At 61.6% G+C, this 113,128-nt stretch carries 105 protein-coding genes and 1 pseudogene (1 of these 106 cut by a window edge); 55 read left to right on the top strand and 51 right to left on the bottom strand.

The genetic code is table 11. The features are described 5' to 3' along the window. The 3 genes from PQR62_RS06395 to PQR62_RS06385 all read left to right on the top strand — a co-directional run. Positions 1 to 244 carry the end of a Zn-dependent hydrolase gene (locus PQR62_RS06395; protein WP_408155957.1) on the top strand. 1,025 nt of this gene lie to the left of the window's left edge, so only the last 244 of its 1,269 coding nucleotides appear in the window; its start codon lies off the left edge, out of view; it ends in the stop codon at positions 242 to 244. Between the two features lie 17 nt (positions 245 to 261). Further along, entirely contained in the window at positions 262 to 1,755 is a 1,494-nt protein-coding gene (locus PQR62_RS06390) for a M81 family metallopeptidase (RefSeq protein WP_408155954.1), read from the top strand. Between the two features lie 110 nt (positions 1,756 to 1,865). Next, positions 1,866 to 2,804 (top strand): DMT family transporter, encoded by a 939-nt coding sequence (locus PQR62_RS06385; RefSeq protein ID WP_408155951.1) that lies wholly within the window; start codon positions 1,866 to 1,868, stop codon positions 2,802 to 2,804. Positions 2,805 to 2,883: 79 nt separating this feature from the next. Here PQR62_RS06385 and PQR62_RS06380 read toward each other — a convergent pair whose 3' ends face one another. The 5 genes from PQR62_RS06380 to PQR62_RS06360 all read right to left on the bottom strand — a co-directional run bounded on the left by PQR62_RS06380 (position 2,884) and on the right by PQR62_RS06360 (position 6,574). Further along, entirely contained in the window at positions 2,884 to 3,417 is a 534-nt protein-coding gene (locus PQR62_RS06380; RefSeq protein ID WP_408155948.1) for a peroxiredoxin family protein, read from the bottom strand. Positions 3,418 to 3,613: 196 nt separating this feature from the next. Further along, positions 3,614 to 4,273 (bottom strand): BON domain-containing protein, encoded by a 660-nt coding sequence (locus tag PQR62_RS06375; RefSeq protein WP_408155946.1) that lies wholly within the window; start codon positions 4,271 to 4,273, stop codon positions 3,614 to 3,616. Further along, positions 4,266 to 4,862, bottom strand: a complete 597-nt coding sequence (locus tag PQR62_RS06370) for a phosphoheptose isomerase (protein ID WP_408156848.1) — start codon at positions 4,860 to 4,862, stop codon at positions 4,266 to 4,268. Before PQR62_RS06370 ends, PQR62_RS06375 begins: the two co-directional genes overlap by 8 nt. Before the next feature lie 146 nt (positions 4,863 to 5,008). Next, on the bottom strand, positions 5,009 to 5,404 hold the full coding sequence (locus PQR62_RS06365) for a YraN family protein (protein WP_408155944.1): 396 nt from the start codon (positions 5,402 to 5,404) through the stop codon (positions 5,009 to 5,011). Between the two features lie 24 nt (positions 5,405 to 5,428). Further along, a complete protein-coding gene (locus PQR62_RS06360) occupies positions 5,429 to 6,574 on the bottom strand; it encodes a penicillin-binding protein activator (RefSeq protein WP_408155942.1) in 1,146 nt (381 codons plus the stop codon). Positions 6,575 to 6,612: 38 nt separating this feature from the next. Between PQR62_RS06360 and rsmI the strand changes: the two genes are divergently transcribed. Continuing rightward, positions 6,613 to 7,533, top strand: coding sequence for a 16S rRNA (cytidine(1402)-2'-O)-methyltransferase (rsmI, locus tag PQR62_RS06355; protein ID WP_408155939.1), 921 nt, complete (start codon positions 6,613 to 6,615; stop codon positions 7,531 to 7,533). Positions 7,534 to 7,563: 30 nt separating this feature from the next. Here rsmI and PQR62_RS06350 read toward each other — a convergent pair whose 3' ends face one another. The 7 genes from PQR62_RS06350 to PQR62_RS06320 form a co-directional block, all read right to left on the bottom strand. Beyond that, a complete protein-coding gene (locus PQR62_RS06350) occupies positions 7,564 to 7,896 on the bottom strand; it encodes an SMR family transporter (RefSeq protein WP_408155937.1) in 333 nt (110 codons plus the stop codon). Positions 7,897 to 7,910: 14 nt separating this feature from the next. Next, positions 7,911 to 9,056, bottom strand: coding sequence for a septal ring lytic transglycosylase RlpA family protein (locus tag PQR62_RS06345; protein WP_408155935.1), 1,146 nt, complete (start codon positions 9,054 to 9,056; stop codon positions 7,911 to 7,913). 269 nt (positions 9,057 to 9,325) lie between these two features. Further along, positions 9,326 to 10,435 carry a rod shape-determining protein RodA gene (rodA, locus tag PQR62_RS06340; protein ID WP_408155933.1) on the bottom strand — a complete coding sequence of 370 codons (1,110 nt, stop codon included), beginning with the start codon at positions 10,433 to 10,435 and terminating at the stop codon, positions 9,326 to 9,328. A gap of 73 nt (positions 10,436 to 10,508) precedes the next feature. Next, positions 10,509 to 12,470: a penicillin-binding protein 2 gene (mrdA, locus tag PQR62_RS06335; protein ID WP_408155931.1), complete on the bottom strand. Its 1,962-nt coding sequence runs from the start codon at positions 12,468 to 12,470 to the stop codon at positions 10,509 to 10,511. A gap of 13 nt (positions 12,471 to 12,483) precedes the next feature. Next, on the bottom strand, positions 12,484 to 12,996 hold the full coding sequence (mreD, locus tag PQR62_RS06330) for a rod shape-determining protein MreD (RefSeq protein WP_408155929.1): 513 nt from the start codon (positions 12,994 to 12,996) through the stop codon (positions 12,484 to 12,486). After that, positions 12,993 to 14,153 (bottom strand): rod shape-determining protein MreC, encoded by a 1,161-nt coding sequence (mreC, locus tag PQR62_RS06325; RefSeq protein WP_408155927.1) that lies wholly within the window; start codon positions 14,151 to 14,153, stop codon positions 12,993 to 12,995. Before mreC ends, mreD begins: the two co-directional genes overlap by 4 nt. Before the next feature lie 370 nt (positions 14,154 to 14,523). After that, positions 14,524 to 15,567 carry a rod shape-determining protein gene (locus PQR62_RS06320; protein WP_408155925.1) on the bottom strand — a complete coding sequence of 348 codons (1,044 nt, stop codon included), beginning with the start codon at positions 15,565 to 15,567 and terminating at the stop codon, positions 14,524 to 14,526. A 360-nt stretch (positions 15,568 to 15,927) separates the two neighbouring features. On the opposite strand from PQR62_RS06320, the gene gatC reads away from it, so the two are divergent. The 5 genes from gatC (at position 15,928) to PQR62_RS06295 (ending at position 21,129) form a co-directional block, all read left to right on the top strand. Further along, the gene (gene gatC, locus PQR62_RS06315) at positions 15,928 to 16,230 is read left to right on the top strand and encodes an Asp-tRNA(Asn)/Glu-tRNA(Gln) amidotransferase subunit GatC (RefSeq protein ID WP_408156846.1); all 303 of its coding nucleotides are present in this window, start codon (positions 15,928 to 15,930) and stop codon (positions 16,228 to 16,230) included. Positions 16,231 to 16,305: 75 nt separating this feature from the next. Then, positions 16,306 to 17,778 (top strand): Asp-tRNA(Asn)/Glu-tRNA(Gln) amidotransferase subunit GatA, encoded by a 1,473-nt coding sequence (gatA, locus tag PQR62_RS06310; RefSeq protein ID WP_408155923.1) that lies wholly within the window; start codon positions 16,306 to 16,308, stop codon positions 17,776 to 17,778. Between the two features lie 64 nt (positions 17,779 to 17,842). Next, positions 17,843 to 19,303, top strand: coding sequence for an Asp-tRNA(Asn)/Glu-tRNA(Gln) amidotransferase subunit GatB (gene gatB / locus PQR62_RS06305; RefSeq protein WP_408155921.1), 1,461 nt, complete (start codon positions 17,843 to 17,845; stop codon positions 19,301 to 19,303). Positions 19,304 to 19,600: 297 nt separating this feature from the next. Further along, positions 19,601 to 20,509 carry a TauD/TfdA dioxygenase family protein gene (locus tag PQR62_RS06300; protein WP_408155919.1) on the top strand — a complete coding sequence of 303 codons (909 nt, stop codon included), beginning with the start codon at positions 19,601 to 19,603 and terminating at the stop codon, positions 20,507 to 20,509. Between the two features lie 122 nt (positions 20,510 to 20,631). Beyond that, complete coding sequence (locus PQR62_RS06295) at positions 20,632 to 21,129, top strand: LapA family protein (RefSeq protein WP_408155916.1); 498 nt, start codon at positions 20,632 to 20,634, stop codon at positions 21,127 to 21,129. Positions 21,130 to 21,296: 167 nt separating this feature from the next. Here PQR62_RS06295 and pyrE read toward each other — a convergent pair whose 3' ends face one another. Beyond that, positions 21,297 to 21,959, bottom strand: a complete 663-nt coding sequence (pyrE, locus tag PQR62_RS06290) for an orotate phosphoribosyltransferase (protein WP_408155913.1) — start codon at positions 21,957 to 21,959, stop codon at positions 21,297 to 21,299. 156 nt (positions 21,960 to 22,115) lie between these two features. Here pyrE and PQR62_RS06285 point away from each other — a divergent pair, with 156 nt between their 5' ends. Continuing rightward, positions 22,116 to 22,889 carry an exodeoxyribonuclease III gene (locus tag PQR62_RS06285; RefSeq protein WP_408155911.1) on the top strand — a complete coding sequence of 258 codons (774 nt, stop codon included), beginning with the start codon at positions 22,116 to 22,118 and terminating at the stop codon, positions 22,887 to 22,889. 163 nt (positions 22,890 to 23,052) lie between these two features. On the opposite strand, the gene PQR62_RS06280 is transcribed toward PQR62_RS06285, so the two are convergent. The 4 genes from PQR62_RS06280 to PQR62_RS06265 all read right to left on the bottom strand — a co-directional run bounded on the left by PQR62_RS06280 (position 23,053) and on the right by PQR62_RS06265 (position 28,712). After that, positions 23,053 to 25,737, bottom strand: a complete 2,685-nt coding sequence (locus PQR62_RS06280; protein WP_408155909.1) for a DNA topoisomerase III — start codon at positions 25,735 to 25,737, stop codon at positions 23,053 to 23,055. A gap of 232 nt (positions 25,738 to 25,969) precedes the next feature. Next, the gene (locus PQR62_RS06275) at positions 25,970 to 26,446 is read right to left on the bottom strand and encodes a Smg family protein (protein WP_408155907.1); all 477 of its coding nucleotides are present in this window, start codon (positions 26,444 to 26,446) and stop codon (positions 25,970 to 25,972) included. A gap of 122 nt (positions 26,447 to 26,568) precedes the next feature. Continuing rightward, positions 26,569 to 27,774, bottom strand: a complete 1,206-nt coding sequence (dprA, locus tag PQR62_RS06270) for a DNA-processing protein DprA (RefSeq protein WP_408156844.1) — start codon at positions 27,772 to 27,774, stop codon at positions 26,569 to 26,571. A 50-nt stretch (positions 27,775 to 27,824) separates the two neighbouring features. Next, positions 27,825 to 28,712: a hypothetical protein gene (locus PQR62_RS06265; RefSeq protein WP_408155905.1), complete on the bottom strand. Its 888-nt coding sequence runs from the start codon at positions 28,710 to 28,712 to the stop codon at positions 27,825 to 27,827. A 323-nt stretch (positions 28,713 to 29,035) separates the two neighbouring features. Between PQR62_RS06265 and def the strand changes: the two genes are divergently transcribed. Next, entirely contained in the window at positions 29,036 to 29,560 is a 525-nt protein-coding gene (gene def / locus PQR62_RS06260) for a peptide deformylase (RefSeq protein ID WP_408155903.1), read from the top strand. A gap of 114 nt (positions 29,561 to 29,674) precedes the next feature. Here def and PQR62_RS06255 read toward each other — a convergent pair whose 3' ends face one another. Further along, the gene (locus PQR62_RS06255; RefSeq protein ID WP_408155900.1) at positions 29,675 to 30,739 is read right to left on the bottom strand and encodes an MBL fold metallo-hydrolase; all 1,065 of its coding nucleotides are present in this window, start codon (positions 30,737 to 30,739) and stop codon (positions 29,675 to 29,677) included. A 283-nt stretch (positions 30,740 to 31,022) separates the two neighbouring features. On the opposite strand from PQR62_RS06255, the gene PQR62_RS06250 reads away from it, so the two are divergent. From PQR62_RS06250 to PQR62_RS06215, 8 genes are all read left to right on the top strand, one after another. Next, positions 31,023 to 31,499: a MerR family transcriptional regulator gene (locus tag PQR62_RS06250; protein WP_408155899.1), complete on the top strand. Its 477-nt coding sequence runs from the start codon at positions 31,023 to 31,025 to the stop codon at positions 31,497 to 31,499. 149 nt (positions 31,500 to 31,648) lie between these two features. Further along, the gene (locus PQR62_RS06245) at positions 31,649 to 32,833 is read left to right on the top strand and encodes an isovaleryl-CoA dehydrogenase (RefSeq protein ID WP_408155898.1); all 1,185 of its coding nucleotides are present in this window, start codon (positions 31,649 to 31,651) and stop codon (positions 32,831 to 32,833) included. Between the two features lie 60 nt (positions 32,834 to 32,893). Then, the gene (locus tag PQR62_RS06240) at positions 32,894 to 33,496 is read left to right on the top strand and encodes a 2-hydroxychromene-2-carboxylate isomerase (RefSeq protein ID WP_408155896.1); all 603 of its coding nucleotides are present in this window, start codon (positions 32,894 to 32,896) and stop codon (positions 33,494 to 33,496) included. Beyond that, a complete protein-coding gene (locus PQR62_RS06235) occupies positions 33,496 to 33,921 on the top strand; it encodes a YchJ family protein (RefSeq protein ID WP_408155895.1) in 426 nt (141 codons plus the stop codon). Before PQR62_RS06240 ends, PQR62_RS06235 begins: the two co-directional genes overlap by 1 nt. A gap of 80 nt (positions 33,922 to 34,001) precedes the next feature. Next, a complete protein-coding gene (locus tag PQR62_RS06230; protein ID WP_408155893.1) occupies positions 34,002 to 35,624 on the top strand; it encodes a carboxyl transferase domain-containing protein in 1,623 nt (540 codons plus the stop codon). 173 nt (positions 35,625 to 35,797) lie between these two features. Further along, positions 35,798 to 36,853 carry a DUF4410 domain-containing protein gene (locus PQR62_RS06225; RefSeq protein WP_408155891.1) on the top strand — a complete coding sequence of 352 codons (1,056 nt, stop codon included), beginning with the start codon at positions 35,798 to 35,800 and terminating at the stop codon, positions 36,851 to 36,853. A gap of 134 nt (positions 36,854 to 36,987) precedes the next feature. After that, positions 36,988 to 39,015 (top strand): acetyl/propionyl/methylcrotonyl-CoA carboxylase subunit alpha, encoded by a 2,028-nt coding sequence (locus PQR62_RS06220; protein WP_408155889.1) that lies wholly within the window; start codon positions 36,988 to 36,990, stop codon positions 39,013 to 39,015. A gap of 15 nt (positions 39,016 to 39,030) precedes the next feature. Beyond that, positions 39,031 to 39,945 (top strand): MBL fold metallo-hydrolase, encoded by a 915-nt coding sequence (locus PQR62_RS06215; RefSeq protein WP_408155887.1) that lies wholly within the window; start codon positions 39,031 to 39,033, stop codon positions 39,943 to 39,945. Between the two features lie 26 nt (positions 39,946 to 39,971). Here the strand turns inward: PQR62_RS06215 and PQR62_RS06210 are convergent, their stop codons facing one another. Beyond that, positions 39,972 to 40,919: a DNA-3-methyladenine glycosylase family protein gene (locus tag PQR62_RS06210; RefSeq protein ID WP_408155885.1), complete on the bottom strand. Its 948-nt coding sequence runs from the start codon at positions 40,917 to 40,919 to the stop codon at positions 39,972 to 39,974. 250 nt (positions 40,920 to 41,169) lie between these two features. Between PQR62_RS06210 and PQR62_RS06205 the strand changes: the two genes are divergently transcribed. Continuing rightward, positions 41,170 to 41,742, top strand: coding sequence for a methylated-DNA--[protein]-cysteine S-methyltransferase (locus tag PQR62_RS06205; RefSeq protein WP_408155883.1), 573 nt, complete (start codon positions 41,170 to 41,172; stop codon positions 41,740 to 41,742). Between the two features lie 98 nt (positions 41,743 to 41,840). Here the strand turns inward: PQR62_RS06205 and dhaL are convergent, their stop codons facing one another. The 3 genes from dhaL to PQR62_RS06190 form a co-directional block, all read right to left on the bottom strand. Then, a complete protein-coding gene (gene dhaL / locus PQR62_RS06200) occupies positions 41,841 to 43,550 on the bottom strand; it encodes a dihydroxyacetone kinase subunit DhaL (RefSeq protein WP_408155881.1) in 1,710 nt (569 codons plus the stop codon). Positions 43,551 to 43,592: 42 nt separating this feature from the next. Then, positions 43,593 to 44,471, bottom strand: a complete 879-nt coding sequence (locus PQR62_RS06195; protein ID WP_408156842.1) for an aldo/keto reductase — start codon at positions 44,469 to 44,471, stop codon at positions 43,593 to 43,595. 117 nt (positions 44,472 to 44,588) lie between these two features. Further along, complete coding sequence (locus PQR62_RS06190) at positions 44,589 to 45,956, bottom strand: NTP/NDP exchange transporter (RefSeq protein ID WP_408155879.1); 1,368 nt, start codon at positions 45,954 to 45,956, stop codon at positions 44,589 to 44,591. 212 nt (positions 45,957 to 46,168) lie between these two features. Here PQR62_RS06190 and PQR62_RS06185 point away from each other — a divergent pair, with 212 nt between their 5' ends. Together PQR62_RS06185 and PQR62_RS06180 are read left to right on the top strand one after the other, a co-directional pair. Beyond that, the gene (locus PQR62_RS06185) at positions 46,169 to 46,714 is read left to right on the top strand and encodes a YbaK/EbsC family protein (RefSeq protein ID WP_408155877.1); all 546 of its coding nucleotides are present in this window, start codon (positions 46,169 to 46,171) and stop codon (positions 46,712 to 46,714) included. Positions 46,715 to 46,829: 115 nt separating this feature from the next. Continuing rightward, on the top strand, positions 46,830 to 47,744 hold the full coding sequence (locus PQR62_RS06180) for a hydroxymethylglutaryl-CoA lyase (protein ID WP_408155875.1): 915 nt from the start codon (positions 46,830 to 46,832) through the stop codon (positions 47,742 to 47,744). Between the two features lie 200 nt (positions 47,745 to 47,944). On the opposite strand, the gene PQR62_RS06175 is transcribed toward PQR62_RS06180, so the two are convergent. Continuing rightward, complete coding sequence (locus tag PQR62_RS06175) at positions 47,945 to 48,214, bottom strand: hypothetical protein (protein WP_408155873.1); 270 nt, start codon at positions 48,212 to 48,214, stop codon at positions 47,945 to 47,947. A 209-nt stretch (positions 48,215 to 48,423) separates the two neighbouring features. Between PQR62_RS06175 and PQR62_RS06170 the strand changes: the two genes are divergently transcribed. Both PQR62_RS06170 and PQR62_RS06165 read left to right on the top strand, forming a co-directional pair. Then, positions 48,424 to 49,395 (top strand): NAD(P)H-dependent flavin oxidoreductase, encoded by a 972-nt coding sequence (locus PQR62_RS06170; protein ID WP_408155871.1) that lies wholly within the window; start codon positions 48,424 to 48,426, stop codon positions 49,393 to 49,395. A 443-nt stretch (positions 49,396 to 49,838) separates the two neighbouring features. After that, positions 49,839 to 50,123 (top strand): hypothetical protein, encoded by a 285-nt coding sequence (locus PQR62_RS06165; RefSeq protein WP_408155869.1) that lies wholly within the window; start codon positions 49,839 to 49,841, stop codon positions 50,121 to 50,123. Positions 50,124 to 50,325: 202 nt separating this feature from the next. Here PQR62_RS06165 and PQR62_RS06160 read toward each other — a convergent pair whose 3' ends face one another. The 3 genes from PQR62_RS06160 to PQR62_RS06150 form a co-directional block, all read right to left on the bottom strand. After that, positions 50,326 to 51,021, bottom strand: a complete 696-nt coding sequence (locus PQR62_RS06160; RefSeq protein WP_408155867.1) for an alpha/beta fold hydrolase — start codon at positions 51,019 to 51,021, stop codon at positions 50,326 to 50,328. Between the two features lie 75 nt (positions 51,022 to 51,096). Then, on the bottom strand, positions 51,097 to 51,963 hold the full coding sequence (locus PQR62_RS06155; RefSeq protein ID WP_408155865.1) for a DUF4377 domain-containing protein: 867 nt from the start codon (positions 51,961 to 51,963) through the stop codon (positions 51,097 to 51,099). A 108-nt stretch (positions 51,964 to 52,071) separates the two neighbouring features. Further along, a complete protein-coding gene (locus PQR62_RS06150; protein WP_408155863.1) occupies positions 52,072 to 53,232 on the bottom strand; it encodes an MFS transporter in 1,161 nt (386 codons plus the stop codon). 319 nt (positions 53,233 to 53,551) lie between these two features. Here PQR62_RS06150 and PQR62_RS06145 point away from each other — a divergent pair, with 319 nt between their 5' ends. Further along, positions 53,552 to 54,214 carry an HD-GYP domain-containing protein gene (locus PQR62_RS06145; protein WP_408155861.1) on the top strand — a complete coding sequence of 221 codons (663 nt, stop codon included), beginning with the start codon at positions 53,552 to 53,554 and terminating at the stop codon, positions 54,212 to 54,214. A 119-nt stretch (positions 54,215 to 54,333) separates the two neighbouring features. Beyond that, entirely contained in the window at positions 54,334 to 55,548 is a 1,215-nt protein-coding gene (locus PQR62_RS06140; RefSeq protein WP_408155859.1) for a YbfB/YjiJ family MFS transporter, read from the top strand. A gap of 76 nt (positions 55,549 to 55,624) precedes the next feature. Here the strand turns inward: PQR62_RS06140 and hisC are convergent, their stop codons facing one another. From hisC to PQR62_RS06125, 3 genes are all read right to left on the bottom strand, one after another. Beyond that, positions 55,625 to 56,701 (bottom strand): histidinol-phosphate transaminase, encoded by a 1,077-nt coding sequence (gene hisC, locus PQR62_RS06135; protein ID WP_408155857.1) that lies wholly within the window; start codon positions 56,699 to 56,701, stop codon positions 55,625 to 55,627. A 133-nt stretch (positions 56,702 to 56,834) separates the two neighbouring features. Further along, the gene (locus tag PQR62_RS06130; RefSeq protein ID WP_408155855.1) at positions 56,835 to 57,518 is read right to left on the bottom strand and encodes a hypothetical protein; all 684 of its coding nucleotides are present in this window, start codon (positions 57,516 to 57,518) and stop codon (positions 56,835 to 56,837) included. Positions 57,519 to 57,724: 206 nt separating this feature from the next. Further along, positions 57,725 to 58,408: a Crp/Fnr family transcriptional regulator gene (locus PQR62_RS06125; protein WP_408155853.1), complete on the bottom strand. Its 684-nt coding sequence runs from the start codon at positions 58,406 to 58,408 to the stop codon at positions 57,725 to 57,727. Between the two features lie 199 nt (positions 58,409 to 58,607). Between PQR62_RS06125 and PQR62_RS06120 the strand changes: the two genes are divergently transcribed. Further along, positions 58,608 to 60,242, top strand: a complete 1,635-nt coding sequence (locus tag PQR62_RS06120; protein WP_408155851.1) for an acyl-CoA synthetase — start codon at positions 58,608 to 58,610, stop codon at positions 60,240 to 60,242. A gap of 49 nt (positions 60,243 to 60,291) precedes the next feature. Here the strand turns inward: PQR62_RS06120 and PQR62_RS06115 are convergent, their stop codons facing one another. The 15 genes from PQR62_RS06115 to PQR62_RS06045 all read right to left on the bottom strand — a co-directional run bounded on the left by PQR62_RS06115 (position 60,292) and on the right by PQR62_RS06045 (position 77,087). Beyond that, entirely contained in the window at positions 60,292 to 60,879 is a 588-nt protein-coding gene (locus PQR62_RS06115) for a putative pterin-binding protein (RefSeq protein ID WP_408155849.1), read from the bottom strand. Between the two features lie 71 nt (positions 60,880 to 60,950). After that, positions 60,951 to 62,156: a branched-chain amino acid ABC transporter substrate-binding protein gene (locus PQR62_RS06110; RefSeq protein WP_408155847.1), complete on the bottom strand. Its 1,206-nt coding sequence runs from the start codon at positions 62,154 to 62,156 to the stop codon at positions 60,951 to 60,953. Between the two features lie 274 nt (positions 62,157 to 62,430). Continuing rightward, positions 62,431 to 63,348: a ketopantoate/pantoate/pantothenate transporter PanS gene (gene panS, locus PQR62_RS06105; RefSeq protein ID WP_408155845.1), complete on the bottom strand. Its 918-nt coding sequence runs from the start codon at positions 63,346 to 63,348 to the stop codon at positions 62,431 to 62,433. Positions 63,349 to 63,579: 231 nt separating this feature from the next. After that, positions 63,580 to 63,831 carry a hypothetical protein gene (locus PQR62_RS06100; protein WP_408156840.1) on the bottom strand — a complete coding sequence of 84 codons (252 nt, stop codon included), beginning with the start codon at positions 63,829 to 63,831 and terminating at the stop codon, positions 63,580 to 63,582. Between the two features lie 275 nt (positions 63,832 to 64,106). Beyond that, positions 64,107 to 65,774: an energy-dependent translational throttle protein EttA gene (gene ettA / locus PQR62_RS06095; RefSeq protein ID WP_408155843.1), complete on the bottom strand. Its 1,668-nt coding sequence runs from the start codon at positions 65,772 to 65,774 to the stop codon at positions 64,107 to 64,109. 106 nt (positions 65,775 to 65,880) lie between these two features. Next, entirely contained in the window at positions 65,881 to 66,753 is an 873-nt protein-coding gene (gene rarD, locus PQR62_RS06090) for an EamA family transporter RarD (protein ID WP_408155841.1), read from the bottom strand. A gap of 231 nt (positions 66,754 to 66,984) precedes the next feature. Continuing rightward, the gene (locus PQR62_RS06085) at positions 66,985 to 67,530 is read right to left on the bottom strand and encodes an ureidoglycolate lyase (RefSeq protein ID WP_408155839.1); all 546 of its coding nucleotides are present in this window, start codon (positions 67,528 to 67,530) and stop codon (positions 66,985 to 66,987) included. Continuing rightward, positions 67,517 to 68,734 carry an amidase gene (locus PQR62_RS06080; protein WP_408155837.1) on the bottom strand — a complete coding sequence of 406 codons (1,218 nt, stop codon included), beginning with the start codon at positions 68,732 to 68,734 and terminating at the stop codon, positions 67,517 to 67,519. The genes PQR62_RS06085 and PQR62_RS06080 overlap by 14 nt, the downstream gene beginning before the upstream one ends. Positions 68,735 to 68,804: 70 nt before the next feature. Beyond that, positions 68,805 to 69,839 carry an ABC transporter ATP-binding protein gene (locus tag PQR62_RS06075; protein WP_408155835.1) on the bottom strand — a complete coding sequence of 345 codons (1,035 nt, stop codon included), beginning with the start codon at positions 69,837 to 69,839 and terminating at the stop codon, positions 68,805 to 68,807. Beyond that, positions 69,832 to 70,965 carry an ABC transporter ATP-binding protein gene (locus PQR62_RS06070; protein WP_408155833.1) on the bottom strand — a complete coding sequence of 378 codons (1,134 nt, stop codon included), beginning with the start codon at positions 70,963 to 70,965 and terminating at the stop codon, positions 69,832 to 69,834. The genes PQR62_RS06075 and PQR62_RS06070 overlap by 8 nt, the downstream gene beginning before the upstream one ends. Continuing rightward, positions 70,962 to 71,879: an ABC transporter permease gene (locus PQR62_RS06065; RefSeq protein WP_408155831.1), complete on the bottom strand. Its 918-nt coding sequence runs from the start codon at positions 71,877 to 71,879 to the stop codon at positions 70,962 to 70,964. Before PQR62_RS06065 ends, PQR62_RS06070 begins: the two co-directional genes overlap by 4 nt. Before the next feature lie 3 nt (positions 71,880 to 71,882). Next, positions 71,883 to 72,836 (bottom strand): ABC transporter permease, encoded by a 954-nt coding sequence (locus PQR62_RS06060; protein WP_408155829.1) that lies wholly within the window; start codon positions 72,834 to 72,836, stop codon positions 71,883 to 71,885. Positions 72,837 to 73,049: 213 nt separating this feature from the next. After that, on the bottom strand, positions 73,050 to 74,696 hold the full coding sequence (locus PQR62_RS06055; protein ID WP_408155827.1) for an ABC transporter substrate-binding protein: 1,647 nt from the start codon (positions 74,694 to 74,696) through the stop codon (positions 73,050 to 73,052). Between the two features lie 93 nt (positions 74,697 to 74,789). Further along, a complete protein-coding gene (locus tag PQR62_RS06050) occupies positions 74,790 to 75,515 on the bottom strand; it encodes a FadR/GntR family transcriptional regulator (protein WP_408155825.1) in 726 nt (241 codons plus the stop codon). 348 nt (positions 75,516 to 75,863) lie between these two features. Further along, positions 75,864 to 77,087: a Bcr/CflA family multidrug efflux MFS transporter gene (locus PQR62_RS06045; protein WP_408155823.1), complete on the bottom strand. Its 1,224-nt coding sequence runs from the start codon at positions 77,085 to 77,087 to the stop codon at positions 75,864 to 75,866. A gap of 430 nt (positions 77,088 to 77,517) precedes the next feature. Here PQR62_RS06045 and PQR62_RS06040 point away from each other — a divergent pair, with 430 nt between their 5' ends. Together PQR62_RS06040 and PQR62_RS06035 are read left to right on the top strand one after the other, a co-directional pair. Beyond that, positions 77,518 to 78,762, top strand: coding sequence for an ABC transporter substrate-binding protein (locus tag PQR62_RS06040; RefSeq protein ID WP_408155821.1), 1,245 nt, complete (start codon positions 77,518 to 77,520; stop codon positions 78,760 to 78,762). A 57-nt stretch (positions 78,763 to 78,819) separates the two neighbouring features. Continuing rightward, positions 78,820 to 80,565, top strand: a complete 1,746-nt coding sequence (locus PQR62_RS06035) for a diguanylate cyclase (RefSeq protein ID WP_408155819.1) — start codon at positions 78,820 to 78,822, stop codon at positions 80,563 to 80,565. Positions 80,566 to 80,598: 33 nt separating this feature from the next. Here the strand turns inward: PQR62_RS06035 and PQR62_RS06030 are convergent, their stop codons facing one another. Continuing rightward, positions 80,599 to 81,060: an OsmC family protein gene (locus tag PQR62_RS06030; protein WP_408155817.1), complete on the bottom strand. Its 462-nt coding sequence runs from the start codon at positions 81,058 to 81,060 to the stop codon at positions 80,599 to 80,601. A 259-nt stretch (positions 81,061 to 81,319) separates the two neighbouring features. Here PQR62_RS06030 and PQR62_RS06025 point away from each other — a divergent pair, with 259 nt between their 5' ends. From PQR62_RS06025 to PQR62_RS05950, 16 genes are all read left to right on the top strand, one after another. After that, positions 81,320 to 82,180: a ferritin-like domain-containing protein gene (locus tag PQR62_RS06025; RefSeq protein WP_408155815.1), complete on the top strand. Its 861-nt coding sequence runs from the start codon at positions 81,320 to 81,322 to the stop codon at positions 82,178 to 82,180. A 569-nt stretch (positions 82,181 to 82,749) separates the two neighbouring features. Beyond that, entirely contained in the window at positions 82,750 to 84,003 is a 1,254-nt protein-coding gene (gene urtA, locus PQR62_RS06020) for an urea ABC transporter substrate-binding protein (RefSeq protein ID WP_408155813.1), read from the top strand. Between the two features lie 350 nt (positions 84,004 to 84,353). Continuing rightward, on the top strand, positions 84,354 to 85,967 hold the full coding sequence (gene urtB / locus PQR62_RS06015) for an urea ABC transporter permease subunit UrtB (protein ID WP_408155811.1): 1,614 nt from the start codon (positions 84,354 to 84,356) through the stop codon (positions 85,965 to 85,967). Further along, positions 85,964 to 87,103, top strand: a complete 1,140-nt coding sequence (urtC, locus tag PQR62_RS06010) for an urea ABC transporter permease subunit UrtC (RefSeq protein ID WP_408155809.1) — start codon at positions 85,964 to 85,966, stop codon at positions 87,101 to 87,103. The genes urtB and urtC overlap by 4 nt, the downstream gene beginning before the upstream one ends. Continuing rightward, on the top strand, positions 87,100 to 87,957 hold the full coding sequence (urtD, locus tag PQR62_RS06005) for an urea ABC transporter ATP-binding protein UrtD (protein ID WP_408155807.1): 858 nt from the start codon (positions 87,100 to 87,102) through the stop codon (positions 87,955 to 87,957). The genes urtC and urtD overlap by 4 nt, the downstream gene beginning before the upstream one ends. Before the next feature lie 98 nt (positions 87,958 to 88,055). Further along, positions 88,056 to 88,754, top strand: coding sequence for an urea ABC transporter ATP-binding subunit UrtE (gene urtE / locus PQR62_RS06000; protein ID WP_408155805.1), 699 nt, complete (start codon positions 88,056 to 88,058; stop codon positions 88,752 to 88,754). Between the two features lie 178 nt (positions 88,755 to 88,932). Further along, the gene (locus PQR62_RS05995) at positions 88,933 to 89,820 is read left to right on the top strand and encodes an urease accessory protein UreD (RefSeq protein WP_408155803.1); all 888 of its coding nucleotides are present in this window, start codon (positions 88,933 to 88,935) and stop codon (positions 89,818 to 89,820) included. 87 nt (positions 89,821 to 89,907) lie between these two features. Beyond that, on the top strand, positions 89,908 to 90,210 hold the full coding sequence (locus tag PQR62_RS05990; RefSeq protein ID WP_408155801.1) for an urease subunit gamma: 303 nt from the start codon (positions 89,908 to 89,910) through the stop codon (positions 90,208 to 90,210). Positions 90,211 to 90,234: 24 nt separating this feature from the next. Then, positions 90,235 to 90,765 carry a GNAT family N-acetyltransferase gene (locus PQR62_RS05985; RefSeq protein ID WP_408155799.1) on the top strand — a complete coding sequence of 177 codons (531 nt, stop codon included), beginning with the start codon at positions 90,235 to 90,237 and terminating at the stop codon, positions 90,763 to 90,765. Next, positions 90,762 to 91,085, top strand: a complete 324-nt coding sequence (locus tag PQR62_RS05980; protein WP_408155797.1) for an urease subunit beta — start codon at positions 90,762 to 90,764, stop codon at positions 91,083 to 91,085. Before PQR62_RS05985 ends, PQR62_RS05980 begins: the two co-directional genes overlap by 4 nt. 1 nt (position 91,086) lies before the next feature. After that, positions 91,087 to 92,787, top strand: coding sequence for an urease subunit alpha (gene ureC, locus PQR62_RS05975; protein WP_408155795.1), 1,701 nt, complete (start codon positions 91,087 to 91,089; stop codon positions 92,785 to 92,787). Positions 92,788 to 92,883: 96 nt separating this feature from the next. Further along, positions 92,884 to 93,405, top strand: a complete 522-nt coding sequence (ureE, locus tag PQR62_RS05970; RefSeq protein WP_408155793.1) for an urease accessory protein UreE — start codon at positions 92,884 to 92,886, stop codon at positions 93,403 to 93,405. Between the two features lie 48 nt (positions 93,406 to 93,453). Continuing rightward, positions 93,454 to 94,134 carry an urease accessory protein UreF gene (locus PQR62_RS05965; RefSeq protein ID WP_408155792.1) on the top strand — a complete coding sequence of 227 codons (681 nt, stop codon included), beginning with the start codon at positions 93,454 to 93,456 and terminating at the stop codon, positions 94,132 to 94,134. A gap of 25 nt (positions 94,135 to 94,159) precedes the next feature. Then, a complete protein-coding gene (locus PQR62_RS05960; RefSeq protein WP_408155790.1) occupies positions 94,160 to 95,332 on the top strand; it encodes an urea ABC transporter substrate-binding protein in 1,173 nt (390 codons plus the stop codon). An 8-nt stretch (positions 95,333 to 95,340) separates the two neighbouring features. Beyond that, a complete protein-coding gene (gene ureG / locus PQR62_RS05955; protein WP_408155788.1) occupies positions 95,341 to 95,982 on the top strand; it encodes an urease accessory protein UreG in 642 nt (213 codons plus the stop codon). 129 nt (positions 95,983 to 96,111) lie between these two features. Continuing rightward, positions 96,112 to 96,726, top strand: a complete 615-nt coding sequence (locus PQR62_RS05950; RefSeq protein WP_408155786.1) for a HupE/UreJ family protein — start codon at positions 96,112 to 96,114, stop codon at positions 96,724 to 96,726. Positions 96,727 to 96,868: 142 nt separating this feature from the next. Here PQR62_RS05950 and glpD read toward each other — a convergent pair whose 3' ends face one another. From glpD to phnD, 5 genes are all read right to left on the bottom strand, one after another. Beyond that, a complete protein-coding gene (gene glpD, locus PQR62_RS05945; RefSeq protein WP_408155784.1) occupies positions 96,869 to 98,422 on the bottom strand; it encodes a glycerol-3-phosphate dehydrogenase in 1,554 nt (517 codons plus the stop codon). A 31-nt stretch (positions 98,423 to 98,453) separates the two neighbouring features. Further along, the gene (gene phnE / locus PQR62_RS05940; protein ID WP_408155782.1) at positions 98,454 to 99,305 is read right to left on the bottom strand and encodes a phosphonate ABC transporter, permease protein PhnE; all 852 of its coding nucleotides are present in this window, start codon (positions 99,303 to 99,305) and stop codon (positions 98,454 to 98,456) included. Then, complete coding sequence (gene phnE, locus PQR62_RS05935; RefSeq protein ID WP_408155780.1) at positions 99,298 to 100,122, bottom strand: phosphonate ABC transporter, permease protein PhnE; 825 nt, start codon at positions 100,120 to 100,122, stop codon at positions 99,298 to 99,300. The genes phnE (PQR62_RS05940) and phnE (PQR62_RS05935) overlap by 8 nt, the downstream gene beginning before the upstream one ends. Then, positions 100,119 to 100,889 carry a phosphonate ABC transporter ATP-binding protein gene (gene phnC, locus PQR62_RS05930; RefSeq protein ID WP_408155778.1) on the bottom strand — a complete coding sequence of 257 codons (771 nt, stop codon included), beginning with the start codon at positions 100,887 to 100,889 and terminating at the stop codon, positions 100,119 to 100,121. The genes phnE (PQR62_RS05935) and phnC overlap by 4 nt, the downstream gene beginning before the upstream one ends. A 215-nt stretch (positions 100,890 to 101,104) precedes the next feature. Beyond that, positions 101,105 to 102,094, bottom strand: coding sequence for a phosphate/phosphite/phosphonate ABC transporter substrate-binding protein (gene phnD, locus PQR62_RS05925; RefSeq protein WP_408155776.1), 990 nt, complete (start codon positions 102,092 to 102,094; stop codon positions 101,105 to 101,107). Between the two features lie 268 nt (positions 102,095 to 102,362). On the opposite strand from phnD, the gene PQR62_RS05920 reads away from it, so the two are divergent. Further along, positions 102,363 to 103,043 carry a response regulator transcription factor gene (locus PQR62_RS05920; protein WP_408155774.1) on the top strand — a complete coding sequence of 227 codons (681 nt, stop codon included), beginning with the start codon at positions 102,363 to 102,365 and terminating at the stop codon, positions 103,041 to 103,043. After that, positions 103,040 to 104,464, top strand: a complete 1,425-nt coding sequence (locus PQR62_RS05915) for a sensor histidine kinase (RefSeq protein WP_408156838.1) — start codon at positions 103,040 to 103,042, stop codon at positions 104,462 to 104,464. Before PQR62_RS05920 ends, PQR62_RS05915 begins: the two co-directional genes overlap by 4 nt. A gap of 20 nt (positions 104,465 to 104,484) precedes the next feature. Here PQR62_RS05915 and PQR62_RS05910 read toward each other — a convergent pair whose 3' ends face one another. Then, on the bottom strand, positions 104,485 to 105,882 hold the full coding sequence (locus tag PQR62_RS05910) for an aminotransferase-like domain-containing protein (RefSeq protein WP_408155772.1): 1,398 nt from the start codon (positions 105,880 to 105,882) through the stop codon (positions 104,485 to 104,487). 208 nt (positions 105,883 to 106,090) lie between these two features. Here PQR62_RS05910 and PQR62_RS05905 point away from each other — a divergent pair, with 208 nt between their 5' ends. The 8 genes and pseudogenes from PQR62_RS05905 to PQR62_RS05870 form a co-directional block, all read left to right on the top strand. After that, on the top strand, positions 106,091 to 107,377 hold the full coding sequence (locus tag PQR62_RS05905) for a hydroxymethylglutaryl-CoA reductase, degradative (RefSeq protein ID WP_408155770.1): 1,287 nt from the start codon (positions 106,091 to 106,093) through the stop codon (positions 107,375 to 107,377). A 5-nt stretch (positions 107,378 to 107,382) separates the two neighbouring features. Then, a complete protein-coding gene (locus PQR62_RS05900; RefSeq protein ID WP_408155768.1) occupies positions 107,383 to 108,294 on the top strand; it encodes a hydroxymethylglutaryl-CoA lyase in 912 nt (303 codons plus the stop codon). Between the two features lie 117 nt (positions 108,295 to 108,411). Continuing rightward, positions 108,412 to 109,656: a CaiB/BaiF CoA transferase family protein gene (locus PQR62_RS05895; RefSeq protein ID WP_408155766.1), complete on the top strand. Its 1,245-nt coding sequence runs from the start codon at positions 108,412 to 108,414 to the stop codon at positions 109,654 to 109,656. A 50-nt stretch (positions 109,657 to 109,706) separates the two neighbouring features. Then, the gene (locus tag PQR62_RS05890) at positions 109,707 to 110,162 is read left to right on the top strand and encodes an FAS1-like dehydratase domain-containing protein (protein ID WP_408155764.1); all 456 of its coding nucleotides are present in this window, start codon (positions 109,707 to 109,709) and stop codon (positions 110,160 to 110,162) included. Further along, positions 110,159 to 110,575, top strand: coding sequence for an HTD2 family dehydratase (locus PQR62_RS05885; RefSeq protein ID WP_408155762.1), 417 nt, complete (start codon positions 110,159 to 110,161; stop codon positions 110,573 to 110,575). Before PQR62_RS05890 ends, PQR62_RS05885 begins: the two co-directional genes overlap by 4 nt. A gap of 102 nt (positions 110,576 to 110,677) precedes the next feature. Next, a complete protein-coding gene (locus PQR62_RS05880) occupies positions 110,678 to 111,199 on the top strand; it encodes a hypothetical protein (protein ID WP_408155760.1) in 522 nt (173 codons plus the stop codon). Between the two features lie 2 nt (positions 111,200 to 111,201). After that, a complete protein-coding gene (locus PQR62_RS05875; RefSeq protein WP_408155758.1) occupies positions 111,202 to 112,584 on the top strand; it encodes a tripartite tricarboxylate transporter permease in 1,383 nt (460 codons plus the stop codon). Positions 112,585 to 112,987: 403 nt separating this feature from the next. Further along, a pseudogene (locus PQR62_RS05870) lies at positions 112,988 to 113,128 on the top strand (acyloxyacyl hydrolase); the annotation flags it as partial.

The raw sequence follows: 113,128 nt of genomic DNA, 5'->3' as shown, positions 1-113,128 counted from the left end.
GGAATGCGTCGGCAATGTGCGCGACGCCGCCGACGCACTCGGCTACAAGACCATGGATGTGGTTTCGGGCGCCGGTCACGACGCCATCTACGCCGCGCGCCTGGCGCCGGCCGGCATGATCTTCGTGCCGTGCAAGGACGGCGTCAGCCACAACGAAATCGAAGACGCCAAGCCGGAACATCTGGAAGCCGGTTGCAACGTGCTGTTGCAGGCCATGCTGGCAAGCGCCGGCGCTCATCTCTGAACCGATACGGAATCACCATGCCCCTGAAGATCGTCATCGCTCGTCTGAATCACGAGACCAATACCTTTTCGCCCATCCCGACGCCGCTGGAAGCTTTTATGCCGCAATGGGACGAGGCGGCCTACAAGGACCAGAAAGGCGCGCGCACTGCGATGGGCGCCTTCCTCGACATCGCTGAAAAGCTGGGCGCAGAAATCGTCACGCCGCTGGCGGCGATGGCCAATCCCAGCGCGGCAGTCGCGGCCGATGCCTACACGCTGATGAACGACGCCATCGTGCGCGCCATCGAAGGCGGCTGCGACGCCATCATGCTGGATCTGCACGGCGCCATGGTGGCCGAGAACGCCGATGACGGCGAAGGTACGCTGCTGGAACGCGTACGCAGGATCGCGCCGGACACGCCGCTGTGCGTGGCGCTCGATCTGCACGGCAATGTGACGCAGAAGATGGTTTCCAATGCCGACATCATCGTCAGCTTCAAGACCTATCCGCACATCGACATGTACGAAACCGGCGCTCACGCCGGCCGCCTGCTGGTCGATCTGCTGCAAAGGAAATCGCAGCCGGTGATCGCCTGGCGTCAGTTGCCGCTGCTGTCGGCCACGCTGACCAGCAACACCTCGGCCAGCGCCATGCAGCGCGCGGTGGAAGCCGCCAAGGAAGCCGAGACGCAGGATGGTGTGCTGGCAGTCTCGGTGCTGGCAGGGTTTCCGCTGTCCGACTTTCGCGATGCCGGCATGTCGGTGGTGGTGGTCGCGGAAAACAATCCCGCGCTGGCCGATGCCGTCGCAGAACAGATCGCCCGCAAGATGTGGAACGAGCGCGACGACTTCGTCTACGACAGCCTGCCCCTGAAAGAGTCTCTGGCCCAGGCCAGAGCGCGCAGCCAGGGTGCCGGCCAGGGTCCGGTGCTGTTGCTGGATCACAGCGACAACGTGATGTCGGGCGGCACCTGTAACACCATGGATGTGCTGGAGGCGGCGCTGGAAGCCGGCCTCGACGGCATCGCGGTGGGCCCGATCAGCGACCCGGAAGCGGTGGCTGCGTTGATCAAGGCCGGCATCGGCGCCACCGTCACGCTGGCCATCGGCAACAAGGTGCAGCTGACGCAACAAGGCATCAGCAAGACGCCGCCGCTGCTGACCGGCAAGGTGCTGGCAATCACCGACGGCAAGTTCCGCGTGGAGGGGCCGATCTATACCGGCTCCACCATCCAGATGGGCAACAGCGTGCTGTTCGATATCGGCGCCGCCAGGATCGTGGTGACCGAAGAACGTGTGGAGCCGTATGACCTGGGCGTATTCACCAGCCTCGGCCTCGATCCGGCGCAGGAGTCTTTCCTGATCCTGAAATCGCGCATGTATTGCCGTCCGGTGTTCGTGCCGATCAGCCGCGGGCTGGTGGAGTGCGATTCCGACAGCGGCGGACCGACCAGCGCCAATCTGAATCTGTTCCCGATCCGCAAGGTGCGCCGTCCTATCTATCCGCTGGAAGCGCAGCTTGAGTGGTGAGGATGCAGTTTGCGCGGGGTTTGCCGTAGCAGCATTCTGTTACGGCAAACCCCGCGCAGCTGCGCCAAGTACACAAACATAAGAACGCCAAGAGACAAGCGAGCCCACTCATGTCCAGCTCCCCCGCCGTCGCCGACGGCCGCAAGAATGCAGGACAGCGCAGCGCCGGCGCCAAGGCCATGCTGCTGTTACTCGGCCTGGTCTGGGGTCTGAACTGGCCGGCGGTGAAAGTGGCGCTCAGCGGCGTCTCGCCCTGGAGTCTGCGCACAGTCGGTCTGGGCGCCGCAGCGCTGACCGTGTTCGCGCTCGGCCTTATGCGCGGACGCAAGCTGGCAGTACGCTCGGGACGTGAGCGGCTGCACATTGCGGTGGCGGGACTGCTCAATGTGGCGGCCTTCAATATTCTGCTGACCTTCGCGCAACTGGGCGCAGCCACCTCACGCGTGGCCATCATCACTTACTCCATGCCGCTGTGGGCCACGCTGTTCGCACGCATCGCCCTGGGCGAACGGCTGGATCGGGTACGCCTGGCCGGCTTGCTGCTGGGTGCCTGCGGTCTGGCGATCCTGCTGCTGCCGCTGATCGGCGGCGGCTTGCCGCACGGGGTGCTGTTTGCGCTGGCGGCGGCGCTGTCATGGGCCGCAGGTACGGTCTACATGAAGTGGGCCAGACTGACTTCCGACCCGCTGTGCATCGCTGCCTGGCAATTGCTGATCGGCGCGCTGGTGGCGCTGACCGGGCTACTCAGTTTCGAAGGCCTGCCGCACTGGTCGCAGTGGGATCACCTGTCGCAGCGGGTGCTGATCGCGCTGGGCTATCACATCCTGTTCGGCATGGCTCTGGCCTATGTGCTGTGGTTCAGCATCATCGCCCTGCTGCCGGCCGGCGTCGCGGCGCTGGGTACCTTGCTGGTGCCGGTGGTGGGCGTGAGCAGCGCGGTGCTGGTGCTGGGCGAACGGCCGGGCATGACGGATCTGAGCGGCTTTGCACTGATTTTTTGTGCGGCCTTGTGCGTATTGATGCCGGCCGGGATATTCAAGCGCGGATAGCCGCCTCGCACAGGCATGAATGCAAAACGCCGTTCAGAAAACTGAACGGCGTTTTTATTTGACGAAACGGATGCCGGCTTCAGGCGGCCAGTGCTTTTTCCAGCAGCTGATGCAGTTCGGCGAATTGCGGTGCGCCGACATAACGCTTGATGATGTTGCCGTCCTTGCCTATCACGAAGGTGGTCGGGGTCAGCTTGACTTCGCCGAAGGCATTGGCCAGCTTGTCTTGCGGATCGAGCGCGACCTTGAACGGCAGTTTGCGCGTCTCGGTGTAGTTCAGCACATAGTTAGGCGGATCGTAGCTCATCGCCACGGCGACGAAGTCCAGGCCCTGGTCCTTGTACTTGTTGTAGGTCTCGATCATCTGCGGCATTTCGCCGACGCAGGTGGTACAGCTGGTGGCCCAGAAATTGACCATCACGACCTTGCCGCGCAGATCCTTCAGGGCGACCTTTTCACCATCCAGCTTGGTGAAGGTGACATCGGGCGCATTATTGGCCGCGTTGACCTTGAGGTAGCCAAAGGCGGCCACTGCCGCGACCAGCACCAGTCCGCCGAACTTGAGCCACAGGCGATTGCCGGATGGGGCCGCCTGGGGAGTATTAGCTTGCATGTGAGCACTCCGTCAATAAAAGGAATTGCCGCAAGCGGCAAGGCCTTGGGAAATTTGGGATCACCAGATGATCAGCCGCCAATTATAGGCCCGTCGGGCAAATCGCGCCGCGCCATGAAAAAACCGCCGCACGAGGCGACGGTTTCTGGTACTGCCGAAAGAAGGCTGAAACGCCGGACTTCGTTTTGCTTCAGATTCAGCTGGTCGACTTGTTTTCGCTGGCCGGCTTGCGCTGATACTCCTTTAACTCTTCTTCGCTGATGTATTCATACAGCGTCACAACCTTTTGCACGCCGCTGACGCCGCTGGCAATTGCCGCTGCGCGCGCGCCTTCGGTTTGCGTGACGCGCCCCATCAGATACACGATGCCGCGCTCGGTGGTGACCTTGAAGGCGCTGGAATACAGGTCTTTGGCATCCACCAGGCTGGCCAGCACCTTGCTGGTGATCAGCGTATCGCTGGAGCGCGAAGAGAAGCTCGATGCAGCCTCGACCGCCAGTTCGTTGTACACGCCCTGAACGTTGTCGATACCCTTGGCTTCGCGTTCGGCGGCCGCCTTGGATGCTTCGTCAGGCACTTCGCCACTCAGCAGAACCTTGCGGTTGAAACTGGTGACGTTGATGTGCGCACCGGCGGAAACCGCGCCGGGGATCTGGGTTTCACCCTTGACCACGATAGACTTGTCTTCAGTCTGCGCACCCAGCGTGCGGCGGTCGGTCGCCGCAAAAGTACCCACCAGCGCACCGCCGGCAAATACCGCAAAGCAGCCCTGCAGGCTCATGGCCAACATGCCGCATACCGCTACCGTCGCCAGCGGGCGTCGCATTCTGTTCCAGGCCGATCGCACATCACTCATTCACATCACCTCCGAAAAGCGCGACATCGATACCGTCGCAAATACAATGCAATGTCACCAGATGCACTTCCTGGATGCGCGCGGTACGGTCATGCGGCACACAGATATGCACATCGGCGTCTGTCAGAACTTGCCCGATCTTGCCACCGCCCTTGCCGGTCAATGCCACCACGCGCATGTCGCGCTCCTGCGCAACTTCAATCGCGGCCAGCACGTTGCCGGAATTGCCGGAGGTGGAAAACGCCAGCAACACGTCGCCTGCCTGGCCAAAGGCCTGGACCTGCTTCGAGAAGATTTCCATGTAGCTGTAATCGTTGCCGACCGCGGTCAGGATGGAGGTATCGGTGGTCAGCGCCAGAGCCGGAAGAGGCAGGCGCTCACGTTCGAAACGCCCGACCAGCTCGGCGGCAAAATGCTGGCAATCAGCGGCGGAACCGCCATTGCCGCAGGCAAGAATCTTGTTGCCATTCGACAGTGCCGTGAACATAAGTTCAATCGCCTGCTCGATGGGCTGTTCGAGTACGGTTGCGGACTTGAGCTTGAGCTCTGCGCTTTCCTGAAAATGGGAGTGGATGCGTTGATTTGTCATAGTGCTTGCGATTATAGATGAGTTGAGCTGGCTAGATTCTGGGCGAACCGTAAAGAATGGTTTCAAATTGCTTCAGCGAAGAGGCGCCTCCTGAACGACTTTTTCTCCCCAGGAAGTGCTCAGCGTCTGATCTTCATTGCTTATTGTTATTGGTCTTCAATCGCGTTTTTCAACCACTGCATATTATCCCCCTCGAAGGCGAGCACATCAAAGCGGCAAGCAGGAGGAGTTGAAAAACGCTGTAAATATGTCTGCGCAGCAATAATCAGCCGCCGCTGTTTGCTGCGCGTCACGCTGGCGCCGGCGCCGCCGTGAGTCTGGCCGCTGCGGCGGCGCACTTCGACGAATACCAGGCTCTTGCCGTCCTGCATGATCAGGTCGAGTTCGCCGCCCTTGCAGCTGAAATTGCGTTCCACCAGTTTGAGCCCCTGCCGGGTCAGATACTTCAGCGCCGCGTCTTCGGCGGCATCGCCGCTGCGGCGGCGTTCGGTGCGACGGTCTTCGGCGCCGGCGGTTCTATTGAAAATATCGAACAAGCCCATATCGATGGTCTCGCGCTCGGGATATCAACGCTGATTGGCGATCGGCACCGCCACGCCGTCCTGATACACGGCCTGGGTTTCCTTGCGCTGGAAGAAGGTGGAGCCGCCCGCAGCAATATTGACGCTGAGCTGGCCGGTGACGCCATCCAGATCGAAGCCGGAACGCTGCGCCGCGATCTCGCGCGCGATGCGGTAGGCATCGATACCCAGCGCATACAGGCGCTCCAGATCCGGGTTGGGGCGCTCGTTGTCATTGATCACGGTGCGCGGATAAGCCTGTACCGCAGGATGTTCCGCCTGCAGCAGCCATGGAATATCGATCAGCTTGACGCCGTCCAGCTCAGGCATCTTGTCGTTGGGGTTCTGACGATTCAGGGTGAAGGGATTGAGTTGGGAGGTGCCGTAAATCGGAATCTCGGTGCCGATGGCGCTGCGCAATTGCAGCGTCTGCGATGCGTCCAGCGCGGCGAAGATCAGGGCTGGCTTTTCCTGTTCGATGCGGCGGCCCAGTTGCGCCAGACCGGCGGCGTTGAGCACATTGCCGGCGGCATTCAGTTCCAGGCTGTCGGTCTGCATGCCGAGCTGCCGGCCGCGTGCCGAGAAAGCGCGCGCGGCGCGTTTTTGCCAGGCCACACCGGTGGAGATCGCAAAGATCTTGCCGGGTGCTTTTTCCAGCTCGACCCAGTTGGCGACCTGGCGCGCTTCGTCTTCCAGCGACAAGCCCGCGGCCAGCATCTGCGGCGGCAACTGCGCCTCGCTTTCGACCGCCAGATCGGGCTGGGCCAGCGCCACGGTCGGCTTCTGCACCTGACCGCTTTGGGCGATGGCGGTCACCGCGCTGCGCGACAGCGGGCCGACCAGAATGTCATACTTGCCGCTGGCTTCGTTGTAAGCCTTTTGCATCTCGGCGGCGGAGTCGCCGGTCTCAACCACCGCCAGCGTGATGTTTTCTTTCTGGCGCGAATATGCGGTCAGAAAACCGGTGCGCACCGCATCCGCAGCCGAGCCGAACACGCCGCTGCGCGACGGCACCAGCAAGACCATGCGCACCTGCGCGACCGCCGGTGCAGCAGCCTCGTCATTGGCGGGTACACTATCGGTTCCGATTGTGTTTGCCGAAGCAGGAGCGCACAATCCGCTCAGCCCGCCCGCCAGGGCAGCCAGCGACATCCATTTTGCCAATCTCGAAACCATCCCGCGTCCCCTCCATGAGTCAGATTTCCGCCAGTGCGCCCGCCACGTCCATCCTGCATGATGCCGCCCAGCAAAACTATCCGGTGTCGGCATTATATGTGCTGGCCACGCCCATCGGAAATGTTTGCGACATCAGCCTGCGCGGCCTGCATCTGCTCGGGATCGCCGATGCCGTGGCCTGCGAAGACACGCGCAACACCAGCCAGCTGCTGCAGCGCTACGGCATCAGCCGGCCGCTGATCGCCGCGCATCAGCACAATGAACGCGAAGTCGCCGACAAGATCATCGCTCGCCTGCAACAAGGCGAACGCATCGCACTTGTATCGGATGCCGGCACGCCGGCCGTGTCCGACCCTGGCGCGCGCGTGGTGCAGGCGGTGCAGGCGGCCGGCCTGCAGGTGATCCCGCTGCCCGGCGCGTCCGCCGCCATCACCGCACTTTCAGCCAGCGGCCTGACCGATGAGCGTTTTCAGTTCATCGGCTTCTTGCCGAGCAAGGCCAGACAACGCGATACCGAATTGCAGGCGCTGGCTGCGGCGCAAACCGCACTGGTGTTTTATGAAGCGCCGCATCGCATCATCGACACCGTAGACGCCATGCTGCAGGCCTTCGGCCCGCAGCGCCAGATCGTGCTGGCGCGCGAATTGACCAAGCTGTTCGAGAGCATCCATCGCTGCGCGCTGGGCGATGCGCCGGGCTGGCTGGCGGCAGACACCAACCGCCAGCGCGGCGAATTCGTGATCCTGATCCAGGGCGCACCCGTCGCGGAAGGCGACAGCGCCGACAGCGACCGCATCCTGAAAATATTGATGGAAGAACTGCCGCTCAAGCAGGCGGCGGCGCTGGCGGCGCAAATCACCGGCCAGAAGAAGAATGCGCTGTATGAGCGCGCGCTGGCATTGAAGAATGAAGCGGAGCAGGACGCCGCCGACTAGTTCAGCCGGCAGCGTGTGGCGGCGCGCTCTTTAATGCGCGGAAGATTTGGAAAACAGATTCAGCACGAGAACGCCTGCCATGATCAGCCCCATGCCGAGTATCGCCGGCAGATCCAGCTTCTGGTTGTACAGAAAGTAGGCCACGATAGAAATCAGCACAATGCCCAGGCCGGACCAGATGGCATAAGCCACGCCGACCGGGATCGATTTCAGCGTCACCGACAGGAAGAAAAACGCCAGCCCGTAGCCGACCACCACCAGCACCGACGGCCACAAACGGGAAAAACCATCTGAAGCACGCAGCGCCGAGGTCGCAACGACTTCGGACACGATGGCGATACCCAGGGCGAGATAAGGATGCATGAATGGCCGCTTTCTCAACGCTCAACAATGAAGGGGGTGCCGACACTGCGCTGGCGTACCAGCGAGGCGGCGTTCTGGGCTTCCGGCCGGGTGGCATAGGGGCCGGCAAACAAACGATACAGACCATTGACCTGCACCGCCTGCAGACTGTCGACCACGCCGGAGAGGCTGGGCAACAGCTTTTCGCGCGCCTGCACGGCATTCGCCTCTTGCGAATAGGCGCCGAATTGCAGGTAATAGCCGGCGCTCAGCGGCACCGCTTGCGGCATGGCCGGCGAGGGCGAGGAACCGCTGGCCACCGCATTGATGATGCCGCCGCCCCCCGTCATGCCGACACCGCCGGCAGCCGCCGAATTGCTGGCATTGGCGGTCTGTACCGAGGTGACCGTCGGCTGCGGCTGCAGGTTTTGCGAAGTCACCGAGGAAATCGTCACCGGCTCGGGCTGCGCCTCCACCGGCGCCGCTGCCAGCGCGCTGCCGTTCTTGCGGGCATCCTGCATGCGCGCGATTTCATCCGGCAACAAACGCTCCACTTCCAGTTCGCTGCTGCCGCTGCCGAGATAACCCAGCTTCAGCGCCGCAGTATAGGAAAGATCGATGATGCGGCTGGAATGGAAAGGGCCGCGATCGTTGATGCGCACGATCACCTGCTTGCCGGTCTTGAGATTGGTCACGCGCGCATAGGAAGGAATCGGCAGCGTCGGGTGCGCGGCGGTCATCTTGTACATGTCGTAGCGCTCGCCCGAGGAAGTCTTCTGGCCATGGAATTTCTTGCCGTACCAGCTGCCTATGCCGCGCTGGATGAAGGGTTGGTTGTCGGTGATCGGCACATAGGTTTTGCCGAACACTGCATAAGGTTTGCTGGCGGCGCGCGAGAAGGGTTCGACGGTGGGCTCGGCGTCGGCCACATCCAGCAGGCCGTCGGGGATCTGGTCGCCCGGGCCGTCGTCCTTGTAGTAGCCGCCACGGCCGGAACCTGCAGCCGGCAGCGCCGGGGCGTTGTTGGGTCGGCTGGACGCACTCTTGGTCGGCGTCGCCGGTGCCGGCGTCGAGCTCTGGCGCGGCGGCGGAGTGGAGCTGCAGGCCACCAGCAGCGCCGGCAAGATCAATGCCGCCAGGCGCAAGGCTGCAGGCAATTTCAAATAGATGTTTTTTTGCATTCCCTGTCCCTGTGAAACAGATGTTATTTCGGCATCGCGCGGCTGCCGGGCAGAAAAAAACCGGCGCTTGATTCCGGTGTTTCCGCAAAGATACCAGAGCGCAGCTGTCGAAGAGCTGACAGCCGGAAAGCCGGCCAAGTTCATCCGTGGATGAAGTCGGTGGTCGGATTTTCGCAGCTTGTCGGCGTCCGGAACAGCGCGGTGGCCGCAATGATTCCACAAGGAAACCCCATCCGCCTGCGGCAGGATACTGGAAAGAAATCTGCCTGTCAGGTTTGCACCAGCTTGCGGTGCCGTTGAATGCTCATCAGAATGCCGGCGCCCAGGCCCAGCGTCACCAGCGCGGTGCCGCCATAGCTCATGAACGGCAGCGGCACGCCGACCACCGGCAGGATGCCGCTCACCATGCCCATGTTGACGAAGGCGTAGGTGAAGAAAATCATGGTGATGGCGCCGGCCAGCAGCCGCGTGAACAGCGTCGGCGCATTCGCCGTGATCAGCATGCCACGCCCGATCAGCAGCAGATACAGCAGCAGCAGCACCAGATTGCCGATCAGGCCGAACTCTTCCGAATACACCGAAAAGATGAAGTCGGTGGTGCGCTCGGGAATGAATTCCAGATGCGTCTGGGTGCCCATCAGCCAGCCCTTGCCGGTGATGCCGCCGGAACCGATGGCGATGGTCGACTGGATGATGTGGAAGCCCTTGCCGAGCGGATCGGAAGTGGGGTCGATCAGCATCATCACGCGCTGGCGCTGGTAATCGTGCATCACCGACCACACCACCGGCAGGCTGGCGGCGCCGGCAATCGCCAGGCCGACCAGCACCTTCCACGACAGACCGGCGAAGAAAATCACGTAGAAACCGGCGGCCAGCACCAGCAGGCCGGTGCCCAGATCGGGCTGGCGGATGATCAGGCCGGCCGGCACGATCAGCAGCAGGCAGGCGATCAGGAATACATGCCAGCGCAGCAGGCCTTCGCGCTTCTGGAAGTACCAGGCCAGCATCAGCGGCATGGCGATCTTCATGATTTCGGAAGGCTGCACCACCATGCCGATGTTGAGCCAGCGGCGCGAGCCCTTCTTGACGATGCCGAACAGCGCCACCGCAATGAGCAGCGTGACGCCGACCGTGTATACCGGCACGGCGAAGCGCAGCAAGGTCTGCGGCGAGACGTTGGCGGCGATCCACATCACGATGAAGGCGATCAGAATATTGCGCAGCTGATCTTCAACCCGGCCCGGAAAGTTCATGCCGGCCGAATACAGGGTGACGATGCCGACCGACAACAGCAGAAACAGAATCAGCGACAGCGCGCCATCAAACACCACCAGATGCGGTTTGATGATCTGCCACAGCGGAGGACGTTGCAGACTCATGCAAGCTCCCTGAAATGGATGACGGCAACCGGCGCGGCGGCTGCCGCGGCGGTGCAATGAAGGATAGACGGCATCAGTTGCCCTCCGCCGGAACCGGTGTCGGCGTGACCACGCTGTCTTCCGCCGGCACATCGGCCTCGGTCGTCACCGCTTCGCCCGGCGCCACCGATTTGATCGGCTCGTTCGGACGCTTGCCCAGCATGAAGTAATCCATGGCCTTGCGCACCAGCGGCGCCGCCACGCCGGCGCCCCAGCCGCCGTTCTCGACCACTGCGGCAATCGCGATGCGCGGCGCCTCGGCCGGCGCAAAGCCGATGTACAGGCCATTGTCGTGATAGATGCGCGAGAGCTTTCTGGAGTCGTACTTCTGATTCTTGGCGATATTGACCACCTGCGCCGTACCGGTCTTGCCGCCGGAGTCATAGGTCGCGCCACGGAAGGCGTTGGCGCCGGTACCTTCCTTGACCACGCCTATCATGGCGCGCTTGATGAAGTCGATGTTTTCCTGCTTCAACGGAATCCGGTAACTTTCCTTGGGCACGGTCTCGGTGCGCTCATGCGTCACGCCGTCTTCGATGATCTTGACCAGGTGCGGCTTCATCACCACGCCATTGTTGACCAGCGTGGCAGTGGCATGTGCCAGTTGCAGCGGCGTGAAGCTGTTGTAGCCCTGGCCGATGCCCAGCGAAACGGTATCACCGCCGACCCAGCGCTTCTGCTCGGGCTTGCGGAAGGCATTGCGCTTCCATTCGGTCGAAGGCAGGATGCCGCGCTTTTCATGTTCGAGATCAATGCCGGTAATCTGGCCGAAACCGAAGGGCTTCATGAAATCGTGAATCGCGTTGACGCCCAGATCGTTGGCCAGCATGTAGTAATAGGTATCGCAGGAAATCGCAATCGAGCGATACATGTCGACCACGCCGTGGCCGCCTTCCTTGTCGTCGCGGAAGCGGTGATTGCCCAGCACGAAAAAGCCCGGATCGCGGATGGCGTCCTGCGGCCGGCGCTTGCCCAGCTCCAGCGCTGCCAGCGCCATGAAGGGCTTGTAGGTCGAACCCGGCGCGTAGGTGCCGGACAGCGGACGATTCAGCAAAGGCCGGTCGATGGACGTATTGAGTTCATCCCAGCTTTGCTGGTCGATGCCTTCGACGAACAGATTGGGATCATAGGACGGCTGCGAGACGTAGGCCAGAATGTCGCCGGTGGCCGGATTGATCGCGACCAGTGCGCCCTTCTGATCGCCGAAGGCCTCTTCGATCACCTTTTGCAGCTCGATGTCGATCGACAGGATGAGGTTCTTGCCGGGCGTGGCCGGAGTGCGCGACAAGGTGCGCACGGCGCGCCCCCCCGCTGAAATCTCGACCTCCTCATAGCCGGTGATGCCGTGCAGCTGGGTCTCGTAACTCTTTTCAACGCCTTCCTTGCCGATGTAGTCGGTGCCGTTGTAGTTGGCTTCGTCGTCGGAGTCGGATATGCGCTCGGCATCGCGCTGGCTGATGCGGCCGATGTAGCCGATCACGTGAGCGGCGGATTTGCCGTAAGGATACTGGCGGAACAGGCGCGCCTGAATTTCGACGCCGGGGAAGCGATAGCGCTGCGCCGTGAACTTGGCGACTTCTTCATCGCTCAGGCGGGTGCGGATCGGCACGCTTTCGAAACGCTTGGACTCTTCCATCAGACGCCGGAAACGGCGACGGTCGCGCGCCTGGATATCCACCAGCGTGCCCAGTTCGTCGATCAGATCGTCGAGCGGCACGCCGATCTTGGAAGGCGTGATTTCCAGCGTATAGGCGGAATAATTGCGCGCCAGCACCACGCCGTTGCGGTCCAGAATCAGGCCGCGGTTGGGCACGATGGGCACCACCGAGATGCGATTTTCCTCGGCCTGCGCGGCGTAGGCGTCATGCCTTACCACCTGCAGCCAGAGAAAGCGCGCCACCAGTAGCGAAAAGCAGACCAGCACCATCACCGACATGGCCAGCAGGCGCAGCCGGAACAGTTTCAGTTCATGCGCGGTGTTCTTGAACTCGGTCATGCTTGCTCGATCCTCAGATCGGCCGGTTGTCGTCGCGGTTGATGGCGCGGCGCTGTGGCGCCAGCAGCGCCCAGGTCACCACCGGCCAGAGAATGGCGGAGATGAAGCTTTCGCTGAAGAAATACCAATGCGGGAACTTGCCGGTCACTATCAGCTGGATCACCAGTTGCACGGCCTGCGTCAGCAACAGCAGCGGCAGGATGTGCAGCGCCTGGGTGCCGGATGGGAACCACAGCACGCGGCGGTGAATCATGATCGCGAAATAGGACAACAGGGTGTAGGCCAGCGCGTTCTCGCCCAGCAACGTAGCGGCGTTGACGTCCATCAGCAGGCCCATCATGAACGCCACGCTGATGCCGACCTTGCGCGGCTGATGGATGTTCCAGAACACCAGCACCAGCGCCACGAAATCAGGCACGCCGACCCACTGGCCCCAGGGCAGCAGATTGAGCATGAAGGCAATGATCAGGCTGAAGGCAATGAACAGCGGATTGGCCGGCAACAGAATGTAATGCGGGTCGTTCATCGTGCCGTTTCCTTGGCGGCGGGCCTGGCCGCCGGTTGTGCTGCAGGTTTGGCGGAAGAAGCTGCCGGCGCAGGCAGCTTGGCGGCCGGCGCCGTGGCTGTCGCCGGTTTGGCTGCGGCGGCTGGGGCTGCTGCGGGCGCGGTTGACGCTGCCGCCGCAGCAGCTCCAGCGGATGGTGCGACACCCTTGCGATCTTCGCTGGTGGCCTCCTTGGCGGCGTCAAGTCGTGCGTCTTCCTTCGAATTGTCGCGGGTGCTGTCGCGCAGGCGGCGCTTGAACAGCTTGTCGGATTTCTCGTCGCTGGTTTCCACGCCGGGGCGCGGTGCAGTGTTTTGTTCCACCAGCAGAATCAGCAACTGCTTGTGACGGTCGATGCCGGCGGTCGGCTGGCACACGATGCGGGCGAAGGAATCGGAGGACCGCACTTCCACCTGCGCCACGGTCGCCACCGACAGGCCGGCCGGATACACGCCATCAATACCGGACGTCACCAGCACATCACCCTTCAGGATGTCGGCATTGGCCGGCATGAAACGCAGATCGAGCACACCCGACTGGCCGCGGCCGTAAGCCACGCTGCGCAAGCCATTGCGCACTACCTGCACCGGAATGGCCTGATCCTTGTCGGTCAGCAAAGTGATTTCGGAGGTAAAGGGAAACACGCGTGTGACCTGGCCGACGATGCCGACGTCGTCGATCACCGGCTGGCCGGCGGCCACGCCTTGCTGCGAGCCGCGATTGAGAATGATCTTGCGCGTGAACGGATCGCGCGCGTCGTACAAAATCTCGCCTACCAGCGATTTGACCGGCACGCGCTGCTGCATGTTGAGCAACTGGCGCAACTGCGCATTTTCAGCCGCCATGTGGCGCTCATGCTGCAATTGCTGGGAGTTCAGGATCTGTTGCTGGCGCAGCGCCTGATTTTCGCGCTGCAAGGCGGTGGCGGAAGTGAAATAGTCGCCGACGCTATAGATCGCGTCGCGCGGCACCATGGCCAGTATCTGAAATGGGTACAAGGCAGTGCCGACGCCCTGGCGAACGGTGCTGAGCACGTTCATGCGGGCGTCGACCACCAGCATGGCGATGGAAATCAGCGCAAAGAATGCAACGCGAGCACGGGCCGAGGCGCCCTGCTTGAAAAGTGGTGGGATTTCCATAAATCGTCAAAACAACCGCGTTGAGACGGCGCACAGCGGCCTCAGGCAGGATGATGCACGGCTTTCCTGCAGAATGAACGATATGAAAGAGGAAGCGCTGGCGCGACCGGCAACTGCTGCCATAACCATCAAACCCGCTACCGGCAACTGCTTCGGCCCGGATTGCAGCCGATGGTGCGCCGCGGACGGAATCGGCTTGCGCGCCTGCGGCAAAATCGGTGTGAACTGCGTCATGTCGAGCGAATCGGTTCCCGTATGGATCCGGCGGACGCATCCGCCGGAAAAACTGCCTGTGCTGCCACATTGCCGGTCTGCAGCGGCTCCGGCGTCGCCGCTCTGGCCTGAAGCTGCGAACCGGCGTGCGCCCGATTTACTCGGACGAGAAGATCGAACCCAGCTTGTCCATGCGATCCAGCGCCATTCCGGAACCGCGCACCACGCAAGTCAGCGGATCTTCGGCGACGATCACCGGCAGGCCGGTTTCTTCCATCAGCAGACGGTCCAGATCGCGCAGCAGCGCACCGCCGCCGGTCAGCATCATGCCCTTTTCGGCAATGTCGGCACCCAGTTCCGGCGGCGTCTGTTCCAGCGCGTTCTTGACGGCCGACACGATGTTGTTGAGCGGATCGGTCAGCGCTTCCAGGATTTCATTGCTGGAGATGGTGAACGAACGTGGAATGCCTTCGGACAGATTGCGGCCCTTGACTTCCATTTCCTTGACTTCGGAACCCGGGAAGGCGGAACCGATCTGCTTCTTGATCGCTTCAGCAGTCTGTTCGCCGATCAGCATGCCGTAGTTGCGGCGGATGTAGTTGACGATGGCTTCGTCGAACTTGTCGCCGCCGACGCGCACCGACCCCTTGTACACCATGCCGCCCAGCGAAATGATGCCGACTTCGGTAGTGCCGCCGCCGATGTCGACGACCATCGAACCGGTTGCATCCGACACCGGCAGGCCGGAGCCGATTGCCGCTGCCATCGGTTCTTCGATCAGGTAGACCTGCGAAGCGCCGGCGCCCAGCGCCGATTCACGGATCGCGCGACGCTCCACCTGGGTCGAGCCGCAAGGCACGCAGATGATGATGCGCGGCGAAGGGCGGAACAGCTTGGAGTCGTGCACCATGCGGATGAACTGCTTGAGCATCTGTTCGGTGACGGTAAAGTCGGCGATCACGCCGTCTTTCATAGGGCGAATCGCTTCGATGTTGCCCGGAACCTTGCCCAGCATCTGCTTCGCTTCCTTGCCGACTGCCTGAATCGTCTTCTTGCCGTTAGGGCCGCCTTGCTGGCGGATTGCAACCACCGATGGTTCATCCAGCACGATGCCCTGGCCGCGCACATAAATCAGCGTGTTCGCGGTGCCGAGGTCGATCGCCAGATCGTTAGAAAAATAACTGCGTAAAAATCCAAACATGAATTGTCCTGATGCGCCCGCATTGGGCGCTTAGCTTTTTGAATAGGGGGGATGTCCGTTTATGACTGCGGCGACACGAAAAACCGGTGCCAGCAAGGCATTAGTCCGACATTCTACCTTATAATTCGGCAGAAACCAGCAGGCGAACCAGCCAAAAGTTCTGGGCCGAATCGGCCATTTGGCGTGCATTTACCAGCATTTACGCGACAAGTTGGCATCAGTTTGCGAATGCTCGCGCAGCTGACCGGCGCACCTGTTTTGGCGGTGTCACGCGCAGCGAAAACACAGTCCACGCAGCAAGCACCAGCGGCTCGCCTTCTTTCAACACCCTTGCAGCGCGCCCGAACGCGCCATTTCATCATGTCAATTGCCCTTTCCGACGTTAAACGCATCGCCAATCTGTCGCGTCTCGAACTGACTGACGCACAGGCCGAACAAACCCTGGAAAAACTGAACGGCATTTTTGCGCTGGTCGAACAGATGAAGGCGGTCGATACCACCGGCATCGAGCCGCTCAGCCATCCGATCGCGGCCATTACACCTGATCTGGCGCTGCGCCTGCGCGAAGACAAGGTCACCGAAAGCAATCGCCGCGAGGACTATCAGCAACCGGCGCCGGCCACTCAGGATGGTCTGTATCTAGTGCCGAAAGTCATCGAATAAGACAGCGGCCCGGCCATCTCGGCAACCCAGACATGGCACCATCCAGCAGCGCAACCGATTCCAACAGATTTCTCCATGCACAAGCTCACCATCAAAGAACTGTCCGCCCAATTGCAGGCGCGGAAAATTTCCGCCAGCGAACTGGCCACGCTGTTTCTCGACCGTATCGGTCAGAGCGATCTGAACGCTTTCCTGCACATCGATCGCGACCTGACGCTGGCGCAAGCCAAGGCCGCAGACCTGCGCATCGCGCAAAACAATGCAGGTCCGCTGACCGGCATTCCGATTGCGCACAAAGACATTTTCGTCACGCGCGGCTGGCGCACCACCGCCGGTTCCAGGATGCTCGAAAATTATGCAAGCCCGTTTGATGCAACCGTGGTGGATCAGTTCAACGCTGCCGGCACCGTGACATTGGGCAAGCTCAATTGCGACGAATTCGCGATGGGTTCCGGTAATGAAAATTCCTACTTCGGCCCGGTGAAAAATCCCTGGGACAAGCTTGCTGTACCGGGCGGTTCATCCGGCGGTTCGGCGGCCGCCATCGCCGCGCGTCTGGCACCTGCCGCGACGGCCACCGACACCGGCGGTTCGATTCGCCAGCCGGCATCGCTGTGCGGCGTGACCGGCATCAAGCCGACTTACGGCAGCGTCTCGCGCTACGGCATGATCGCGTTTGCCTCCTCGCTGGATCAGGGCGGCCCGATCGCCAAGACCGCCGAAGACTGCGGCCTGCTGCTCAATGCCATGACCAGTTTCGATGAGCGCGATTCGACCAGCCTGGAGCGTCCGAAGGAAGATTTCAATCGTTCCCTGAATGACAGCCTCAAGGGTCTGCGCATCGGCGTGCCCAAGGAATTCTTCGGCGCCGGCCTGGCTGCCGATGTCGAGCAGGCAGTGCGTGCTGCGCTGGCGGAATTTGAAAAACTGGGCGCAACGCTGGTCGATATTTCGCTGCCGAAAACCGAGCTGTCGATCCCTGTGTATTACGTGATCGCGCCGGCCGAAGCCTCGTCCAATCTGTCGCGTTTCGATGGCGTGCGCTACGGCCATCGCGCGGCCGACTACAAGGATCTGGCCGACATGTACAAGAAGTCGCGTGCAGAAGGTTTCGGCGAAGAAGTGAAGCGCCGCATTCTGGTCGGTTCGTATGTGCTGTCGCACGGTTATTACGACGCCTACTATCTGCAGGCGCAGAAGATTCGTCGCCTGATCGCGCAGGATTTCCAGAATGCGCTGAACGGCCCGGACCGCCAGTGCGACGTCATCATGGGACCGGTATCGCCGACCGTGGCATGGGATATCGGCGTCAAGGCCGACGACCCGGTGGCCAATTATCTGGCCGATATTTTCACGCTGTCGACCAGCCTGGCAGGTTTGCCCGGGATGTCGATTCCCTGCGGTTTCGGTCAGGGCGAAAAGAACGGCCGGCGGCCGGTCGGCCTGCAGATCATCGGCAATTATTTCGACGAGGCGCGCCTGCTCAATGTCGCGCATCAGTACCAGCAAGTCACCGACTGGCACGCGCGCGAACCCGGCGCAATCTGAGCCGCTGCGGCGGCAAAAAATGCAGCGCACGGCGCGGCCCGATTAAAGAATACGTGAGGACATCATGCAGTGGGAAGTAGTCATCGGTCTTGAAACGCACACCCAGCTTTCGACCCAATCCAAGATTTTCAGCGGCTCCTCGACGCAGTTCGGCGCCGCAGCCAACACGCAGGCCAGCCCGGTCGATCTGGCGCTGCCCGGCGTGCTGCCGGTGCTGAACAAGGGCGCCGTCGAACGCGCCATCCAGTTCGGCCTGGCGATCGGCGCGACGATTGCGCCGCGCTCGGTGTTTGCGCGGAAGAATTACTTTTATCCGGATCTGCCCAAGGGCTATCAGATCAGCCAGTATGAAATTCCGGTGGTGCAAGGCGGCAAGATTTCCTTCGTGCTGGAGAAGGACGGCAAGACTGAAATCAAGACCCTGCAACTGACGCGCGCGCATCTGGAAGAAGATGCCGGCAAGTCGCTGCACGAAGACTATCAGGGCATGTCCGGCATCGACCTCAACCGCGCCGGTACGCCGCTGCTGGAAATCGTGACCGAACCCGACATGCGCAGCGCCGCCGAGGCCGTGGCCTATGCCAAGGCCCTGCACTCGCTGGTGATGTGGCTGGGCATCTGCGACGGCAATATGCAGGAAGGCTCGTTCCGCTGCGACGCCAACGTCTCGGTGCGTCCGGCCGGCCAGAAGGAATACGGCACCCGCTGCGAGATCAAGAACCTGAACTCCTTCCGCTTCATGGAAGACGCGATCAACTACGAAGTGCGGCGCCAGATCGAGCTGATCGACGATGGCGGCACTGTGGTGCAGGAAACGCGCCTCTACGATCCGGACAAGAAGGAAACCCGCTCCATGCGCAGCAAGGAAGACGCGCAGGATTATCGCTATTTCCCCGACCCCGATCTGCCGCCGCTGGTGATTGCGCAGGAATGGATAGAACGCGTGAAGGCCACCATGCCGGAACTGCCGGCCGCAATGCGCGAACGCTTCGTCAACGACTACGCGCTGCCGGAATACGATGCCGCCGTGCTGACGCAATCGAAGGCGATGGCTTCGTACTTTGAAGCGGTGGTGACGGCTGCCGGCAAGGAACAGGCCAAACCCGCCGCCAACTGGCTGATGGGCGACGTCGCCTCCACGCTGAACCGCGAAGGCACCGACATCGCCGATGCGCCGGTCAACGCCACGCAGTTCGCATTGCTGTTGAAGCGCATCGCCGACGGCACCATCTCGAACAAGATCGCCAAGGAAGTCTTCGCCGGCATGTGGGAAGCCAAATCCGGCCAAGACTCGCTGGCCGACGACATCATCGAAGCCAAGGGCCTGAAACAGATCTCCGACAGCGGCGCGCTGGAAGCGATTGTCGAACAGGTGCTGGCAGCCAATGAAAAGTCGGTGGCGGAATTCCGCTCCGGCAAGGAACAGGCGATCAACGCGCTGATCGGCCAGGCCATGAAGGCCACCAAGGGCAAGGCCAATCCGGCGCAACTGACCGAGTTGCTGCGCAAGAAACTGATGGCCTGATCTTTGCCCCTCACGCCGGGGCAAGCAAGGCAAGTGCAAGGAAAAAGCCGCTGAGTCATGGACTGAATCAGCGGCTTTTTTACGTCCGGCCGTTGGGCATGCGGCGAAACATCTGCTCTGGACAGCGTGCATCCAACATTGCCCGCATATGAATATGCATTCTTCTTCGTTGTTCTGGCGGCGCGGCGGGAGTGTAATCGAGGTTTTCTGCCGACGGTTGCCCTGCCGCATTGTGCGTGCCAGCAATCTCGGTCTGAATGCCTCATTTGCCTCATTTTCCTTGCACAGGAGCCTCCAATGACAGTCGCAAGCCTCGAACGCACGCAGCAAGCGGGCAGCCGCGCATCGGCACAGGATTTCAGCATCCGCGCCATTGATGGCCCGCTGGGCGCAGAGATTACCGGCCTCGACCTGAATCTGCCGGTATCCGACGAAGAACTCAAACGCATTCGCAGCGCCTTCGTGAAATACGGTCTGGTGGTGTTCCGCGACCAGCGCATCACGCCGGAGCAGCATGTGGCCTTCAGCCGCCGCTTCGGGCCTTTGCAGGTACACGTGCTGAATCGCTTCCATGTGGCGCAGCATCCGGAGCTGCTGATCGTGTCGAATGTGGTGGAGAACGGCCAGCCCATCGGTCTGGTCGATGCCGGCGCCGACTGGCATTCGGATCTCTCCTATATGCCCAAGCCCAGCCTGGGCTCGTTGCTGCACGCGCAGGAGTTGCCGCCGGAACAAGGCGACACGCTGTATGCCAATACCGCCAACGCCTACGACACCCTGCCAGCCGACGTCAAACAGCTGCTGGCCGGCAAGCGCGCGGTACATTCCTACGTGTATCGCTATCATCGCCTGCAGAAGCTGTCGCCATGGCGCCCCGATCTGACGCAGAAGCAGATCGATGAAGTGCCCGAAGTCGAACATCCGGTGATCATTACGCACCCGGAAAGCGGTCGCAAAATCCTGTTCGTCAGCGAAGGTTTCACTTCACACATCGTCGGCCTGCCGCGCGACGAAAGCGACGACCTGCTGAAATTCCTGCATGAACACACGATTCGCGCGGAGAACGTTTACCGCCATCGCTGGCAAGCGCATGACATCGTGTTCTGGGACAACCGCAGCACCGTGCATTACGCGGCGATCACGCCCCAGCATCTGCGCCGCACGCTGTATCGGGCAACGGTGGAAGGCGATGTCCCGGTGTTCTGAGCGAACAATGTTGCAATACAACAGGAAATCGAGATAAAGCGAGGAACGCTACTACATCTGCGGGTGTCGAACCGGACATCACGTGACCACGTGCCGACAACACTCTGACAAGGAGGCCGCAGATGAACTTCCGTACCACTTTTCTGGTTGCCATTCTGGCGCTGATCGCCATTTTCGCAGCGATCAACTGGACCGCCTTTCTGGCGCCCACCTCCCTCTCGCTGATCTTCACCGAATTCCAGGCGCCGCTGGGCGTGGTCATGCTGGGCATCGTGATTCTGCTCACAGCCGTCTTCCTGCTCTACATCCTTGCCTTGCAGACCAGCGTGCTGTTCGAAAACCGCCGCCTCACCAAGCAGCTTGAATCGCAACGCGATCTGGCCGATCAGGCAGAGCGCTCGCGCTTCACCGATCTGCGCGGCTATCTGCAAAGCGAACTGGAACAACTGAACCGCCGCCAGACCGAACAGCAGACGCTGCTGGCGACGCGTCTGGATCAGCTGCAAAAAGACATCCATCTGCGTGTGCAGCAAACCGAAAATGCCGTCGCAGCACAAGTCGGCGAACTGGATGACCGCCTGCAACGTTCGGCGGCCGGAGGCGCAATCAAGCCGATCTGATTTGTCTCTCGCCGGCAGCGCAGATCAGGCGCTGCCGGCAAAAAAATGGCGCTGTCGCGATCTGCGGCAGCGCCATTTTTCTTGCTACTCATTTCTTAGGTTCTTGCTGCGTATTCCTTGCCGTTCATTGATTCTGGCAACAAGTGCCAGCTCCGTCCCGCCTCGGCTCAGACGCCATAACGCGTGCGATACGCCGCCACGGCATCCTTGTGCTGCGCCAGCTCCGCGCCGGCGCCCGCCTTCGAAATATATTCCAGCAAGTCGTTCAGATTACCGATGGAGATCACCGGCATGCCGTATTCCCTGGCCACTTCCTGCACCGCCGAGCTGGCCGACAGCGCGCCGTCCTTGCCCGAACGTTCCATGCGGTCCAGCGCGATCAGCACCGCGCATGGCGTAGCGCCGGCGGCGCGGATCATGTCCACCGATTCGCGCACCGAGGTGCCGGCCGAGACCACGTCGTCGATGATCACGACCTTGCCCTGCATCTTGCCGCCGACGATGGTGCCGCCTTCGCCGTGATCCTTGGCTTCCTTGCGATTGAAGGCGAACGGCACATTGCGACCCATGCCGGCCAGCGCCACTGCGGTCGCCGAGGCCAGCGTGATGCCCTTGTAGGCGGGGCCGAACAGCATGTCGTATTCGATGCCGGACTCCTGCAGCGTCTGCGCGTAGAAACGCGCCACCTGCGCCAGCGTGGCGCCTTCGCTGAACAGGCCGGCATTGAAAAAATAAGGCGAAGTGCGGCCGGCCTTGGTGACGAATTCGCCGAAGCGCAGCACGCCTGCGGACACTGCGAACTCAATGAATTCTTGTCGTAAGTTGCTCAAAATGCATTCCCGGAAAATTGAAAGCGGATCAACCAGCGCCGCCGGGCTTGCCTTCAAGCAAGTCTGGCGATGGATGCGAGGATTGAAATCAGGCCGCCATTTTAAATGAAACCCGCTATCGGTTATGCTACGCGCCTGACTTCGACACGGAATACCATGCAAAAAATCATCTCCGCCAATCTCAACGGCATTCGTTCGGCAGCCAAAAAGGGCTTCTTCGAATGGATGGCGAAAGAGTCGCCCGATTTCGTCTGCGTGCAGGAACTGAAGGCGCAAGCGCCCGACATGACCGAACAGTTTCTGACGCCGGAAGGCTATGTCGGCCATTTCCACTATGCCGAGAAAAAGGGTTACTCGGGCGTCGGCGTATACAGCAAGCGCGCGCCTGATTCGGTGCGCATCGGCTTCGGCAACACCGAATTCGATGCGGAAGGCCGCTACGTCGAATGCGATTTCGGCGACCTGACCGTGATCTCGCTTTATTGCCCCTCGGGCTCGTCCAGCGACGAACGCCAGCTGGCCAAATTCCGCTTCATGGAAGTGTTCCTGCCGCATCTGATGGAGCTGGAAAAGAGCGGCCGTGAAATCGTGATCTGCGGCGACTGGAACATCGCGCACAAGGAAATCGATCTGAAGAACTGGAAAAGCAACAAGAAGAATTCAGGCTTCCTGCCGGAAGAACGTGCCTGGATGACACGTATTTTCGACGAGCTCAAACTGGTCGACGTCTATCGCCTGCTGCATCCGGAAACCACCGGCGACGCCTATACCTGGTGGAGCAATCGCGGCCAGGCCTGGGCCAACAACGTGGGATGGCGCATCGATTATCACGTCGCAACACAAGGTATCGCCAACACGGCGAAGACCGCAGCAATCTACAAGGAACAGCGCTTCTCGGATCATGCCCCCTTGTCGGTGGTATACGGTTGAGCCCGTGTTGAATTCGCGTTAAATCCGATGTGAATTCCTCCGAATGCAGGTCAGCCTGCATCAAATGGAAAAAGCCCTCACGATTTCCGTGAGGGCTTTTTTTATAGCCGCTGACTTTTGATCCGGCGCTGACAGCACGCGGATCGCAGCCATCCGTATCAATTTAGGCGCTGGCCACCTTCTTCGGCGTTGCCTTTTTCAGCGGCGGCTTCTTGGCGGCCGGCTTGGCCGCTGCCTTTTTAGCCGGCGACTTTGCTGCCGTCTTCGGCTTGGCCTTGCTGGCCTTGGCGTCGTCGGTCTTCACCGAAGCGGCGGCATCATCGCCCTCAGCAGCGGCGGCTTTGCCCTTGGCCGGCGCCTTGGCTTTGCGCTCCTCGAACTCGAAGCTGATCTTGCCGTCCTTGCCGCGCACCAGGAAGGCTTTGAACGGCCGGCGGGTGCGTTGCGAGATGAAGCCCGGCAGCAGATCAGTCTTGCCGTCGTTGAGCAGCTTGCCCATTTGCTCCGGCAAGATCTCTTGCTGGAGAATGATGCGGCTGCTGCGGAAATCGCAAGCCTTGGGCTTGGCGACCGTTTTTTCGCAGACGTAAGCCAGACCCATTTCATAGACGCCGCTGGCGCATTTCGGGCACGGACCAAGCGGCGTCTGTTCGCTGAAATCGACCGGCTCGCCGCCTTCGCCTTCATCGTTCTGACCGAAGTCGAACTCCAGTTTGAAGTTCTTGATTTCCTCGTCGCGCGAAATCTTGAGGATGGCGGCAAACGGCCGGCCCATCTTGGAGCGGAAACCTTGCAGCGGACCAATGGTGCGGTTCTTCAGCAATTCCTCGACTTCGGCGATTTCGAACTGGCGTCCGCCCGGCACCTTGGTCATCGAGAATTCGCACTTGGTGCAGGCGAAACGGCGATAGTTTTCTTTCACCACGCCATGGCAATTCGGACATGGAGTCTGCAGTGTCGCGTAGTCGCCGGGGATCGTATCGTTGTCGTATTCCTTGGCGCGCTTGACGATGATCTGGGTCATCTGCGCAATCTCGCGCATGAACTCTTCACGGCTGATCTTGCCGCGCTCCATCTGCGCCAGCTTGTGTTCCCACTCGCCGGTCAGTTCGGGTTCGGTCAGTTCGTCCACGCCCAGGCCGTGCAGCAAGGTCATCAGCTGGAAGGCCTTGGCGGTCGGCATCATTTCGCGACCTTCGCGCAGCAGATACTTTTCGTTCAGCAAACCTTCAATGATGGCCGCGCGCGTGGCCGGCGTGCCCAGGCCCTTGCCCGACATCGCTTCGCGCAGTTCGTCGGAATCCATCAGCTTGCCGGCGCCTTCCATGGCCGACAGCAGCGTCGCTTCGCTGTAGCGTGCAGGCGGCTTGGTGACCATGGCGTTGGCGATGACCTTGTCGGTCTTGACCTTCTCGCCGGCAGCCACTGCGACCAGATTGCCGCCGCCTTCCTTACCTTCCTTGCCCTCTTCCTTCTCGTCGGCTTCCTTGCCGTAGATCGCGAGCCAGCCGGGATTGATCATCACCTTGCCTTCGCTCTTGAACTGATGGCCGGAGACTTCGGTGAAACGCGTGGTCACCTGGAACTCGGCCGCCGGGAAGAACACCGACATGAAACGGCGCGTCACCAGGTCGTACAGTTTCTGTTCCGGCTCCGACAGATTCTTCGGCGCCTGGGTCGTCGGGATGATCGCAAAGTGATCGCTGATCTTGGTGTTGTCGAAGATGCGCTTGTTCGGCTTGACCCAGCCCTTGTTCAGAATCTGCTTGGCGAACTGGTGGTAATTGTTGTTTTCGGCAACCGTCTCCAGCGCTTCCTTCACGGTGTCCAGATAATCTTCCGGCAAATGGCGCGAATCGGTACGCGGATAGGTCAGCACCTTGTGCTTTTCGTACAGCGCCTGCGCCAGGCCAAGCGTGTTCTTGGCGGAGAAACCGAAGCGCGAGTTGGCTTCGCGCTGCAGGCTGGTCAGATCGAACAGGGCCGGCGCCATTTGCGTGGTCGGCTTCGATTCTTCGGTGACCGTGCCCATCTTGTCGCGGCAGGCGGCCACGATGGAATCGGCGGCGGCCTTGGCCCACAGCCGCTCCGGACGCTTCTCCGGATCGGCTTCGTCCTTCTTGTGCGACTTGTCCAGCCAGCGGCCTTTGTAGATGCCGGCGGCGCAGACGAATTCAGCGTGCACTTCCCAGTAATCGCGGGACACGAATTTTTTGATCTTCTCTTCGCGCTCGACCACGATCGACAAGGTCGGCGTCTGCACGCGCCCGACCGTGGTCAGGTAAAAACCGCCTTCCTTGGAGTTGAAGGCGGTCATCGCACGCGTACCGTTGATGCCGATCAGCCAGTCCGCTTCGCTGCGGCAGCGGGCGGCATTGGCCAGCGGCATCATCTCGTCATCGTCACGCAGATGGGTGAAGCCGTCGCGGATCGCACCCGGCGTCATCGATTGCAGCCAGAGACGCTTCACCGGCTGCTTGGCCTTGGTGTATTGCGCAATCAGACGGAAGATCAGTTCACCTTCGCGACCCGCGTCACATGCGTTAATGAGGGTGGTCACGTCCTTGCGCTTGATCAGCCGGGACAGCACCTTGAGGCGCGATTCGGTCTTGGCGATAGGATTGAGCGCGAAGTGCGGCGGGATCATCGGCAGGTGCGTGAAACTCCATTTGCCGCGCTTGACGTCGTACTCCTCGGGCACCGCGATTTCCAGCAGGTGGCCGACGGCGGACGACAGAACGTATTCATCGGATTCGAAATACTCATCGTGCTTGGTAAAGCCGCCGAGCGTCTTCGCGATGTCGTTCGCGACAGAGGGCTTCTCGGCAATGATGAGGGTCTTGCTCATATATATAGTCTCGAAAGAGAGGTGCGGTTGCTGGAAAGCCTGGGACGCAGATGCGAAATCAGCACGCAAGCTTCAGCGTCGAAATTGCTTTTTAACAATAGTTTTTTTATATAGTAGCCAATAATAGGCTAATGCGGGGGAATGATAAGCGCGTTACAAATAAAACGGCAAGCCTGGTGGCTTGCCTGGGAACTGTAAATACGCGAATAAAAGGCAGAAAAGTTGCCTCTGCTCAATGAAGCAAACGCGACTCGGCGTCTTCTTCGTCCAGAAACAGCTCGTCGAACATCAAGCCGTCCGGTTCCTTGCCCTGGCTCCAGAGCACCATCAACACGATGACCTTGAGCTTTTCCAGGGAAATCGGCGCTTCGCCGGCGGCCAGTGCGCGCTCGATCACGATCTCGCGCTGCATGCCGTCCAGCATCTTGGCCGATTCCAGAAACTGGATGAAGCCGATGGCTTCGGTGCCGAGCAAATCGAATTCCTGGCTCACGTAAATACGAGTGCCAAAGGAAAAGGATGTTTGTTGGGGGAAACGATCGCCGAAGTCGTGATTGGCTTCTTCCAGGTCGGTCAACCAACCCAGTGCCTGAGAAATTTCATCTTCCTCAAAACCGATAGCCGACAATTTCTTGACCAGAGCCTGCGGTTCAGGGCAGGCATCGGGGCGATAGTAGGTTTCGTACAGGTAAACTAAGACGTCGAACATGGGTCTACTCTATCGCGAAGATTGTGATTACACAAGTTAAGCGATTCCAGTATCGCAGGATTTCTCAAATTGCGCAGAAAAATCACGAAGCGCTGCCCATCTGCCTGATCAAGTGTTTCCATTCAGACCAGACGCCGGTAGAGACCGCCCGGCAGCAGCTCGACCTGGCCGTCCAGCTCCAGCGTCAGCAGCATCGCGGCCAAGGCCGAAGCGTCCATGCCCGTGCGCAAAACCAGAGTGTCGATGGCAATCGGGTCGAAACCGATCTGATGCAACAACGGCATTGATGGCGCATCATCTTTGGCAGACGCCGATGAGTCTGCAGTCTGCGCGGACTGCAATTCTTCCACCTCCAACGCCAACTCATCCACAACCGCAGATGAATGCGCAAGCGCCGCGAACGGCTGCGGCCAATAACTCAGCTCGTCCAAAACGTCCTGCGTAGACTCGATCAGTTTGGCGCCCTGCTTGATCAACTGATGGCAGCCTTTCGACATTGGCGAGTGAATCGAGCCCGGGATTGCGAACACGTCGCGCCCCTGTTCGGCCGCCATGCGCGCGGTGATCAGCGAGCCCGATTGCGCCGCCGCCTCAACCACCAGCACCGCACGTGCCAGGCCGGAGATGATGCGATTGCGGCGCGGGAAATTGGCGGCCAGCGGCGGCATGCCCAAAGCGTATTCGCTGACGATGCAGCCACCTTCGGCGATCGCATCGGTCAAGGCCGAGTTACGCGCCGGATACACCACGTCGGCGCCGGTGCCGATCACTGCGATGGTAGAACCTGCACCGCGCAGCCCACCACGATGCGCAGCGGCGTCTATGCCGAGCGCCAGTCCGGAAACAATGGCGATGCCGGCACGACTGATGTCCTGGGAAAAATGTTCGGCATTGCGCATGCCCTGTTCGCTTGCATTGCGGCTGCCGACCACCGCCAGCGAAGCCGCCGCCAACAGCTCGAAGCGACCTCGAACGTACAGCAGAATCGGCGGATCGGCGATGCTCAGCAAGGCATGCGGATAATCGGCGTCGGCCATGCTGACGATGCGGTTGCCGGGCATTGCAGCCCACTCAAGACTGCGCTCGATCAGCGTCTTCACGCGCGCGCTCGGCGGCTTGAAAATGGCGTGGGCAATACGCGGCGATACCACATTGAGCAAGGCGGGCAAATCTGCCTGGAAAATATGTTGCGGCAATCCGAATACGCTGAGCAGCGCGCGTGAAGTTTCCAGCCCGACGCCTTCGGTCTGCTGCAGACGAATCCAGCTGGACAGTTCATGTGCCGCTGCTGCGCCGGCTAATTGATGAACGTCGGCCGCACCGCCCATTGAGCCGGCATCCATTGCCGGATAGGGCAAGCCGCCCGACAAAGGAGAAGTCACGGCTGCACCATACCGTCTGAAGCAAGACGCCCGACATCGCCGATCAGCACCGGCTCGCGTGCGCTCAGGAGCACTGCCGAAGCAGCCTTGGTCGATACGCTGATGATGCGCAGGCGCGCATGGCTTGCGCCGGCGGCGTCTTCGGCATCGGCGCGCAATAAATCAAATTCGATGCCTGCGCGCAGCCCGTCTCTTGTGCCCTTGTCAATCAGCAGCCATTGCTGCGGCCCTGCCTGGGTCAGCCCATCCTGCAGCAAGAGTACCTGTGGCTTGAGATCATGTCGCAACTGAGATGTCGCCGACGATGCGTCCATGCGCGTATCTTCCATCGGCAGCAACACATCGCCTGCTGCCACTTCGCGCAAGGCCTGCGAAATCAGCATCATCCTTGCCGGCTCGGCGGAAACGGATGGCGGCCGCGCGATCGTTGCCACACCCACCAGGCCGATACTGCGAGCCAGGTTTTCATCAGCGCGCGGGTTGCGCAACACGGCGCCGACACGCACTATCTGAAAGCGTCTGTGCCCTGCCATGTGGGATGGCAAGGCGCTGATTCGCACTTGATCGCCGGCGCCGAAATAGCGCCTGCCATCGGAGCCCGCCATGATCTTCGGATAGTCATCAAAGCTATCTTGATCCTCAAGCGCCATGAGTTTCGGTGCGACCTCCGGCCACACCATCCGAGCAGATGCTGATGAAACCAAGGCCAAGGAAGAAACCCGCACCGAAGGTCGCCGCACTTCGCGCGGCGAGGTGTGCGGCCCTTCTGCATGTTCGCCAAACTCATCCGTGGCAGCGAATGCCCGTAAATGATCCGACGCAGGCGCAGCGTTCGCGGCGTTGAAACAACAGAGAAACAGAGACGCTGTGCTAAAATTTTTCACAGAATTTGACCTTGAAAGCGCTTGCTCGCAGGAATCAGCCCTCTTCAGCGACCAGGCTTCCGCCTGAAAACCGCAGCCCTGAACATCAACTGGAATAGGGCGACTGAAGACCGGATCATTTCCCGCAAGACAACAAAAGCAAGGCGACCGATTCTGCCGACTGGCGCTTGAAGTCACAAGGGCAGTCCGCATTTAATGAATAATCCCGAAAGAATTTGCTGCACCCGCCGTTAAGAAGGCAGGCCCGGCAATCCCTTATCACCAGGCAGCAACAGCAATCTGTATTCTGATTTGGTCCACCCCGTCTCTCTTTGCAAAAGCGTATGGCACTACTGAACATTCTGCGTTATCCCGATCCCCGCCTGCACAAGATCGCCAAGCCGGTCACGGTGTTCGATGAACGCATCAAAAAACTGGTCGCCGACATGGCTGAAACCATGTATGCCGCGCCGGGCGTCGGTCTGGCCGCGACCCAGGTCGACGTGCACGAGCAAGTCATCGTGATCGACGTCTCCGACGACGGCAAGGAATTGCGCCCCTTCATCAATCCGGAAATCCTCTGGTCCAGCGAAGAGAAGCGGGTCTACGATGAAGGCTGCCTGTCGGTACCGGGCATCTACGACGGCGTGGAACGGCCGGCGCGCGTCAAGGTGCGCGCCTTCGATGCCGACGGTCAGGCGTTTGAACTGGAAGCCGATGATCTGCTGGCGGTCTGCATCCAGCATGAAATGGATCACCTCAAGGGCAAGGTCTTCGTGGAATACCTGTCGCCGCTCAAGCGCAACCGCATCAAGACCAAGATGCAGAAGGAAGAACGCGAGTTGAAGAAGACCGCCGCCAACGGATGATCTCGAGCGACACGACGTTGAGCAGGATGTAAAAAAAGCGATGTGCATGCACATCGCTTTTTTCATTGCCGCCGCAATATCGCGCCTCAAGCAAGGCGACTCGGCAACATCTCCTCAGATCGTCTGAAACCGATACACCTTGTCTTCACCCAACTGCCGCCGCAACACGCCGTCATACCAGAGCTTGTGCAGATGAGCCACGGCCTCACCCAGTGCGAACGAGACCTGATGCGAATCCAGCGGGCGGCGGAACATCACCGGCAAGATATCTACCGCCGACTGCGGTGTCGCGCAGGCCTCGACCACTTCGGCCAGACGGTCGGCATGATGTTCGTTCAACTGGCGAATGCGCGTGTGCAGACCGCGAAACGGTTTGCCATGAGAAGGCAGCACCAGCGCATCGGCCGGCAGGCCGGCAAATTTCTTCAGCGAATCCAGATACAACTGCACCGGATTGCTCTCCGGCTCGATGGCGAACACCGACACATTGGTCGATATGCGCGGCAACACCATATCGCCCGAAATCAAGACATTGCTCTCGGCGCAATACAGCGCAACGTGCTCCGGCGAATGGCCGAAACCGGTGATCACGCGCCAGTCCCGGCCGCCTATGCGCACCGGATAATCATCGTGCATGCGCGTATAAGCCGACGGTACACGCGGCACCAGTTCCTGATAGTAAGTATTGCGGCCCTGCAGCTTTTTCAGCAGCTCGCTATCGGCCAGACCATGCTTCTGGAAATGCGGCGTCGCCGCCGTGCCCTCGGCGCCCGGCAAGGCCGCCGACATCACCCGCGCGAAAGCATATTCGCCGGTGCTCATCCACAACGGCGCCTGCCAGCGCTGGCACAGCCAGTCGGCCAGACCGACATGATCGGGATGGCAATGCGTGACCAGCACGCGCAGAATCGGCAGGCCGCGCAAATCGTTGGCAAAAATCGTTTCCCAGCTCTCGCGCGTCGCCTCGGTAGCAATGCCGCAGTCGATCACGGTCCAGCCGCGCTGCAGACCGCTTTCGGTCTCCAGTTCATCTTCCAGCAGCCACAGATTGATGTGATCCAGCGCGAACGGCAAGCCCATGCGCAGCCACAGAATGCCGGGCGCGACTTCTCTGGTCGTGCCAGGTTCCGGCAAAGCGTCGCCGTATGCGTATTCGAGCTGGGCTTCAAGAGCGTTCATGAATTACCTGACATTGATTGATGAGCAATAAAAACCGGCGCAGAAATCGCCGGCAATATTTTTTCACTGGACGAAATGGCTGAATATACTTTACGTTAACGTAAAGCGCAAAACACACAGATTTTCCGGCATGACTATTCGCCGCAGAGGCGATGAAATAATCTGCCGCTGCGAACGGCAGCAAGTCACAAGCTTAACAAGTTTGAGCAAGATGCGCAGTCCCGTGCTCCGCCAGTTTTCATCACGCTTCAATTCATTTCGTTTTCATCCGCCGATCGCAATCATGCCTACCTATACCATCACAGAACTGGCGCAGGAATTCGACATCACACCGCGCGCCATCCGCTTCTACGAAGATCAGGGGCTGCTGAGTCCCAGGCGCGAGGGCAGCGGCGGTCGCAATCGCGTCTACGCCGGCAGCGAACGCACGCGGCTCAAGCTGACGCTGCGCGGCAAGCGGCTGGGCTTCACCTTGTCGGAGATCAAGAGCCTGGTCGATATGTATGCATCGCCGAAAGACAGCGCAGCGCAATTGCAGCGTTTTCTCAAGGTCTTGCATGAACATCGCGAAAAGCTGGAGCGGCAGCGCGAAGACCTCGATCTGACGCTCAGCGAAATCGCCGCACATGAAGCCGAATGTCTGCAATTGCTGCAACAGGGCGGGCCCGGCAAGCCGGAAAAAAGGACCAGCCGGCGCGCCGCCACAAGTCATTCTGTGACACCGACAACTCGCAGCACAGGCAGAAAATCTGCGGCCTGAATCGCAGTCCCTGGCCGCTTTCCGCAACGCATTAAAAACAGCAATCGGGCAATTTGGTTAACGTTAACGTCAATTAAGCGTATGATTTCCCGACCACGAATCTGAGCACAAGAACTCATTTCATCCATATTCCAGCAGAGGAGACAAGCATGATGCATTTGCCCGGCCTGAGTTTCGACCACGGAGAAGACATTGAAGCGCTGCGCGCCAGCGTCGCGCAATTCGCGCAGGCGGAGATCGCGCCGCGCGCCGCCGAGATCGATCGCAGCGATCAGTTTCCGATGGATCTGTGGAAGAAGATGGGTGATCTCGGCGTGCTCGGCATCACCGCCGACGAACGTTACGGCGGCGCCGGCATGGGTTATCTGGCGCACATCGTGGCGCTGGAAGAAATCTCGCGCGCCTCGGCGTCGGTCGGCCTGTCGTACGGCGCGCACTCCAATCTGTGCGTCAACCAGATCAAGCGCAACGGCAATGATGCGCAAAAAGAAAAGTATCTGCCCAAGCTGATTTCCGGCGACTTCGTCGGCGCACTGGCGATGTCGGAACCGAACGCCGGCTCCGACGTGGTCAGCATGAAATTGCGCGCCGATCTCAAGGGCGACCGCTATGTCCTGAACGGCAGCAAGATGTGGATCACCAACGGCCCCGACGCCGATGTCCTGGTGGTCTACGCCAAGACCGATCTGCAGGCCGGCGCACGCGGCATGACGGCCTTTCTGGTGGAAAAGGGCTATCCCGGATTCTCGGTCGCGCAAAAACTGGACAAGCTGGGGATGCGCGGCTCGCACACCGGCGAACTGGTGTTCCGCGATTGCGAAGTACCAGTCGACAACGTGCTGGGCGGCGTCGGCCGCGGCGTCAATGTCCTGATGTCGGGCCTGGATTTCGAACGCACGGTATTGTCCGGCGGACCGCTTGGCATCATGCAGGCCTGTATGGATACGGTGGTGCCCTACATTCACGACCGCAAGCAGTTCGGCCAGGCCATCGGCGAATTCCAGCTGATGCAAGGCAAGCTGGCCGACATGTATTCCACCATGATGGCCTGCAAGGCTTATGTCTACGCGGTGGGTCAGGCCTGCGACCGCGCCAGGTCGCCGGAACAGGCGCGCGCCTTGCGCAAGGACGCCGCCGGCGCGATTCTGTATTCGGCAGAGAAGGCAACCTGGATGGCAGGCGAGGCGATCCAGGCCCTGGGCGGCAACGGTTACATCAACGAATATCCGGTGGGGCGCCTGTGGCGCGACGCCAAGCTCTACGAAATCGGCGCCGGCACCAGCGAAATCCGGCGCATGCTGATCGGCCGCGAACTGTTCGCCGATACGCTGTAAAACGACAGGCGACAGCAACTCCAGCAGCAGCAGACTCAACCAGACAAGGATCAGAACAGCATGAAAGCACCCATCGATTTCTACTTCGACTTCAGTTCGCCCTACGGCTATTTCGGCTCGCTGGAGATCGACAAGCTGGCGGCCAGATACGAGCGTCAGGTGAACTGGCATCCGGTCTTGCTGGGGCCGGTGTTCAAGGCGGTCGGCACCGCGCCGCTGGTGACGATTCCGATGAAGGGCGATTACTCGCGCCACGACATGCAACGCACTGCGCGCTTTCACAACATGCTGTTCACGCCGCCCAGCAATTTCCCCATCGGCAGCCAGGTCGCTGCGCGCGCCATGCTGTGGCTGCAGGAGCAGCTTCCCGACAAGGCGGTGCCCTTCGCCAGGACCATCTACAGCGCCTATTTCACCGAAGACATCGACATCAGCCAGACCGACAAGGTGGTCGGCATAGCGGCCGATCTCGGCGTTGACCGGGTGGCGCTGGCAACTGCACTGGGCGAACAAGACATCAAGGACAAACTCAAGCAGGCGATCGACAGCGCGATGGAGCGCGGCGTGTTCGGCTCACCCTTCGTGATCGTCGACGGCGAAGCCTTCTGGGGCTTCGATCGCTTTACGCAACTCGATGCATTTTTGAAAAACGGAAAGATCTGATGGCCGGCAAGACCGATAAAAACCAAGTCAAGGATTGCCCCTGCGGCGGTGGACTGTTCGCCAAATGCTGCGGCCGCTTCATCAGCGGCGCGGCGATCCCCGACAGCGCCGAACAGCTGATGCGCTCGCGCTACACGGCATTCTCCTTGCGCGACGAAGCCTATCTGAAATCGACCTGGGCCAGCGAGACCTTGCCCGACGACGCCGTCAGCGGCGAAGACGACGTCAAGTGGATAGGCCTCAACATCGTCAAGCACAAACACCTCAGGGACAGCGACCTCGCCACGGTGGAATTCATCGCGCGCTTCAAGGTCGGCGGCCGTGCGCATCGCCTGCACGAAGTCAGCAATTTCGAGCGGCGCGAAGATGAACAGGGCAACAAACGCTGGTACTACGTCGACGGCAGCTTCCCCGACGACGAATAAGCCACGCCGGATCAAACGGGCGGCCGCCTGCCACGCAAATAAGAGCCGCGCTACAACACCAGAGACAATGAGGACCGACCATGCCGCAGATCGAAAGCAAGCTGAACACGCGCAGTGAGGATTTCCAGAACAATAGCGCTGCCATGCAGAGCATCGTCGATGACCTGAAACAAAAAATTGCGGCGATCGCACAGGGCGGCGGCGAGCATGCGCGCGCCAAACATCTGGCGCGCGGCAAGCTGCTGCCGCGCGACCGCGTGCAGATGCTGCTCGATCCCGGCACGCCGTTTCTGGAGTTTTCGCAACTGGCGGCCTATGCCATGTATCCGGACAAGGACGGCAGCGACGCCGCGCCCTCGGCCGGCATCATCACCGGCATCGGCCGCGTGGCCGGCCAGGAATGCGTGATCGTCTGCAACGATGCCACGGTCAAGGGCGGCACCTATTATCCGATGACCGCCAAGAAGCATCTGCGCGCGCAGGAGATTGCCGAATTCAATCACCTGCCCTGCATCTATCTGGTCGACAGCGGCGGCGCCAATCTGCCGAATCAGGATGAAGTCTTCCCCGACCGCGATCACTTCGGCCGCATCTTTTTCAATCAGGCCAATCTGTCGGCCAAAGGCATTCCCCAGATCGCAGTGGTGATGGGTTCATGCACCGCAGGCGGCGCCTATGTGCCGGCCATGAGCGACGAGTCCATCATCGTCAAGGATCAGGGCACCATCTTTCTGGCCGGCCCCCCTTTGGTGAAAGCGGCGACCGGTGAAGTCGTCACGGCCGAAGAACTGGGCGGCGGCGACGTGCATACACGGCTGTCCGGCGTGGTCGATCATCTGGCGCAGAATGATCTGCACGCGCTATCGATTGCACGCAGCATCGTCGGCAATCTCAACCGCAAGAAGCCGCAGCAACTGGCACTGCGCGAGCCGCAGGAACCGAAGTATCCGGCGAATGAGCTGTACGGCATCATCCCGGTCGACACGCGCAAGCCCTTCGATGTGCGCGAAGTGATTGCACGCGTGGTCGACGGCAGTGAATTCGACGAATTCAAGGCGCGCTACGGCACCACGCTGGTGTGCGGCTTCGCGCATCTGCACGGCATGCCGGTCGGCATCATTGCCAACAACGGCATCCTGTTTTCTGAGGCGGCGCTCAAGGGCAGCCACTTCATCGAGCTGTGCTGTCAGCGCAAGATTCCGCTGATCTTTTTGCAGAACATCACCGGCTTCATGGTCGGCAAGAAATATGAAAACGAAGGCATCGCACGCAACGGCGCCAAGATGGTGACAGCGGTGTCCACCGCCGCCGTACCCAAGTTGACGCTGATCATCGGCGGCAGTTTCGGCGCCGGCAATTACGGCATGTGCGGCCGCGCTTTCTCGCCGCGCTTTTTGTGGATGTGGCCGAATGCGCGCATCTCGGTCATGGGCGGCGAGCAGGCGGCCAGCGTGCTGGCCACTGTGAAACGCGACGGCATCGAAGCCAAAGGCGGCAGCTGGAGCGCCGAGGAAGAAGCCGCCTTCAAGGATCCGATCCGCGCGCAATACGAACATCAGGGCCATCCCTATTACGCCTCGGCGCGCCTGTGGGACGACGGCGTGATCGATCCGGCCGATACCCGCACGGTGCTGGCGCTGGGATTGAGTGCGGCCCTGAATGCGCCGATTGAAGAAACAAAGTTTGGCGTGTTCCGCATGTAAATCAGCAGAAGCACAGAACAGCCGGCGGCGTTGAATTCTGTCAAATTACTTACAAAATGCTGACGCGAAATACCGAACAAAAAATCCTCATCGACGTCTTGATATGTGTCGTTGTTTCCCCTTTGAATGCCATTAGAATTTGAGGTTTCGACAAGAAGAAGAGGGTGGGGGAAATGTGGAAATACGGGGTTTCAATTCTGCTAAGCATCTTTGTTCTTTGTGGTTGTGCAGGCACGGTCCATCGTGAAAACAATGCCTTGAAATCGGACTTCGCTTTGGACTCGGTGGCCGAAGTTGAAATCCGGATGACGGACGAAGCGCAGAAATTGCAGACCAACAATACGCAATTCAGCACCAAGGATTTACTCGGCTATCTTGAGCGGAAACTCGATGGGCAATCGCTGCTGAAAAGTGATTCATCGTATCGCTTGCAGGTCACCATTACGCGCTTCCGGATTCGTTCGGCGCTCAGCGCAGTGATGTGGGGAATCATGGCGGGTACGGATTCTGTTGATGGCACGGTTCAAGTATTGAATCGTGACGGCAAACCGGTCCATTCATTTGACGTCTCGGCGTCGTACGGACTGGGCGGATGGGGTGGCGGGCAGGATGGCACGCGCATGAACTGGCTGTACGGAAAATTCGCCGAGCTGACCATCGCCGAGCTGACTGGCAAGACCGAAGCGACGAATGTAAAAAGGGAAAAGCAGGACGCAGGCCAGCCGCGCGTGGTGCGCGCCCGCCAGCAGGATGAAGGAAATGCGCTGGTGGCCACGGCACGCGAAGGCAGCACCACCAAGCTTACCGGCACGTCGAAAACGGAAAGACCGGCTGCCGCAAGGGCCGGCGCGAAACACAACTTCACCGTGCCGGAAGACAGCAGCTTTGCACCCTTAGGAAATGCCGACGCGATTCCCTATGTGAACCAGCGCGCCAAAGAAAGTTATGCGTTGTATCTGACCCGGCCGAATCCGCGCGTCTATGTGATTGCAGCCGGCGGCGCCTGGGCCTATCGCATCGGCAAAGACGCTTTATCCAATGCGCTTGCCGTTTGCGAGTCGAAGTCCAAGGGCACGTGTTATCCCTATGCCATCGACGACCATGTGGTCTGGCAAAGCGATGACCTGGCGCGCGAGGCCATGCGCAAGAAAATGCTGGAAGAAATCCTCGCCAGCCAGAATGCAGGAACAACGATTCAAAAGGTACAGGCACCACCGGCAGAAAAATAAGGCCCGACAAGTGATCAGGAAATTCGCACGAACATTTCTGCCTCACCTGTCGGCCACAGACATTTTCCACTGAAGCCCTGTCGCACCACAGGCTTCGGACGGAAGGAAATTCTGGTCACATTGGAGGAGACAAGATGTTCAGCAAAATTCTGATCGCCAATCGCGGCGAAATCGCCTGCCGCGTTGCCGCGACCGCACGCAAGCTCGGCATCGGAACGGTTGCCGTGTATTCCGAAGCAGACGCGCAGGCCAAGCATGTCAGTGCCTGCGACGAAAGCGTGCTGCTGGGCCCGGCGGCCGCCAAGGAAAGCTATCTGCGCGGCGACAAGATCATTGCCGCCGCGCTGGCGCATGGCGCGCAGGCGATCCATCCTGGCTACGGCTTTCTGTCGGAAAACGCGCAATTCGCCCAGGATTGCGCCGACGCCGGCCTGATCTTCATCGGCCCGCCGGCCGCATCCATCCGCGCCATGGGATCGAAATCTGCGGCCAAGGCTTTGATGGAAACGGCTGCGGTGCCGCTGGTGCCGGGCTATCACGGCGAACGTCAGGACAGCGACTTCCTGCGCGGCGAGGCTGACCGCATCGGCTATCCGGTGTTACTGAAAGCCAGCGCGGGCGGCGGCGGCAAGGGCATGCGCATTGTCGAGCGCTCGGCCGATTTCGACGCCGCGCTGGCGTCGTGCAAACGCGAAGCCATCAGCAGCTTCGGCGAAGACAAGGTGCTGGTCGAAAAATATCTGACGCGACCGCGCCATATCGAGATTCAGGTGTTCGCCGACAGCCTGGGCAATTGCGTCTATCTGTTTGAACGCGATTGCTCGGTGCAGCGTCGCCATCAGAAGGTATTGGAAGAAGCGCCCGCTCCCGGTCTCAGCGAACAGCGCCGCGCCGAGATGGGACAGGCGGCGGTGGCGGCCGCCAGGGCGGTCGGCTATGTCGGCGCCGGCACGGTGGAATTCATTGCGGACTATTCCACATCGGCTAACGGCGGCGCCTTCTATTTCATGGAAATGAATACGCGCCTGCAGGTCGAGCATCCGGTGACCGAGATGATCACCGGCCTCGATCTGGTCGAATGGCAATTGCGCGTGGCGGCGGGCGAAGCATTGCCGCTGCGCCAGGATCAGCTGCACATCCATGGTCATGCGCTGGAAGCGCGCATCTATGCCGAGAATCCGGACAAGGGTTTCCTGCCATCCATCGGCCGCCTGCAACATCTGCGCACCCCGCCGGCGGTCGAGTTTGCGCTCGGCCTGCAAGACGGAACGCCGGCTGCGGTGCGCATCGATTCCGGCGTGCGCGAGGGCGACGCCATCTCGCCCTTCTACGATCCGATGATCGCCAAGCTGATCGTCTGGGGTGTTGATCGCGAGGCCGCGCTGCGCAATATGGCGCAGGCGCTGGCGCAATATCAGGTGGTGGGGCTGGCGACCAATATCGGCTTTCTGCAAAGACTGATCGCGGATCAGGCCTTCGCCGGCGCCGATCTGGATACCGGCCTGATCGAACGCCGCCGCGAGAGTCTGTTCCCTCCGGCGGCGGCCGTGCCACTCGATGCATTGGCGCTGGCCACGGCTGCGCTACTGATGTCGGAACAGGCACAACAACAGAGCAGTGATCCGTGGTCGATCAGCAGCGGCTGGCGCATGAATGCCTCGCTGTTGCGCGGCCTGCAATTCGAGGACGAGGCGCAGCCCTATGCGCTGACGCTGGAGTACGCCAGCGCCGGTCAACACTGGCGTCTGCACAGCGCTGAACAGATCGCGGAATTGTCTCTGCCGTCCATGCAGGACGGCTGGCTGCAGCTTGCGCTGGATGGCCGCCGCGTGCAGGGGAATGTCGTGCGCAGTGGCGAAATCTTCCACGTGTTCTGCGGCGGCCTGCATCGGCAACTCAGCTACCTCGATCCGCTCAGCCATGCCGGCGATAGTGAGGCGGAAGGCGGCCGCCTGACCGCGCCGATGCCGGGCAAGATCGTCGCCGTACTGGTGCAGAAAGGCGCGGTGGTCGAGAAAGGCGCACCGCTGCTGATCATGGAAGCCATGAAGATGGAGCACACCATCGCCGCGCCGGCCGGCGGCACCGTGGAGGATGTGCTGTATCTGGTGGGCGATCAGGTGAGCGAAGGCGCGCAGTTGCTTGAGTTCAAAGCGGCCTGAAGCGGCTACCGCGCCATGAGCCAGCTACAGCTTCCGGTCGGGATGCACGTGCTTGAACGCGGCTGGCTGTCGGCCAACAACATCCTCTTCATCGGCCGCGAAGAAACCGCGCTGGTCGACAGCGGCTACGTCACGCATGCGCCGCAGACGCTGGCGCTGGTGCGCCACGTGCTCGGCACGCGCACGCTGGACCGGCTGCTCAACACGCATCTGCATTCCGATCATTGCGGCGGCAATGCACTGCTGCAAGAGGCGTTCCAGTGCCGTACCGCGATTCCGGCCGCGGAAACCGATAAGGTCGCGCGCTGGGATCAGCAGGCGCTCAGCTATCGCGCCACCGGCCAGCAATGTCCGCGCTTCAGCTTTGACGAGACAATCGCCGACGGCGCCTTGCTGCAACTCGGCGATCTGCAATGGCAGGCGCTGGCGGCGCCGGGCCACGATCCGCATTCACTGATTTTTTATTGTGCGCAGGAAGGCGTGCTGATTTCGGCCGATGCGCTGTGGCAGAACGGCTTCGGCATCATCTTCCCGGAGCTGGAGGGCGAATCGGGATTCGCCGAGGCGCAGGCGACGCTGGAGCTGATCGCGCAACTCGATGTGCGGCTGGTCATTCCCGGTCATGGCGCACCGTTTGACGACGTCGGGGCGGCGTTGCAGCGCGCCTTTTCACGCTTGCAATACATGCAGGAAGATCCGCTGCGCAATGCGCAGAACGGCATCAAGGTCTTGATCAAATTCCTGCTGCTTGAGCGTCAGCGCATTGCGCTCAGTGAGTTGCCGGCGATGCTGCGCGAGATACCGCTGCTGAACGCCGCCAATCGCCGCTTCATGCAGATGGATGAGGAGAGTCTGGCGCACTGGGTGACAGCGCAACTGGAACGCGCCGGCGCCGCCCGCAGCGATGGCGAATTCTTGCTGGATGCCTGAACGGAACCCGCCAGAATCCGGCCTCTTCATCCACCGCGCGCCGCCCCCTGGCGATCTGCAATTTCATTCCACAGATGCATCGCCGCATAGGCGCGCCACGGACTCCAGAGTTCGGCGCGCGCACGCTGAGCGGCGGCGCTGACCAGGGCCGGATCGCGTGCCGTGATCGACTGCATCAGCACCAGATCAGTGGCCGGCCAGGCATCGCTGTCGCGCCAGGCGCGCATGGCGACATACTCCACCGTCCACGGGCCGATGCCGGGCAATGCCAGCAGCGCCTTCCTCAAATCGATGACTTGGGCCGGCAACAAACCGGCGACCGAATCGAGTCCACCATCCACCGGCACATCGCCGACCGCCACCGCGTGCGCAAAACCCTGAATCGCGGCGACGCGTTTGCCGGGCATGCCGATCGCATCCAGATTGACCGCAGCCAGCGCCGCCGGCGTCGGAAAGCGCCATGCCGTGGCCGCATGCGGATGGCCGGCGATGGGCTCGCCGGCGCGCTGCACCAGACGGCCGACAATGGTGGTCGCCGCCTTCACGCTGACCTGCTGGCCGACGATGGTGCGCACCACCAGTTCAAAGGCCGACCACGCACCCGGCACGCGCAAACCCGGCGCTGCTTTCAGCAAGGGCTTGAACCAGGCATCCGCGCCGAGTTGACGCCGGATCAGACGCTGATCGGCGTGCAGATCGAACATGCGCGACAACGGCGCGACCAGTTCATCGGCGTGGCGGCTGACCGGGCCTTCCAGGGTCGCCATCAGGCTGTCCTTGTCGGCATGACGGCAGACCGCAAGCGTGCCGCTGTCGCCCTTCCACTCGATGGCGCGCAGATAGTTTCCGTCTTCCACCGCCTCCACCCCGGCGGTGGAGCGGCCGGCAAAAAACCGCAGCATGCGCGCCCAGTCGAACGGCGGGAGGAAGGGTAATTCGCGGACGGCGATGAGTGCGGGCGAGGTTGAAGGCATGTGAATTCCGTGGACATGGATAGGCGCATTATTCTCTCTCGCGCCGATTGGCGCTACGCCGTTTCTTGCTTTCTGCCTTGCGCTACACTGTGCGCTGTTTGCAGTGAAGCAGATCGCCGGAATGCATTGCGGTGCGCAGTATCGGATACGGGCACGCGTTCATGCGAGATTGATGCGGCGCCGGTGCCAGCCCGCAGCGCAGACTGCAGCAGCCGCTTATCACCGAATTCAGAAATTCAGGAAACCAGGAATGGCACACGTATTCAGACTCATGGACAGCCCGGTCGGCAAGCTCACGCTGGTGGCGCGCGGTGCGGCGCTGGCCGCCATTCTTTGGGAGCAGGACCGGCCCGATCGCGTGCGGCTGGGTGAAATGCGTGAAGACCTCGCGCATCCCATGCTGCTCGAAACCGAGCGTCAGTTGCAGCAATATTTTGCCGGCGAGCGTCGCCACTTCGCGCTGCAGCTGGATTTCTCCGGCACCGCATTTCAACAGAAAGTATGGAACGCATTGCTGACGATTCCCTTCGGCGAGACACGCAGCTACAGCGAAATTGCGCGTCAGGTCGGCAGCGAAAAGGCGGTGCGCGCAGTGGGCGCTGCCAATGGCCGTAATCCGATTTCCATCGTCGCGCCCTGCCACCGCGTGATCGGCGCCGGCGGTGCGCTGACCGGATTCGCCGGCGGCCTGAAGGCCAAGGAAATACTGCTGGCGCTGGAAGGCTGCATGCCTGCGGTGGAAGGCCATCAAGCCAGAAACCTGACCGCAAAAACCACCGCACGGCGCAGCGCGGATGAGCGGCAGATGTCCTTGCTGGACTAGTTCATTGATGTCAGATCGGACCTTGTTGCAATCCGCAGCCTCACCATGAATGTCCGTCGCAAGCGACGGACATTTTCATTTGCACACAGCCTTCGGCCTCAGACTTTCAGTGCGTCGCGCAAGGCAGCCAGCCATAAGGCCACAGCATGCGCGCCCGGATCGACATGGCCCAGCGCACGCTCGCCGATGTAGCTGGAGCGGCCACGGCGCGGCGTCATGGATGAAGTGGCGGCGCTGCCGGTAGCTGCTGCAGCCACGGCGGAGTCGATCGCGGCCGGCAAGTCCCTGCCCTCCGTCAGCCCGCTCTGCAGCGCTTGCGCCGCCGGAGTCAGGGCATCGATCATGGTGCGGTCGCCGGGACGTGCGCCGCCCAGTTCCATCACACCTGCAACCGCCGCCGTGAAGGCATCGGCCCAGCGCTGAGCGGGGCGCGTTTCTGACTTGGCCTGATCCAGCGATGCGGCGGCGCGCATCAGCAGGATGGCGTACAGCGGCCCCGAGGTGCCGCCGACCACGCGGCGGATGGTGGCCGACATGGCGCGCAGCACGGCGGCCGGTTCGGTCTCCGCCGGCCAGCCGTCGATCTCGTCCAGCATCCCATGCGCAGCGCGCGCCATGCTGATGCCGAGATCGCCGTCGCCGACGCGCTGGTCCATCTCGGTCAATTCGTCTTCCGCTTGCAGCAGACAGGCGCAGATCGCTTCGATCACGCGACGCAAGCCGGCCTCAGGCGCCATGTGTTGGCCGGCGCTGACCGCCGGTGCCGTCGGCGCCGGGCGCGCAATCACTTGCGCAATCCGCCCTCCCAGCGTCGGCCACGCGCTGGTGTGCGTGCCGGCATCAAGGCGGCGCAGGCGTTGATCGTCCAGCCGCAACAGCGTCAGCGATATCCCGGCCATTTCCAGGGCGCTCAGAAAGGTGCCGGCCCAGGCGCGCTCCACCTGAATGCCGCGCGCCGCCAGATTGCGCAGCGCATCTTCGGCGACGATATCCAGTTCGCTGGGCGGCGTGCCGCCCAGATTATTGATCAGCAAGGCCACGCGCTCGCCCTTTTGCAGCGACAGATCCTGCACGACCTGATCCAGCAGACGGGCGACGATGGCGTCGGCCGGCAGCATCGCGCCGCGTTCGACGCCGGCTTCGCCGTGAATGCCGAGACCCCATTCGATCTCGCCGTCGGCCAGCGTGAATCCGGGCTTGCCGGCCGCCGGCACGGTACACGGCGTCAGCGCCACTCCCATGGTGCCGAGCGCCGCCGCGGCATCGCGCGCAGCTTCGGCCACGTGCGCCAGCGTCGCCCCTTCGGCGGCGGCGGCGCCGGCGATCTTGTGGACCAGCACGGTGCCGGCCAGACCGCGACGGCCGGCGTTTTCGCCATTGGCCGCCAGCGCCACATCGTCGGCCACCACCACCATCTCGACCGCGATGCCTTCGGCGCGCGCAATCTCGGCCGCCAGGCCGAAGTTGAGACGGTCGCCGGTGTAGTTCTTCACGATCAGCAGGACACCGGCCTTGCCGGCTACGGCGCGAATCGCATCAAGCACGGCGTCGGTCGAAGGCGAGGTGAATACTTCGCCGACCACTGCGGCGCTCAGCATGCCGGCGCCGACGTAGCCGCCATGCGCCGGTTCATGCCCGGCGCCGCCGCCCGAGATCAGGGCTACATTGCCGCTGCTCTTGAGCGCTTCGGCGTCGCTGCGCAGCACGATGTTTTTGCCCTGCAACAGCGACAGATGCGGATTGAGCGCGGCCAGGCCGGCCAGCATGTCCGGTACCACTTGCGATACATCGTTGATGAGCTTTTTCATGTCTCTCCTTGTTGGTCTTGTCTGTACAGGCACGTTCAGGGTTCAGACGTCGATGGCGTGCCCCGGTTCACGCCAGAACGCCGGCGGCGGGATGAGGGTACGGCCGGCGCGGGTATTGTCCCGCATGTGTTCCGGACGCGCCGTACCGGGAATGGCGCAGTTCACGGCCGGCTGGCTGAGGATGAATTTAAGCAGCAACTGCGCCCAGCTTTCGGCCTCAATCTCGGCCGCCCAGGGCGGCAGCGGTTTGCCGCGCAGACGCCCGAGCAGGCCGCCGCCGCCGAAAGGCCGGTTGATCAGCACCGCAATACCCTTTTCCGCCGCCAGCGGCAGGATGCGCTTTTCGGCTTCACGCTCATCCATCGAATAATTGATCTGCAGGAAGTCCAGCTTTTCGGCGCGCATCACCGCTTCCAGTTCGGGGTAGGCGCTTGCGGTGTAATGCGTCACGCCTATGTAGCGGATGCGGCCCCGGGCTTTCCATTCGCGCAGGGTGGCGAGATGGATTTTCCAGTCCAGCAGATTGTGGATCTGCATCAGGTCCAGCTTTTCGGTCTTGAGCAGACGCATGGATTGCTGCATCTGCTCGATGCCGGCCTGACGTCCGCGCGTCCACACCTTGGTGGCCAAAAAGGCTTTGCCGGCATCGCCGCCGCCGGCCAGCAATTCGCCGGTGCTCTGTTCCGCGCGGCCATACATGGGCGAGCTGTCGAGCACAGAACCGCCGGCCTCGAACAAGGTGTGGATCACGCCCGGCAGGCGCTTGTATTCTTCGCTGCCGGGCGTGACGTCGAAGCCGACATAGGTGCCGCAGCCGATGACCGGCAGCATCTCGCCGGTGGATGGAATCGCGCGTTTTTGCATGCTGCCCTCCTTGGTGTTTTGCGCCAGTGCGGCAGCGACCGGCAACATGCCGCCCATGCCGGCAACGCCGGCAATCGCTGCCGCGCGCAGCAATCTGGCGCGCTGCGGATTTGATGGAAGATCGTGCTGCAGACCCTGACCACGTGAATGTGCGGCGGATGAATCGCTCATGATTTACTCCTGCGGCTGATTGAGTGTTGCGGATTGTTCCTGCTGACGCCCCAGCCATCGCGCCAGCCAGAGCCAGAGCAGCGAGAACGGCAACATCATCGCGGCAACAGCGGCGAAGCCCATGCCCAGACTGCTGAAGCCGGCGGAGATCCAGCCGCTGACGGCATCGCCGCCGCGATAGACCACGGTATCGATGAAATTCTTGGCCTTGTATTTGGCCTCGCGCGTGAGCACGGTGAACAAGACTTCGCGCGCCGGCCGCGCCAGCGCAAAGTCGGCGGCGCGGCGCACGCCCTGCATGATGGCCAGCACCAGCAGGCCAGGCCACATCGCGACCAGACCGAAGGCCGTGATCGCCGCCAGCGGCAACAGCATCAGCAACAGCGTGACGCCGAAACGGCGCATCAGACGGCCGGTCACGAACAGTTGCAGCAACAAGGTGAGCGCCGACACCAGCAGATCGACCTGGGCGAAAAAGCGCGTGCGGGCGGCAGTGCCCATCACGCTCTCGGCCACGATGCGGCCCTGCTCGAAATACAGAAAGGTGGCCGCCGACGTGTGCAGAAACATGTAGCAGACGATGGCGATCAGATAAGGCGATCGCAGGATCAGCGTGGCGCCGCCGAGGATGCTGCCGCCTATGCCTGAGTTGGTACCTGCCGCCTGGCTGGCGCCATCGGCGCTGCCGGCGTGCGCGCCGCGCAGCAGGCGCCGGCAGCACAGCAGCGAGATCTCCAGCAGCACGGCAGCCGCCAGCGTGAGCGCCACCGGCCCCAGCGTGCCGGCCAGACCGGCTGCCAGCGCCGGGCCGGCAAAGGTGCCGGCGGTGCCGCCGGCGGCGATGAAGCCGAACAGGCGTTTGCCCTGCGCCGGCGTGAAGCGGTCGGCCAGCACACTCCAGAAGATGCTGACCACAAACAGGTTGTAGACGCTGACCCAGACGAAGAAGAATCGCGCGACATGCTGCTCGCGTACGCCGAGTGCGATCAGCAGGCTGAACAGCAGGATGTTGGCGGCGAAGAAGCGGTACACCACGGTCACGAAACTGCGCGGCGCCAGACGCCGCACCAGCCAGCCGAACACCGGCACCAGGCACAGCATGGCGACGAAGGTGAGCGTGAACAGCCATTGCAATTCATCGGCGCCGCCGACCAGCCCCATGGCATCGCGCAAGGGCCGCAACAGATAGTAGCTGCACAGCAAGGTGAAGAAATAACAGAAACCCGATAGCAGGGCGGGCGTCTCGCCGGGCTGGACGTCGACCATCTTTTGCAGCAGCGTGAATGTTTCCGATCGCAGGCGCGTCAGTTGCATGGGCAGAAAAGATGAAGAGGATGAATGGTCGATGCTGATGACAGACCGGCAAGGCATCGCCGGCTGCCCGCTATGAACTATGAACTCTTGGCTACGGGCCGGACTCATGAAACATCAGGGGCAATATAGCAGCTTGAGTCTCAGGCCGTCGGCACGGCCCTTCATGGGCAAATGCAACTGTTATCATGTCGCTCTTTGCTGCGGCTCGGCCGATTGGCTGCGCCGCCAGACTTCCTCAGATTTCACTGCGCTCATATCTCACATCCTCCATGTCCTCCATGTCCCCCAATAGTCAGACTGCCACCTCCGAAGATACCCCCGCAGCACTTCCCTCTTCCGCCCAACGCGTGGCCGATCTGCTCGCCGAAATGGGGCATGACCGTCCGGTGGTGATGCTGCCGGCGACCGGCCGCAGCGCCGCCGAAGCCGCTGCCGGCCTCGGTTGCAGCGTGGCGGAAATTGCCAAGTCGATCATCTTCCGTCGCCTGTCCGACGATGCGCCGGTGCTGGTGATGGCCAGCGGCAGCAATCGCGTGGATGAAGCCAAGGTGACCGCGCAGGTCGGCGCGCTCGGCAAGGCCGACGCCAAATTCGTGCGCGAGAAAACCGGCTATGCCATCGGCGGCGTTTGCCCGGTAGGACATATCGTGAAGCCGGTGATGCTGCTGGATCAGGATCTGTTTCTGCACGAAAGCGTGTGGGCCGCCGCCGGCCATCCGCATGCCTTGTTCAACCTGACCGCGCAGCAATTGCAGGACATGACCGGCGCCGCCGTGGCCGACATCCGGCAGGATCAGCCGCCGGTCGCAGTCTGAAGCTTGCGCTCTGATCTTCAGCTTACACTCCCGCGTGGCGACCCTCCGGCCGCAGCGCAGGGCGGACGCCGCTGGTATCATCGTGGCCTAGAACAATAGCCGAGGAGACAGCCACATGAGCTTGCCAAAGAAAGTCAAAATCGTTGAAGTCGGCCCGCGCGACGGCTTGCAGAACGAGAAGGAAACCATTTCCGCCGAGGTCAAGATCGAGCTGGTCAACCGGCTGTCGGCGGCCGGCTTTCCGAATATCGAAGCGGCCTCTTTCGTCTCGCCCAAATGGGTGCCGCAAATGGCTACGGGCAGCGAGGTGATGCAGGGCATCACGCGCAAACCCGGCGTGGTGTATTCGGCGCTGGTGCCGAACATGAAGGGCTTCGAGGCGGCGCTGGCATGCGGCGTGGATGAAGTCGTGATCTTCGGCGCGGCCTCGGAAGCGTTTTCGCAAAAGAACATCAATTGTTCCATCGCCGAATCGATAGAGCGTTTCCGTGAAGTAGCGCAGGCCGCCAAACAGCACGGCAAGCGTCTGCGCGCGGCGGTGAGCTGCGCCTTCGCTTGTCCGTATCAGGGCGAAGTCCCGCTGTCGGCGGTGGCCGACGTGGTGCGCCGGCTGCGCGATCTGGGCTGCGACGAGATCGATATTGCCGATACCATCGGCGTGGCCACCGCCAATCAGGTGCGGCCGGTGATGGAAACGGCGATCCGCGAATTCCATATCGAAGGCTTGTCCGGCCATTTCCACGACACCTACGGTCAGGCGCTGGCCAACATCTACGCCAGCCTGGAAGTCGGCATCAGCATCTATCACTCGTCGGTTGCGGGGCTGGGCGGTTGCCCTTATGCCAAGGGGGCGACCGGCAACGTTGCCACCGAGGACGTGCTGTACATGATGAAGGGCCTGGGCATAGAAACCGGCGTCGATCTGGATGCGGTGTCGGACGCCGGACAATTCATTTCCCGGCATCTGGGCCGCAAATCGGTCAGCCGGGTCGGCAATGCGCTGGCGGCCAAACGTCAGCAGGCAGCCTGAGCTGGCGGCCAGCCGGCCGCTGCAGCACTTTTCTTTATCTTTTTATAGTGTTTTCGGACCGCGCCTGCATGGGCGGCCGGAACCTGCTTGCCTGATTGCAAACAAGCCTGTACTGCCGCGCGCATGTTAATGGCGCAGACAAAATCACAGCCTGCCCGCGGCTGGCGCGGGCAGGCTGCTCAAAAAGGTGCAATGCTGCTTCAGATATGCTTGCGGCCGAGCGAACGGGCGTAACGCTTGGCCGCACGCGCCGGATTGGCGATTTTTTTCAGGCGGCGCGAATGCAATACCGCGGTAACCAGAACGCCTGCTGCCATTGCAGAGACGACGGCGATAGATCCCAGATCGAATGCTTCCATGATTCCCCCTTGCTGATCAAACGGGTCAGACATGCCGGGCCCTGAAGCCCGGAGGCCGCGTTGACCCGCCGCGGCACTTGTCATTAATAACGGCAGCCAGGGAAAAAACATAACATGCCCGGACTGACGACCTAAAAATATTTGACTGGGAGCCAGTAAAACTGTGGCTTTCGCGACAAAAAGCACGATCGTAATATTTTGTCCTATAATCGCCGAATTACTAGTTCGTGCATGAACTTAGCCCGGAATTATCAGACCCGCTATCGGGCAAATCCTTAGTCCGGTAGCCAAACAATTATTAGACCAACCACGAGACCACCATGCCCCAGTCATCTTTCCCCAAAGCCTTGCAAGATTTGCGCCTGCCGGTGATCTGTTCGCCGATGTTCATCGCCAGCGGTCCGGCGCTGGTTGCCGCCCAATGCAAGGCGGGACTGGTGGGGGCGTTTCCGGCGCTCAATGCGCGGCCGGCGGAGCAGCTGGATGTCTGGCTCACGCAATTGCAGGCCGAGCTGGCCGAATGGCAGGCGGCCCATCCTGAACGCAAGGTCGGCCCGATCGCAGTGAACCAGATCGTGCACCAGTCCAACGACCGGCTCGCACATGACGTTGAAGTCTGCGTGCGGCATCAGGTGCCGATCATCATCTCCAGCCTGCGCGCGCCGCCCAAGGAAATGCTGGATGCCATCCACAGCTACGGCGGCATCGTGCTGCACGATGTGATTTCGATCCGCCATGCGCAGAAGGCGCTGGAAGCCGGCGTCGACGGCCTGATCCTGGTGGCGGCGGGCGCCGGCGGCCATGCCGGTCCGCTGTCGCCGTTTGCGCTGGTGGGCGAAATCCGCCGCATGTTCAAGGGACCGATCGCGCTGTCCGGCGCCATCGCCACCGGCGACGCGGTGCTGGCCGCGCAGGCCATGGGCGCCGATTTTGCCTATATCGGCTCGCGCTGGCTGGCGACCAAGGAGTCCAATGTCGACGAGGCCTATCGCCAGGCCATCGTCGAAGCCAGCGCCGCCGATATCGTTTATACAAATCTGTTCACCGGCGTGCACGGCAATTACCTGAAGAAGTCCATCGTCAATGCCGGCATGGATCCGGACAATCTGCCGGAAGCCGACAAGAGCGCCATGAACTTCGGCTCAGGCGGCGGCAGCAAGGCCAAGGCCTGGCGCGACATCTGGGGCGCCGGCCAGGGCGTGGGCCTGATGAATGACGTGCCGGGCGTGGCCGACATGGTGGACCGGCTGGAAGCGGAGTACCTGGCGGCACGCAGCCGTCTGGCGCTGTGATCGGCGCGCACCGCGCCCTCAATTAAACCGGGACACGGAGGATGCGCCGCCCGGCTGCGCATCCTTCAAGACCTCAACATGTCGGCGCCCCCTCCGCTCAACGGATGAACGCAGCGCCGGAATCAATCTGATCGCAAGCGGTCATAAGCTTGTCCCTTGCACCGGCAAGCAGCATTTCCCGCCCGGGTAATCCCATTTTCCCTCCTGTGTCCGAATCCTCCGTCGGACAATCCCATCGGTTTTCACGCATTTTGTAACCGTCGGCACTTCTGCTTCAGATTCATGTCGTATTTTTTCACCGGCTTGTTTCGACAAAGATCGAAAGGCGGGAGATCAGTGCGCGACGGCAGCAAGGCCACGTGGTCGCGGTTTGGTTTCCGGTTTGTTCCGGCATTGACGAACAAGTCCCGGACTTTTAATACGAGGAAAAATGCGAGGACCTTATGACCAGCTTTCTCAGAACCAGAAAAGACCGTCACCCTAAACACGAAAAGCCACGTCTGCCGCACGAACAGGATCAGAACTTCGATAGTCCCGGCAGCACCCCGGACGGCCAGTCGGTCGAGCGACGCGAGATGCGTCATGCCTACGACGATCTGCGCAAGGGCCAGGTCGATACTGACCTGCGCGGCACCGGCGGTCAGGACGAAGCCAACAAGATGCCCGGCAAGCCGTCGGCGTCTGCACCGGGAAAGACCTCTGACGGCACGCGCGGGGATCCGGACTGATGCGCTTGCAGATGGCGGAGCATTCCATGGCCGACGACCGCAAGGCACCGGCATGGTCGGCGAGCTCGGTTTGACCCGCTGATTTGCCGGCGCGATTCAACTTTCCTCCGTGGAAGCGCCTTCAGAAATGGTATTTTCAGAAAGCAAAAAGCGCCGCATGACGGCGCTTTTTGCTATGGCTGGAAGTGATCGGCGCAAGGCTTTACAGACCTGACTCTTCCATCCAGCCGGCGATCAGGCGATACAGTTCCTGCGGCTTTTCCATCGGTGTCATATGCCCGCAGTCGTCGACTACCTCAAAGCGCGCCTGCTCAATCTGGCGCGCCATTTCTTCCGACTCCTGCACCGAACGCAGACGATCCTGCGCACTTGCCACGATCAGCGTCGGGCATCGCACCTGATTCAGCTGCTCGGCATTGCTGTCGCGCAGGGTCTGCAACTGGCGCAGAAAAACCTCTTTGCCGTTTTCCAGCGCCATCGCCTGCAAGCGGCCCAGCATTCCTTGATCCTTGCTCAGATCGGGATGCAGCGAGGAAGCCAGCGCGCGCGAAGTCAGCCCCTTGAATGGCGCATCTTTCGCCAGCAGATACTGGCCCTTGGTGGCGTTTGACTCCTGCTCGGTCTGCGGCCGCGAAGAGGTGTTGAGCAAGGCCAGACCGAGCACGCGCTCGGGTGCCTTCAAGGCCACCGCCTGCGCCACGAAGCCGCCCATGGAAAATCCGAACAGGATGAATTTTTCGGGCGCCTGGCTCAGCACGCGGTCGGCCATCGCGTCGATGCCGATGTCCTGAAACAAATCGCCGAAATGGATCTGCCCCAGCGTGGACAGATCCGGCAGCATGTCGTCCCACAGATGCTGATTGAGCATGAAGCCCGGCAGAAATACCAGGTCTCGCATAGTTGACTCTCCCCTTGGCGTTGACATTAAGCGGCGCCGGCGCATCTTGTTTTCAGCACGCCGTCCGCCGTCATTTTATTTCTTTTTGCGATGCGGGCCGGCGCGGTGCTGTTCCAGAATCTGCACCAGCTTCCAGCGCATGGAACTGGAATCGGCCGGTGGATTGGCGATCTTCCAGCCGTTGATGCGAATGTGATACGCAGTGCCGGTCTTGAACTCAAAACCCTCGATAGGCGAATACCACAGCTGCCACGGCCCCTGCGGATCTTGCCGCACCTGCAGGCATTGCATGGGCGCGATACCCATGCACTTGGCGCGTAAGGGCGCGACGTACAGATCCTGCGTTGTTGCCGGTGCAGCGTCGGCAGCAGCGGTCGCCGGGCTGGCGGCGGCAGTGACTTCAGTCGCCGGGCCCACCGGCTTGCTCACATCGGCCGCCGCATTCGCACGCGGGCGATAGCTCAGCACCTGACCGTCTGCGGCGAACATCTGCATGCCGCCGGCCTGCACTTGTATGCGCGAGACCGCAGCCAGCAACTTCAGAAAGCTGGATTCGAACTGCATCAATTGCGAGGCACAGGCCATGCGGGTCGAGGCCGGGCTGCCGAAGCTGATCTGATCCTGTGCGCTCAACGTATAGGATGCCGAGAAGCGATTACAGCCGGCGCGCCCGCTCACCATGGAGGCGCGGCCGTTCTGGCTGAAATTGAGCACCACCGGCTCGGCGCCGCTGGACGGAAGCGCATGACCCGGCCATTGCACCAGCTCCCAGTCGGTGCCGGTCAGCGCGCCGGCGGTGAGGCTCATGTCGGGCATCGACGATGCGGCGGCGGCATTGACGCCGGCGACGCCGTCTTTGGGTGCATCGCCGCTGCCGGCGCAGGCGCTCAGTGCGGCCATCAGGAAGATGCCGCCGACAAGCTTGAGGCTGGAAGCGAACATGACGATCCTTTCATCTGGGGGGTTGAGGAGCGTGTCAGACCGACACGGGGAAATACACGTTCCGTCGAAATTTTCCGATATCGCCGCCGGACGGCCGCAAGAGGCGATTCACTCCAGCCATTTGGCGCGCGTCGCGGCCAGTGCAATCGCGCCGCACAGCACGCCGACGAAGGCCAGCGCCGCCGGCAAACCCCAGCCATGCGCCAGAAAGCCGACTGCCGGCGGACCGATCAGGCTGCCGCTGTAACCCAGCGTGGCGACTGCCGCCAGCGCGGTCGAACCATGCCGTCCGGCGGCGCTGAAGACGAACGGGAACACCGCCGCCACGCCGGCGCCGGCCAGCGCAAAACCGAGAATCGCCGGGATCATGGAGGTCGAGGCCACCGCAATGAACACGCCCACCGCCGCCAGCAGCGTGCCGCTGGCCACCACCTTGCGCGCGCCGTACTGCTCTTTCAAGCGGTCGCCAACCAGCCGCATCAGCAGCATCATGCCGGCGAATGCGGCATAGCCCAGCGGCGCGCCGCCGTCGCCGGCGTGAATGTGATCCTTCATGTACAAGCCGCTCCAGTCGGCAATCGAACCTTCCACAATCGCGCCGCAAAAACCGATCACGCCCAGCACCACCAGATGGCCGTGCGGAATTGCAAACAGTTTGCGGTGCGGATCGTATTCAGGCTTGTCGTCCGGCAGCACGCGATAGGCCAGCAGCATCGGCAACAGAAACACGCACGACATCAGCAAGAAATGCCACAGCGGCGCGATCTCGGCGCCGGCAAACACGCTGCCCAGCAAGGCGCCGCTGAAGGTGCCGACGCAGAACCAGGCATGCAGCATCGACATGATGGGACGGCCGGCGTCTTTTTCCGCCTGCGCGCCGAGCGCGTTAATGGCGACGTCGAAGCAGCTGGAGGCCGCGCCGTAGATCACGCTGGCCAGCATCAGCAACAGCATGGTCGGCGCCAGAGCCAGCGCCGGCAGCGACAGCAGCAAGACCCAGCCGGCATACAGCGTCGCATGTCGCGCACCGTAATGGCCGGTGAGCCAGGCGGCCAGCGGGAAGGAGCCGACCGCGCCGACGCCGCCGCACAGCAGCACCACGCTGAGCGTGGCGGCATCCAGATGCAGCGCATCGCGGATCGCCGGAATGCGCGAAGCCCAGCTGGCGTAAATCACGCCCAGCAACAGGAAGAACAGGGGAATGGCAATCTTCCGCAAGCGTAAAACCATAGAGGAAAGCGCGGGAGAAAGCGGGAGTTCGGTTGTCATCAAATCGGGAGGAAGGTAAACTTCGGCGGCTGTGCATTGCCGCCGTGCAAGCGTTATTATCCCTGATCCGGCAACAGTCGCCGGAAATTGGCTGGACCGAAGCACCCCATGCAGATGATTGGCATGCCCGCAGACGACAGCCGCGCGCAACAGCACGCATCTTGCAAACGACCGCAGATGCGTGGGCAACTTATTCAACCATTGTTCATCCTCCGGCAACAGACAGGGCGGCTCCGACCGACGTCTTTGCAGGAGCAGCGCCACGCGGCGCTTGCCATCAACGGCAATATCAGACCGCGGCGCATTGCAGGAAACCAGAATGCCAGACCCCGATATACATTCCCGTCCCGTCAGCAGCACCCGCTGCGCGAATCCTGCGAATCCCGCAAGTCGCGTCAACCCGGCCAGCCCCGGGAATCTCATTTATCAGCAAATCGTCGATGCACTGATCGCCATGCATCGCCTGACCGACGGTTATACGCCAGGCCATGAAGACCGCACTGCACTGCTCTCGGTGCGCATCGCGCGCGAACTGCAGCTCGATGCGCAACGCATCATGCAGATCAACATGGCGGCCCAGGTGCATGACATCGGCAAGGCCGATATTCCGCTCAAGCTGCTCAACAAGCCCGGCCGTCTGACCGATGCCGAGTTCACCATCATCAAGACCCATGTACAGGTCGGCTACGACATTCTGAAGCACATCGATTTTCCGTTTCCGCTGGCCGAGTTCGTTTACTGCCATCACGAATATCTGGACGGCAGCGGCTATCCGCGCGGCATCAAGGCCGATCAGATTCCGCTGGAGTCGCGCATTCTGACCGTGGCCGATATCGTCGAGTCGATGTCCGAAGACCGGCCCTACCGCCGTTCGCTGGGCATGCCGGCGGCACTGGCCGAAATCCGGCGCCAGAGCGGACAAAGACTGGATCCGGTGGTGGTGGACGCCTGCGTGCGCGCGGTGGAAAACGATCCGGTCTGAATCCGCTACACTGGCGGCAGATTTACTTTCGCCGCCGGTCAAGACGCATCCAGCCGCACTCAGAATCGCTCCCGGCCGGGCGTGAAGAAAACATAAAATCAAATCCGAGACACGCCTCCATGAGCGCCGCACCTGCTACTCCACACCCGCATGCCTTCGTGCTGCGTCATCCGCTGCTGACTGCGCTGGCCTTATCGCTGGGCACCGCCGTCGCACTCGGCGTCGCACGCTTTTCCTACGCGCTGCTGCTGGCGCCGATGCGCGCCGACCTCGGCTGGCCTTATCTCATCGCCGGCGGCATGAACACCGGCAACGCGCTCGGCTATCTGCTCGGCGCGCTGGTCACGCCGGCGCTGATGCGGCGCTTTGCCGCCCATCGTGTGCTGATCGGCGGCGCCTTCGCCACCAGCCTGCTGACGCTGGTGCCGGCATTCGTTACCGACACCCCGGCGCAACTCGGCCTGCGCGTGCTGACCGGCATCACCAGCGCCTTCATCTTCGTTGCCGGCGGCTTGCTGATCAGCCGGCTGGCGGCGCTCCACACGTCGCGCGCCGGTCTGCTGATCGGCCTGTATTACGGCGGCACCGGCTTCGGCATTGCCGCCGCTTCGTTGCTGGTGCCCGCCACCATGAGCAGCGCCGCCGCCCACGGCGCAGCGCATCCATGGCAATGGGCCTGGCTGCTGCTGGGTGTGCTGGCGCTGATCGCCAGCATCATCATGGCGCTGCCGGCACGTCACATTCCCTCGGCGCCGATCCACAGCACAGCGGCCGGCAAGCTGAGTTTCACCAGCCTGGGCTTCGGCCTGAGCGGCTATTTCATGTTTGGCCTAGGTTACATCGGCTACATGACTTTTGTGATCGCGCTGCTGAAAGAACAAGGTATGCCGCCTGAACGCATCTCGCTGTTCTTCACCTTGCTGGGTCTGGCGACGGTGGCGTCTTCGCGCCTGTGGGCCGGCATGCTGGATCGCTATCGCGGCGGACAATCACTGGCGATTCTGAATGCCTTGCTCAGTATCGCCACGCTGCTGCCGGCGCTGACGTCGGCAACCGCTGCGATCTTCGTATCGGGTCTGATGTTCGGTGCGGTGTTCCTGTCGGCTGTGGCCTCCACCACGGCGCTGGTGCGTCACAATCTGCCGCCGGTCAGCTGGCCGGCCGGCATCAGCGCCTTCACCATCGTGTTTGCGGCAGGCCAGATCGTCGGTCCCACCATCGTCGGCTGGATCGCCGACAGCGCCGGCGGCTTGCAACGCGGTCTGATGTTTTCGGCACTGGCCTTGCTGGTCGGCGCGGCGCTGGCCTGGCGCCAGAAGCCGCTACAGAAATAGTGCACACCGAGATCAAACGCAGGAATGAAAAAAGCGGCCATCGGCCGCTTTTTCTTTTTGCTGAATGCTGCAGCGATCAGGCCAACTGCTTCTTCAAGGCATCCACCAGCGTCTGGCAGGCCACATCGGTGCCGATGGTGATACGCAGGAACTGGTTGATGCGGGCATGGCTGAAATGGCGCACGATGATGCCGTCGGCGCGCAGACCGGCGGCCAGCTTGGCCGCGTCGTGCTGCGCATGGCGCGCGAACACGAAGTTGGCGGCCGATGGCAGCACCTCGAAACCCAGCTCGCTCAATTGCGCCACCAGTTTTTCGCGGCTGGTGATGACCGCCTGGCAGGTGCGCAGGAAATAGGCTTCGTCTTCAATCGCCGCCGTCGCGCCGGCAATTGCCGGCCTATCCAGCGGATAGGAGTTGAAACTGTTCTTGACCCGCTCCAGCGCATCGATCAGATCGGCATGACCGACCGCAAAACCGACGCGCAGCCCGGCCAGCGAGCGCGACTTCGACAAAGTCTGCACCACCAGCAGATTGGGGTAGCGCGCCACCAGCGGGATCGCAGTCTCGCCGCCGAAATCGATATAGGCTTCATCGACAATCACCACCCGGCCCGGGTTGCCTTGCAGGATGCGTTCGATCCCGGCCAGCGGCATCAGGCAGCCGGTCGGTGCATTCGGATTCGGGAAGATGATGCCGCCGATGGCCTCGCCATGGCCGAGATAGTCGTCGGCGCGAATGGTGAAATCGTCCGCCAGCGGAGTCGCCTTGTAGTCGACTTCGTAGAGGCCGGCGTAGGTCGGATAAAAGCTGTAGGTGATGTCGGGGAACAGAATCGGCGCGCCGTGCTTGAGCAAGGCCTGAAACGCATGTGCCAGCACTTCATCGGAACCGTTGCCCACGAATACTTCACGCGTGGTGATGCCTTGCAGTTCGTGGCGCTTGGCGATGGCGATCTTCAGGGGCTCGGCATCCGGGTTGGGATACAGGCGCAGCGAATCGCCGATTTCACGACGGATCGCTTCCACCGCGCGCGGCGACGGGCCGTAGGGATTTTCATTGGTGTTGAGCTTGACCAGATTGGCGATCTTGGGTTGCTCGCCCGGTGTATAAGGCGTCAGACGGCTGACAATGGGGCTCCAGAACTTGCTCATGAGGATCGATCTGCTAAAGGACGAAAAATTAATAGAGGCAGATGGTAACAAACTTGCGGCCTGAGCCCCGCGCCCGGCGTGAAAAATTGCCCAGAGGCATGCCACGCTCAGCCGGGGTCGCGGCTCACTGCGCTCAGAAATACAGGCGGTAACGCGGCGAGCTGCGCTCGCTGTGCGGAGCTGACGGCGGCGGCGATGGCGCGGCCGGCCACAAGGAAATCGCACGTTGCAGAATGTCCGGCGGCAGGCCGATGGTATCGAGACAGGCATCGGCCAGCGCTGCAGCAGAAACAAATCCGGAGGCCACGTGCTGCGCTTCTTCTGAATGCGATGCGGCATGCAATACCGGCTCGCTGTCGCCGGCATCAATGCACGCCAGACGATAGAAGGCGTGCGCCACGCGTTGCTCACGCAACAGGCTGCGCAGCGATTCGCCCTCGGCAAACAGACGCGCCCTCACCTTCTGCGTGGGGATCTGCCAGTGCTCGGCCACGTGCGCGGCGGTCCATTGCAAAGCGGGCTCGGCAAAAATCAGCTGCGCCAGATCGCGGCTCCAGGGCTTGCTGCAATCGCTGACGGCCTGCATCGCATCGCTGCCGGATTCCAGCGCCAGCGACCACATTGCCGGCCGCCCGGCGCTCAGGGTCTGGCACGAGAACCGGATGAAAGCCGGCACTGCAAAACTCTCGCCTGCCTTGAGAGGCACCGTCACGCCGCCGCTGCGCAGGACTGCCTCGCCCTTCCACAGGCGCACCCGGGCGGCGCGGACGAAACGCAATCCGGTCAGATGCAAAGTGTGATGAGTGACGATGGTCATGCGAACTTTGGTTTGGAAACTGGGCGATATGGCGGCGGCTTGCTCGCAAAACTCAGAATGACTGCGGATGACTGCGGATAATTGCACCACCGGCAGGGCGAGCAGCAATGATAGGCGATTTTCGGCGCCAGGTTTGTCGCCGTGGCGACGCTGCGTGTTTTGAACCGTCACACAAAACGCCGCCGGCGATATTCGCCTGAACGGTGCTACAGCCCGGCGATACCGAAACGGCGCAAGCCTTCCAGATCCAGCACGCGGATGGTCTGATAGGACAGCGTGACCAGCTGCAACTCGGCCAGCCGCCCCATGGCCTGATTCACGCGCTGACGCGAAAGACCGGTCAGCAGGCCGATTTCTTCCTGCGACAACTCCAGCACGGGCGACGTGCGCGGATACAGCATGGGATGAAACAATTGTGCAATCGCCTGCGCCACGCGGGCATCGGCTTCCAGCAGCCGGTCATTCTGCACGGTGGCGATGAACTGGCCCATGCGCTCGTTGAGCTGACGGATCACGAAGGAGTTGAAGGGCAGACTTTCGGCCATCAACTGATGAAAGGTATGGGCCGGCACCTGCATGATGTGCGAGGCGCGCAAGGCGATCACGTCATAGCGCCGCAGCTCGCGCTTGATCACGCTGCCCTCGCCGCACCAGCCGCCTTCGGGAACGCCCGACAAGGTGCTGCTGCGGCCGTCCAGACTGTAGACCGCGAGCTTGATCAGCCCCTCCTGCACACCGATCCAGTATTCGGACGCCTCACCGCGCCGTGCGATAAACGAGTCGGCTGCGAAGCGCGCCAGATGCGTGGTTGCCGCCACCAGTTGCTGGTGCTGCGGCGCCAGAGCGGCGTACCAGTCATGGGTGGATAATTGTTGCGCGATGCCGCTCATGGATCAGGCCGGCGTTGCCGGACACGGAAAAGAGAATGCCCGGATTGTCGCACGCGGCCCTGTCGTCGAGGCGACAAAGCAAGGCCGCAAACAGTGCTAAGCTCAATCCCGACCGCAGGCGATACTGGCCGGACGTTGCCGGACACAACGCCACGCAAGCAACTGATTCGGTACTTAAAAAAACAGCAAGGAGACCTTCATGCCCACTGATTTCGACACCGGCCTTGGCCGCAATGCCGCCAATTTCGCCGCCATCACGCCGCTCGATTTCATCGCCCGCGCCGCCGAAGTGTATGGCCACAAACCCGCCATCGCGCACGGCACGCTGCGCCAGAACTGGGACCAGACTTATCGCCGCACGCGCCGTCTGGCCAGCGCGTTGCAGCAGCTGGGCATAGGCAAGAACGACACCGTCGCCGCCATGCTGCCCAATACGCCGGCGATGGTCGAGGCCCACTTCGGCGTGCCGATGGCGGGCGCGGTGCTCAATGCGCTCAACATCCGGCTCGACCTTGCCTCGCTGAGCTTCATGCTGAAACATGGCGAAGCGCGGGTGCTGCTGATCGACAGCGAATTCGCAGCGCTGGCGCGGCAACTCAAGTCTGAGCTACCGCAGCTGAAAGTGGTGGAGGTGCATGACGTACTCGGCCCGCAGGAAGACGATTTCGGCGATCTGGAATACGAAGCCTTGCTGGCCGGCGGCGATGAAGACTTCGCCTGGCAAGTACCGCCCGACGAATGGGATGCGATTGCGCTCAACTACACGTCGGGCACCACCGGCGATCCCAAAGGCGTGGTGTATCACCATCGCGGCGCTGCGCTCAATGCGATCTCCAACATCCTCGAATGGGACATGGCCAAGCATCCCGTGTATCTGTGGACGCTGCCCATGTTCCACTGCAACGGCTGGTGTTTTCCATGGACCGTGGCGGCGCGCGCCGGGGTCAATGTCTGCCTGCGCAAATTCGATCCCAAGCTGGTGTTCGACCTGATCCGCGAACACGGCGTCAGCCATTATTGCGCCGCGCCCATCGTGCACGGCGCGCTGGCCAATGCGCCGGAAAGCTGGCGTGCAGGCATACGCGGCCCGGTGCGCGGCATGGTGGCGGGCGCGCCACCGCCGGCGGCAGTGCTGGCGCGCATGGAAGAAATGCAGTTCGAACTGGCGCACGTCTACGGCCTCACCGAAGTCTACGGTCCGGCTGCAGTGTGCGCCGAGCAGGACGACTGGGCGCAGCTGTCGACCGACCAGCGCGCGGTACTCAAATCGCGCCAGGGCGTGCGCTATCACCTGCAAAGCGCGGTGACGGTGCGCGATCCGGACAGCATGGAAGCAGTCGCGCGCGATGGCGAACAGATCGGCGAGATCATGTTCCGCGGGAACATCTGCATGAAAGGCTATCTGAAAAATCCCGAGGCGACGGCGCAGGCTTTCGCGGGCGGCTGGTTCCACACCGGCGATCTGGGCGTGATGAGCGCCGACGGCTACATCAAGATCAAGGACCGCAGCAAGGACATCATCATCTCCGGCGGCGAGAATATTTCCAGCGTGGAAGTGGAAGATGCGCTGTACCGCCACGCTGCCGTGCTGGCCGCAGCGGTGGTGGCGCAACCGGATGAAAAGTGGGGCGAGACGCCCTGCGCCTTTGTCGAACTGAAGGACGGCGCCAGCGTCAGCGCGGAAGAACTGATCGCCTTCTGCAAGACGCTGCTGGCCGGCTACAAGGTGCCGAAGGCGGTGTATTTCGGGCCGCTGCCCAAGACTTCCACCGGCAAGATCCAGAAGTTTGAATTACGCAAACGGATGAAGTCGGACAGCGCGATTGACGTCTGAAATCCGCAACTGCGAGTGCGGATTTCAACGCCATGCAAGCCGGCCATATTCAGACGCTGACCGCGATGTGATACAGCCCCCAGGGGCAGAGACCGAAGCGCGCGGTCAGCGGCTTGTCGCGCATGTCGGCGTAGCGGTCGGCTTCATACACCGCCCATAGCGGCCCCAGCCCGCCCAGCGCCAGCGGCTGGCCATCCATATGCGTGGCGATGATGAAGCGATAGCGCTCGATGTCGGCGCGCGGCGCCAGCACCGCATAGCCGTCGATGGCGCGCAGCAGAAAGTTTGCCGCCTTGCGGTCGGCGCCCGCCGCCTGCATCACATCGAGCAACAGCGGGCCGCGCAAGACGTGCTGCTTGCCGTCGTACTCCAGCGTGGGATGAATGCTCACCGCGGGCAGCGCCGTCAGCGCGGCAAAATCGAACACGCGCGCCTTGTCGAATTCCAGATGCTGCTTGTGCATCATCTGATCCAGCGAGTGATTGAGCGCGCCGCGATTGGGGGAAGAAATCGCGCCGGTGACGGTCAGCAAACCGGGGCCGGCCGCATTGCTCTTGCGAGGCGCGGCATCGGCGACGCCGCTTGCCAGCAGCGTGGCGGAAGCCCCCGCTGCATTGAGGAAATCGCGCTTGTTCATCTGTTCCCTTTTCTGTTCTTTTGATTTTCTGATCGCAGGCCGGATGCGCAGCGCCCTTCAGCGGCGGCCACTCAAGGTTCCGTGTAGATTTTGACCGGCACCCACTTGCTGCTGCGCGCCTCGTAGATGGTGAATACCGGATGCCGTGGATTACCGTTGGCGTCGAAGGCCACCGTCCCGGTCAATCCCTTGTAGCTGATCTCATGCAGGATTTCACTGATCTTTTTCGGATCCAGCGTATTGGCCTGGCGGATGGCGGCAATCAGCACTTGTGCCGCATCATACGAGAAGGCGGTGAGGCCGTGCAAGTTGAGGTCGAAGCGCTGCGTGTAGTCTTCCTCAAACTTCTTCCAGCCCGGCAAGCGCGCCGGCGGCAGTCCGGCTTCCAGCGCCACCACGCCATTTGCCGCCGCGCGCGCGGCAATCAGAAAATGTGCGCCGGCGGCGCCGGTGGAACTGATCAGCAGGCGCATGCCGCTGCCCTCGCGATACAGCCACTGCGCCATTTGCACGCCCTGCGCCGAGTTGCCGCCGAAGAACACCGCCTCGGCCTGACTGGCCTTGAGCCGCGCCACCAGTTCGCCCATGTCGCTGCTAAGGCTGATGCTTTCCCGCGCGCTGAGCACTGCGCCGGCCGTCTGCACATCCTGCGCAAAACGATGGGCCAGCGCCACCCCGAACACCGAGCCGTTATCGACCACCGCGATGCGGCGCAGATGCATCCGGCCCACCGCATAGTCGGCCAGCAGCGCACTGGCCTGATCATCGTCGCCTATCATGCGGAAGAAACCGCGCTGCCCGAGCCGGCTCAGATAGGCGGCGCTGGCCGCCGGCGTGATCATGGAAATGCCGGCCTCGCCATACAACCTGGCGGCCTGCTGTGCAGTGCCGGAATTGGTGGTGCCGATCACGCCGACGACGCCGCTGTGGATCAGCGTGGCGGCGACCTTCTCGGCGGTGCCGATGTCGTTGCGGTCGTCCTGGCGCAGCAGGCGAAAGAACACACGCTGGCCGGCAATCCGGATGTTTTGGCGGTTGGCATCGCTGAGCGCCATTTCAGCGGCGTTGGCGACACTCTTGCCGAAGGTTTCCGACACCCCGCTGAGCGCGCCTGAATAGCCGATCAGCACGGTGCGCACCTCGCCGCCGCCGGCGACCGCCGTGGATGAGCTGGATGCCGTAGATGCTGCCGCCGCGCTGGACGGCCCGGCAGCAACACATGGCAGCGCCGGCGATAATGCCGCCAGTGCTGCGATGGCAAAGAAATTGCGGAACATGTTCACTCCGTCACAACATGGCGGCGCCTGCCGCCCTCTGGTTGACCCTGGGCGCACATCACATGCGCCGCGATCGGAATACCATACCGGAAAAACGATAAAAATAGCCAAATGGCAACATTTGGAGACGCTTAAACAATAAATCCGTGAAGTGCATATTTGCTGCCGGCACCAAGCGATGCCTTGCCCGCTCTCACACCCGGCATGAAAAAAGCGGAGCACACAGGCTCCGCTTTTTTCATGCCGCCGGAATCTCCGGCGGAACTTGCGCGTATTACTTGTCCGCAGGCGGACGGCCGCGCCAGTAGCCGGCCAGCAGCGAACCCGAGAGGTTGTGCCAGACCGAGAACAGCGCACCCGGCAAGGCTGCCAGCGGTGTGAAGTACATCTTGCCCAGCGCTGCCGCCAGACCGGAATTCTGCATGCCGACTTCGATCGCCAGCGTGCGGCAGATGGCTTCGTCGAAACCGAGCAGCCGACCGCCCCAGTAACCGCCCAGCAAACCCAGACCGTTGTGCAGGATGACGCCGACCAGCACCACCAGACCGACCGATGCGATGCTGGCCTGGCTACCGCCCACCACCGCCGCGATGATCAGCAGAATCGCGACCATCGACACCAGCGACAGATAAGGCTCGATGCGGCGAATGAAATTGCCGGCGAAGATGTTCAAAATCAGGCCGACCACGATGGGCACCACCACGATCTGCACGATGCTCATCAGCATGGCGTGGGCGTCGAAGTGAATCGAGGCATCGACATACAGTTCGGTCAGCAGCGGTGTGGCGAACACGCTCACCAGCGCCGACAGCGTGGAAATGGTGACCGACAGCGCGACGTCGCCGCGCGACAGATAAATCATGACGTTGGACGCAGTACCGCTGGCGACGCTACCGACCAGCACCATGCCGGCGGTCAGATCGGGCGGCATGCGCAGCAGCTTGGCGATGACCCAGGCAGCCAGCGGCATGACCAGATAATGCAGGATGATGCCGGCGGCAACCGGCGCCGGACGACGGAAAATGCGCTTGAAGTCTTCCACCGTGAGCGTCACGCCCATGGTCAGCATGATCAGCGTCAGCAGCATCGTGACGTACTTGCCGATCGGTGTGAAAGTGGTCGGTGAAAAATAGGCGGCTACCGAAAGCAGCAGCGCCCACATGGGGAAAAGGCGGGTGATTCTTGCGAGCATGATAGAGGCGCTAAGAGGCGAATGAGTTGATTAATAATGATTATGGTGACTCGGCGGGTCGCGCTCGTGGATGTCATGAGTGCGCTTCTTTTGGATGCGCAGGGGCGAGATTCTACCTGCCCCGGCGTTTTTCTGCCGACACCGCTGTTGCCGGCAGGCGCGCCGGTGCTGGCTTGCGGCGGACAAACCCGTCTTGCCCCGCTGCTGAAAGCGGCTGAATGCTGAGGGAAATCAGCGCGTCTCGCACTTGAACATGATGGTGGTCTTGGGCGGCAGCAAGCCGATCACGCCCTCCGAGGTATCGCCGCCGGTCATGCGCATGCGCTTGCCCTGGGTCTTGCAATAGGCATCGGCCTGCAGGATGCCGGACGCGGTGACGCCGTCGTTGGTGCGCCAGCGTGAACTGGCGTTGACCATGTAGGTGTCCTTGTCGAGCTGCATCACTTCGCTGCTGGAGCCGCAGGCGCTGAGCGCTAGCAACATCAGCAAGGAATAGATGTGGCATGGCTTCCGTTCTGATCGGATGCCGCTTTTCTGTTGTCTGCTTTGCATGCCCTGCTGCCCCCTGAATTTCCATTGCGCTCGTACCCGATGCTGCGGCTCAGGGCGATGTTAGCGAGCGTACGGCGCAGCGTCATGCATCCCAACATATCTTTACACCGGCCGTCGAAAGTGAGCTGTGTGCCCGCTGGCGCATGCAACGCACAGACGAAAAAAAACCGGCCGTACTGCGGCCGGTTTTTCCTGCTCCCGCAAGCTCAGCGCGTGACCGGCTTGTAGCGGATGCGCTTGGGCTTGGCGCCTTCTTCGCCGAGGCGCTTCTTCTTGTCGGCTTCGTATTCCTGATAATTACCGTCGAAGAAGGAAACTTGCGAATCGCCTTCGAAGGCGATGATGTGGGTCGCGATACGATCCAGGAACCAGCGATCGTGGCTGATGACGAGCACGGTGCCGGCGAACTCCAGCAAGGCGTCTTCCAGCGCGCGCAGGGTTTCCACGTCAAGGTCATTGGACGGTTCATCCAGCAGCAGGACGTTGCCGCCTTGCAGCAGGGTCTTGGCCAGATGCAGACGGCCGCGTTCGCCGCCGGACAGGTTGCCGACGATCTTTTGCTGATCGCCGCCCTTGAAGTTGAAGCGCCCCAGATAGGCGCGCGACGGCATTTCAAAACGACCCACCGTCAGAATATCGGCGCCGCCGGCAACGTCTTCAAACACGGTCTTCTTGTTTTCCAGATCCTCGCGCGACTGATCGACCAGCGAAACCTTGACGGTAGGGCCGAGCACCAGCTCGCCGCTGTCCGGCTGTTCACGGCCCGCCAGCATGCGGAACAAGGTCGATTTACCGGCGCCGTTGGGGCCGATGATACCGACGATGGCGCCGGCCGGAATCTTGAAATTGAGATTGTCGATCAGCAGACGGTCGCCGTAACCCTTGGAGACGCCCTTGAACTCGATGACCTCATTGCCCAGGCGCTCGGCCACCGGAATGAAGATTTCCGAGGTCTCGTTGCGCTTCTGGTATTCGTGTTCGGAGAGCTCGTTGAAGCGCGACAGACGCGCCTTGCTCTTGGCCTGACGGCCCTTGGGGTTCTGGCGCACCCATTCCAGTTCCTTGGCGATGGTCTTCTGACGCGCAGATTCGGTCGCTTCTTCCTGCTTCAGACGCGCTTCCTTCTGTTCCAGCCAGGACGAGTAATTGCCCTTCCACGGAATGCCGTGGCCGCGGTCCAGTTCCAGGATCCATTCGGCGGCGTTGTCGAGGAAGTAGCGATCGTGGGTGATGGCCACCACGGTGCCCGGGAAGCGCAGCAGAAACTGTTCCAGCCAGTCCACCGATTCGGCGTCCAGGTGATTGGTCGGTTCGTCGAGCAGCAGCATGTCGGGCTTGGACAGCAACAGTTTGCACAGCGCCACGCGGCGCTTTTCACCGCCCGACAGCACGCCGATCCTGGCGTCCCACGGCGGCAGGCGCAGCGCGTCGGCCGCCATTTCCAGTTGCTGGTTCAGGCTGTTGCCGTCGGAGGCGGAGATGATCGCTTCCAGGCGCGCCTGCTCGGTGGCGAGCGCATCGAAGTCGGCGTCTTCTTCGGCATAGGCGGCATACACGGCGTCGAGCTTGGCTTGCGCTTCGAACACTTCACCGAGCGCGCTTTCGACTTCCTGGCGCACGTTCTTTTCCGGATCGAGCTGCGGTTCCTGCGGCAGATAGCCGATGTTCAGGTTAGGCGCCGGCGTTGCTTCGCCTTCGATTTCCTTGTCGATGCCGGCCATGATTTTCAGCAGCGTCGATTTGCCCGAGCCGTTCAGGCCGAGCACGCCGATCTTGGCGCCGGGGAAGAAGGACAGCGAAATGTCCTTCAGGATCTGCCGCTTGGGCGGCACGATCTTGCCGACGCGGTTCATAGTAAATACGTATTGAGCCATGTTTTACGAAGCCAGTAAGAATAAAAAGAGGTAAGAGAGCAGGCGCGGGCAATCAGGCCCGGCGGTCTCCGTGTTGTCTGCGATGCGTTCGGGTGCGACCGGAAATTCAGACCGCTTCGGCGCGCGTGCGCCAGAAACGCCACAAACCTTCCAGCGAGTATACAGCGAGTGCGAGCCAGATCACGCTAAAACCGATGGCGCGGTTGCCGGCGAAGGCTTCGTCGTAGAGCAGCACACCGGTGAGCAGCTGCATGGTGGGCGAAATATATTGCAACAATCCCAACAAGGACAAAGGGATACGGCGCGCCGCCTGCGCGAACAGCAGCAGCGGCACCGCCGTCACCGGGCCGGACAGCGCCAGCAGCACCTGGACGCCGAACGAGGCCGAAGTGAAACTGTTGGCGCCGCGATAAGTATCGATGCCGAGAATGATCAGCACCACCGGCAGCATCATCAGGGTTTCCAGCGACAGTCCTTCCAGCGCGCCCAGCCGCGCGGTCTTGCGCAGCAGGCCATAAATGCCGAAGGTGCAGGCGATCACCAGCGCGATCCACGGCAGGCTGCCGCTGGCGAAGGTGAGCCAGGTCACCGACGCGAGCGCCAGCGCCACCGCCAGCCACTGCAGCGGGCGCATGCGTTCGTGCAGGATCAGATAGCCCAGCAGCACGCTGATCAGCGGACTCATGAAATAGCCGAGGCTGGCTTCGACGATGCGGCCGGTGTTGACCGCCCAGATGTACAGCAGCCAGTTGCCCGACAGCAGAAAGGCGCTGAGCAGAAATCCCAGCAGCACGCGCGGCTGCTTTGCCACCTGCCCCAGCCACGCCCATTGCTTGCGCCACAGCAGCACGATGGCGAGAAACACGAAAGACCAGAACAGCCGGTGCACCACGATATCGAAAGAGGAAATCTGTTGCAGCAGCTTGAAGTAAAGCGGGAACAGCCCCCACAGCAGGAAGCACGAAATGGCGTAAAACATGAGGCGTCAGAATTCTTGTAATCGGAGGAGCTGTCTCTGGGCTGCTGATCTTGCCGGCGCTGATTCGGCACTGCCGGCTATTGCCGACAGGCGTTGGACAGGAGCGTCATTATTGCAGGATTCGCATTCTTCGGCAGAGCCGCTCCGCGAATGACGCGGGCCATTCACAAAGGAACGATCACACGCTGCGCGGAAACCGATGCGCGTGCATATTCAGCGCAGCACATTTTCTCAGCCCAGCACCACCTCAAAACTGCCGCGTATGCGCATCAGCTCGCAGTCGACCTGCGCGGCGATACGTTCGATCACCAGAATATCGGCGGCGCCGATGGTGATCAGCGGGTGATGCCAGACATCGCGGCGCAAGGTCAGGCCCTGGCCGGGTTCGATGATGAAGGCCTGAATGGCATCCTCATCCGGCACGTCCCCGATGCCGGCGACAATCGCCAGACAACGGCTGCCGCCCATGGGCACGAAACTCTGGCTGCCGATGCGATGACGCTCGAACATGCTGAGCCGGTAGGGTGCGCGATGGGTGCCGGCATCGGTCTGAAAGATGGCGACGCAGGCGCGGCCACCGCCCTCTTCCACATCGAGACCGGCGACGTCATCGTAGCGACGGGTGGTGCCGGCGTTGATGTCGCGGCTGCCGGCGCCCGGCGCGATCAGATGGCCGAAGGAGGCGACCTTATCTGCCGTCAGCGCCTGCGCCGCAATGCGCTGCGCAACGGGGGCAGAAGCGGGGGCAGAAGCGGAAACCTGATCAGGCGCGCTCATGCATCAGCCTTGTGGCAAAGCGGATCAGCGCCTGGTCGCTGCCATGCGGGCCGATGATGGAAAAACCGAAGGGCGCGTCGTCCAGCCGCATCAGCGGCAAGGAGATTTGCGGGAAGCCCGACAGCCCGGACAGGCACAGCATGCGTATCGCCTGATTGCGATAGTTTTCCAGCGACTGTTCGGAGTCGGTCAGCAGCGGCGCGATGTCCGGCACGGTCGGCATCAGCACCACGCCGTCGTGGCCCAGCAACTGGCCGAAGCTGTCGCGAAAACGCGCGCGCACCGCGGAATGCTCTTCCATCTGCTGTGCAGTGATGGTGCTCGACCATTCGAAGCGCTCGGCCACGCCCGGCCCCAGCTGGAAATCGTGGCGGCGGATGCGCGCGCCATGCTCCTGCCAGGCCTGGTAGCCCTGAATGTGGCGAAACGCCCAGTACAAGGCATCGAAGGATGGCGTGGCGGTCTTGACCGGCAAGGGTGTGCCGATGACGTGATCGAGGCGTTCCAGCGTTTGTGAAAACACCGCCTGCACGCGCGGCTCCAGCAAAGCCAGCACGTCGGCGGCAACCATCACGCGCGGCGTATCGGGCAGGTTGCCGCTGTCTTCGCCCAGCAGTACATTGCCGACGCGGGTAAAGCTGTCCATGTCGCGCGCGAACCAGCCGCAGGTGTCGAAGGTCGCGGCCAGATCCATGGTGCCCTTGAGGCTGATGCGCGCATGCGTGGGACGCAGGCCGATCAGGCCGCAATGGCTGGCCGGCGCACGCACAGAACCGCCGGTGTCGGTGCCCAGCGCGATGTCGGCCAGACCGTTGGAGACCGCCGAGGCCGAACCGGAACTGGAACCGCCGGGAATACGGTCCGGCGCGCCGCCGTTGCGCGGCGTGCCGAAGTGCGCGTTCTTGCCGTTCATGGAAAACGCCAGTTCATCGGTGCAGACCTTGCCGGCAAAACCGGCGCCGGCGGCCAGCAGCTTTTCCACCGGATCGGCCGAGGTCTGCTTGATTCCGGACAGCGCCAGCATGTGCGGATTGCCGCAGCCGGTGGGATAGCCGGCGACGTCGTAGATGTCCTTGACCGCCAGCCTCAGTCCGGACAGAGGGCCGCTGGCGGCATGCGCCACCTCGGCAGCCGGATAGGGAATGAAACAACGGGCGACGCTGGCATCAATGGCCGTAGTGGACGTAGCGGACGTGGGAGACATGGACAATGCTTTCATGAAAGCGTGAATCGAAAAAGAGAAACTCGGCGATGAGATTGTGCGGCATGCGCACTTAAGCTGCAGCGATGACCGGCGCCGGAGAAAATCCCGACGCCGCCAGCTCATGCACGCGGATGCAGCGCACGGTATGCGCTGCGCCCAGGCTCTGCTCCGGCGGTTGCTGTGCGCGGCAAGCCTCCAGCGCATGCGCGCAGCGTTCGGCGAAGGCACAACCGGGCGGCAGATTGGCAAGGTCGGGCGGCGAGCCGGCGATGGTTTCCAGGCGCTGGCCCTTTTGCATGGCGCCGTGGCTGCGGCTCTTGAGCAAGGACAAGGTATAAGGATGGCGCGGCTGCGTCAGCAATTGCGCGGCCGGGCCCTGCTCAATGATCTTGCCGGCATACATGACGGCGATGCGGTCGGCCACCTCGGCGGCGGCGCCGATGTCGTGCGTGACGAAGATGATGGACAGGCCCAGCTCCTTTTGCAGATCGCGCAGCAACAGCAAAATCTGAATCTGCACGGTGGCGTCGAGCGCGGTGGTCGGCTCATCGGCCAGCAAGACCTTGGGCGAGCAGGACAGCGCCAGCGCAATCATCGCGCGCTGCCGCATGCCGCCCGACATCTCGTGCGGATAGGCATCGAGGCGGCGCTCCGGACTCGGAATGCGCACTTTTTCAAACAAGGCCAGCGCCCGCTTGCGGGCTTCCGCCTGCGACACTTTCTTGTGGCGGCGTATGGTTTCGCAGATCTGCTGCCCGACCGTGTAGACCGGATCGAGCGCCAGCAGCGGCTCCTGAAAGATCATGGCGACCTGATCGCCGCGCAGCGCCGCCAGCGCCTTGGGCGACAGCGCCAGCACATCCTGCCCGGCCACGTTCAGCCCTCCGCTGATGCGGCTGGAGCGCGGCGGATGCAGGCGCATGATCGAACGCAGCGTGACGCTCTTGCCCGAACCCGATTCGCCGATCAGCGCCACCACCTCGCCCTGCTTCACCTCGAGATTGACGCCATTGACGGCGCGGATCAGTTTCTTTGGCGCGCTGAAAGTGACTTCCAGGTTCTTCAGCACCACCATGTTTTGCGGCGTCGTATTGTGCTCAGCCATGTTGCACCTCTGCGGCGATTTTGCCCTGCTCGAATGACGCGTCGACCTGATAGCCGCTGTCGGCTTCGTAGCGCAGGCAAGACACGCCATGCGCATCGGCGCCGTCGCGAAAAGTCGGCGCGCGCTGGCTGCAGATGGTCTGCGCGTGCTGGCAGCGCGTGTGGAAACGGCAGCCCGAAGGCGGGTTGATCGGATTCGGCGGATCGCCCGACAAGGGCGCTTCCATGGTCCGTTGCAAGGGATCCATGCTGGGCATGGACTTGAGCAAGGCGCGCGTGTAGGGATGCTTGGGACGATCGAAGACCTGATCGGCGCTGCCGATCTCCACCACCTGCCCGAGGTACATCACCAGCACGCGGTCGGAAATGAAACGCACCACGTTCAGATCGTGACTGATGAAGAGATAGGTGAGGCCGAACTCCTGCTTCAGATCCAGCAGCAGATTGAGCACCTGCGCCTCCACCGATTTATCCAGCGCCGACACGGCCTCATCCAGAATCACCAAGCGCGGCTCCAGCGCCAGCGCGCGTGCAATATTGACGCGCTGGCGCTGGCCGCCCGACAGCTCATGCGGATAGCGGCCCGCGAAACGCTCCGGCTGCAGGCCGACGCGCGCCAGCAGATCGCGTGCGCGGGTGATAGCGGCGCGCCCGCCGAGACCGTGCACCGTGGGCGCGAAGGCAATCGAATCTTCTATCGTCATGCGCGGATTGAGCGAGGAGTAACTGTCCTGAAACACCATCTGCGTCTGGCGCCGGAACTGGCGCAGCGGCAGCGCGCGCGAGCCGACGGTCTGGCCGTCGAACACCAGCTCCCCGCTATCCTGTTCGATCAGTTGCATCAGCACCCGCGCAGTGGTGGATTTGCCGCAGCCGGATTCACCGACCACGCCCAGGGTCTCGCCCTTCAGGATATCGAAGCTGACGCCGTCGACTGCGCGCACCGCATTGCGGGCGCCGCCCATGAACGGCAGCCCTTGCTGCTTGAGCGGAAAATGCTTGAGCAGATTGCGCACCCCCAGCAAAGGCTGGCGCGGGCCACCGACATCGCGCGGATCGTCGCCGGCAGGCGAAGCTGGCGTACGGGCTGCAATTGCTTCCAGATCGGAACTAAGTAAGCCGCTCATTGCTTGACCTCCATCGCCGAACGCAGACCGTCGGACAACAGGTTGAAAGAAATCGAGGTGACGAAGATGAAGGCGCCCGGCAAGGCGGCTATCCATGGCTGGGTGTAGATCGCGGTGCGCAGGGTGTTGAGCATCAGGCCCCATTCCGGCTCCGGCGGTTTGACGCCAAGCCCGAGGAAAGACAAACCCGAGGCCAGAATCATGGACACCGAAATCAGACTGGTGGAATACACGAAGATCGGTCCCAGCACATTGCCCAGCACGTGGGCGCGCACGATGGTGAAGGCGCCGGCGCCGGAAGCGCGCGCCGCTTCCACGTAGTCGCTGCGGCGCACCTGGGTGGTGACGCTTTCGGCGATGCGCGCAATCTGCGGAATGAAGACGATGGTGAGCGAGGTCAGCGCGTTGACGATGCCGGCGCCCAGCGCCCCCGACAAGGCAATCGCCAGCAACACCGAGGGAAACGCATACAGCACGTCGATGGTGCGCATGATGCCGGTGTTGATCAGGCCGCCGGCGTAGCCGGCCAGAATGCCGATGCCGCTGCCGATCACGAAGGCCATCAGCACCGGCGTGATGCCCATGAACAGCGACAGCCGGCCGCCCAGCATCAGACGCGACAGCAGATCGCGGCCCAGCTCGTCGGTGCCGAACAGATGACCGGCGGTGCCGATCGGTTTCAGGCGCGCGAACATGGAGGTGGCGAAGGGGTCGGCCGGCATCAGCCAGGGTGCGGCCAGCGCCATCAGGATCAGGCCGAGCAGAATCGCGGCGGCGATCATGGCGCCGGGATTGCGCACCAGGCGCGCCGCGACGTTGGCCCAGTGGCCGCGCGAACGGCGGAAGATCACAGGTGCGGCCGGGATGGCGGCTGCAGTTCCGGGTGCAGATGGATCAGTGGCTAGCGTCGACATGGTTCAGGCTCGCTCAATACGTGGATCGAAGATGGTCTGCAGGATATCGACCAGCAGATTCAAGGCGACAAAAAACAGCGCCAGCACCAGAATGGTTCCCTGCAGCAGCGGCAGATCGCGCTGGAAGATCGCCTGATTCAGCAGAAAGCCGGTGCCGGGCCAGGAGAACACGGTCTCAATCAGAATCGAGCCGCCCAGCAGATAGCCGAGCTGCAGGCCCATCACCGCCAGCGCGGTCGGCGCGGCGTTCTTGACCACATGCATGAAGACACCGAATTCGCTGAGCCCGCGCGCCTTGAGGCCGACCACGAATTCCTGCGACAGGATCTCGGCCACCAGCGCGCGCACCGTGCGCGAGATGATGCCCATGGGGATGAAGGACATGGTCACGGCCGGCATGATCAGGTATTTGATATGCTCGATATCCCACACCCAGGCAGCCGAACCGTCAGGCCCGGCGCCGGTGGCCGGCAGCCACATCAGTTGCGATGAAAAGATGATGACCAGCACCATGCCCAGCCAGTAGTGCGGCACGCTGACGCCGATCACCGAAATGAAGGAGGCGATGCGGTCGACCCATGAATTGCGGAAATAGCCGGCCACGAAACCGAACAGGGTGCCGAAGAAAAATCCGATCAGCGTCGCCAGCGAAGCCAGCATCAGGGTATTGCCGACGGCGCGAAATACCTCTTGCGCCACCGGGCGGCCGGTCGCGATGGAACTGCCGAGGTCGCCGTGCAGCGCGCGCCAGACCCAGCTGAAGAATTGTTCGGGATAGCTGCGATTGAAGCCGTACAGCTCCATCAGTTGCTTCTGCAGATCGACGGAAGCATCAGGCGGCAGGATCGACACCAGCGGATCGCCCGGTGCGATGTGAACCAGCATGAAACAAAGAAAGGCAACGCCCAGCATGATGGGCAGTGCGTAGGAAATGCGGCGTAGCAGATAGGAAATCATGGGCTTCTTTGCCTGCGCAGCGCGGTCTGCATTGGCCTGCGCCAATCAAGAACCTTACTGCGGCATGGGGTCCAGAAAACAGGATAAAAACAAGGGGATGAAGACGCATGCGCCCTGAAGCCGGGGGTGCCTGCGCCGCCATTGCTGCTGTGAATCTGAAACCGGCGAACGGCACGTTCATGCATGCGCCGTTCACCTTGTTGCCTTTACTGTTTAATCCATCGACATCGTGGCGATATCGATGAACCAGCTTTGCGGCTGCACCACGCCCTTGACCTTGGCTGAAATCGCACGCGGTCCGGTATCGTGGGCGACCCAGACGAACGGCGCTTCATCCACGATCTTGGCGTGCAACTGCGCCAGCAAGGCATCGCGCTGCTTGGGTTCGAAGGTGGTGCGGGCCTTGGCGATCAGGGCGTCCACGTCCGGATTGCTGTAGAAGCCCCAGTTGTTGGAGGTCGGCGGCGCTGCCTTGGTATCGACGAAGCGCACCATCGCGAAGAAGGGGTCCATCGAAGCGAAGCTGACGTTGGTGGCGTTGGCGCCATGCGCGCTCGGATCCTTGGCGCCGATGCGCCAGTTGGTGTAGAGCGTGTTCCACTCGATCACGTCGAACTGCACGTCGAAGAAGCAATCCTTCAGGTTCTGCTGCATGAACTCGTTCATCGGCAGCGGCTGCATCTGGCCGGAGCCGGAAGCCGAAATCTGCACCTTCACGGTCAGCGGCTTGGCGGCCGAATAACCGGCTTCGGTCATCAGCTTCTTGGCGGCGGCCGGATCGTACTTGATCTGGAAAGTCGGGTTGCCGCGCCATGGATGACCGGGCTCCACGGTGCCGGTGGCTTCACCCATCAGGCCGCCCAGCAATTGCTTCATCGCCGGACGGTTGATGCACAGGTTGGCGGCGTAGCGCACGCGCTTGTCGAGCCAGGGCGAACCGGGCACGAAGGACAGCTGCCACGGCCATACGTGCGGCTGCGGATTCGAGTAAATTTTGAAGCCGCGGCCCTTGATGGTGTCCAGCGCGTCAGGCGCCGGCGCCTCGATCCAGTCGACCTGGCCGGACAACAGCGCGGCGGTGCGCGAGTTGGCTTCCGGCAGCGGCAGCATCACCACCTTGTCGATCTTGGGGCGGCGTGCCGGATCCCAGTAGCCGTCGTTCTTGACCAGTTCCAGGCGCTCGCGCGGCACGAACTTGCTCATCTTGAACGGACCGGTGCCGGAAGCATCCGCAGCGAAGGCGGCCCAGGCTTGCTTGGCGCGTTCGCCCTTGTCGGTCACCGAGGCCGGCACGGCGGCCAGCTTCTTTTCCCACTGCGCCGGCGAGGCCATGAACAGATTGGTGAGGTTGATCGAAAGGAAGGAATCCGGCTCGGAGGTGGTCAGCTCGACCGTCATGTCGTCGATCTTTTTGGCGCTGCGCAGGGTCGGCATGCGCGAGGCGGTGACGCCGACCTGGCTGGGGTCGAATTGCGGTGCATTCTTGTCCAGCACCTTGTTGACGTTCCACACCACGGCGTCGGCGTTGAAGGCCGAACCGTCATGGAATTTCACGCCAGGACGCAGCTTGAAGACCCATTTGGTCTTGTCCTTGGCGTCCACCGCCCACGACAGCGCCAGATCGGGAATCACTTCGCTGGCCTTGTCGGCCTTGCTCAGATCCCATTGCGTCAGGCTGTCGTACATCGGAATGCCGGTGAAGCGATTGCCTTCAAAGCCCTGATCGGGCTGGCCCAGCGTACGCGGGATATCGCCGGCCGTCATGGCGATGCGCAGCACCTTTTCCGCATGCGCACTGGCGAGCGCACCGAATGCCAGGGTCAGGGCCAGCGTCAGGCTTGCTGTTTTTGGAAATTTCATATCAATGCGTTCCTTGGTTATAGACAGTAAGTCAGTGATAACGACGTGAGGACAACGACAGATGAAGCAACTGCATAAACAGGAGGCCGCCGGCTAGGGCTGCATGAAAGCGACGCCGAAACGCGCTGCGGCATTCAGCAAATGGGTCTGCATGGCCAGCCGTGCGCCGTCGGCATCGCCGGCGGAAATGGCGGCGGCGATGGCGCGATGTTCGGCGGCAGGCGCCCACACGCGCTCATGTTCGTGGTCGCCGAAAGGCACGCGCAGGCTGTGACTGATGCGGCTTTCAAAATCGATAATGACTTGCTGGAAATGGGCGTTGCCGGACAGCTCGGCGATCAGTTGGTGGAACTCCAGATCGGCATGCGAGGCGCTGACCAGATCGAGCGTCTTGAGGGCATCTTCGAAGCGCGCCTGTATGCCCCACAGACGCGGCGTGACGTGGGCGCTGATGCGGCGCGCAGCCAGCGCAGCGGCGGCCGACTCCATCACGAAGCGCATCTGGAACGTGGCGGCCACGTCGGCGGCGGACGGCGCCTCCGGCATGTGGTCGGTGCTGTCGATGACCTCGGCATCGCGATCCTGCACCGCGTCGCTCATGCTGCCCCCGCGTCTTGGCGTGACCAGCGTGCCCTTGCCGGGCACCGAGCGGATAAAGCCCAGCGCTTCCAGCATCGACAAGGCTTCGCGCAGCGAGGCGCGGCTGATGCCCATGGATTCCGATAGCTCGCGCTGGCTGGGCAGCATCTCGCCGGGCTGGTAAGTGCCGGAAAGAATTTGCCGCTGCAAGGTCTGTGCTGCGATATTGGGCATGCTCATCGGAAGTCCCTGGTAATCCTGCGATGGTCTGACTGGTCAGACCGCGATGAGCGAGATAGCAATAGGCGTGCCAAACGGCAACAACATCAGGCTGGGCTTGCCTTTGCGCGTAAAAGACTGTGCTTCAGACAGGCCGGACGGGAACGACAGGCAGCGCTTAAGCCGGTGCAAAATGGCAAAGACGCACGAATTTCATGCGTGCTCCTGATGCACAAGCGTGCAAAATCGGGATCGACTGCGAGCACGGGAAAGAGTCCGGACGCAAAAAAGCCCGGCCAGTTTTCACTGCCGGGCTTTTTTCCTATTGGCGTGCGAGCCTGCTTGTCAGCCGCTCAACCGGCACCGGGATCAACGCACCAGCGCCGGCGCCGGCTGCGCATGCTTGGCGACGAAGTGATACATCACGAAGGCGGCGACGCCGCAGAAGGCCATCACGCTCACCAGCGGCAAGGCGGTGCCGTCGTGCCAGAAGCTCATCACGACGCCCGACAGCATGCCCAGACCGAACTGCAGCGTGCCCATCAGCGCCGCCGCCACGCCGGCCTGGCGACCTTGCTGCGCCAGCGCCACGGCCGCCGAGTTGGGACCGACGAAACCATAGGCCGAGAGGAAACCGAAGAAGCCGATCAGCAACACCGGCAGGCTGTTGACGCCACAGGCCACCAGCACCGCCACCACTACGCTGAGCACCGCCGGCATCCACAAGGCCTTGCCCAGAATGCGCTCAGCCGAACTCTTGAGCACCAGTCGCGCATTGATCTGCGAACCGCCGATCAGGCCGATGGCGTTGGAGGCGAACACAAATCCGAAATACTGCGGCTTGATGCCGTGCAGTTCGATGATCACGAACGGCCCGCCGGAGATATAGGCGAACATGCCGGCCTGCACCAGACCGCCGCACAGGACATAGGCCATGAACTGGCGATGGCGCAGCAGCCCCCAGTATTGACGCAGGGTACGGCCCAGATGCAGCGGCTCGGCCTTGGCGGTGTCGACGGTTTCAATCAGTTTCTTGTGGGTGCCGATCAGGCACAGCAGGCCGAACAGGGTCAGCACCACGAAAATGCCGCGCCAGCTGGCGAACACCAGCATCAGGCCGCCGATGAAGGGCGCCAGAATCGGGGCCAGGCCGAACACCAGCATCAGCATCGAGAAGGCGCGGGCCGAACCTTCGGCGCCCATGCGATCGCGCACCATGGCGCGCGGGATCACCATGCCGGCGCTGCCGCCCACGCCCTGGAAGAAGCGCAGCAGGATCAGCATTTCGATGTTGTGCGCGAAGATGCACAGCGCCGAACTGATCACATACACGGTGATGCCGAAATACAGCGGCGGCTTGCGCCCGAAGCGGTCGCTGATCGGACCGTAGAACATCTGGCCGGTGGCCAGACCCACCAGAAAGCTGGCCAGCGTCAGTTGCACCATATTGCTGCCGACCTGCAGGTCGGCGGCGATGAATGTAAAACTGGGCAAATACATGTCGATGGACAAAGCGCCCATCGCGGTCAGACCGGCAAGAATGGCCAGCCATAGGGGAAAACGGCCCTGCAAGGGCGAAGCATCTGTTTGCATGAAGAGAGTGATGTGAGGCGGTGAAAGGCGTGGGCCGGGCTGTGCAGCACTGGCCGGTCAGAGGCAGTCCGGGCGGGCCGGACAGGCATCAGGTGCGGCTCATTATAACGTTTGCGACGGAATCTTTCAGGCGCGCGCAGGACGCGCCGGGGGTGGGCCACGCAAAACAGCACAACCGTTCAAAAAACTGGCACACTGCTTTTTGCCGAGATTCGGAACCGGGGAGGCCGAACCCGGCGGCGCATCGTTGAATTGCCGGGATCTGCTCTGAACAGGCGCCGGCAAACAAAAGCAGCTGCTGAAGGCAGCAAGGGAAAGCATGAATCGACAGGGCCGATCAACAGACAGAATGACTTCGGCGCACTACTGGATTACGTTTCCGTATTCAGTTCCGCCCGCCATTTTTCGCTGGCTGAGTCTGCTTGCAATAATGACATGCCTGAGCGCCTGCGAGCAGACGCCGGACAGCAGCAAGCCGGCCGCCGCTGTCAAACCGACAATATTGACTGCATTGGTATGGGCGCCGGACTGGCCGGATCAGATGCATGAGATTGCCGCAGCATTCACGCGCCTGCATCCGGAGATTCAGGTCGACGTGCAATTCATGATCGGCAATTCGGTGGAAGAAAATCTGAAACCCAAGATCGCGTCCAACAATCTGCCCGATATCTTTTCGGTCAATCCCAACCGGTATACCGCCGAACTGGCGGATCAGGGCTTGCTGGCCGACCTCGGCGACACCGCGGCCTGGGACAATATGCATGACTTCCTCAAGGCCGACTGGACTTCACGGCAGCGGCAGCGCTTCGGTATTGCCGGCGGCGTCGCCACCACCCTCATCTATTACAACCGCGACCTGTTTGCGCGCGCCGGCATCAGCACCCCGCCCACCGATTTCGATGCCTTCCTGAACAGTTGCACGATGCTGAAGAAGGCCGGCATCACGCCGCTGGCGCTGAGCGGCGGCTTCCCCAACATGCTGGCCAACGGCCCCTTCAGCTCCGGCTTCAGCAACAATATCGCCGCCGCCGTGCCCGACTGGAAAGCCCGCATCGCCAACGGCAGTCTGGCTCTGGATACGCCGCAAGCTGCGGACATCTTCGCCAGGATGAAGCTGCTGGCGGAACGCGGCTGCCTGCAAAAGAATTACATGCAGACCGGCTATGACGAAGCGCTGCGTCTGTTCGTCGACGGCAAGGCGGCCATGACGTTTCAGGGCAGCTGGGCGGCCGGCACGCTGCTGCGCGACAAGAAATTTCAGAGCGGGATTTTCATGCCGCCCTGGAACGACGCCGGCCGCCAGCCTGTGCCGGTGATCGGCAGCGAGACCGGCTTTGCCGTCGGCGAAACGCGCAACAAGCAGGCGGCGCTGCTGTTTCTCGATTTTCTGTACGGCCCGGGTTTCGTGATCGAACAGAACAAACGCCAGAATATTCCGCCGCTCAAGCAACTGGCCGGGCCCGCCGTGGTGGACCAGCAGATCTTCGACTATGTGAGCCGGCTGGAGAACACCGAAGTCAGCGCCGGCCCCTATTATTCCTATCTGCCCTCCGGTACGATAGATTTGCTGCACCCGCTCTTGCAGGACGTCTTGTTCGGCAAGAAATCGCCACAGCAGGCTGCGCAGATATTGAATCAATCCCTCAGGGATCAGGCCCATACGAATAACAAATAGCGATGCGGCGGCCAGCGTTCCAGGCGGCTGAAGATTGCTGACATCAGAAGCGGATTCATGCGCAAGTTACTGGATTATTTCTCTTTGCACTTCCTGCGGAAGATAGAGATCAGGTATCGCCTGATCAGCTCTTTCATTCTGGTATCGCTGTTGCCGCTGCTGATCTCGGGCGTGATCTCCTATCGCGAAACCACGCGGGCGACGCAGGAAAAGGTGCGCGTCTTTTCGATCCAGATCGTCAACCAGATTTCGCAGAATCTGCGCCTGCAGATGGAGAAGATCGAAGCCGCCAGCGAGGAGCTTGGCGTATCCGACCGGCTGCAAAGTCAGCTCACCGATTATTACAGCGAAGATCAGGCCACCAGCGTCGCTGCCCGCACCGCGCTGACACGAGTGCTACTGGAGAGCTATGGCTCGTTCTCCTATATCAACCAGAAATACCTGCTCGATCGCGAGCATCAGATGGTCGATACCCAGGTCTTTCCGCAACTGGCCAAAAGCGTGGAGCAACTGGTGAAGGCAGTGCCGGCCGGCGGCTATTCCCCGCACTGGCAAAGCTACAATTCGGCGCCCGGTCAAAAGAGCATCGTCATGCTGCGGCCGATCCGTTTCATCGCTAACAACCGCCCGGCGGGCACCTTGTTCGTGGGCATCAAGCCCAGCCATTTTTCCGGCATCTTCGACAGCGTGAACCTCGGCTACGACTCCAACATCTTTGTGCTCGACCGCAACAACGGCGAAGTGGTGATCCGCGGCAGCGAACGCACCGGCGATCCTATCCCCGGAGTAGCCGATCCCAATCTGATGCACAGCATAGGCGCCAGTCTGGCCCAAAGCCGAAGCGACAATTTCGCCACCTACACCGCGCGCGGCAACATCGCCTACGTGGCCGCTTTCGCAGAGATTCCGAATACCTCGTGGCTGGTGGTCAGCGTCACGCCGCGCGACAAGCTGAATGCGGAGGTGCTCTCGGTGCGCGAAACAATGGTGTACATCGGTCTGCTGTGTTTCATCGCCTCGCTGCTGCTGTCCTATCTGATTTCGCGCAGCATTTCGCAACCGCTGCGCAAGCTGATGTACATCATCAAGGAAACCGAGCGCGGCAATTACAAGCTGCGTCTGGAACAGGACGGCAGCGACGAAATCGCGGTGCTGTCGCGCAAGTTCAATGACATGTCGGGCAGTGTGCGCCAGCACAAGGAGCAACTGGAGGAACAAGTGGCGGAACGCACCCGCGACCTGGAACTGGCCAATCGCAAACTGGAAGAACTGAGCACCACCGATGGCCTCACCGGCGTGGCCAACCGGCGCCGTTTCGATGATGCGCTGGCCACCGAATTGCGGCGCGCCACGCGCGCGCAGACGCCGGTCGCTTTGCTGATGCTGGATGTGGATTTTTTCAAGAAGTACAACGACCGCTACGGTCACCAGGATGGCGACGAATGTCTGCGCACGGTGGCGCGCCTGCTGCAGACCACTGCGCGCCGCGCCAGCGATCTGGTGGCGCGCTACGGCGGCGAGGAATTCGCTCTGATTCTGGCCGACAGCGATGTCGCCACCGCAGTCCAGCATGCCGAACACATCTGCGCAGCGATCGCGGCGCTGCGCATTCCGCACGCCGGCTCGCCGTTCGCTTATGTCACCGCCAGCATCGGTGTCGCGGTGGTGCTGCCGGATGAACACATGACGCCGGAACGCCTGCTGCGCAGCGCCGACCAGGCGCTGTATCACGCCAAATATCAGGGCCGCAATCGCATGGTGGTGGGCGAAGACGACCCCTTGCAGTCGAAACTGGAGATCTGAGTTGCCGGCTACTCAGTCAACACCAGCTGGATCTCAGACCGCTTCCACCACCACTTCCGCCTTCAGCGAATTGGCGATGTAACACTGCTCATGCGCCGCATGATGCAGTTCATCCAGCACCGCCTGCTCCGGCTGCGTGCCGTCCGCAAACACGATCTGCGGACGCAGCGTGATGCGGGTGATGGCGATCTTTCCTTCGGCGTTCTTTTCCATCACCGCTTCGGCGGCGTCGGTGTAGCTGTCCACAATCAGCTTGCGGCGCGCCGCCAGCGACAGGAAGAACAGCATATGGCAGCTTGAGGTTGCCGCCACCAGCGCTTCTTCCGGATCGACATTGGCAGCCTCCGACATCGGCAACGGCACCGACAAGGGCGAGGAAGAAGCCGGCACCCTGGCGCCGCCATCGAAACTCCAGCTATGCGCACGGCTGTAGCGGTTGTCGCTGAAAACGGCATTGTCTCTTTGCCATGTCACGGTAGCGGTGTATTTGTGCATGAGAAATCTCGATGTGAAGAAATGGACCCGGCAAGCCGGACGATCGCCGCCAGGCTTGCCAAGGTTTGCAAACCAGCGCCGGGCAGTATCAAAAGCGCCGCAGCATTTTAGATCGTCGCTGCGCTCACCGCCAGTCGCCGCCAGCCGCCGTAAGCCTTTCGTCAGGCTTGCAACAATGTGCAAATGCGGTCGACTGCACTGCAACCAAACGGAGGCCGCCTCATCATATCGTTTATGCCAATGGACCCGGAGGAATACGATGTCAGGAACGCAGCCGCAAGCATCATCAGCCAGTTCGCCCGCCAGACAACACTGGCGCATCGAAGATCTGGATTTTTCGCGCATCGACCTGGCTCGCGTCAGGGAAGACGAAAATCTGTTCTATCTGGTGGCCTGCGCCTCCTTCGTGGAAAGCGGGTCGGATTTGTATACGCATAATCTGATCGAGTTTTATCAGGGCGATGCCGAGGTTTCGGACTGGCTGCGCCGGCAATGGGAGGTGGAAGAACTGCAGCACGGCCGCGCCCTGCGCGCCTATGTCGAGCATGTCTGGCCGGAGTTCGAATGGGAACGCGCCTTCCAGGGTTTCATTGAAGAATATTCGCAATACTGCAAGGTCGAGCTGCTGGAACGCACGCGCGCCCTTGAACTGGCGGCGCGCTGCGTGGTGGAAACCGGCACCGCCACTTATTACCGCGCACTGGCGTGCGCCACCGATGAGCCGGTGTTGCGCGAACTGGCGACGCTGATCGCCAATGACGAAGTCAATCACTACAAGCACTTCTACCGCTTCTTCCGCTTCTTCCGCCGCTATCGCAGCAAGGAAGGACTAGGCCGTTCGCGCGTGCTCGGCACCTTGAGCCGGCGCACCATGGAGCTGAAGAACGAAGACGCCGACTGCGCCATACGCCATGTGATGAGGATGCACGATCCGGCGCATGCCGACGACGCCGCGTTGCTGCGCCGGCTGGAATCGCAGATGAGCCGAACGGTGCGCATCAATCTGCGGCCGGAAGCGACCATCAAGATGATCATGCGGCCGCTGGAGTTGCCAAGGCTGCTGCAAAGCCTGATCGAGTTTCCGATGCGGCAATTGATGCAGCGGGTTTTCCTGCGGTGATTGTTCCGGACGAATGCTTAGACGGCGCGTCTTCCGAGGGGATTGTTCCAAACTGATGGTTCCGGGCTGACAGACAAGCTCGCAAAGCAATACGCTCGCGTTTGTCCGAATGCATCCCGGGCCGGGGAAGCTTGAGCGAATCCATTCCATCCACGCGAACTTGCTGCTGAATCGGTTCGCAGACCTCTTCAATCCACATTGTCAAAAAATATTGTTGCACCAGATTGTTGCCCGATCTGGTGCACAAGCTCGCGCAGGCTTGCGGGAAATCTTTAGTTTTTTGTCGGCAACTTTATATTTCCGGCTAAAACGCCCCAATATCGTGCACATAAATGCGCCTTCATGAGTCACACAAATTCGATGTTGCGATGAATGCCATTGGGTCGAATCATTTTGGTGCGAAAAATTAACAGGCTTGACACAGCCTGAAGACATGGCGGGACTCGCACTTGCCCCGCTTTGATGCGCGCAGCATCCGGCCCTCATCGATTGGCACGCATTCTGCTAAAGCACAGGGGCAGTTAAAAAAAACCATCGACTCTACTACTACCTACTGTGGGAGCACATTCATGTCACGTCGCACCGTTCTGAAAGCAACAGCACTCGGCGCCTTTGCACTTGCTGCGTCGTCCTGGCTGCCGTCCGCCTTTGCAGCAGACACTATCAAGGTTGGTATCCTGCACTCCCTGTCCGGCACCATGGCGATTTCCGAAACATCGCTGAAAGACGTGGCGCTGATGACCATCGATGAAATCAACGCCAATGGCGGTGTGATGGGCAAGAAACTGGAACCGGTGATCGTCGATCCCGCCTCCAACTGGCCTCTGTTCGCTGAAAAAGCGCGCCAGCTGATCTCGCAGGACAAGGTTTCCGTGGTGTTCGGCTGCTGGACTTCGGTCTCGCGCAAGTCGGTGCTGCCGGTCTTCAAGGAACTGAACAGCCTGCTGTTCTATCCGGTGCAATACGAAGGCGAAGAGCTGGAAAAGAATGTGTTCTACACCGGCGCCGCGCCTAATCAGCAAGCGATCCCGGCAACCGAATATCTGATGTCGAAAGAAGGCGGCGGCGCCAAGCGCTTCGTGCTGCTGGGCACCGACTATGTTTACCCGCGCACCACCAACAAGATTCTGCGCGCCTTCCTGCACAGCAAGGGCGTGAAGGATTCCGATATCGATGAGGTCTACACACCGTTCGGCCACTCCGATTATCAGACCATCGTCGCCAACATCAAGAAGTTTGCCGCAGGCGGCAAGACGGCCGTGATCTCGACCATCAACGGCGACTCCAACGTGCCCTTCTACAAGGAACTGGGCAATGCCGGCCTGAAGGCGACCGACGTGCCTGTGGTCGCATTCTCGGTGGGTGAAGAAGAACTGCGCGGCGTCGATACCAAGCCACTGGTGGGCCACCTGGCTGCCTGGAACTACTTTGAATCGGTGAAGAATCCGGTCAACACCGCCTTCATCAAGAAGTGGAAAGCCTACGCCAAGGCCAAGGGCCTGCCGAACGCCGACACCGTCGTGACCAACGATCCGATGGAAGCGACTTACGTCGGTATCTACATGTGGAAGCAGGCGGTTGAAAAGGCCAAGACCACCGACACCGACAAGGTGATCGCAGCGATGGGCGGCCAGACCTTCAAGGCGCCGTCCGGCTACACGCTGGAAATGGACAAGACCAACCATCACCTGCACAAACCAGTGATGATCGGCGAAATCAAGGCCGACGGTCAGTTCAACGTGGTCAACAAGACCAAGACCACCATCCGCGCGCAACCGTGGAGCCCGTATATCCCGGGTAACGAAGGCAAGCAAAAGATGTAAGGCCTGATCGCCGGCCCGTTCTCTGATGAACGGGCCGGCGCCATCGTCGCTTCCGCGCATGCGGAAGGCCGCCCCGTTTGTACCTGTTGCCGATGCAAAGTCTGGCTGCTGACCGTGTATGCGGTCCAGGCAAGCCGATCGGCAGCCGCAAGCCAGGCGGGTTCCGGCCGCTGCCGGGCGACGACGGCGTAGCTCGCTATGTCGCCATGCCACGCTGCACTGCTTTGTACACGCTATACCGCTTCCCACGACAATACAGCCGCTGTCCGATCCGCCTTCCGCTCGCCGATGCGCTCGCTGTTTCTCGCGCACCGTGCACCGTATCCGGGTCGACGCGCAACCAAAGCCAAATGAAAATTGCCAAGAAGCTCTCTCGCGCATTGCTCGCAAGCTGGCTGTGCGTGCATGCCTTCGCCGCCCAGGCCGCGATCGATCCGGCGCTGCTGAAACCGCTGGCCGGCGACGATCCCGATGCCCGCATCGAAGCCGTCAACAAGATCGCCGCGCTGGCCAATGATGATGCCGTCAGAATTCTGAAGGCGCTCGGCAGCGATGCCTTGTATGCGACCCCCGCCGGCGACGTACTGATCGTGGACGACAGCAATGCCTTTAATCCCGCCACCGACAAGACCGGGCCGACCCCGGACGATGCCGAAGGCATCTCGGTCAACAACCGTCTGCGCGGCGCGGTCGACAATGCCATGTCCGGCCTCAAGCTGCTGTCCGAGGATCGCGGCGTGCGTCTGGCGGCCGCCATCGATCTGCTGAAGAATGCCGATCCGGCGCAACTGCCGCTGATCGAAAAAGCGCTGAGCAAGGAAAACGATCCCCAGATCAAGGACGTGCTGAAGCAGGTGCAAGCCACCGCCAATCTGCATGCGACTGATCCGGCCACGCGCCGGGCTGCGGTCAAGACTCTGGCCGACACCACCAATGCTTCGCTGCGGCCGGCGCTGGAACAGCTGCTGGCCAAGAATCCGGACGGCAGCTATGCCGAGCCCGATGAAAGCGTGCGCATCGAAGCCGTGCGCACCTTGTCCGCGCTCGACCGCCATCTGTCCATCGTCGACTTCACCGGCAAGCTGTTCTACGGCATCTCGCTGGGCAGCGTGCTGCTGCTGGCGGCGCTCGGTCTGGCCATTACCTTCGGCCTGATGGGCATCATCAACATGGCGCACGGCGAGTTGCTGATGATCGGCGCCTACACCACTTATGTCTGCCAGCTGGTATTTCGTAAATTCTTTCCCGGCGCGATCGATGCTTATCTGGTGGTGGCCTTGCCGGCCGCCTTCATCGTCGCCGCCGCAGTCGGCATTGCGCTGGAACGGCTGGTGATCCGCTGGCTCTACGGCCGGCCGCTGGAAACCCTGCTCTGCACCTGGGGCATCAGCCTGATGCTGATGCAGGGCGTGCGCTCCATCTTCGGCGCGCAGAACGTCGAGGTCGCCAATCCGAGCTGGATGTCGGGCGGCGTCACGGTGATGGGTTCGCTGGTGCTGTCCTATAACCGCATCGTGATCATCTTCTTCGCGCTGTTCGTGGTGTTCGCGGTGTGGCTGATTCTGAACAAGACGCGGCTCGGCCTGTTCGTGCGCGCCGTCACGCAGAACCGCCGCATGGCGTCCTGCGTCGGCGTCTCCACCGGCAAGATCGACATGATGACCTTCGGCCTCGGCTGCGGCATCGCCGGTCTCGGCGGCGTCGCCTTGTCGCAGCTGGGCAATGTCGGCCCCGACCTCGGCCAGGGCTATATCGTCGACTCCTTCATGGTGGTGGTGCTGGGCGGCGTCGGCCAGCTGGCCGGCACCGTGATTGCGGCATTCGGGCTGGGCGAGGTGAACAAATTCCTGGAGCCGGTGGCCGGCGCGGTGCTGGCCAAGATCGCGATCCTGGTATTCATCATCGTCTTCATTCAGAAGCGCCCGCAAGGTCTCTTCGCACTCAAGGGAAGGAGCGTGGAATGAGCACCATGCTGATGCGACCATCATTGTTTTCACGCCCGGCCTGGACCGGCATCGTGGGCTGCACCGTGATCCTGGCCTTGCTGCCGATCTGCAATCTGGTGTTTCCGGCCGACAGCGCGCTGCATATTTCCAGCTACACCGTGGCGCTGATCGGCAAGTTCATGTGCTACGCACTGGCGGCGCTGGCGCTGGATCTGGTGTGGGGTTACACCGGCATCCTGTCGCTCGGCCACGGCGTGTTCTTCGCGCTCGGCGGTTATGCGCACGGCATGTATCTGATGCGCGCCATCGGCCGCGACGGCGTGTATCAGAGCAATCTGCCGGACTTCATGGTGTTCCTCAACTGGAAGGCTTATCCCTGGTACTGGTGGATGAGCGATCACTTCTGGTTCGCCATGCTGCTGGTGGTGCTGGTGCCGGGTCTGTTGGCTTTTGTATTCGGTTACTTCGCTTTCCGTTCGCGCATCAAGGGCGTGTATTTTTCGATCATCACCCAGGCCATGACCTTCGCCTTCATGCTGCTGTTCTTCCGCAACGACACCGGCTTCGGCGGCAACAACGGCTTCACCGACTTCAAGCGCATTCTGGGCTTCACGATCACGGCGCCGTCGACCAAGGCGGTGCTGTATCTGGTGACGCTGGGCTTCCTGTTCGGCGCGCTGATGCTGTGCCGCATGATCGTCACCTCCAAGCTGGGCCGGGTGCTGCAGGGCGTGCGCGATTCCGAATCGCGTCTGATGTTCATCGGCTACAACCCGCTGTGGTTCAAGCTGTTCGTGTGGACCTTGTCGGCCGTCCTGTGCGGCATCGCCGGCGCGCTGTATGTGCCGCAGGTCGGCATCATCAACCCGTCCGAAATGTCGCCGGCCAACTCCATCGAGATGGTGATCTGGGCCGCCGTCGGCGGACGCGGTTCGCTGCTCGGCCCCATCATCGGCGCCTTCACCGTGAATGGACTGAAGAGCTGGTTCACCGCCGCCTTCCCCGATCTGTGGCTGTTTGCGCTGGGCCTGATCTTCATTCTGGTCACGCTGTTCATGCCGCAGGGCATTGTCGGCCTGATCCAGAAACTGAAACGCAAGGGCAAGCCTGAGGCCGGCGCACCGGCCACCACCCACACCAAGGAGGCCGCATGAGCGAGATCCATACCGGTGCCCGCGGCCTGGGCAGCACGGTCGACAATAGCCAGCACGCCGCTTACGGCACCTCGTACGAGCGCATCAAACCCGAGGGCGTGGACACCACCCACGGCGCGATCCTGTATCTGGAAAACATCACGGTGACCTTTGACGGTTTCCGCGCCATCAACAATCTGAACCTGGATATCTCGGTGGGCGAACTGCGCTGCATCATCGGTCCCAACGGCGCCGGCAAGACCACCATGATGGACGTGATCACCGGCAAGACGCGGCCGACCGCCGGCACCGCCTTCTTCGGCCAGACCATCGATCTGACCAAGATGACCGAATACGAAATCGCGCACGCCGGCATCGGCCGCAAATTCCAGCGGCCGACGGTGTTCGAGCAGCACACCGTGTTCGAGAATCTGGAACTGGCGATGAAGATGGACAAGCGCGTCAAGACCACCTTGTTCGCGCGCCTGAACTCGGAACAGATCGGCAAGATCGAGGAGATCCTCAAACTGATCCGCTTGAACGGTCAGGAACACCGCGTGGCCGGCCTGCTCTCGCACGGCCAGAAGCAGTGGCTGGAAATCGGCATGCTGCTGATGCAGGAGCCGCAGTTGCTGCTGCTGGATGAACCGGTGGCCGGCATGTCGGACGCCGAAACCGTGCGCACCGCGGAGCTGCTCAACGAGCTGCGCGGCAAGCATTCCATCATGGTGGTGGAACACGACATGGGCTTCGTCGAAGAGATTGCGCAAGGCGGCAAGGTCACCGTGCTGCACGAAGGTTCGGTGCTGGCTGAAGGCAATATGCAGCAGGTGCAGTCGAACGAACGCGTGATCGAGGTTTATCTGGGCCGCTGATTTCCATCCGCCCTGCACCAACCAAGCTCAGATCGCGAACATGCGCCGCGCCGGATGCCCAGGCAGCCCGGCCGGTCGCAGAACAACAGGAAAAGATCATGCTGCAAGTCGATCAAATCAATCAGTATTACGGCGCCGCCCACACCCTGCGCGGCGTTTCGCTCAACGTGGAAAAAGGCAAGTGCCTGTCGCTGCTGGGCCGCAACGGCGTCGGCAAGACCACGCTGCTGAAATGCCTGATGGGTGTGCTGCCGGTGGCCGCCGGCCAGGTCAAGCTGGAAGGCCAGGACATCACCAGACTGAAGCCGCACCAGCGCGCGCAGCTGGGCATCGCCTACGTGCCGCAGGGCCGCGAAATCTTTGCGCGCCTGACGGTGGAAGAAAACCTGCTGATGGGCATGGCCACCAAGTCCGGCAGAAAGGCCTCGGTGATCAAGGGCGAAGTGTATGAACTGTTCCCGGTGTTGAAGGAAATGCTGCACCGGCGCGGCGGCGATCTGTCCGGCGGTCAGCAGCAGCAGCTGGCGATTGCGCGCGCCTTGCTGGCCGAGCCCAAGCTGATCATTCTGGATGAGCCGACCGAAGGCATCCAGCCTTCCATCATCAAGGACATCGGCCGCGTGATCAGCCTGCTGCGCGCGCGCGGCGACATCGGCATCCTGCTGTGCGAACAGTATTTCGACTTCGCGCGCGAGCTGGCCGATACCTTCGTCGTGATGTCGCGCGGCGAAGTGGTGGCGGCCGGCACCCAGGATCAGATGGACGACGAAAACGTCAAGAAACATCTGGCAGTCTGAGCCGGGCTGCGGCCCTTGCCATTCATGCATGAAAAACCCTCGCGCCGCATCATTGCGGCGCATGTTTTTTTGCGGCAGGTCTGTTATAACAGCGCTTCAGGCGACCTCGGCCCACGGCGCTATCGCGCAGGGCAGGATGGCGGCGACAAACCCCGGAGCAGCAACGAAAAGAATTCGCATGAAACGCATTACCGGCCATTCCGATTCATCCGCAAGCAATCTCAGCGCGCCCGCCGAAAAACGGCATGCCGCCGATCACGCGCGCCTCAAGCTGGGCTTCACCGATGACGCCGGCACCACGCGCCTGACCGAGCGCAGCCACTTCGGCCCGCTGCGGGTGCAAAAGCCCCTGTATCCGGAGCAGGTCGCGGTCTGCCATGCGGTGATCGTGCATCCGCCCGGCGGCATCGTCGGCGGCGATCAGCTCAGCATCGAAGCGCGTGTTGGCGCCGGCGCGCATGCCCTGCTGACCACCCCCGGCGCCGGCAAATGGTATCGCGCCAACGGCCAGGTCTCGCGCCAGAACGTGAGATTGGAAGCAGGCCCCGGCGCCACGCTGGAATGGCTGCCGCAGGAAACCATTTTCTTCGACGGCGCCGACGTGCGCATGCAGCACGAGGTGACACTGGCGGCCGACGCCGCCTACATCGGCGCCGAGATCCTGTGTTTCGGGCGCACCGCTTCCGGCGAGAGTTTCACCGGCGGCCGCATCGGCCAATGCACCAGCATCCGGCGCGGCGGCAAATTGCTGTGGTTCGAACAAGGCGCCATCGATGGCGGCAGCGGCGCCATGCACAGTCCTCTGGCGCTGTCCGGCCAGACTATTTGCGCGACGCTGATCGCGGTCGGCGACGGCATGGATGCGGCGCTGCTGGCGCGCGTGCGCGAAGTGGGCAACAGCATCACCGGTCGCAGCGGTGCGACGCTGATGAAGCAGGTGCTGGTGGCGCGTTACATGGGTCAGTCCAGCGAGACGGCGCGGCACTGGCTGCAACAGGCCTGGATGCAGTTGCGGCCGGCCGTGCTGAAGCGCGATGCTGTGATACCGCGTATCTGGAATACTTGATTGGAATTGATGAAAATGAGGGCAAGCAGACGCTTGCGACAAGCTGAACCTGTTTCATGCCTGCCACCGCGGGCGCAAGGAGAATAAATGGATCTGACCCCAAGAGAAAAAGACAAGCTGCTGATTTTCACCGCAGCACTGGTGGCCGAACGACGCAAGGCGCGCGGCCTCAAGCTGAACTATCCGGAAGCGGTGGCGCTGATCAGCGCCGCCATCATGGAAGGCGCACGCGACGGCAAGACCGTGGCCGAGCTGATGTCGGAAGGCACGCAGATTCTGACGCGCGCCGACGTCATGGAAGGCATTCCTGAAATGATCCCCGACATCCAGGTCGAAGCCACCTTTCCCGATGGCAGCAAACTGGTGACGGTGCATCACCCGATTCCCTGAGCCACCACGACAACGGACACGCGCATGCAAGTCTCCCTCCTCGGCTCACGTCAATTCGACGGCGCCCGCGGCGCACTGATCGAGCTGCTGCTCGACAGCGTCAGCCATGGCGCGTCCATCGGTTTTCTGGACGACCTGACGCAGGCGGAAGCCGCCGCCTATTGGGACGGCGTGACCGCCTCCGTGATGCGCGGCGAACGCATTCTGTGGAGCGCAGAGCATCAGGGCCAACTGGTCGGCACGGTGCAGCTTGAACTGTGCCGGCGCAAGAACGGCGTCAACCGCGCCGAGATCCAGAAGCTGCTGGTGCACAGCGGCGCGCGCCGGCTGGGCATCGCTTCGGCGCTGATGCAGGAAGTGGAACAACATGCGCGCAGTCTGCAACGCGGCCTGCTGTATCTGGATACCGAAGCCGGCTCGCCGGCCGAGGCGCTGTATCAGGCGCTCGGTTACACCACGATAGGCGGCCTGCCCGACTATGCGTGCAGTCCGGATGGTACATGGACTGCCAACGCGATCTATTACAAAACCCTGTTTCTGAGGAGTACGCAATGATTCCAGGCGAAATGCTGGTGGAACCCGGCGATATCGAACTCAATGTCGGCCGTCCGACCGTGACCGTCACGGTGGCCAATAGCGGCGACCGCCCGATCCAGGTCGGTTCGCATTTTCATTTCTTCGAAACCAATCCGGCGCTGCTGTTCGAGCGCGATGCGGCTTACGGCATGCGCCTCAACATCACCGCCGGCACCGCCGTGCGCTTCGAGCCGGGGCAGCAGCGCACGGTGGAACTGGTGGCGCTGGCAGGCGAGCGCAAGGTGTATGGATTCAACGGCCTGGTGATGGGTTCGCTGGCAGCCGGAAAGGGAAAATAAGATGAGCAAGATTGCACGTTCGGCCTATGCCGAAATGTTCGGCCCGACCACCGGCGACCGCGTCCGTCTGGCCGACACAGAGTTGTTTCTGGAAGTCGAAAAGGACTACACCATCTACGGCGAAGAAGTGAAATTCGGCGGCGGCAAGGTGATCCGCGACGGCATGGGCCAGTCGCAGCGCGCGCATCGCGACGTGATGGATACCGTGATCACCAATGCCCTGATCGTCGATCACTGGGGCATCGTCAAGGCCGACATCGGCATCAAGACCGGCCGCATCGCCGCCATCGGTAAAGCAGGTAATCCGGACATCCAGCCGGGCGTGACCATGGCCATCGGCGGCGCCACCGAAATCATCGCCGGCGAAGGCATGATCGTGACCGCCGGCGGCATCGACAGCCACATCCACTTCATCTGTCCGCAACAGATCGAAGAAGCGCTGATGAGCGGCGTCACCACCATGCTGGGCGGCGGCACCGGGCCCGCAGTCGGCACTGCGGCAACCACCTGCACACCCGGCCCGTGGCACATCCATTCCATGCTGGCGGCGGCCGATGCCTTCCCCATGAATCTGGGTTTTCTCGGCAAGGGCAACGTCAGCCTGCCGACGCCGCTGGAAGAGCAGATCGAAGCCGGCGCCATCGGCCTCAAGCTGCATGAAGACTGGGGCTCGACGCCGGCCGCCATCGACAATTGCCTGACGGTCGCCGACAAGCACGACATCCAGGTCGCGATCCACACGGATACGCTCAACGAAGGCGGCTTCCTTGAGCACACGCTGGCGGCGTTCAAGGATCGCACCATCCACACCTTCCACACCGAAGGCGCGGGTGGCGGCCATGCGCCGGACATCATCGCCGCGGTCGGCCAGGGCAATGTGCTGCCGTCGTCGACCAATCCGACCCGGCCGTTCACCGTCAACACGCTGGACGAGCACCTCGACATGCTGATGGTCTGCCACCACCTCGATCCGGCGATTGCAGAAGACATCGCCTTTGCCGAATCACGCATCCGGCGCGAGACGATTGCGGCCGAAGACATCCTGCACGACATCGGGGCGATCTCGATGATGTCCTCCGATTCGCAGGCCATGGGCCGCGTCGGCGAAGTCGTCATGCGCACCTGGCAGACTGCGCACAAGATGAAGGTGCAGCGCGGTTCGCTGTCGGAAGACTCTTCGCGCAACGACAATTTCCGCATCAAGCGCTACATCGCCAAGTACACCATCAATCCGGCCATCACGCATGGCATCTCGCATGTGGTGGGCTCGCTGGAAGTCGGCAAGATCGCCGATATCGTGCTGTGGAAGCCGGCCTTCTTCGGCGCCAAGCCGTCGATGATTCTCAAGAGCGGCATGATCGCGGCGGCCCAGATGGGCGACCCCAACGCGTCGATCCCGACGCCGCAGCCGGTGCATTACCGCATGATGTTCGGCGCCTACGGCGGCGGTCTCAAGACCTCGCTGACCTTCGTCTCGCAGGCCGCGTTCGATGCCGGCATCGGCGAACAGCTGAAACTCAACAAGCCGGTGGTAGCGGTGAAGAACATGCGCCATCTGCGCAAGCACGACATGATCCACAACGGCGCCACGCCGAAGATGGAAGTCGATTCCGAGACCTATGAAGTGCGGGCCGACGGCGAGCTGCTGGTCTGCGAACCGGCCAAGAGTCTGCCGCTGGCGCAACGCTACTTCCTGTTCTGAGGACGGCACGCCGCAACGCGCAACTGTCATACCGGCGCGCATGGATCGCTGCTTCATGCGCGCCGCCAGCCATCACAAGACTGACCACAACACATCATGCTGACTCTCAACACCAAGGTCGAACAGGCCGAACAGATCGCCGGAGAACTGGTTCTCCCCTATGACCAGCGCGAAAAAAGCCGGCTGCGCGCCACCATGACTTCGGGTGAAGAAGTCGCGGTATTCACGGTGCGCGGCACGATACTGCGCGACGGCGACCTGCTGCGCGGCGATGACGGCCGCGTGGTCAAGATCACTGCCGCCACCGAAGCCACTTACCGGGTCGACGGCGACAGCGCGCATCATCTGCTGCGTTGCGCCTTCCACCTCGGCAACCGTCACACCCAGGCGCAGATCGCGCAAAACGAAGGCGTCGGTTTCCTGCGTATCCGCAAGGATGCAGTGCTCAAGGAAATGCTGGAAGGTCTGGGCGCGCGCGTGTCGGAAGAACAGGCTGCGTTCGAACCTGAATCAGGCGCCTACGGCGGCGGCCATCACCATCATGGCGACGACCATCATCATCCGCTGGCGCCCATCCCGCTGCGACAGAAGATTCATCGCCCCGGCGACAAGCAATAAGATCCCGCCGGCTTCATTCCTTCAGCATTCAGTCATCCAGCCATCGCCATGCACGCACACGCTCTTCTCCATCTGCTGCAGTTGTCCAGCCCCTCCCTGCCGATCGGGGCCTACAGCTATTCGCAGGGACTGGAAGCGGCCATCGAGAACGGCACGGTCAAGAACGAAGCAACTGCGCAGGCCTGGATCGCCGATGCCCTGCATGAAGTGGTGGCGCGTTTCGAAGCGCCGGTGCTGTGGCGTCTGCTGCATGCCTTCGCGCAACGCGATGGGGCGGCGGTGGCGCTGTGGAATGAACGCTTCATCGCGGCGCGCGACACCGCCGAATTTCGCGCCGAGACCATCCAGATGGGTTATTCGCTGGGCAAGCTGGTGGCGGACCTGAAGCTGGGCGATGAAGCCCTGCTGCAAATACTGCAAGCCCAAGCTGAAGTGCCCTTGCCGACCGCCCTCGCCTGCGCCGCTGTGGCGCTGGAGGTGCCGCCAGAGGCAGCATTGCTGGGCATGCTGTTTTCCTGGGCCGAAAATCAGGTCCTGGCCTGCGTCAAATCGGTGCCGCTCGGCCAGGTGGCCGGCCAGCGCATGCTGCTGGCCTTGCAGCCGCAACTGGAACGTGCCGCGCAGACCGCCCAGCAATTGCAGGATGAAGAATTGTCGAACTGGTCGCCCGGCCTGTCTCTGTTGTCAATGCAACATGAGGTGCAGTACAGTCGGCTGTATCGCTCATGAAGCGATGACCAGCATGGGGGAAAACATGGACCAATCGAAACGCCGCTTTATGGCCGGCAGTGTCAGCGTCGCCGCAGCGGCAATGCTGCCGGCACGGCCGGTGCTGGCGCGCGATACGATCAAGGTCGGCATCCTGCATTCCCTGACCGGCAGCGTGTCCGGTTCTGAACGCCCCATGGTGGATGCCACCCAGTTGGCCATCGCCGAAATCAACGACTCCGGCGGCGTGCTGTCGCGCCAGTTGGAGCCGGTAGTGGAAGACGGCGCCAGCGACTGGCCGACTTTTGCCGAGAAGGCCAGAAAGCTGCTGCTGAGCGACAAGGTCGCGGTGGTGTTCGGTTGCTACACCTCGGCTTCGCGCAAGGCGGTGTTGCCGGTGTTCGAAAAGAACGACGGCCTGCTGTTCTATCCCACCTTCTACGAAGGCATGGAGATGTCGCCCAATATCATGTACACCGGCGCCGATGCCACGCAGATGACGGTGCCGGCCACGCGCTGGCTGGTACAGAATCGCGGCAAGCGTTTTTTGCTGGTGGGTTCGGATTATCTGTTTCCGCGCGCCACCAATGCCATTGTGCGCAAGACGCTGGAGCAGATGGGCGGCAGCGTCGCCGATGAGTTGTATCTGTCGCTCGACAGCAGCGATTTTTCTTCAGTGGTCGCCAGCATCAAACGGCACAAACCCGAAGTAATCCTGTCGACCGTGGTGGGCGGCTCCAACAAGCCCTTCTTCCACCAAATGAACGCGGCCGGCATCAAGGGCAGCAACACGGCCATCATGTGCCTGGCGGTCACCGAGATCGAAGCGCTGGACATCGGCATCGATAAGATGGCCGATGTGCTGAGCTGCATGTCGTATTTTCAGTCGCTGTCGCGCATCCGCAATCAGCAATTCATCACCGCCTTCAAGAACCGCTTCGGCGCCCAGCGTGTGCTCAATGACCCCATGGAATCGGCCTATTGCGCCGTGCATCTGTGGCGCAAGGCGGCCCAGCGGGCGGCTGCGCTGGGCACGGCGCAGGTGGTGGCGGCCGCCGGCGGCATGGATTTCAGCGCGCCGTCCGGTTACGTCAAGCTCGACCAGCAAAATCATCACACCTGGAAATACGCGCGCATCGGCAAGTTCGCGCGCGACGGCCAGGTGCAGGTGCTGTACGAATCGCCCCTGATTCAACCCAATCCCTTTTTCAACACTTAAGGTTTCATATGCCATCAAATTCAACTCCCGCTCTGCGCGTGGGCATAGGCGGCCCGGTCGGCTCCGGCAAGACGGCACTGTGCGAAATGCTGTGCAAGCGCATGCGCGACCACTACGACATGGCGGTCATCACCAACGACATCTACACCAAGGAAGACATGGAGATCCTGCTGCGCGCCGATGCGCTGCCGGCGGAACGTCTGATGGGGGTGGAAACCGGCGGCTGCCCGCACACCGCGATCCGCGAGGATGCGTCCATCAATCTGGAGGCGATCGCCCGCATGAGCGCAGACTTCCCCGATCTGGATCTGATTCTGGTGGAATCCGGCGGCGACAATCTGGCCGCCACCTTCAGCCCGGAACTGTCGGACCTGACGATCTACGTGATCGACGTCGCCGGCGGCGAGAAAATCCCGCGCAAGGGCGGCCCCGGCATCACCCGCTCGGATCTGCTGATCATCAACAAGACCGATCTGGCGCCCTACGTCGGCGCGAACTTGGATATCATGGCGCAGGACGCCAAACGCATGCGCGGCGAGCGGCCTTTCGTGTTCACCAATCTGCGCAGCGGCGATGGCGTGGAAACCGTGATCGAATACATCCGCAAGCAAGGTTTGCTGGATGAAACCCGGGCCAGCAAAAAAGCATGAATCTGGCGTCCGATCCGACACAAGCCGGATCAATAGCGCTTACGAATCAATACAGATTACGCAGCAAGACAGGCCAACAGTCAGCAGATCAACCAGGCTGCACCCCAAACTGATATGAAGGAGAAACACATGTTCCGTATTTCCAGCAAGACCGGCGCCCGCATCGGCGTCATGGCCGTCGCCGCACTGGCCGCCGGCAGCGCAATCGCACACCCGGGCCATCCCGACTCGATGATGCATGGCTCGGCCAGCTTCATGGCCGGCTTCGAGCATCCTTTCTCAGGCATCGACCACCTGCTGGCAATGCTGGCGGTCGGCCTGTGGGCCGCGCAAAACAAGCGCTCGGCGCTATGGGTGTTGCCGCTGGCGTTTCCGCTGATGATGGTGGTCGGCGCGCTGCTGGCCTTCAACGGTCTGTCGCTGCCGGCAGTTGAAACCGGCATCGCCGCATCGGTTGCCGTGCTTGGTCTGCTGATCGCCTTTGCCGTCAGAATGCCGCTATGGGCGTCCACGCTGGTGGTGTCGCTGTTCGCCATGTTCCACGGCTATGCGCACGGCAGCGAATTGCCGCACGGCTCGTCGGCAGCGATGTACGGCGCCGGCTTCATCCTGGCTACCGCACTCCTGCATGCCGCCGGTCTGGGCATCGGCGTGTTCGCCGGCAAGCAGATGGCCGACAGGGTCGTGCGCATCGGCGGCTTCGGCATTGCCGCAGTCGGTGCCTATCTGTTGAGCGGCGTCTGATCTGAACATGTAGTTCATTGAGCCCAAAAGCAACGGGCTCCTCCAGTTCAGCAAAGTACGCCGTAATGAAAAACCGCGTGATCGACGTCAGCCAATGACGCCCGTCACGCGGTTTTGTTTTGTGCGACGAAAGATCAGGCGATCATGCCGGCTGTGTCTCGCTGCGCTGTTGCGTGGCGCGTGCCGCGATCCAGCCATCCAGCACCGCCGCGCTGCCGGCCGGCAGATGCAGGCCCAGTTTGGAGCGGCGCCACAGGATGTCGGCGGCGGAGCAGGCCCACTCCTGACGCATCAGATAGTCCACCTCGAGCGCGTACAGGCCGCTGAGGATTTCTTCGCCCATGTCGGCGATCTGCTTGCAGCCGGCCAGCATCTGGCGCGTGCGGCTGCCGTAGGCGCGCGCATAGCGCAGCAGCAGCGCCGGCGCCAGCCAGGCGAATTCGGTTTGCAGGCCATGCACAAAATGCTCGAATTCGCGCACCGAGCGGTTCTCGGGTTTCGGTCCGTAAAGGTCGCCGCCCGGCAGGCAGGCATCGGCGGTCCAGCTGCCGCGCTGATTCGACAATACCGGCGCGATCAGATCGACCGCCTCCTCGGCCAGCTTGCGGAAGGTGGTGATCTTGCCGCCGAAGACCGACAGCATGGGTGCGCCGGAAGTATCCAGATCCAGCTGGTAATCGCGCGTGACCGCCGAAGCATCGGCCGCGGCATCTTCCAGCAAGGGCCGCACGCCGGCGTAGGACCAGACCACGTCGGCCGGTGCAATCGGCCTGGCGAAATAGCGATTCGACAGCGTGCAGAGATAGTCGATTTCTTCCGGCGAGATGGCGACGTTTTCGGTCGGGCCGCGATACTCGATGTCGGTAGTGCCGATCAGTGTGAAGTTGCGTTCGTAAGGGATGGCGAAGACGATACGGCCGTCCGGATTCTGAAAGATGTAGGCATGGTCGTGTTCAAACAGACGCTTGACCACGATGTGACTGCCCTTGACCAGACGCACCGATTTGCTGGATTTCTTTTGCGCTGCTTCGCCCAGAAATCTGGCGACCCAGGGGCCGGCGGCATTCACTACGCCGCGCGCTTCGACCGCAATCTGTTCGCCGCTGCGCGTACGCAGTTCGGCATGCCAGAGCTGGCCTTGCTGCTGCACCGATTCGCAGCGCGTGCGGGTCAGGATATGCGCGCCTTTTTCTGCGGCATCCAGCGCATTGAGCACCACCAGCCGCGCATCGTCTACCCAGCCGTCTGAGTAGACGAAGCCGCGCACGAACTCGGGCTTGAGCGGCTCGCCCGAGGCATGACGACGCAGATCGAGACTGCGCGAACCGGGCAACAGTTCGCGCCGCGCCAGATGATCGTAGAGGAACATGCCGGCGCGGATCAGCCAGGCCGGGCGCTGGCCCTTATCATGCGGCATCACGAAACGCATCGGCCACATGATGTGCGGCGCCGCGCGCAGCAGCACTTCGCGTTCGATCAGAGCCTTGCGCACCAGACCGAATTCGTAATGCTCCAAGTAGCGCAGACCGCCGTGGATCAGCTTGCTCGATGAGGATGAAGTGTGCGAGGCCAGATCGTCCTGCTCGCACAGCACCACCGACAAGCCGCGTCCTGCCGCGTCGCGCGCGATACCCACGCCGTTGATGCCGCCGCCCACCACCAGGAGGTCACATTTGAGATTCTTGTCTGCTTGCATGGTGGATGACTTTATCAAAGGATTGACGGGATTACAGCACGCGCTTGCGGATTTGCGTCACGGCGACTTCAGTCACGATGACGATGGCGAAGATCGATACCAGCACGGTCGCCACGCGCGGCCACTGGAACAGGTTCAGCGCGGTGTCGAGCACCATGCCGACGCCGCCGGCGCCGACGATGCCGAGCACCGCCGATTCACGCACATTGATGTCCCAGCGCAGCAGAATGATGGACATGAAGGCCGGACGCAGTTGCGGCCAGTAGCCGTACCAGATTTCCGAGAACTTGCCGGCGCCGCTGGCTTGCAGGGCTTCGATCGGGCCGCGCGGCATCTGTTCGATGGTTTCGCCGACCATCTTGCCGACGAAGCCGATGGAACGGAAGGCAATCGCCAGCGTGCCGGCCACCGGACCAGGGCCGAAGATGGCCAGGAACAGCAATGCCCACACCAGCGAATTGACCGAACGGCTGGCCACCAGCACGATGCGCGCAAAGACATTGAGCGCACGATTTTTGGTGAGGTTGGACGCCACCATCAGGCCGAAGGGAATCGCCAGCACGATGGACAGCAAGGTGCCCAGCGTGGCGATGTGCAGCGTTTCGATCAGACCGGCCTGGACGTCGCTGGCGTAGTAAGCCCAGTCGATCGGCCACATGCGGCCCAGCATGTCGCTCATCTGGTCCGGCGCGTCGTACAGAAACTCCGGAATGATCTCGATGTAACGCATCGATTGCACCACGGCCAGGGCGATGAGCAGCCAGACCGTGAAACGCAGCAGCTTCTGCGTCAGCGTATGGCGCTGCCAGACATGATCTGCCGGCAGTGTCGCGCGCGGCGCAGCGATGGTGGGGCTGGTAGGGACGGAAGTGGAATCAGACATTGAAAACCTTCTTCACCGAGTTGGCCAGCAGTTCGCCGACCACGATGATGGTGATGATCGTGAGCAGAATGGTGAGCACGAAGTCGTAGTCGAAACGCTGGAAGGCGGAGAACAGCACGCCGCCCACGCCGCCGGCGCCGACGATGCCGACCATGGTCGAGTTGCGCAGATTGGAATCGAGCTGATAGGTCGAGAAACCGACGAAGCGCGACAGCACCTGCGGCAGCACGCCGAACAGGATCACGTTCATGAATGAGGCGCCGGTGGCGCGGATCGCTTCCACCTGCTTGATCGAGATTTCTTCAATCGCTTCGGCAAACAGCTTGCCGATGAAACCGATGGACGCCACGATCAGCGCCAGAATCCCGGCCAGTGCGCCGAAGCCGACTGCCTTGACGAACAGGATCGCGACGATCACCGGATGCAGCGAGCGGCAGATCGAGACGAAGGCGCGCGCCGGCCACGAGATCCATGCAGGCATCAGATTGCGGGCGCCCATGAGACCGATGGGCAGACTGAACAGAATCCCGAACAGCGAAGCCAGCACGGCGATCTGCAGGGTTTCCTTGATGCCGCCCCACAGGATGTCGCCCTTGCTGACATCCGGCGGGAACATGCGCGCCAGAAACTTGCCGCCATTACCCAGACCGGAAGCGAAACGCTCCCACGAAAAGCCCAGCTGCGTCGCCGCAAAGACGGCATAGGCCAGGATCAGATAAATGACGATGCGGGTCGTCAGGTTGGGACGGAACGCCAGGCTGATACGGGCGCCGCCCGCCGCATTGGCGGACGCAGCCGGAGATGGAGTGGTGCTCATGACAGCCAGTCCTCTCCGCCGTAGATTTGCTTGAGGAATTCGTCGCTCAGATTTTCCGGGCTGCCGTCGTAGACCACGTGGCCGCCGGACATGCCGATGATGCGGTCGGCATAGCGACGCGCCAGTTCGACGTCGTGAATGTTGACGATCACCGGGATGTTCTGCGCGCGGCCTTGCTCTTTGAGCAGCGAGATGATTTCGAACGAGGTCTTGGGATCGAGCGAAGAAGTCGGCTCATCGGCCAGCAGCAGACGCGGCTTTTGCATCAGGGCGCGGGCGATGCCGACGCGCTGACGCTGCCCGCCGGACAGCGCATCCGCGCGCTGATTGGCGAAGGCGCCGAGACCGACCGTATCCAGCAGTTGAAAGGCGTAGGCGATGTCTTCCCTGGCGAAGTTGCGGCGCCAGGCGGTGAAGGCGTTGACGTAACCGAGGCGGCCGCACAGCAGGTTTTCCATCACGCTCAGGCGCTCCACCAGGTTGTATTCCTGGAACACCATGCCGATGTGGCGGCGCGTTTCGCGCAGCGCCTTGCCGCGCAATTCGGCCAGATTGACGCGCTTGCCTTCGCTGCTGAACCAGATCGCGCCCTTGCTGGGATCGACCAGACGATTGATGCAGCGGATCAGGGTCGACTTGCCGGTGCCGGAAGGACCGATGATGGCGACCAGGCCGGCATCGCCGAAAGTGAGATCGATGCCCTTGAGGATGGGATGGCCGGCTTTGTACTCTTTGACCAGACCTTGAATTTCTAGCGCATGTGACATGACAAGGGGCTTTCTTTCTGAAAATCGGGATGCACGTCTCCGCAGAACCTCGGCTGAGGTTCCGGACGGTGAGGGCTGCCGGGTTGTGTTGCGGACTTGCTGCTATCAACTAAAACAGCGTAGGTCTTGGAATCTGTCGGAAGCTATGCGCAATCAGTAGCGAGAGGCCATCAGCCGGTGGCAAATGGCCCCGCGATCAGATCGGAGGCAGCTTCTTATTTTTTGCCTGATTGCTGCTTGTCGTAAGCGGCGCGGTTGAAGGATTCGCCGGCGGTGTGCGCAACGTAGCGCACCATCTCGAAGTCCTTTTTGTAGTTGATCGGGAAGAAGCGGTCGGCGCCGGCGAAGGCCTTCTTCAGATCATCGGTGAAGCGATAGTCGTAGAAGCACTTCAGCATCTTGTCGCGGAACACCGGTTCCAGATCATGTGCATAAGCGAAATCCTGGGTCGGGAATTTCTCGCTGCGCCAGATCACGCGGAAGTTTTCAGCCTTGATCACGCCGCGCTCGATCATGCGGTCGAACACGTCGGAAGCCACAGCCGCCGCATCGTAGTCGCCCGAGTTCACGCCCAGAATCGACTGATCATGCTTGCCGGAGTAGATCACCTTGTAGTCCTTGTCGGGGGTCACGCCCAGCTTCGGGAACAGCGCCATCGGCGCCATGTGACCGGAGTTGGACGACGGGGCGGTGTGCGCAACCTTCTTGCCCTTGAGGTCGCTCATCTTCTGGATGCTGCTGTCCTTGCGCACGATGACATTCACGGTGTAACCCTGATAGCCCTTGGCGTCGCCGATCACGGCGAACGGCACGGCGCCGGCAATGTTCACGGCGAAGTTGGTCGGGCCCGGCGAGAAACCGCCGACGTGCAGACGGCCCGAGCGCATGGCTTCGATTTCAGCGGCATTCGATTGCACCTGGAAGAACACGACCTTCTTGGCCGTGCATTGCGCCAGATAGTCGGTGAACGGTTTGAAAATCTTGTCGTAGACCGCCGGATCTTCCACCGGGGTGAAGGTGAACACCAGCGTGTTCGGCGTCTTCAGTTTCTTGGGATCGGTCGGGGTGTCAGCCGTCAGATCGTTGTTGGCGTCGCAGTACTGCTGGTCCAGATCGCCGCGGTTGGTGCAGGTGTCCTGCGCATATGAAATCGCCGGAGCGACGATCGCCAGGGCGATCAGGGTCTTGATCAGACGCTGCAACATGGTGTCTCCTCGTTGTTTTACGTTGGTGTGCTTGAGCACGCGTGAATGAATGTGGCGCAGTGTAGGCCAGCACTCCGGCTTTTTCCAGCTTGCCGATCGGCCGGACCGGCACTTTTCTTGCAGCAGGCTTTCCAGCGGCTTTCAATCTGCTTTCAAAAGTAGCCGGGCTGCCTCCGCCATCTGCGCGGCAATCGTGGCAGTCGTCTGGCGGACGGGGCGGTTTAATTGTATAAAGCCATGTCACGAACGATAAAAAATATTGGAGATCATGCATATCCTGCTGGTGGAGGACGACATCGACATGTCGAATGCGCTGTTCCGGGCGCTGGAGCGGCGCGGCTTTCAGGTCACGCATTGCGCTGACGGCATCAGTGCGCTATCGCATATCAAGGACGGTATCGGCGATCTGGTGGTGCTGGATCTGAACATTCCGGGGCTGGACGGCTTGCATCTGCTGCAGCGTATACGCGCGCAGGAAATCCATACGCCGGTGATCGTGCTGACCGCGCGTGGCGCTGTCGGCGATCGCGTGGCCGGCCTGAACGCCGGCGCCGACGACTATCTGGCCAAGCCCTTCGATCTCGATGAACTGGATGCGCGCATCCGCGCCCTGTTGCGGCGCAAGAACAACGCCGAAGACCATTTCACCAAATGCGGCGACCTGCGTTTCGAGCGCAGCTCAGGTGCATTTTATTGTGGCGAGGAAGCGCTGGAATTCACCCCGCGCGAACACACGCTACTCAAAGCGCTGATCGCCAAACCAGGCCATGCGGTCACCAAGGAACGTTTGTTCAGGCTGGTGTTTCCGATGGAAGAAAATACGCAGATCGAGGCGATTGAAGTGATCGTCCACCGTCTGCGCAAGAAGCTCACTAACACTCGCACCGAAGTGATGACCCTGCGCGGACTCGGCTATCTGCTGCGGGTGCAGAACAACGGCGGCGACTGATGCGGCCGTTTTCGAGACGGCGCTCGGTACGCAGCTATCTGCTGGCCTGGATCATTCTGCCGATCGCGCTGTTCATCGTGATCGACTCATTCTCGCTGTATCGCAATACGCTGGAGTCGGTGAACACCGCTTACGACCGCATGCTGATTGCCTCGGTCCATTCCATCGGCGATCTGCTGCGCATCGAGAACGGCGAACTCAAGGTCTCGCTGCCGTATGCCGCGCTGGAAATCTACGAAGCCGATTATTCCAGTCAGATGATTTATCGCATCAACGGTCTCAACGGCGAATTTCTGGCGGGCGACCGCGACCTGCCCAAGTTCACCGGCAAGCTGAGCAAGCACAAGGCTTATCCAGCGCTGGCGCACATCTATGAAGATACCTACAACGGCGTGCCGGTGCGCGTGGCGGCGCTTTTGCAGCCGGTGGTCAGCAATGATCCGCGCGGCGGTGCGCTGATCCAGGTGGCGGAAACGCTGGAAAACCGCAGCGATCTGGCGCGCAAGATTTTCTGGGAAACGCTGATCCGCCAGGCCGCGCTGCTGGTGGTGATTACCTCGGTCACCTTGTACGTGGTGTCGCGCGCGCTGCAGCCCATCGATGCCTTGCGCCGTCAGCTCGACGAGCGGCCGGCCGATGATCTGTCGCCGGTATCGCCGCCGTTTTCACCGCGCGAACTGCAGCCCTTCATCAAGGCGCTGAATCAATTGATGGAGCGCTTGCAACGTCTGCTCGATCATCAGCAGCGCTTCGTCGCCAATGCCTCGCATCAGTTGCGCACGCCGCTGGCGGTGCTCAAGACACAATTGCAATCCGGCCTGCGCGGCGATGCGCCGGCGCCGGTGATCCTGGCCGAAATGGCCGGCACGGTAGACCGCGCGACCAATCTGGCCAATCAGTTGCTGTCGCTGGCCAAGGTGGAACAGTTGCGCGGCAGTGGCGTGCAGAGTCTGTGCGATCTGAGCATGCTGGCGCGCGAGACGGCGGTGGATCTGTCGCCGCTGATCGCGGAAAAAAATCTGGATTTCGAACTCGACGTGCAAAAGATCTATGTGCTCGGCCACCCGTGGATGGTCGGTGAACTGATCTCCAATCTCTTGCACAACGCGATCCGCCATACGCCTTATGGCTCGCGTCTCGGCATCTATGCGCGGACCGAAGACGCGGGCGAAGCGGCACAGAATCAGGCCAAGGTCACGCTGTGCGTGTGGGACAGCGGCCCGGGCATCAGCGAAGACATGGCGGGCCATCTGTTCCGCGCGTTTTCGTCCAACGAATCTTCCGGTGGTCTTGGACTGACCATTTGTCGCGAGATCGCCGATTCGATGCAGGCAGAGATCAATCTGGATAACCGCATCGTGGACGGCAAGATCGCAGGCCTGCAGGCGACCGTGGTGTGTGCGGCGGCCGCAGGAAGCTGACGCGGCTGGCCGCAGAAGGGCTATCTTGAATGGCCCAGACTCGCGCGCGAGGTGCGGATGCTGTGTGCAAATGCAGGGTCATCCAGATAGGCGACGTTGAGCCGCGTCCAGGGTTCGCGCTCGGCGCGGTTGACGAAGAAGATCGAACCCGGCGCCAGCACCACGCCATGTTTCAGACAATGTTCGGTCAGCAGGTTGGCGTCTTTGACGTGCGGAAATTTCGCCCACAGATAAAGGCTGCGCTCGGGCCGGCAAAACACTTCTGCCCCCAGCTGATCGAGCACATCGAGTCCGCGCCGCGTAGCCTGTCTGAGTTTCTCCTGCAGGCGCAAGGTTTGCAGTGAAAACTGTTCGTCCTTGAGGATGGCGTCGATCACGCGTTCGCTGTATTCGGCACCGGTGGTATGCACCAGCATCTTGATGTCGGCCAGTTCTTCGATGCGGTGATGGCTGCCGGCCACGAAGCCTACGCGCAAAGCTGCGGACAGTGATTTGGAAAAGCTGCCGATGTACAAGGTGCGCTGCATCTGGTCGAGTGCAGAAAGCCGCGTGGTCGAGGCTGGCTTGAAATCAGCCATGGCATCGTTCTCGATGATCAGCAGATCGTATTTTTCGGCAATCTGCAAAATTTGATGCGCCTTGGCCGGCGAGATATCGGAGCCGGTCGGATTGTGCGCCGAGGTCTGCACGAAAAACAGGCGCGGCCGATAGGCCTTCACCAGCTGTTCCAGCGCGGCGATGTCGGGGCCGTCAGGCAAGCGCGGCACGCCGAGCATGCGGCTGCCGTGCATCTGCAGTTTGCCGAACAGCGGGTAATAACCCGGGTCGTCCACCAGCACGTGGTCGCCATGCTTGAGGTAACGCCGGATGATGATGTCCATGCCGTGATTGGCGCCGAAGGTGGTGACGATTTCGCGCGGTGAACAATGTATCGAATGATGCAAGAGCTTGAGCGCAATGCGCTGACGCAAGCCCATGTTGCCCAGCCGCGACCCATAGCGGTAGAGCGTGACGCCGCTGGTGCGTACGACCTGCCGGTGATATTTGTCGAGCCGCATTTCGGCCAGCCAGTCCACCGGCGGAAAACCTTCTCCCAGATGCGAATGGCCGGGATCGCGCACGAACTGCTGGCGCATCATCCAGATGGTATCGAGCGCACGGTTGTACGGCTGCAGCTCATCGTCTTCACTGGCGGTCGGACTGGCCGCCCGCACGAAAAATCCCTTGCCGTGACGCGCCTCCACCAGACCCTGCGAGGCCAGCATTTCATAGGCGGTAATCACCGTGTTCTTGGAGTAGCCGTGCTGCTGCATGTACTTGCGCAGTGAGGGCAGCATGTCGCCGCTTTTCAATATGCCATCGCTGATCTGCCGTGAAATTTCGGTCGCGATCTGGCGCGTCAATGTGTCTCTAGCCATGTCATTTTCCCGGGTACAGAAAGTCCAGTGTCTGCGTCAACTGTACCTTTTTTAGCCGGACAGTGGATAGTAGTATGCATCAGACACAAGGAATTCCGTTCATCGCCGTCCGCCTTCACCGCGGCTATCCGGCACACAGCCGAGCTCCGCAATCGGTGATGAAGCGCTTTCCATTTACAACAACGAGACAACAAGGAATCCATTCAACATGCCTATCGACTCGCGCCTGCCGAACTTTCGTAGTCTTTCCCCAGCGCAAAGAATCGACCATCTGACGACACTGCTCAAGCTGTCTGATCAGGATCAGCAATTGCTCAGAAACGCCGGCGCGCTGCCGCTGGAAATCGCCGACGGCATGATCGAAAACGTGGTCGGCAAGTTCGAATTGCCGTATGCGATTGCCACCAATTTTCTGGTCAACGGCCGCGACGTGCTGGTGCCGCTGGTGGTGGAAGAGCCGTCAGTGGTTGCCGCCGCATCGTACATGGCCAAACTGGCGCGCGCGGCGGGCGGCTTCCGCACCTCCAGCAGCGCGCCGCTGATGCGCGCACAGGTGCAGATTGTCGGCGTCACCGATCCCTACGGCGCACGCCAGCGCCTGCTGCGCAGCAAGGACGAAATCATCGCACTGGCCAACAGCAAGGACACCCTGCTGCTGCAACTGGGCGGCGGTTGCCGCGATATCGAAATTCATACCTTCGAACAGAGCGCGGTCGGCCCGATGCTGGTGATGCATCTGATCGTCGACGTGCGCGATGCGATGGGCGCCAACACCGTCAACACCATGGCGGAAACCGTGGCGCCGCTGGTGGAAAAAGTCAGTGGCGGCAAGGTGCGACTGCGCATTCTGTCGAACCTGGCCGACCTGCGCCTGGCGCGCGCCGAAGCGCGTTTTACGCCCGAGACTTTCGACACCGCCGAGCTCAAGGGCAAGGATGTGATCGACGGCATCATCGAGGCTTACACCTTCGCCGCCATCGATCCCTACCGCGCCGCGACGCACAACAAGGGCATCATGAACGGCATCGATCCGCTGGTGGTGGCGACCGGCAACGACTGGCGCGCCATCGAAGCCGGTGCGCATGCATATGCATCGCGCAACGGCCATTACGGTTCGCTGACGACCTGGGAAAAAGACAAGCAGGGGCATCTGGTCGGCACCATAGAAATGCCGATGTCGCTGGGTCTGGTCGGCGGCGCCACCAAGACCCATCCGATGGCACAGGTGTCGCTGCGCATTCTGGACGTGAAGTCGGCGCAGGAGCTGGCTGAGATTGCGGTCGCAGTCGGTCTGGCGCAAAACCTCGGCGCCTTGCGCGCGCTGGCGACGGAAGGCATACAACGTGGTCACATGGCGCTGCACGCCCGCAATATTGCGATGCAGGCCGGCGCCGTCGGTGAAGAAGTGGATTGGGTGGTCAAGCAGATGGTGCAGGCCAGAGACGTGCGCACCGAGCGCGCCGGCGCGCTGCTCAATGAAAGACGCAACAAGTGAAAGTGATGGAGACCGATGCTGCAGCCGTGCGCATCGTCGAAGTCGGTCCGCGCGATGGCTTGCAGAACGAGAAACAGGCGCTGCCCGTGGCGACGCGGGTGGAGTTTGTGCAGAAGCTGGTGGCCGCCGGCTTGAAGTCGATTGAGGTCGGCTCCTTCGTCTCGCCGAAGTGGGTGCCGCAGATGAGCGGTTCGGATGAAGTGCTGCGCAGGCTGCCGGTAGCCGCAGGCGTTCGCTACACCGCGCTGGTGCCGAATCTGAAAGGGTTCGAAGCGGCGCTGGCCAGCGGCTGCAAGGAGATCGCGGTGTTCGCGGCGGCATCAGAGAGTTTTTCCCGGCGCAACATCAATTGCTCGGTGAGCGAAAGCATCGTGCGCTTTCGGCCTGTGGCCGAACTGGCAAAGGCGCACGGCATCGCGCTGCGCGGCTATGTGTCTTGCGTGATGGGATGTCCTTACGAGGGCGACATCGCGCCGTCGGCGGTAGCCTCGGTGGCGGCGCAATTGCATGCGCTCGGTTGTCATGAAATCAGCCTCGGCGACACCATAGGCGCCGGTTCGCCGCGTCAGACGCGTGAATTGATCCGGGCTTGCGCGGCCGAGCTGCCACTGGCGGTATTGGCCGGACATTTTCATGACACCTACGGCATGGCCGTCGCCAATGTCGACGCCGCGCTGAATGCCGGCGTGACGGTATTCGATGCCTCGGTCTCGGGACTAGGCGGCTGCCCGTACTCGCCCGGCGCCACCGGCAACGTGGCGACCGAAGAGCTGGTGTATCTGTTCGAGCGTTTGGGAATAAGCACCGGCATTGATCTGGACAAGCTGATCGATGCCGGCCGTTTCATCGATGCGCAACTGGGTCGCAGCAGCGCATCGAAGGTCGCCGTAGCGCGCAGCTCAGCCGCTGCCTGCTGAGCGATCTGCAAGGCACGCACAAGAAAAATAAACCGGGTTCGAGGCTAAACTCGACATCCCGAAAATACTGACCGCAAACAATTGCGGCAGACATCCGAATGGAGACAGACATTTGCCATGCATGCATCACATCTACTTGAAGACATCGCCCGCAAGGGCGGTGCGCTGAACGGCGTCATCGTTCTCGACCTGACCCGCGTGGTCGCCGGCCCTTATTGCGCGATGATTCTGGCCGACCTCGGCGCCACCGTGATCAAGATCGAGAATCCGCAGGACCCCGATCTCACGCGCGAATTTCCACCTTTCAGTCAATCCTCGGGAACACCTGAGTCGCCGGTCAGCGGCTTCTTTGCGCAATACAACCGCAACAAACTGGCGGCCGGCCTGGATCTGAAACAGGCGGAAGGCAAGCGTCTGTTTCTGGACATGGTGGCCAAGGCCCACATCGTGATCGAGAATTTCAGACCCGGCACCATGGACAAACTGGGCCTGGGCTATGCGGTCTTGAAGGAGGCCAATCCGGCCATCGTGTATGCCGCCATCAGCGGCTTCGGCCAGTCCGGCCCCAATCGCACGCGCCCGGCTTACGACAGCACCGCGCAGGCCACCGGCGGCTTGTGGTCGATGAATGGCTTGCAGGAAGAACCGATGCGCGTGGGCACCGTGCTGGGTGATTTGTCGGCCGGACTGTATGCCGCCATCGGCGCACTGGCGGCGCTGCGCGAGGCGGAAAAATCCGGCATCGGCCAGATGGTCGATGTGTCGCAGCAGGACTCCATCGTCTCGCTCACCGAAAACGCCATCGTCACTTACACAGAAACCGGCAAGGTGACGGTGCCGACCGGCAACGGCCATCCCTTCGTCAAACCTTACGGACGCTATCGCTGCAAGGACGGCTATGTGTTCTTCGGCGCGTATACCGACAAGTTCTGGCGCGAGGCCTGCCAGACCTTCGACGACCATGAAATGGCGAACGATCCTGAAGTGGCGACCATGGCCCAGCGCTTCGAACAAGACATCTATGAACGCAAGGTCGACCCGGCCGTGCGTCGCTGGTGCGGCAAATATACGAAGGCTGAGCTGGAGCAGATGGTGGGTGACAGATTTCCGCTGTCGCCGATCAAGGGCATCGACGAAGTGGTGGCGGACCCGCATCTGAAGGAACGCAACATGCTGGTGTCGGTGGAGTATGAACAGACCCGTTTCTCGGTGTTCGGCAATCCGGTGAAGCTGTCGCGCGGCACCTTCGAAAGTGATGCGCGCGCACCCGGCGCGAGCCAGCATAACCATGACGTCTATCTAGACTGGCTGGGATTGGAGCGCCCGCAATACGAGGCGCTGCTGGCCAGAGGAGTGATCTGAATGAAGCGCAACGGCACGACCTCCGACTCATCGGGAAAGGATGAAATGACATGGCCCTGTTGACTGAAGCGATCACCCGCCATATCGGCGCGGCGCTGCCGCCGTTCCGTTTCGAGATCAGCAGAAACGACGTGCGCAAATATGCGCTGGCGACCGGGCAGCAGGAGCCGCGTTTTCTATCGGGCGACGAGGCTCCGCTACTGTTTCTGTTCAACGCGATGATGCCGCTGACGCCGCTTGATCAGTTGCTGCCGGACGGCCATCAGCCGGACAGCCCGCTGATCCCCGAACTGCCGCTGAAAAGAATCATGGCAGGCGGCAGCGAGTTTCAGGTGTTTGGCCGCCTGCGCTGCGGCGATGTGCTGACGGTGCACCAGAGCCTGAAGGATATCTACGAAAAAGACGGCGCCAACGGTCCGCTGATTTTTCTGGTGTTCGAGAACCGTTTTGAAGATGAAAACGGGCGACCGGTGGTGATCGAAAAACTGACGAGGATTGCACGATGAGCGCATTTTCCCTACGCCAGGCGCATGTGGATCAGGCCCTGCCTTCGCGCTCCTACCAGGTGAACGAGGTGCAGCTGTTTCTGTACAACGCTGCGATCTGGAACGCGCACAGAATTCACTACGACCTGCCTTATACGCGCGAGGTCGAGCAGCATCAGGCCTTGCTGGTCGATGGCCCGCTGCAGGGCGACTGGCTGATGCAGCTGGTCTATGCGGTGATGGACGACGGCGACACGCTGGAGAGCTTCAATTACCAGAACCGCCACTCCGCCTACGTCGGTGAACCCTTGGTGGCGAGCGGCAAGGTAGAACAGATCGACGGCAATCGCGTTCATCTGTCGCTCAGCATTAGCAATGCGCAAGGCAAGCTCAGCACCGTCGGCAAGGCGGTGGTCTGCAGCAATATTTCCTGAATTTCATGAGCCTGACATTTGACTGAGAGGTGCTATTCCACTTCTAAGCGCAAGCCTTCGTAAGTACAAATCAGAAAATAACCAGCAATGGAGGATGACACCTTGCAATCGACTTCAACCCGATTCGCCCCGCCCGCGAATCCAGGCAATACCACAGGGCAGGATCAATACAATCTCTTCGAAGTGTGGGGAGACACCATCGATGCGCGACATCTGTCGTGGTCGATCGCCATCGGCGCAGTGATCAGCGTAGGTTCTTACGCGCTGGCCAAATGGTCGCTGGTGCAACTGCTGGGCGATACGCAGATGGTGCATGCCTATGCGATGCTGGGCGGCATTGTCGGCTGCCTGACCGGGGGCGTGGTCAGCGCCTTGCTGTTCAAGCCCAAACGCACGGTTATCCAGGAAATGGTGGATAAGCAATTTCAGGCCGAAGTCATCGCCGATCTGAAGAAACAGTACGGCAGCCTGGGACGGGTGGAAGAAGCTTCACCGCAAGTCATCCTGGAACTCAAGGAGCTGGGACTGTACGAAATGTTCGCGCAGGCGCAAGACGGCCACGAAGAACAGACTGCCGGCGCTGCGATGAATCTGGTGATCGCCGGCGGCAAGAGCGGAGGCTGAACATGGACCATCTGCTCATGGAAATTTTCACGGCCTTCGCATTCGGCCTGCTCGGCGCGGTATTGTTTTCGGGCATAGGCCTGATCTCGGGCACCGATGAAACCACTACGCTGGCGCCGCTCACCATGCTGGTCGTGCTGCTTGGCGCACCGCCTTCGGCTATCCTGAGTTTCTTCATCGCCGGCGCGGTCGCCAAACACATGACGCATGCAGTGCCGACTGCACTGCTGGGGATTCCTGGTGACACCTCGGCCGTGGCGCTGATCGGTGACGCCAATCAGTTGCGGCGCCTGGGTGTGCCGCATATCGCCTTGCGAAAGATGTTGTCCGGCGGCGCGCTGGCAGCCTTGATTGCCGTGCCGATTTCGATTGCCTTTGCAGTGCTGCTGGCGCCTTTTGGTAGCGTCATCAAGCAGTTCGCGCCATGGGTATTCCTGTGTGCGGCCTTGCTGATCGCGTATTTTTCTGCCGGACGCTGGGCCGCCATGCTGGCGCTGATCCCTTTCGTGCTGCTGATCGTCGCCTTGCAGACCTTGACGGTGAAATATGGTGTCAAGCTCTCTGTAAGCTACTTCCTCGGCATTGCAGTCGCACCGTTGATCGCTTCACTGTTTTCTTTGATTTCGCCACAGGCGCGGGAGGGCATGCGGCGGGATAAATTCCGCGTGTTTTCACTGGCGCCGGATATGAAAGCCTGGAGCGGATATTTTCCGAATCCGCTGAAAGTCCTGAGCCCGCGTCAGGCACGCGTTACCGCAGTCTCCGCCGCGGTTTCCAGCGCCACCTTCGTATTCAGCCCGGTCGCGATGGCGGTGGTGGTCGGTGAAATCATCGGGGGCCGCATCAAGCAGGCGTATGAGCGCGTCACCACGGTCATCACCGCACGTAACGGCATTTCCGAATCGACATATATAGCGGAAACTTTGATCCCGTTGATCGCCTTCGGCCTGCCGCTCAGCCCGGTGGCCGCCGGACCGGCCGCACCGCTGTTCAATGCACCGCCGCGTTTTTCGGTCGATGCCGCCACCGGCCAGGTCAACAATCTGCACAATCTGCTGAGTGTCCCGGAGTTCTTCTGGTACACGCTGATGGCGGTCGTCGTGGCCTTGTTGATCGCCTATCCCTTCGCCATGAATTACGCCCATCGCGCCGCCACGTTTGTCGCCCGCAAGGTCAGCCACGAAGCGGTCATCGCCACCTTCATCGGCCTGGTGCTGGTCATCGGAATCTGGGAAGGCGGGGTGCTGGGATTGCTGGTCATTCTCTCGATCGGCATGCTCGGTGGCTTCCTTGAACGCCTCGTCGGCTTCAATATCGGCGTGCAATTCATGGGCTATTACACCGCAGTTCTATCGGTGCCGGCGCTGTTGGCGTGGCTGAATTAGCTGGTTTGCGATGAGTGTTTGAACGGAGAGGTAATTGAATATGATGGAGCTGAGTTACCTGTAGCTACTGATGCTCAAATTATTCTTATTGTTTTCTTATTTCTACCTTCTTTGGTCTAAAAGCCCGCATCTTCATCGATGCGGGCTTTTTCATGGGGCTGTCGCTCGTTGATTTTGCTGCAGTTTTTGGGCGTTAAAGTATGCAAAACGAGTCTTGATGGCGGACATTTTTGCTGGCTGAATACCTTGCTGTGACGCTTTCATTGTCGCATCCGGCATGCTGGATCTTCTCGCTGGCGGGGATGTTAGATTAACGCGAAGCGGCCTGTTTTATTAGATATTCAAAGCTGATTGCTATTGCTAATTCAATGTGAGCTCGGTTGTCAGAGTGACTTGAGATAGTCTGACACCGGTATTTCGTTTCCAGCGCGACGACGGCAAGGGTTTTTACGGAGAGGCGGGCATTGGAGTGCATTTGTTCTCGAAGCTGTACCGCAACAACGACAAGGTGCTGTCGACGGCGTTCCAGTTTGGGGATCACATT

Source organism: Herbaspirillum lusitanum (assembly GCF_046025995.1).
GTDB lineage: Bacteria > Pseudomonadota > Gammaproteobacteria > Burkholderiales > Burkholderiaceae_D > Herbaspirillum > Herbaspirillum lusitanum_A.
This window is presented reverse-complemented; position numbering and strand designations above follow the sequence as displayed.

What these genes read in the sequence shown, in the direction of transcription:
- PQR62_RS06390 (WP_408155954.1), top strand. Translation starts at nt 262, where the DNA reads ATGCCCCTGAAGATCGTCATCGCTCGTCTGAATCACGAGACCAATACC.
- PQR62_RS06385 (WP_408155951.1), top strand. Translation starts at nt 1,866, where the DNA reads ATGTCCAGCTCCCCCGCCGTCGCCGACGGCCGCAAGAATGCAGGACAG.
- PQR62_RS06380 (WP_408155948.1), bottom strand. Translation starts at nt 3,417, where the DNA reads ATGCAAGCTAATACTCCCCAGGCGGCCCCATCCGGCAATCGCCTGTGG.
- PQR62_RS06375 (WP_408155946.1), bottom strand. Translation starts at nt 4,273, where the DNA reads ATGAGTGATGTGCGATCGGCCTGGAACAGAATGCGACGCCCGCTGGCG.
- PQR62_RS06370 (WP_408156848.1), bottom strand. Translation starts at nt 4,862, where the DNA reads ATGACAAATCAACGCATCCACTCCCATTTTCAGGAAAGCGCAGAGCTC.
- PQR62_RS06365 (WP_408155944.1), bottom strand. Translation starts at nt 5,404, where the DNA reads ATGGGCTTGTTCGATATTTTCAATAGAACCGCCGGCGCCGAAGACCGT.
- PQR62_RS06360 (WP_408155942.1), bottom strand. Translation starts at nt 6,574, where the DNA reads ATGTCGCTGGCTGCCCTGGCGGGCGGGCTGAGCGGATTGTGCGCTCCT.
- rsmI (WP_408155939.1), top strand. Translation starts at nt 6,613, where the DNA reads ATGAGTCAGATTTCCGCCAGTGCGCCCGCCACGTCCATCCTGCATGAT.
- PQR62_RS06350 (WP_408155937.1), bottom strand. Translation starts at nt 7,896, where the DNA reads ATGCATCCTTATCTCGCCCTGGGTATCGCCATCGTGTCCGAAGTCGTT.
- PQR62_RS06345 (WP_408155935.1), bottom strand. Translation starts at nt 9,056, where the DNA reads ATGCAAAAAAACATCTATTTGAAATTGCCTGCAGCCTTGCGCCTGGCG.
- rodA (WP_408155933.1), bottom strand. Translation starts at nt 10,435, where the DNA reads ATGAGTCTGCAACGTCCTCCGCTGTGGCAGATCATCAAACCGCATCTG.
- mrdA (WP_408155931.1), bottom strand. Translation starts at nt 12,470, where the DNA reads ATGACCGAGTTCAAGAACACCGCGCATGAACTGAAACTGTTCCGGCTG.
- mreD (WP_408155929.1), bottom strand. Translation starts at nt 12,996, where the DNA reads ATGAACGACCCGCATTACATTCTGTTGCCGGCCAATCCGCTGTTCATT.
- mreC (WP_408155927.1), bottom strand. Translation starts at nt 14,153, where the DNA reads ATGGAAATCCCACCACTTTTCAAGCAGGGCGCCTCGGCCCGTGCTCGC.
- PQR62_RS06320 (WP_408155925.1), bottom strand. Translation starts at nt 15,567, where the DNA reads ATGTTTGGATTTTTACGCAGTTATTTTTCTAACGATCTGGCGATCGAC.
- gatC (WP_408156846.1), top strand. Translation starts at nt 15,928, where the DNA reads ATGTCAATTGCCCTTTCCGACGTTAAACGCATCGCCAATCTGTCGCGT.
- gatA (WP_408155923.1), top strand. Translation starts at nt 16,306, where the DNA reads ATGCACAAGCTCACCATCAAAGAACTGTCCGCCCAATTGCAGGCGCGG.
- gatB (WP_408155921.1), top strand. Translation starts at nt 17,843, where the DNA reads ATGCAGTGGGAAGTAGTCATCGGTCTTGAAACGCACACCCAGCTTTCG.
- PQR62_RS06300 (WP_408155919.1), top strand. Translation starts at nt 19,601, where the DNA reads ATGACAGTCGCAAGCCTCGAACGCACGCAGCAAGCGGGCAGCCGCGCA.
- PQR62_RS06295 (WP_408155916.1), top strand. Translation starts at nt 20,632, where the DNA reads ATGAACTTCCGTACCACTTTTCTGGTTGCCATTCTGGCGCTGATCGCC.
- PQR62_RS06285 (WP_408155911.1), top strand. Translation starts at nt 22,116, where the DNA reads ATGCAAAAAATCATCTCCGCCAATCTCAACGGCATTCGTTCGGCAGCC.
- PQR62_RS06280 (WP_408155909.1), bottom strand. Translation starts at nt 25,737, where the DNA reads ATGAGCAAGACCCTCATCATTGCCGAGAAGCCCTCTGTCGCGAACGAC.
- PQR62_RS06275 (WP_408155907.1), bottom strand. Translation starts at nt 26,446, where the DNA reads ATGTTCGACGTCTTAGTTTACCTGTACGAAACCTACTATCGCCCCGAT.
- dprA (WP_408156844.1), bottom strand. Translation starts at nt 27,774, where the DNA reads ATGGGCGGTGCGGCCGACGTTCATCAATTAGCCGGCGCAGCAGCGGCA.
- def (WP_408155903.1), top strand. Translation starts at nt 29,036, where the DNA reads ATGGCACTACTGAACATTCTGCGTTATCCCGATCCCCGCCTGCACAAG.
- PQR62_RS06255 (WP_408155900.1), bottom strand. Translation starts at nt 30,739, where the DNA reads ATGAACGCTCTTGAAGCCCAGCTCGAATACGCATACGGCGACGCTTTG.
- PQR62_RS06250 (WP_408155899.1), top strand. Translation starts at nt 31,023, where the DNA reads ATGCCTACCTATACCATCACAGAACTGGCGCAGGAATTCGACATCACA.
- PQR62_RS06245 (WP_408155898.1), top strand. Translation starts at nt 31,649, where the DNA reads ATGATGCATTTGCCCGGCCTGAGTTTCGACCACGGAGAAGACATTGAA.
- PQR62_RS06240 (WP_408155896.1), top strand. Translation starts at nt 32,894, where the DNA reads ATGAAAGCACCCATCGATTTCTACTTCGACTTCAGTTCGCCCTACGGC.
- PQR62_RS06235 (WP_408155895.1), top strand. Translation starts at nt 33,496, where the DNA reads ATGGCCGGCAAGACCGATAAAAACCAAGTCAAGGATTGCCCCTGCGGC.
- PQR62_RS06230 (WP_408155893.1), top strand. Translation starts at nt 34,002, where the DNA reads ATGCCGCAGATCGAAAGCAAGCTGAACACGCGCAGTGAGGATTTCCAG.
- PQR62_RS06225 (WP_408155891.1), top strand. Translation starts at nt 35,798, where the DNA reads ATGTGGAAATACGGGGTTTCAATTCTGCTAAGCATCTTTGTTCTTTGT.
- PQR62_RS06220 (WP_408155889.1), top strand. Translation starts at nt 36,988, where the DNA reads ATGTTCAGCAAAATTCTGATCGCCAATCGCGGCGAAATCGCCTGCCGC.
- PQR62_RS06215 (WP_408155887.1), top strand. Translation starts at nt 39,031, where the DNA reads ATGAGCCAGCTACAGCTTCCGGTCGGGATGCACGTGCTTGAACGCGGC.
- PQR62_RS06210 (WP_408155885.1), bottom strand. Translation starts at nt 40,919, where the DNA reads ATGCCTTCAACCTCGCCCGCACTCATCGCCGTCCGCGAATTACCCTTC.
- PQR62_RS06205 (WP_408155883.1), top strand. Translation starts at nt 41,170, where the DNA reads ATGGCACACGTATTCAGACTCATGGACAGCCCGGTCGGCAAGCTCACG.
- dhaL (WP_408155881.1), bottom strand. Translation starts at nt 43,550, where the DNA reads ATGAAAAAGCTCATCAACGATGTATCGCAAGTGGTACCGGACATGCTG.
- PQR62_RS06195 (WP_408156842.1), bottom strand. Translation starts at nt 44,471, where the DNA reads ATGGGCGGCATGTTGCCGGTCGCTGCCGCACTGGCGCAAAACACCAAG.
- PQR62_RS06190 (WP_408155879.1), bottom strand. Translation starts at nt 45,956, where the DNA reads ATGCCTTGCCGGTCTGTCATCAGCATCGACCATTCATCCTCTTCATCT.
- PQR62_RS06185 (WP_408155877.1), top strand. Translation starts at nt 46,169, where the DNA reads ATGTCCTCCATGTCCCCCAATAGTCAGACTGCCACCTCCGAAGATACC.
- PQR62_RS06180 (WP_408155875.1), top strand. Translation starts at nt 46,830, where the DNA reads ATGAGCTTGCCAAAGAAAGTCAAAATCGTTGAAGTCGGCCCGCGCGAC.
- PQR62_RS06175 (WP_408155873.1), bottom strand. Translation starts at nt 48,214, where the DNA reads ATGTTTTTTCCCTGGCTGCCGTTATTAATGACAAGTGCCGCGGCGGGT.
- PQR62_RS06170 (WP_408155871.1), top strand. Translation starts at nt 48,424, where the DNA reads ATGCCCCAGTCATCTTTCCCCAAAGCCTTGCAAGATTTGCGCCTGCCG.
- PQR62_RS06165 (WP_408155869.1), top strand. Translation starts at nt 49,839, where the DNA reads ATGACCAGCTTTCTCAGAACCAGAAAAGACCGTCACCCTAAACACGAA.
- PQR62_RS06160 (WP_408155867.1), bottom strand. Translation starts at nt 51,021, where the DNA reads ATGCGAGACCTGGTATTTCTGCCGGGCTTCATGCTCAATCAGCATCTG.
- PQR62_RS06155 (WP_408155865.1), bottom strand. Translation starts at nt 51,963, where the DNA reads ATGTTCGCTTCCAGCCTCAAGCTTGTCGGCGGCATCTTCCTGATGGCC.
- PQR62_RS06150 (WP_408155863.1), bottom strand. Translation starts at nt 53,232, where the DNA reads ATGACAACCGAACTCCCGCTTTCTCCCGCGCTTTCCTCTATGGTTTTA.
- PQR62_RS06145 (WP_408155861.1), top strand. Translation starts at nt 53,552, where the DNA reads ATGCCAGACCCCGATATACATTCCCGTCCCGTCAGCAGCACCCGCTGC.
- PQR62_RS06140 (WP_408155859.1), top strand. Translation starts at nt 54,334, where the DNA reads ATGAGCGCCGCACCTGCTACTCCACACCCGCATGCCTTCGTGCTGCGT.
- hisC (WP_408155857.1), bottom strand. Translation starts at nt 56,701, where the DNA reads ATGAGCAAGTTCTGGAGCCCCATTGTCAGCCGTCTGACGCCTTATACA.
- PQR62_RS06130 (WP_408155855.1), bottom strand. Translation starts at nt 57,518, where the DNA reads ATGACCATCGTCACTCATCACACTTTGCATCTGACCGGATTGCGTTTC.
- PQR62_RS06125 (WP_408155853.1), bottom strand. Translation starts at nt 58,408, where the DNA reads ATGAGCGGCATCGCGCAACAATTATCCACCCATGACTGGTACGCCGCT.
- PQR62_RS06120 (WP_408155851.1), top strand. Translation starts at nt 58,608, where the DNA reads ATGCCCACTGATTTCGACACCGGCCTTGGCCGCAATGCCGCCAATTTC.
- PQR62_RS06115 (WP_408155849.1), bottom strand. Translation starts at nt 60,879, where the DNA reads ATGAACAAGCGCGATTTCCTCAATGCAGCGGGGGCTTCCGCCACGCTG.
- PQR62_RS06110 (WP_408155847.1), bottom strand. Translation starts at nt 62,156, where the DNA reads ATGTTCCGCAATTTCTTTGCCATCGCAGCACTGGCGGCATTATCGCCG.
- panS (WP_408155845.1), bottom strand. Translation starts at nt 63,348, where the DNA reads ATGCTCGCAAGAATCACCCGCCTTTTCCCCATGTGGGCGCTGCTGCTT.
- PQR62_RS06100 (WP_408156840.1), bottom strand. Translation starts at nt 63,831, where the DNA reads ATGTTGCTAGCGCTCAGCGCCTGCGGCTCCAGCAGCGAAGTGATGCAG.
- ettA (WP_408155843.1), bottom strand. Translation starts at nt 65,774, where the DNA reads ATGGCTCAATACGTATTTACTATGAACCGCGTCGGCAAGATCGTGCCG.
- rarD (WP_408155841.1), bottom strand. Translation starts at nt 66,753, where the DNA reads ATGTTTTACGCCATTTCGTGCTTCCTGCTGTGGGGGCTGTTCCCGCTT.
- PQR62_RS06085 (WP_408155839.1), bottom strand. Translation starts at nt 67,530, where the DNA reads ATGAGCGCGCCTGATCAGGTTTCCGCTTCTGCCCCCGCTTCTGCCCCC.
- PQR62_RS06080 (WP_408155837.1), bottom strand. Translation starts at nt 68,734, where the DNA reads ATGTCTCCCACGTCCGCTACGTCCACTACGGCCATTGATGCCAGCGTC.
- PQR62_RS06075 (WP_408155835.1), bottom strand. Translation starts at nt 69,839, where the DNA reads ATGGCTGAGCACAATACGACGCCGCAAAACATGGTGGTGCTGAAGAAC.
- PQR62_RS06070 (WP_408155833.1), bottom strand. Translation starts at nt 70,965, where the DNA reads ATGAGCGGCTTACTTAGTTCCGATCTGGAAGCAATTGCAGCCCGTACG.
- PQR62_RS06065 (WP_408155831.1), bottom strand. Translation starts at nt 71,879, where the DNA reads ATGTCGACGCTAGCCACTGATCCATCTGCACCCGGAACTGCAGCCGCC.
- PQR62_RS06060 (WP_408155829.1), bottom strand. Translation starts at nt 72,836, where the DNA reads ATGATTTCCTATCTGCTACGCCGCATTTCCTACGCACTGCCCATCATG.
- PQR62_RS06055 (WP_408155827.1), bottom strand. Translation starts at nt 74,696, where the DNA reads ATGAAATTTCCAAAAACAGCAAGCCTGACGCTGGCCCTGACCCTGGCA.
- PQR62_RS06050 (WP_408155825.1), bottom strand. Translation starts at nt 75,515, where the DNA reads ATGAGCATGCCCAATATCGCAGCACAGACCTTGCAGCGGCAAATTCTT.
- PQR62_RS06045 (WP_408155823.1), bottom strand. Translation starts at nt 77,087, where the DNA reads ATGCAAACAGATGCTTCGCCCTTGCAGGGCCGTTTTCCCCTATGGCTG.
- PQR62_RS06040 (WP_408155821.1), top strand. Translation starts at nt 77,518, where the DNA reads ATGACATGCCTGAGCGCCTGCGAGCAGACGCCGGACAGCAGCAAGCCG.
- PQR62_RS06035 (WP_408155819.1), top strand. Translation starts at nt 78,820, where the DNA reads ATGCGCAAGTTACTGGATTATTTCTCTTTGCACTTCCTGCGGAAGATA.
- PQR62_RS06030 (WP_408155817.1), bottom strand. Translation starts at nt 81,060, where the DNA reads ATGCACAAATACACCGCTACCGTGACATGGCAAAGAGACAATGCCGTT.
- PQR62_RS06025 (WP_408155815.1), top strand. Translation starts at nt 81,320, where the DNA reads ATGTCAGGAACGCAGCCGCAAGCATCATCAGCCAGTTCGCCCGCCAGA.
- urtA (WP_408155813.1), top strand. Translation starts at nt 82,750, where the DNA reads ATGTCACGTCGCACCGTTCTGAAAGCAACAGCACTCGGCGCCTTTGCA.
- urtB (WP_408155811.1), top strand. Translation starts at nt 84,354, where the DNA reads ATGAAAATTGCCAAGAAGCTCTCTCGCGCATTGCTCGCAAGCTGGCTG.
- urtC (WP_408155809.1), top strand. Translation starts at nt 85,964, where the DNA reads ATGAGCACCATGCTGATGCGACCATCATTGTTTTCACGCCCGGCCTGG.
- urtD (WP_408155807.1), top strand. Translation starts at nt 87,100, where the DNA reads ATGAGCGAGATCCATACCGGTGCCCGCGGCCTGGGCAGCACGGTCGAC.
- urtE (WP_408155805.1), top strand. Translation starts at nt 88,056, where the DNA reads ATGCTGCAAGTCGATCAAATCAATCAGTATTACGGCGCCGCCCACACC.
- PQR62_RS05995 (WP_408155803.1), top strand. Translation starts at nt 88,933, where the DNA reads ATGAAACGCATTACCGGCCATTCCGATTCATCCGCAAGCAATCTCAGC.
- PQR62_RS05990 (WP_408155801.1), top strand. Translation starts at nt 89,908, where the DNA reads ATGGATCTGACCCCAAGAGAAAAAGACAAGCTGCTGATTTTCACCGCA.
- PQR62_RS05985 (WP_408155799.1), top strand. Translation starts at nt 90,235, where the DNA reads ATGCAAGTCTCCCTCCTCGGCTCACGTCAATTCGACGGCGCCCGCGGC.
- PQR62_RS05980 (WP_408155797.1), top strand. Translation starts at nt 90,762, where the DNA reads ATGATTCCAGGCGAAATGCTGGTGGAACCCGGCGATATCGAACTCAAT.
- ureC (WP_408155795.1), top strand. Translation starts at nt 91,087, where the DNA reads ATGAGCAAGATTGCACGTTCGGCCTATGCCGAAATGTTCGGCCCGACC.
- ureE (WP_408155793.1), top strand. Translation starts at nt 92,884, where the DNA reads ATGCTGACTCTCAACACCAAGGTCGAACAGGCCGAACAGATCGCCGGA.
- PQR62_RS05965 (WP_408155792.1), top strand. Translation starts at nt 93,454, where the DNA reads ATGCACGCACACGCTCTTCTCCATCTGCTGCAGTTGTCCAGCCCCTCC.
- PQR62_RS05960 (WP_408155790.1), top strand. Translation starts at nt 94,160, where the DNA reads ATGGACCAATCGAAACGCCGCTTTATGGCCGGCAGTGTCAGCGTCGCC.
- ureG (WP_408155788.1), top strand. Translation starts at nt 95,341, where the DNA reads ATGCCATCAAATTCAACTCCCGCTCTGCGCGTGGGCATAGGCGGCCCG.
- PQR62_RS05950 (WP_408155786.1), top strand. Translation starts at nt 96,112, where the DNA reads ATGTTCCGTATTTCCAGCAAGACCGGCGCCCGCATCGGCGTCATGGCC.
- glpD (WP_408155784.1), bottom strand. Translation starts at nt 98,422, where the DNA reads ATGCAAGCAGACAAGAATCTCAAATGTGACCTCCTGGTGGTGGGCGGC.
- phnE (WP_408155782.1), bottom strand. Translation starts at nt 99,305, where the DNA reads ATGTCTGATTCCACTTCCGTCCCTACCAGCCCCACCATCGCTGCGCCG.
- phnE (WP_408155780.1), bottom strand. Translation starts at nt 100,122, where the DNA reads ATGAGCACCACTCCATCTCCGGCTGCGTCCGCCAATGCGGCGGGCGGC.
- phnC (WP_408155778.1), bottom strand. Translation starts at nt 100,889, where the DNA reads ATGTCACATGCGCTAGAAATTCAAGGTCTGGTCAAAGAGTACAAAGCC.
- phnD (WP_408155776.1), bottom strand. Translation starts at nt 102,094, where the DNA reads ATGTTGCAGCGTCTGATCAAGACCCTGATCGCCCTGGCGATCGTCGCT.
- PQR62_RS05920 (WP_408155774.1), top strand. Translation starts at nt 102,363, where the DNA reads ATGCATATCCTGCTGGTGGAGGACGACATCGACATGTCGAATGCGCTG.
- PQR62_RS05910 (WP_408155772.1), bottom strand. Translation starts at nt 105,882, where the DNA reads ATGGCTAGAGACACATTGACGCGCCAGATCGCGACCGAAATTTCACGG.
- PQR62_RS05905 (WP_408155770.1), top strand. Translation starts at nt 106,091, where the DNA reads ATGCCTATCGACTCGCGCCTGCCGAACTTTCGTAGTCTTTCCCCAGCG.
- PQR62_RS05900 (WP_408155768.1), top strand. Translation starts at nt 107,383, where the DNA reads ATGGAGACCGATGCTGCAGCCGTGCGCATCGTCGAAGTCGGTCCGCGC.
- PQR62_RS05895 (WP_408155766.1), top strand. Translation starts at nt 108,412, where the DNA reads ATGCATGCATCACATCTACTTGAAGACATCGCCCGCAAGGGCGGTGCG.
- PQR62_RS05890 (WP_408155764.1), top strand. Translation starts at nt 109,707, where the DNA reads ATGGCCCTGTTGACTGAAGCGATCACCCGCCATATCGGCGCGGCGCTG.
- PQR62_RS05885 (WP_408155762.1), top strand. Translation starts at nt 110,159, where the DNA reads ATGAGCGCATTTTCCCTACGCCAGGCGCATGTGGATCAGGCCCTGCCT.
- PQR62_RS05875 (WP_408155758.1), top strand. Translation starts at nt 111,202, where the DNA reads ATGGACCATCTGCTCATGGAAATTTTCACGGCCTTCGCATTCGGCCTG.